Source organism: Pseudoalteromonas sp. LC2018020214, from assembly GCF_016598755.1.
Classification (GTDB): domain Bacteria; phylum Pseudomonadota; class Gammaproteobacteria; order Enterobacterales; family Alteromonadaceae; genus Pseudoalteromonas; species Pseudoalteromonas distincta.
Genome location: NZ_CP066804.1, coordinates 2,768,234 through 2,883,576, shown reverse-complemented (window position 1 = coordinate 2,883,576; position 115,343 = coordinate 2,768,234). Strand labels below are relative to the sequence as shown.

The window sequence follows — 115,343 nt, the reverse complement described above, 5'->3', positions numbered from 1 at the left end:
TGTCTTGCGCTAAGTCACGCAATTGGGCTGGCTCGTCAACCAAATTAAGTAATGGATACTTGCTACTATCAAGTGTCATGGTTTTATATATATCCTTCGCTAACATTAATTTATTCAAAGCTTTTACGAATAATTAATGTTGAGTAATAATGTCAGTGCTAATTGCAATACGTATGAGCAAAAATTAGTGGTCACGCTCAATTAGGTAATTTGCTAGCGACGCAAGAAGTGTTGTGTCAGCATCTATATTTGCCAACGCTTCATGGGCTTGTTGTATTAAATTTTGCGCCTTTTCTTTAGCGCCTAGCATACCTAATAACGCCGGATATGTCGCTTTATTCGCGGCAATATCGGAGCCTTGTGGTTTACCTAAAGTAACCGTATCGCCTTCAACATCTAAAATGTCGTCGTGTACTTGAAACGCCAGCCCTATAGCATACCCAAAAATGCTTAAATTTTCTAAGGTTTGTTGATCTGCCTTTTCACTGCACAGTGCACCAAGTGTAATTGCACAATTAATTAAAGCTCCTGTTTTTAGCTTATGTATTCGCTCAAGCTCTTGTACGGTAATTACTTTATCTGTTGCTGCTATGTCAAGACCTTGTCCGCCTACCATGCCCTCAAGGCCTGATGCGTGGGCAAGCGTAGCAATCATTTTTACTTGTGTTTGCGACGAGCATGTAAATTTGTGATTCGCAATAAGCTCAAAGGCGAGTGTTTGTAGGGCATCACCGGCTAAAATTGCATTTGCCTCGCCAAATTCTATATGGCAAGTAGGGCGGCCACGGCGTAAGTCGTCATCGTCCATAGCAGGCAAATCATCATGAACTAGCGAATAGCTATGGATACACTCAATTGCAGCAGCAAGTACATGTAAGTCTTGCTGGTTTGCACCGAGCATTTTACCTGTGGCATAAACTAAAAATGGACGTAATCTTTTACCGCCATTAAATAATCCATACTGGGTGGCGTTCTTTACCGTTTCTTCAGTATCGAGAGGCTGTTTAAAATGCTGCTGTAAGGTCGCTACTACATCTTTTTGAGCACGTTCGATATAATTATTTATGCTCACAGCTATTCCATATCATTATCAAAATTCGTAAGAACTGACTTTTCGCCATTCCCCATCAAAATTGATACTTTTTGTTCTGCTTGCTGTAATTTACCTGATGAAGCACTTGCTAATGCAATTCCACGCTCAAATTGCTTTAACGATTGCTCAAGCGATAAGTCACCTTGTTCCATGTCACTAACGATTGTAGATAATTCTTCTAGTGCTTGTTCGAAACTTAAGTTTTCAGGTTTTTTAGTCGCCATCTTTATTTCAGCTTACATAATAAATTTAGGGGTCAATTTTAGGGGGAATGCTAAACTAGGTCAAAGGATGATATTGGTTTTTTACCTTTATAACGTTAAATTATATTTCAAGTGTATTAATAAAGCCTTAATAGCGGTCTGTTAGTTTAATAAATCAATTGATAATTAGGTAGCCCTTATAACTTGATCTAAAATAGTGCTAAAGGCTGCTTTTTATGTTTATTTATAAAAATGGCTTAAGCAATTCAATATGTTGCCGATAAGCAGTTAATAATAAAAGTTTATGATAAGGCCATTAAGCATGAAACTTCTGGAGGAAATGTGGATTTAGCAACCATAATCGGGATCCTAGGCGCAATTGGCTTAATTGTCATGTCTATGTTTATGAGTAGTAGCGGTGAAATGGCTATGTTTGCCGATGCTCCTTCTAGTGTAATTGTATTTGGTGGTTCACTTTTCATTGTTTTATCAAATTTCACCATGTCGCAGTTTTTGGGTATAGGTAAAGTTGTTGCTAAAGCGTTTATGTTTAAAATAGAAACGCCAGAAGAACTTATTGAAAAAGCAGTAGAACTTGCTGATTCAGCTCGTAAAGGGGGGTTTTTAGCACTCGAAGAAGCTGAAATCCCGAATCCATTTATGCGCAAAGGCGTCGACATGCTTGTTGATGGCCATGACGCAGATGTTGTTCGCGCCACACTTCAAAAAGATATCTCTTTAACCACTACTCGACATGAAATGGGCGCAGGCTTATTTAAGTCATTAGCCGATATTGCACCAGCAATGGGAATGATTGGTACTCTAATTGGCTTAGTTGCAATGTTATCTAACATGGATGACCCAAAAGCAATTGGCCCGGCAATGGCGGTAGCGCTTTTAACAACTTTATATGGTGCGTTTTTAGCCAATGTTGTGGCAATTCCTATTCAGGTAAAACTTGAACTGCGTAAAGACGAAGAGGCTATGAATCAGCGTTTAATTTTAGATGCTATTTTAGGTATACAAGATGGCCAAAATCCAAAAGTAATCGAAGGTATTTTGAAAAATTACTTAGCTGAATCTAAACGCAAAGTAGATACCGAGGAGTAATTATGTCTGATCAAGAGTGCAAATGCCCACCACCAGGCCTACCAGCATGGATGGGAACATTTGCCGATTTAATGTCACTGTTAATGTGCTTTTTTGTACTCTTGCTTGCGTTTTCAGAAATGGATGTACTTAAGTTTAAACAAATTGCGGGCTCTATGAAGTTTGCTTTTGGTGTGCAGAATAAAATTGAAGTAAAAGATATCCCTAAAGGTACCTCTGTTATTGCTATGGAGTTTACCCCAGGCAAACCAGAACCCACTCCAATAGAAACTATTCAACAACAAACAGTAGAAATGACTCAACAAATGTTAGAGTTTCAGGCTGGAGATGAAAGCTCAGCTGGCGGCAGGCAAGAACAGCGCGGGGACAAACGTGGTGGCGAATCTCGTAGTACTTCTCAAGAGCAATCGTCAGAGCAAGCAACTTCAGCGGCCGATCAGGAACAAACTAACGAGCTCGTAAAAAAAATCGCGCAGCAGCTTGAAAAGCAAATAATAGATGGTGCAATTGAGCTTGAATCTTTAGGGCAGCAAATAATTATTCGTATTCGAGAGAATGGTTCATTTCCTTCGGGTAGTGCATTTTTACAACCTAAGTTTAAACCCATAATTCAAGATATTGGTGTACTGTTAAAAGATGTACCTGGCGAAATAACTGTATCTGGCCATACAGATGATTTTCAGGTGTCGAATGAGTTATATATTAACAACTGGGACTTATCATCAAAGCGTGCCGTAGCAGTCGCAAGCGAGCTGCAAACGGTGCAAGGGTTTGATAAAAACCGCATGATGGTAGTGGGTCGGGCTGATACCCGTCCACTTGTTCCAAACGATTCAAATGAAGATCGCCGCAGGAATCGCCGAGTAGAAATATCTATATTACAAGGTAAAGCAAAAGAGTCAGCGCCTATTGATGTACGTTAAGCTATTGCTTGGTATTATATCTCACTACTTTTTGTTTTAATTTAGGGTACTTAATTGCCTAAGCATCTTGGCAATTTCATCATTTTAGCTTACAGTACATTTCCTTAACATATGTAATGGAATGCCCGTGAATAAAAAATATAAGTATAGCGATATGCCTGGAAATGGTACTGGCGGAGATGACGATAAGACGAAAGAATAACAATGCCTTTATGGGTTGATAAGGTAATTACATTTCTTGAACTTAGCTGGGTTTTATTTTTAATCCCAGCTATTGTTGTTTTCTATTTGCGTAAAGATTTTTTAGCATTACGATTTGTATGTGTCACAGGTGTATTTTTCTTATTTGGTGCACTTATATACGATTCTTTAAAAGAGTTTGATAAAGATATTTATATATATAGATATCTTGTCTGGGCGTTTAATGACATAGCTTGGATGGCTTTAATTGCCTATCTTGGGATAAAAGATAAAGTTTATTTATGGCAATGTGTGTTAGGTCAGTTGGTTGTTATAATGGCACCAATTTTACAACTTTTTCGCGTTGTTGATCGCCACCTTTGGGATTTATCTTATAGCACGTTAATGTATAAAACGCTTTTACCTTTAATTAATACGCTCACCGTAGTGGTGTGTTATCTTCCGCTAATTTATATTGTAATTAAAAATAATAAGACAGTAACTGGTAATAATCATAAAAAAGCCCCTCCTTTAAAATAGCTGTGCTAAACTACTGTTTATATGAACAGTGGTGAGCAAGCTATGAAACTCTACATTGCAGAAAAACCTTCACTAGGACGCGCTATTGCTGATGCGTTACCAAAACCACATAAAAAACACGATGGCTATATAGAAGTCGCTAACGGAGATTGTGTCTCGTGGTGTATAGGGCATTTACTAGAACAAGCAGAGCCCGATGATTACGATGAGCGCTTTAAAAAGTGGCAGTTTGATCACTTGCCTATAATACCTGAGCAGTGGAAGTTAAAAGCCAAAACCAAAACTCGCAAACAGCTCACTGTTTTAAAAAAATTAATTAAACAAGCCTCGCAACTTATTCACGCTGGCGATCCAGACCGTGAAGGCCAGCTTCTGGTCGACCAAGTAATAGAAGAAGCTAAAATAAGTCAGGCTAAAAAGCAAAGTACGCAACGTTTACTCATTAGTGATTTAAACTTATCGGCGGTAAAGAAATCATTGGGCACAATGCGTTCTAATCGAGATTTTATTCCGCTAAGTGTATCTGCTTTAGCGCGCTCTCGTGCTGATTGGCTATTTGGTATGAATTTAACACGTGCATACACACTAGCTGGGCAAAAAGCAGGGTTTGGTAATGTGCTTTCGGTAGGGCGAGTACAAACCCCTATTTTAGGTCTTGTTGTTAATAGAGATAACGAAATAGCGAACTTTGTATCTAAGCCTTTTTACGATGTATTGGCGCATTTGCTTACTCCAGATAATCAACCATTCATAGCTAAGTGGGTTCCAAGCAAAGCATGTGAGCCACATCAAGATGAAGAAGGGCGAATACTTAACAAAGCTCTTGCAGAAAATGTTGCTTCACGCATTACAAAGCAAAGTGCTGAGCTTACTTCACTCGACCAAAAACAAAAAAAGCAAAGTGCTCCATTACCTTATAATTTATCTGCTCTGCAAATAGATGCCGCTAAAGCATTTGGTATGCCAGCTCAAAAAGTATTGGATATTTGCCAAATACTTTACGAACGTCATAAACTAATTACTTACCCACGCTCAGATAATCGTTATTTACCCAAAGATCACCATCAAGAAGCATCTGCTATTTTAAAGGCAATAAGTGCAAATGGGGGGCAAAGCAGTGAATTAGTAAACGGGGCTGATGTAAAAAAGCGTAGTAAATGTTTTAACGATTCAAAAGTAGCTGCCCATCATGCCATTGTGCCTACGGCTAAGCAGTTAAAGTCAGCGAGTTTGAGCGGTGACGAAGCAAAGGTATATCAATTAATAAGCCGTCATTACTTAATTCAGTTTTATCCCGACTATATATATAACGAAACTAAAGCTGAGGTAATTATTGCTGGTGGGCTTTTTAAGGCAAATGCAAAGCAAGATGTAAGCTTGGGTTTTAAGGTGTTAATGGGTAAATCTGAATTAAAAGATGAAGCCTCGCTACCTCCTTTAACAAAAGGTATGCCTCTTTTTTGCGATAAAGGCGAAGTAGTCGAAAAGCATACATCACCCCCTGCTTATTTTACCGATGCCACATTATTGGCTGCGATGACGGGCATTAGCCGTTATGTTAAAGATCCACAAATTAAAAAGGTATTAAAAGACACTGATGGTTTAGGTACGGAGGCAACACGTGCGGGAATAATCGAGTTGCTATTTAAGCGGCGTTTTTTAAAACGTGAAGGTAAGTCAATTAGAGCGACCGAAACGGGACTTGCTCTTATTAACGTATTACCACAAGGTTTAGCGAGTCCTGATTTAACCGCAAAATGGGAGTCGAGCTTAGGTGATATTGCACAGCAGGCAATGAGTTATCAGCAATTTTTACAGCCTTTACTTGCTGACCTAAATGGGTTTGTTCAATTAGCAGCAAACTGCGATAGCAATGCATTTGCGAAGTTACCAAAAACCTCACCTAAAAAACGTTTTGCTAAACGAGGTGGAAAAGCGACCTTTAAAAAGTCGAGTTATAAAAAAAGCTCTGTTGCTAGTTAGCAACAGAGCTATTTTATTAAACGATATTACTCAACCTGAACTCTGTTTGAGATAGATTTATTATCCAGAATTCAGGTTACTTATTAAATAAAGCAACAGCAGCGTTACTCATTGCTTTTATTCCAGTAGGAATAGCAACTTTATAATCTGGTGCAAATTTACTAGAGTGTAGAGAAGGGAGTACCTCACCTGTTTTTATTGAATCTGCATATTGTGCTTGGTTTACGCCTCCTAGCCAAAAGAGGGTGATAGGGATATTTTCATCGGTGCGCCCGTATAGGCCAAAATCTTCACCCGCCATTACAGCTTGTGTTTCAAGTACATTAGTATCGCCAATTGCGCTGGCAATAGAATTTCTAACAATGTCTGTTTGTGCAGGGTTATTATAAGTAGATGGAATAGATTCATCTTCATGTACATATATTACAGGGTAGTTAGATTCATTTAAGCCAGCACTTTGTGCAATACCTGCGGTGATTCGTTTTATTGCTGCTATCTGAGCGCTTCTTACATCGGGGTTATAGCTTCTAAGAGTGAGTTGTAGTTTTACTTCATCCGAAATCACATTATGTTTTGAACCACCATGAATAGACCCCACTGTAATAACAGAAGGCTCAAGCGGTGAAAGCTCTCGGCTTGTGATTGTTTGCAAAGCAAGTACAGTGCGTGCAGCTATAACCACTGGGTCTATAGTTGTATGCGGATAAGCACCATGACCACCTTTACCTTTAATTGTAATATCGACAGAATCTACACTTGCCATCGTGTATTCATTTTTCATTGATACCTTACCAGCGGGGACGCTAGCGCTTACATGTAAAGCAATTATATGATCAGGTTTTGCATATTTACTAAATAGTCCTTCGCTTAACATCGCTTTAGCACCCCCACCTACTTCTTCTGCAGGCTGTGCAACCATCATTAATGTACCTTGCCACTGTTTTTTATGAGCAATTAACTGCTCTGCAGTTCCAATAAAAGAGCTCATGTGGATATCGTGGCCACAGCCGTGCATTACACCTACTTTTGCACCGTGCTCATCTATTACTTTGACTTTTGAGGCATAGGATTTTCCTGTTTGCTCAATAATAGGTAAGCCATCAGTATCAGTGCGGATCATTACTGTCGGCCCCTCACCATTTTTATAAATACCAACTACACCAAAGCCACCTACATTACTTGTTACTTTAAAACCCAGCTGAGTTAATCTATCTGCTACCTTTTTACCTGTTTTTTGTTCGTGATAAGAGAGCTCTGGGGATTGGTGTAAGTCGAGGTAAAACTTTTCAATAGCTGGCATGGCTTTGCTTAAATTCAAATCGAGTCCATTTGCTTGTACTAATGGGCTTGCTAATAAAAGTATTGCACTTAGGTAAGTTAATTTCATATTTTCCCTTATTGTTGAATATGTATACCGAGTGATTTAGGTATATGACTTGTAATTATTATGTTCACCACCATATAAAAACCTAAATAGACGAATATGGCAATCAATTCAATGAGCAACATAGTTAGTATTAATGCGCAAAACCTTCAACAAGTACTCGGTGAAACATCACAACAAAAATTGGTGTTGCTTAACTTTTTCTCTCCTCAAAGTCCTGACTGCATCGGACAGGCTGCAATTTTAGATAAAGTAGCAGCAGAATATGCAAGCTATATAGTAGTAGCAAACCTAGATTGCGATACAGAACAAGCACTCGCTTCTCAACTTGCGCAACAAGTTGGTCTGCAAACACTGCCTACGCTTGTATTATTAAAAGACTCCGCACCAGTAGATTTACTTGCAGGTGTTCAAAGCGAAGCGCAAATACGCGAAGCCCTAGCAAAGCATTTACCTGCGCAACAAGACTTACTGTTAGAACAAGCAAAGCAAGCGTTATTAAAGTCAGATTTAAATGCTGCATTTAATTATGCAAAGCAAGCTTATGAAATAGACAGCGGTAATGCACGTATCAAGTTAGTGCTAGCAGACATATGTATTCAAATTCACAAGGTAGATGAAGCGCAAGCACTTATAAATACAATAGATGCACAAGAGCAAGATGCTTACTTTAATAATATTAAAGCAAAATGCGAAGCCGCGCTTGAAGCAAAAGACTCACCAGAGATTAAAGAAAAGCAACAACAAGTAGAAAAGTATCCAAATGACTTAGAATTAAAAGAAGAGCTCAGTATTTTACTTAATGAAGCAGGCAGAAAAGAAGAAGCATTGGATGTACTGTTTACAGTTCTACAAAAAGATCTGAACTTCAACGAAGCAAAACCAAGCTTTTTAGCCATTATTGCCTCTTTACCTGATGGCGACGCACTCGCAGCTAAGTATCGTCGCAAATTATATAGTATTTTATACTAGGGTCTGTTGCTCTTTGCGGATTAAAATTTGTTCAAACTAGGGGGGGGTAATCGCGGCGCGAGATTTGTAACCTAGTGGGCTCGGTAACTGCTCCTGCGTTACCCTACTGGCTTACATCCATGTAAGAATAAGTCAAAACCGAGTAACAAAGAGTAAATAGCCCCTAGGAAGAACCCTTTGGGCAGCGCCTGTTTGGCATTAATGCTACGTTATCGCCTATTTATGGGGAGTAACCACACTACATAGGCTCTGCCTTGCCTGAATACCAAACAGGCTGCTGCAAATTTAACCTTGAAAGATAAACAGACCCTAGATTCTAATAACTATTACTTTTGAGAAGCACCTACATAAGGTGCTTTTTGCATTTTTAAGGTTTTAATTAATAGCTTTAGTATGGTTTAGCTATGTAAAAACAAGAGTTATCAACAGGGTTTTGTGGGTAACTTGTGCTTATCATGTGTACTTGCTTGGGGCTTAATTTTAATTACTATTTTATGCAAATAACGCTTGCGTAAAATCCGCCGCTCCCTATAATGCGACCCCACTGAGACGGGAAACAGCAACGCATAGCGAGGCACGAACAACTCAGGGTGTTAAGTAAAACTTAGAGTGAATCTTTTTAGAAAGTTTAAATTTAAGTATTGACAAAAAAATAGGAAAGCGTAATATGCGCAGCCCCTAGCGAGATAAAGTTCAACTTTATAATCGCAACGTTCTTTAACAATATAAAGCAATCATCTGTGTGGGCACTCGTACAGATTGAGTTCTAACAGCCAAACTACTTAGGTAGCGAGGCAAACAAATTAGAGTCTCAATTGAAAACTGAGTGACCAACAGAATAGTTATTTCGGTAATTATTCGGCACAGTCAATTCAATATCGAAAGATATTAAAAAATTCAGAATTCATTGAGCTGTCGAAAGACATAAAACTTTTTAATTGAAGAGTTTGATCATGGCTCAGATTGAACGCTGGCGGCAGGCCTAACACATGCAAGTCGAGCGGTAACAGAAAGTAGCTTGCTACTTTGCTGACGAGCGGCGGACGGGTGAGTAATGCTTGGGAACATGCCTTGAGGTGGGGGACAACAGTTGGAAACGACTGCTAATACCGCATAATGTCTACGGACCAAAGGGGGCTTCGGCTCTCGCCTTTAGATTGGCCCAAGTGGGATTAGCTAGTTGGTGAGGTAATGGCTCACCAAGGCGACGATCCCTAGCTGGTTTGAGAGGATGATCAGCCACACTGGGACTGAGACACGGCCCAGACTCCTACGGGAGGCAGCAGTGGGGAATATTGCACAATGGGCGCAAGCCTGATGCAGCCATGCCGCGTGTGTGAAGAAGGCCTTCGGGTTGTAAAGCACTTTCAGTCAGGAGGAAAGGTTAGTAGTTAATACCTGCTAGCTGTGACGTTACTGACAGAAGAAGCACCGGCTAACTCCGTGCCAGCAGCCGCGGTAATACGGAGGGTGCGAGCGTTAATCGGAATTACTGGGCGTAAAGCGTACGCAGGCGGTTTGTTAAGCGAGATGTGAAAGCCCCGGGCTCAACCTGGGAACTGCATTTCGAACTGGCAAACTAGAGTGTGATAGAGGGTGGTAGAATTTCAGGTGTAGCGGTGAAATGCGTAGAGATCTGAAGGAATACCGATGGCGAAGGCAGCCACCTGGGTCAACACTGACGCTCATGTACGAAAGCGTGGGGAGCAAACGGGATTAGATACCCCGGTAGTCCACGCCGTAAACGATGTCTACTAGAAGCTCGGAGCCTCGGTTCTGTTTTTCAAAGCTAACGCATTAAGTAGACCGCCTGGGGAGTACGGCCGCAAGGTTAAAACTCAAATGAATTGACGGGGGCCCGCACAAGCGGTGGAGCATGTGGTTTAATTCGATGCAACGCGAAGAACCTTACCTACACTTGACATACAGAGAACTTACCAGAGATGGTTTGGTACCTTCGGGAACTCTGATACAGGTGCTGCATGGCTGTCGTCAGCTCGTGTTGTGAGATGTTGGGTTAAGTCCCGCAACGAGCGCAACCCCTATCCTTAGTTGCTAGCAGGTAATGCTGAGAACTCTAAGGAGACTGCCGGTGATAAACCGGAGGAAGGTGGGGACGACGTCAAGTCATCATGGCCCTTACGTGTAGGGCTACACACGTGCTACAATGGCGCATACAGAGTGCTGCGAACTCGCGAGAGTAAGCGAATCACTTAAAGTGCGTCGTAGTCCGGATTGGAGTCTGCAACTCGACTCCATGAAGTCGGAATCGCTAGTAATCGCGTATCAGAATGACGCGGTGAATACGTTCCCGGGCCTTGTACACACCGCCCGTCACACCATGGGAGTGGGTTGCTCCAGAAGTAGATAGTCTAACCTTCGGGAGGACGTTTACCACGGAGTGATTCATGACTGGGGTGAAGTCGTAACAAGGTAGCCCTAGGGGAACCTGGGGCTGGATCACCTCCTTATACGATTTAGAACTTATTTGTTCGTAGTGTCCACACAGATGATTGTTAATTAGTGCTTGTTCTTCGGAATAACTAATTAATATGCTCTTTAAAAATTTGGAAAAGCTGATAATAAAATTCTGATGAATACATTGTATTTATCAAGAGTTTTCAAAAGTAAAAAAAGAATGGTAGCAGTACCATTCAGTGCCATTTAATTAACGTTTTACGTTGATTGATTGGTATCTACTTTAGTATTCAATATTAACTTCTGGCGAAGTTAAACTGTCACAAAACAAAGACCCGTTTGGGTTGTATGGTTAAGTGACTAAGCGTACACGGTGGATGCCTTGGCAGTTGGAGGCGATGAAGGACGTATTAACTTGCGATAAGCCTAGTCAAGCTAGTAAAAAGCGCTTGAGACTAGGATTTCCGAATGGGGAAACCCACCTGCTTGCAGGTATCGTTAACTGAATACATAGGTTAACGAGGCGAACGCGGAGAACTGAAACATCTAAGTACCCGTAGGAAAAGAAATCAACCGAGATTCCGAAAGTAGCGGCGAGCGAAATCGGAACAGCCCTTAAGCTTATTATGTGTTAATGGAAGGCTCTGGAAAGTGCCACGATACAGGGTGATAGTCCCGTACATGAAAAGACATTTTAAGTGAAATCGAGTAGGTCGGAGCACGTGAAACTTTGACTGAATATAGGTGGACCATCATCTAAGGCTAAATACTCCCAACTGACCGATAGTGAACCAGTACCGTGAGGGAAAGGCGAAAAGAACCCCTGTGAGGGGAGTGAAATAGAACCTGAAACCGTGTACGTACAAGCAGTAGGAGCCCACTTGTTGGGTGACTGCGTACCTTTTGTATAATGGGTCAGCGACTTATATTTTGTAGCGAGGTTAACCGAATAGGGTAGCCGTAGGGAAACCGAGTCTTAACTGGGCGACTAGTTGCAAGGTATAGACCCGAAACCCGGTGATCTAGCCATGGGCAGGTTGAAGGTTGAGTAACATCAACTGGAGGACCGAACCCACTAACGTTGAAAAGTTAGGGGATGACCTGTGGCTAGGAGTGAAAGGCTAATCAAACCGGGAGATAGCTGGTTCTCCCCGAAATCTATTTAGGTAGAGCCTCGGACGAATACTTACGGGGGTAGAGCACTGTTAAGGCTAGGGGGTCATCCCGACTTACCAACCCTTTGCAAACTCCGAATACCGTAAAGTAATATCCGGGAGACACACGGCGGGTGCTAACGTCCGTCGTGAAGAGGGAAACAACCCAGACCGCCAGCTAAGGTCCCAAAGTCATAGTTAAGTGGGAAACGATGTGGAAAGGCCCAGACAGCCAGGAGGTTGGCTTAGAAGCAGCCATCCTTTAAAGAAAGCGTAATAGCTCACTGGTCGAGTCGGTCTGCGCGGAAGATGTAACGGGGCTAAACTATGCACCGAAGCTGCGGATTCATCTTAGGATGAGTGGTAGGGGAGCGTTCTGTAAGCGGTTGAAGGTGTACCGGGAGGTATGCTGGACGTATCAGAAGTGCGAATGCTGACATGAGTAACGATAATGGGAGTGAAAAACTCCCACGCCGGAAGACCAAGGGTTCCTATCCCATGTTAATCAGGGTAGGGTAAGTCGACCCCTAAGGCGAGGCCGAAAGGCGTAGTCGATGGGAAACAGATTAATATTTCTGTACTCGATATAATTGCGATGGGGGGACGGAGCAGGCTAAACAAGCATGGCGTTGGTAGTCCATGTGAAAGTGAGTAGGTTGGCGACTTAGGTAAATCCGGGTTGCTATTAAGACTGAGACACGAGACGAGTCACTACGGTGATGAAGTTGTTGATGCCATACTTCCAGGAAAAGCCTCTAAGCTTCAGATTATATGGAATCGTACCCCAAACCGACACAGGTGGTCAGGTAGAGAATACTAAGGCGCTTGAGAGAACTCGGGTGAAGGAACTAGGCAAAATCGTACCGTAACTTCGGGAGAAGGTACGCTCCTATCTGTGATGAGACTTGCTCTCTAAGCGGACGGGAGCCGCAGTGACCAGGTGGCTGGGACTGTTTATTAAAAACACAGCACTGTGCAAAATCGCAAGATGACGTATACGGTGTGACACCTGCCCGGTGCCGGAAGGTTAATTGATGGGGTTATCCTTAGGGAGAAGCTCTTGATCGAAGCCCCGGTAAACGGCGGCCGTAACTATAACGGTCCTAAGGTAGCGAAATTCCTTGTCGGGTAAGTTCCGACCTGCACGAATGGTGTAACCATGGCCACGCTGTCTCCACCCGAGACTCAGTGAAATTGAAATCGCAGTGAAGATGCTGTGTACCCGCGGCTAGACGGAAAGACCCCGTGAACCTTTACTACAGCTTGGCACTGAACATTGAACCTACATGTGTAGGATAGGTGGGAGACTTTGAAGCAGCGACGCTAGTTGTTGTGGAGTCAACCTTGAAATACCACCCTTGTAGTTTTGATGTTCTAACGTTGGCCCCTGAATCGGGGTTACGGACAGTGCCTGGTGGGTAGTTTGACTGGGGCGGTCTCCTCCTAAAGAGTAACGGAGGAGCACGAAGGTTGGCTAAGTACGGTCGGACATCGTACGGTTAGTGTAATGGTAGAAGCCAGCTTAACTGCGAGACAGACACGTCGAGCAGGTACGAAAGTAGGTCATAGTGATCCGGTGGTTCTGAATGGAAGGGCCATCGCTCAACGGATAAAAGGTACTCCGGGGATAACAGGCTGATACCGCCCAAGAGTTCATATCGACGGCGGTGTTTGGCACCTCGATGTCGGCTCATCACATCCTGGGGCTGAAGTCGGTCCCAAGGGTATGGCTGTTCGCCATTTAAAGTGGTACGCGAGCTGGGTTTAGAACGTCGTGAGACAGTTCGGTCCCTATCTGCCGTGGGCGTTTGAGAATTGAGAGGGGTTGCTCCTAGTACGAGAGGACCGGAGTGAACGAACCGCTGGTGTTCGGGTTGTCATGCCAATGGCATTGCCCGGTAGCTACGTTCGGAACTGATAAGCGCTGAAAGCATCTAAGCGCGAAGCAGGCCTCGAGATGAGTTCTCACTAGACTTTTAAAGTCTCTGAAGGGCCGTTGAAGACTACAACGTTGATAGGCAAGATGTGGAAGTGGTGTGAGCCATTAAGCTAACTTGTACTAATTACCCGTGAGGCTTAACCATACAACGCCAAACGCGTTTTATGCGACAGTTTAGACAGAAGTTAATATAACTAAAGTAGAAATTACTTAGAAAGACTTAAAAAATATTATCAGATATTTTCCAAATTCAGTTAGTGCGCAGAAATACGTATTAACGCCCAAATTTGCTTGGTGACAATAGCGTTTTGGACCCACCTGACTCCATGCCGAACTCAGTAGTGAAACGAAACAGCGCCGATGATAGTGTAGCATTTGCTATGTGAAAGTAGGACATTACCAGGCTTCAAATTCAGTCGAAGGACTTTAACCTTAATAATTAAAATAAGAAAATTGAAAAGAATTTTCTTGGTGACAATAGCGTTTTGGACCCACCTGATCCCATGCCGAACTCAGTAGTGAAACGAAACAGCGCCGATGATAGTGTAGCATTTGCTATGTGAAAGTAGGACATTACCAGGATTTAATTAAGAGAAACCCGTTACAGCAATGTAACGGGTTTTTTGCTGTCTGAGATTGATATAAATAGCAATACCCCATGCCGAATGCAGTAGTGGCCGCTTCTGCACACCCTGTACGCCGCGGCGCTTGTATTCCTATACATCAACGAATAGCTCGAAGACGAGCCCGACCAATGATAGTGTAGCATTTGCTATGTGCCTCTCCACCGCTGTGGGCACTACGACATTACAAGGAATTAATTAAGAGAAACCCGTTACAGTGATTTAACGGTTTTTTGCTTTCAATTTAAAAATCTCACCTTTGAATTCATCAACAAAACTAGGTGCGTCTATTCGCGCGTGCTAAAATCCAATTTTTATGAATGATGATATAGAGGTCTAGTTTGCCTACAGCTGATTACCAAAAGGTGCTTGATGAAATAGCACATGAAGTACGCCCTTTATTATCACAAGGAAAAGTAGCTGATTATATACCGGCCCTTGCAGAGGTCGATCCTGAGCAATTTTCTATTGCTATTTATACAACTGATGGTGAGACTGTGTGTGCGGGGGATTGCTCCCAACGTTTTACTATTCAATCAGTTTCTAAAGTTATGACACTTACTATGGCACTGCAACGTTATGGTGATGAGCTTTGGCATCGAGTTGGAAAGGAACCTTCAGGTACTGCTTTTAACTCGCTTACACAGCTTGAGTTTGAAAAAGGGATTCCTCGTAACCCTTTCATAAATGCAGGCGCAATTGTAACGTGTGATGCGTTGTACAGCCGCTTATCTGCACCAATGCACTCTATGCTCGAGACCTTTAGGTTGTTAGCTGGTAATAGAGGGATAGTGATTGATAAAAAAGTCGCTAATTCTGAGTATGAATTTAGGCATCGTAATGCTGCTATGGCACATTTAATGAAATCGTTTGGTAATTTTGAAAATGAAGTCGATGATGTTTTATGGTCTTACTTTAACTTTTGTTCTATTGAGCTCAACTGTATTGAATTAGCCAAAGCTTATAATTTTTTAGCAAATAAAGGTGTTGATAATCGATCGGGCGATCGTGTTTTAAGTAGCCGTCAAAATAAGCAGCTTAATTCGCTATTATTTACCAGTGGCTTATACGATGCAGCGGGGGATTTTGGTTACAGAGTAGGTATGCCAGGTAAGTCGGGAGTGTCAGGGACTATTTTAGCCGTGTTACCAAATAAGTTTACGGTAGCTGTTTATTCTCCGGGGCTTAATTCGTTTGGTAATTCGGTTGCAGGAATTGCGGCGCTGGAACTGCTATCTAAAAAGCTCGATATTTCTATTTTTTAGGAAGTTGATAGGGAGCAATACTTGCTCCCACCGTTATTATTGTTCCCAATAAACCTGTTCTAAGCAGTCTTCGCGTTCTGGTAAACCGCGAGATAAACGAGGAGAGTGCTGAACTAACACTTCATAACTAGCTCGGTTAGCATATTTACTAATTTGCGATAGTGACGAGTAAGTAATAGCTTGTTGCTGATGCTTAGCTGAGTTTGCCACGTTAAGTTTATGATAAACATTCGCTGATAAGTCATGTAGCACAGCCGCTAAAGCACAATCGCCTGCACCATTGGTGTTTTTGATTGAGTCAGGTCCACCCATAAATGGGGCTGTATGGCTATATGCTCTGATAGGCTCATCACACTCGGTTTTACGCATAGCACGTGAAAATTCGTATCGATTAAAATCAGGTATTGCTCCTGGTAATAACGGGTATTCGGTTTCACGCTTTAAGCTTTCGTCTACGTAGCCGGCCATAAATAAGCCTTTTTCGCCAGCGGTGCAAATTACCAAATCTACCCAATCAAGTGCTTTATCGGCAGCTAGGAGAGGGTCTTCAAAACCTGTAATAGCTAACCCTTCTTCTTCGTTCATAGCAAGAATATCAACATGCTTTTCAACAAAGTTTGCCCACCAGGTCGGGTCTTGTTCAATTAAGAATTTAGTTCCGAGTGTAAGAACAACTGGCACACCTGCATCATTAGCGTATTTTACCGCTTGCATAGTCGCTTCAGTCATCGTTTCACTACCTTGCGTACGCATGAGGTAGGCACTGATCACTAATGCTGATGAATTTTCAATAAGGTTTTTATCGATAGATTCAGGACGTAAGTGATTCATTAGGCCCGCACTTATTGCAAAAGTACGCTCACCGGTTTCATCAATTAATGTAAAACAACGGCCTATAGGCCCATCTACTGGTTGAAGATAGTTTAAATCTACACGGCTTGAGGTATTACATAAAAAGCGGTAAGCATAGCTACCTATTTTTATATTTTCGCTCATTACGCCTAATAAAACTGAGCGATCATCTGCAAGTACAGAGTAGTTGTGCATAGTGTTACCAATGGTCCCACCGGCAAACTCAAAATCAACCATATCGTTTAATTTTAAACGATCGTATAAGGCGTTCGTTATGTCGCTATCAATAACTTGTGACATACCTCTACGTAGTTGAAATTCGTCAAGGAAAGCTTGATCAACTTTTGCCTCTATATCAACAACGATCTGATCGATACCCGTAATATAACTACGTTGTAATCGCTCTGTTGCGTTAAGTTGATTGGTAAGTGGATCTTTGGCTTCCACTGGAAAATAATGTTTATGCCTGCGGCGTCCAGGAAATTTCATTTGCTACCCGTGTTGTGAGCTAAATAAAAAAAGCGTGAGATTATAGCGTAAATCCACACGAGTGAGCCATTACAAACAGGTAAATATCGTTTTATTTTTGCAATAAAGTAATGAATAACGCACTTTAGAGTGCTAACTAGGTATAATTACAGCATAAAAAGTTATTTAAGTAGAAAGAATGAACGAGCCATTTAATGATTCCTACTGGATGGAGCAAGCGCTTTTGTATGCAAAGCAAGCAGAGTTGCTTGATGAAATTCCGGTTGGAGCAATTGTAGTCAAAGATAACCAGTTAATTTCAGTCGGGTATAACCGCTCAATAACCGATAACGATCCATCTGCTCATGCCGAAATGATTGCAGTAAGAGAAGCTGGAAAAGTACTTAATAATTACCGCTTAATTGATTGCACACTATATGTAACGTTAGAGCCTTGCTCTATGTGTGCAGGACTGTTGGTGCATAGCAGAATAAAGCGTTTAGTATTTGGTGCCCTCGATGCTAAAACAGGGTCTGCAGGTTCAATTATGAACTTATTACAAGAGCCGAGGTTAAATCATCAAGTAGAGGTATGCGGTGGTGTTTTGGCACAGCAGTGCGGTGATACTATTTCGAATTTTTTTAAGCGTAGAAGAGAGCAAATTAAAGCAGCTAAGAAAGCTGCTCGTGATGAACAAATAAATAAACCTAGCTAAAGTTAACTAGCGATTGGCTCTATTTCTGTTTCAGCCATTTGCTGCATAGCAAACATTCGGCGGCGCCAGATGATTTTTTTGTGCAGTTTTCTTAGCATAACACGACGACGTGTGGCTGTTGAATAAATCACATTGCGTTTTAATTTTTGTGTGCGTCTACGTTTTAGCATGTTTTCTCCTAATGCAAGAGTGAGAAAGGCGCAGGGTATATCTTATAAAATAATAATATACAAGTAATACACATTAGTGATCATTTGATGACAAGTAAACAGATATTTAATTTACTTAAAGTTTGCTTACTGGCTTGCTCAAAAAACTGATACCTATACAAATCTTAGTTATTGTTTTCACTCGGTTGTTCGGGCTCAATTATAGGCTGTTGTTTTTCTGTTTGCGCTTCATCTTTGTTACTTTTTTCGTCACTTTCTTCATTTAGCTTTGGTTCTGGTTCAGGCTCTACAGCAATAGCATTATTCTCATCTAGCCAAACAAGTGCATCGTAATAGCGACGAATATTATCAACATATTTAACCGCTACATCGCCACGCGCATAACCATAGCGAGTTTTGCGGTAATAGCGCTTTTTAATTAACAGCGGTAAGCGTTTTTTTACATCAGCCCATTTATCAGGGCTTGCGCCTTGCTGCTCGGTAATTATACGCGCGTCGTTAACGTGCCCCCAACCTACGTTGTAAGCCGCTAGTGCAAGCCATGTTCTATCAGGTTGAGGAATTCTATCAGGAATACGCTTAATCAGTTTACTTAAATACTTACCACCACCGCGAATATTTTGCTCTGGCTCTAAGCGGTTGGTAACACCTACTTGTTTTGCTGTACTGCGGGTTAGCATCATAATACCGCGAACGCCTGTTGGCGATTTAGCGCGAGGATTCCACATAGATTCTTGATAGCTAAGTGCCGCTAATAAACGCCAATCAAGGCTACCAGCATATTGTTCAAACCATGGTTGGTATGTTGGTAAGGTTTCTTTTATAGCTTCGATGTAAGCAAGGGTATTTACATAGTTAAATTGGCGCACGTGGCCAAAGTATTTTTCTTCAAGTACGTAGAGCTGATTACTCTGTTTTATATCGCCAAAAAATGGCACTAATAAGGAATATAAAGAATCATCTTTTGATTTGTTAAGTATCCATGCAATCGGATCGTTATGACTAACAGAAAAACCGATACTTAAATTTGGATGATAACGGCGAAATAACGATAGCGTATGTGTATCAGCGAGTGTGTAATCTATTTCGCCATCAATAACCGCTTGAAGTAGTTCTTCTTCATCAAACTCTTCGCTTTCTATCCAATTAAGATCTGGATTGTTTTTTTTCATTTTTTGCAGAGTAAGCGAATGGCTACTTTTAGCGATAACAGTAAAGTTGCCATCTAAGTCGGCAAACTCTCGAGGACGAACACGTCCTTGCTTATAAACTAATTTTTGGCTGATGGTTCTGTAAGTTGGTCCATAACGGTATTGCTCTGCACGGGTTTTATTATAGGTAAGTCCTGAGGCAATTAAATCTAAATCACCGCTTTCAAGGCGTTCAAACATATCGGATAAGTTAAAAAATGGCACTATTTCAAGCTCTACACCTAGATATTCAGCAAATGCTTGAGATAGCTCATATTCAAAGCCTTGTTCACCTTGAACGGCTTGATAATAATTACTAGCACTTGCAAGTGTACCCACACGTATTTTGTTTTGCTCTTTTATTTGGGCGAGTTGAGTTGGCTGCTCTTGCATATCACATGCACATAACAGCATAACTAAAGTAATGATTATTATTAGTTTTTCTTTGAACATTGAGTGCCCCTTAAGCTCGCCAGCCACCGTTATAGCAAAACTAAGCCATCGCGTCACTTTACCTTTTATTTTATTAACCAAAAGAGGCTATAAATAAAGCTAAAAAGTTAATTTTATGAAAAGCGTAATTTTGAGTTAAATCTGAATGCTAATTGGACTATAATGCGTGCCTAAAATATCGTTCAATCCCTAACCCCGGATGAAATTACCTATGTTGATCCTTCGTGGTGCACCAGCACTTTCAGAGTTCAGAGTTAATAAAATTTTAGCGCGTTGCCAACAATCGCAACTTCCAGTCACTAACGTATACGCCGAGTATGCTCACTTTGCCGATTTAACATCGCCGTTGAGTAGCTCTGAGCAAACCAAGCTTGAAAAACTATTAACTTACGGTCCAACCATTGCAGAGCATACCCCAGCTGGCAAACTTGTACTTGTTACACCTCGCCCAGGTACCATTTCACCTTGGGCATCTAAAGCTACCGACATCGCCCACAACTGTGGTTTAAAGCAGGTTCACCGTGTTGAACGCGGTATTGCTTATTATGTTGAAGGTGATTTAAACGCAGAACAACTTGCACAAGTAACTGCGTTATTGCACGACCGCATGACTGAAGCCACACACAATGAACTTGAAGATGCGGCTCAGCTGTTTCGCAGTGATGCCCCACGCCAAATGTCGTCTGTCGATATTTTAGGTGGTGGACGTGAAGCACTAGCAACAGCCAATGTTGAGCAAGGCTTTGCGCTTGCTGATGATGAAATAGACTACTTAGTAGAAAATTTTACAAAGTTAGGACGTAACCCTAACGACATCGAATTGTTTATGTTTGCACAAGCGAACTCAGAGCATTGTCGCCATAAAATATTTAATGCTGACTGGACAATCGATGGTAAAGAGCAGCCAAAATCGCTGTTTAAAATGATTAAAAATACGTTTGAGCTAAATCCTGAAAATGTATTGTCGGCTTATAAAGATAACGCGGCAGTAATGAAAGGCTCAAAAGCGGGTCGCTTCTTCCCAAATGCGCAAGGTGAATATGCGTATCATCAAGAAGACATTGAAATACTAATGAAAGTTGAAACTCATAACCACCCAACAGCTATTGCGCCATTCTCAGGTGCTGCTACAGGTTCTGGTGGTGAGATTCGCGATGAAGGCGCAACGGGTCGTGGCTCTAAGCCAAAAGCAGGGTTAGTTGGCTTTACTGTATCAAATTTACGTATTCCAGGTTACGAGCAACCGTGGGAAAGCGATTTTGGTAAGCCGGGTCGTATTGTAAACGCACTTGATATAATGACAGAAGGTCCACTAGGTGGCGCTGCATTTAATAATGAGTTTGGTCGTCCTAACTTATTAGGCTACTTCCGTACTTACGAAGAAAAAGTAACAAGCCATAACGGTGAAGAAATACGTGGTTACCATAAACCAATTATGCTTGCCGGTGGTTTAGGTAATATTCGCTCTGATCATGTTCAAAAAGGTGATATTCCTGTAGGCGCTAAATTAATTGCGCTAGGCGGGCCTGCAATGAACATTGGTTTAGGCGGTGGTGCTGCATCAAGTATGGCCTCAGGTCAGTCAAACGAAGATTTAGACTTTGCTTCAGTACAGCGCGAAAACCCAGAAATGGAACGTCGTTGCCAAGAAGTTATCGATAAATGTTGGCAACTAGGCGATGAAAACCCAATTGCATTCATCCATGATGTAGGTGCCGGTGGTTTATCTAATGCGTTTCCTGAGCTTGTTAATGATGGCGGACGTGGTGGTAAATTCCAATTACGTAGCATCCCTAACGATGAGCCAGGCATGGCACCACACGAAATTTGGTGTAATGAATCACAAGAGCGTTATGTACTCGCTGTTGGCGTAGAGGACTTTGACCGCTTTGAAGCAATTTGTAAGCGCGAACGTGCCCAGTACGCTGTTATTGGTGAAGCAACCGCTGAACCTCACTTAACAGTGTCAGACAGCCACTTTGAAAATAACCCTGTTGATTTGCCGCTGGACGTATTATTAGGTAAAGCACCTAAAATGCACCGCGATGTAACGTCAAAGCAAGTTGTTGGCAAAGCGCTTGATATCACATCAATAAATGCAGCAGATGCAGCGCAGCGCTTAATGCGTTTACCAACCATTGCAGAAAAAACATTCTTAATAACAATCGGCGATCGCTCAGTTACGGGTTTAGTAGCACGCGACCAAATGGTTGGTCCTTGGCAAGTACCTGTTGCTAACTGTGCTGTAACTGCGGCAACGTATGACACTTACCACGGTGAAGCTATGTCACTCGGTGAGCGTACTCCGGCTGCATTACTTAATTACGGTGCATCTGCTCGTTTAGCTGTAGCGGAGTCGTTAACTAATATTGCCTGTGCAAACATCGGTAGCCTTGAAAACATTAAGTTATCGGCAAACTGGATGGCAGCAGCGGGTCACCCAGGTGAAGATGCTGGTTTATACGAAGCGGTTAAAGCCGTAGGCGAAGAGCTTTGTCCTGCGCTTGGTTTAACGATTCCAGTAGGTAAAGATTCTATGTCGATGAAAACGACATGGAAAGATGAAGGTGACTCACAAGAGAAGTCAGTAACATCGCCGCTTTCACTGGTTATAACTGCGTTTGGTCGTGTTGACGACGTACGTAAAACAGTAACACCACAACTGCGCACAGATAAAGGCGATACATCGCTTATATTAATTGATTTAGGTGCGGGTAAAAACCGCATGGGCGCATCAAGCCTTGCGCAAGTTTATAAGCAATTAGGTGATGTAACCCCTGATGTTGATAGCCCAGAGTTATTAAAAGGCTTTTATAACGCAATGCAAGCGCTTGTGGCTGATAGTAAGTTACTTGCTTATCATGACCGCTCAGACGGTGGTTTATTTACCACGGTTGCTGAAATGGCGTTTACGGGTCATACCGGTGTAACGGTTGATTTAGCAGCTTTAACAGGTTCTGACATTGAAGCGCTTTATAACGAAGAGCTAGGTGCAGTAATTCAAGTTGCAAATGCTGATTTAGATGCAGTGAATGCGGTGTTTGAACAACATGGTATAGCAGCAATTAGCCACAACATTGGCACGCTTAACAGTGACGATACGATTATATTTAACCGTGGCGAAAATACGGTACTTAATCATACGCGTACTGAGCTTCGTACTATTTGGGCTGAAACAACGTATCAAATGCAAGCACGCCGTGACAACCCTGAGTGCGCTAAGCAAGAGTTTGATGCTAAATTTGATGCAAAAGATCCAGGCTTAAACGTAAAACTTAACTTTGATTTAAACGAAGATATAGCAGCGCCATACATTGCAACCGGTGCTAAACCGCAAATGGCTATTTTACGTGAGCAGGGTGTTAACTCTCATTTAGAAATGGCGGCAGCATTTAATCGCGCAGGTTTTGCAGCCGTTGATGTACACATGAGCGACATTTTAGAAGGTCGTTTAACACTAGAGCAATTTAAAGGTTTAGTGGCCTGTGGTGGTTTCTCATACGGTGACGTACTTGGTGCGGGGGAAGGCTGGGCTAAGTCTATTTTGTTTAACGATATGGCACGCGATCAGTTCCAAAACTTCTTCCACCGTGAAGATACTTTCAGCTTAGGTGTATGTAACGGTTGCCAAATGTTATCAACGTTAAAAGAGTTGATCCCTGGCACTGAACATTGGCCGCGCTTTGTAACTAATAAATCAGAACGTTTTGAAGCACGCTTTAGTTTAGTAGAAATACAAGAGAATCCGTCTGTGTTCTTTAACGGAATGGCTGGCTCGCGTATGCCTATAGCGGTTTCTCATGGTGAAGGTCATGCTGAGTTTGCAAACGATGCAGCCACTAAAGCGGCGCTTGAGAGCGGCACTGTAGCGGTTAAGTTTGTAGATAACTACGGTAATCCTACAACGCAGTACCCAGCTAACCCTAATGGTTCTCCAGAAGGTATTACAGGTATTACGTCAACAGATGGTCGCGCCACTGTAATGATGCCGCATCCAGAACGTGTATTCAGAAGCGTTGCCAACTCTTGGCACCCAGATGAGTGGCTCGAGGATAGCCCGTGGATGCGTATGTTCCGTAACGCACGTAAAAACGTAGGTTAATTATATTTACGTTTATACAAGTTAGATTCATAATCTTACTGTAAAATAAAAAAGGCTGCATTGTGCAGCCTTTTTTGATTATACCAATCTGCTTATATATGGGGTCTATTTAACGTTAAGAAAATCACACTAGAACTAGGCAAAAGTTTTTATATCTAGTTGTTCTAAATAAAAAACTTTTAACGACGTTATAGTGCAATTTAATTCGTTAAATTGATCAAAGATTTATGCAGGTTGGTATTAGTTTAGCTAAAAGCACAAAGCATTTAAGGATAGTATGTTTAAGCGAATTGGTTTAATTGTTGGAGCTGTATTACTAAGTACCTTGCTGCTTAGTTATGTATTTCGCTTGCCGTTATTACAATGGGTTATAGCGCCTGAGCTCAAAAAAGCAGACATTACGTTAAGTTGTCTCGATTTTTCAATTACGTCTAGCTTAAATATTCATGCTGATAGAGTGTGTTTAAATTATCAAAATCAACAATTACAACTCACTGGTATTACTGCAAATACAAAGCGTGTATATATTGAAAATGCAGTGCTAACAGTTAATCCACTCCCTAAAAGTGATAATGCTAATCAGCTTGCTAAAAATCTCGATTTAGCACTTCCCTTAAATCGCCCATTAATCAATATTAAACAGCTTGTAGTAAAAAGTGATGAGCTCAATAAGCCACTTAAAATAAGCATATTAGAACCCGAACTAAATAAATTTAATGTCTCAGGTGATATAAACGCAAGTGCAATTTTGACTGCTAATAAAGTAAGTGGTCAGTTTGAAATTAATGACACTTTTTTAAAGCACGTTATAAACACTAAAAATACATTAATAGCAGATGCTAACTTTAATACTCAGCAAGCATTTAGCTTTGATGGTATAGAGCTTAAGTTAAATGGCGATATTAGCTCCCAGTTTGCTCACACGTATGAGCAGTGCAAAGTTAACGTATTAACCACTGGTAAATTGGCGACGCGTTTTAATTTAAATAGCCAAGCGTTAATGTTTAATACCGATTTGCTTAATAACAAAATTAATTTAACACCAAGCTGTACTGAGTTAATTCCACCAAGTGAATATGCGGGCTTTATTAGCAAACAAGTGCCTTTAAATTGGCAACTTAAACTCCCTCAATCAATTCGCTTAGAGGCTAGTGAACTCAGTGTACCTGCAATTAATTTGATGAGTGAAGGCGATAAGCAATTTGATTTTTTAATAACAGATACAACACTAAATATTACATCTCCACTTGAGTACTTACAGACAAATTTATCAGCTCAAATAAATACACCCGATATAAATAATATTAGCGTTAATGCTCAGTTATCTGGCGCTGCAATTAAAGGCGATTACGCCGTTATGCTTGAAAATTTACCTGAGTTTGCACCTGCAACAGCGAATGGGCTTAGCCTTAGTGGTCACTTTAATATAAGTGAGTTTATAGACTCAAAACCAATTGGGCTTATAAATGCTAAATTAACGCTTAATAGTGTAGATGCGTTTGATATAAGTGCAGTGCAATATCAAGGTGATTTAACAGCAAAAATGGATAAACAGTTAAACGCAGAAGTAACGTTAACTCAGCAATTAAAAAGCGCAGAATATAAAGAATTTAAAGTCACAGATATAAGTAACACATTAACAGCAAATGCTAATTTAGGCGTAGGTGAGTTATTTGCTGATCTAACAGCAAAAACGAATATAAAGGCTGTTAATAGCCCCGACATAAAACTTAATAATATAAAAATAGAGTCTACGGGCTTGCAAAGCCGTGCACTAAAAGCCACGCATCACGCATTTATAAACGATGTTGAGTTAGTGATAAATCATCATGTGTCGTCGCAAGCTCATCCGTTTGAAGTGGTTATTCCTGAACAAAGTGCGCTGTCGTTAAATGCGTTTATTAGTCAATTTGAGCCACTTGCACAGTTAACAGAGGGCGAATTTAATGGCTATATTAGTGGCGATATAAACTTACAAAATGCACTGTTCAATATAGGGATTAGCCATACAAATGCATTGTATAACGATTACCTTGCGAGTGATTTAAACAGTGTATTTAGCGGGGAATATAATTCAGGTAAGCTTAATGTAAAACCAACTACCTTTAATTTAAATGAATTTAGAGCAGGTGCTGTAGTTAAAGCGATTGAAGGTCAATGGCAAGTTAATAACAATACCGCGCTTATAAATGATGTAAAAGGAAGTGTGTTTGGTGGCGAGTTTTCATTAGATAGCTACACAGTAGGGAAGCCAAACCAAGTTGCTAATGTTAAGTTTGAAAACATTGATGCAAGTAAACTCGTTACACTCGACGATAAGTCGGGCATTGTATTAACGGGGCGCTTGGCGGGGTCTTTACCAGTTCACTTTGATAGTGGAATTATTGAAATAATTGACGGTAGCTTATTTAGCCAAGGAACAGGTAATTTAAAAATTACCAATAATGCCGCGTTTGATTCAGTAATGCAGCAACAGCAAGAGTTACAACCTGTGTTAGGGCTATTAACTAATTTAGATATTCAAAAACTGAATAGCAGTGTGGCACTAAAAAATGATGGTTGGTTAAAACTAGGGGTTAATTTGCAAGGCTATAATAAAGCAGAGCAGCAGCAGGTTAACTTTAATTATAACCACGAAGAAAACGTATTTACACTTTTGCGTGCACTGCGTTTAAGTGACGAAATTACACAAAAAGTTGAGCAACAATACTCACAAAAAGGAAACTAATAATGAGACAGTCGTTATTGATAAAAGTACTGCTTGCGCTGGGTGCTATTAGTGCGCTAAGTGCTTGCACGCATCGTGTTGAGGTGTCTGCTAAAGAGCCCATTACTATTAATTTAAATGTGAAGGTCGATCACGAAATTCGCGTAAAAGTAGATAAAGAACTCGACAATTTATTTAGTGACGACAGTGAGTTATTTTAAGGAGCTAGAACATGAATACGAAGAAAAAATTAAACATTATTACGTTAGTTAGTGCAGTATGTATGTCGTTCTCTGCGTGGGCTATTAGCCTTGATGACGCTAAAAACCAAGGTCTAGTAGGTGAAGATAGCTCTGGTTATTTAGGGCTTGTTGTACAAAACGCAGAAGCAAAAGCCGTTGTTGATGATATAAATGCAAAGCGTAAAGCGCAGTACTTAAAGTTGGCTAAAAAGAATAACTTGTCACTTTCACAAGTAGAAGCGCTTGCTGCTGCTAAAACAATTGAAAAAACCCAAAGTGGTCATTACGTTGAAGTAAATGGTAACTGGGTTAAAAAATAAGCGTTTGTTATTGTCTTGTTTTGCACAAACCAAAATAAAACCGAGCATTTAAGCGCTCGGTTTTTTACAGCCTTCAAGTAACTGCTGCCAAAAATCAATCCCCTTACGCCTTGCTAGATTTATATTATGCTCAGGAATAGATTCAGGCTCGTTATAACTATCAAGTGCTTCGCTCATACTTGCTTCGCGGATTAAATGCAAAGTAGGAAAGGGCGCTCTATTTGTGTAGTTTGCGGCATCGGTCTCATCGCTGTCGGCAAATACATAATCTGGGTGAAAATTAGCGATTTGATACTTACCTTCAAAGCCTTGCGCGACTAAAAGTGCATTAGCTAAATCGACCAAGTCTAAAAAGTCTTCAAAGTCACTAAAGCCGTTGTCAAACATGATAAGGGTTGTTTCGCGCTCTGGTTCACGGTCAAGCTCAACACATTGCTCAAGCATATCCATTACAGCATCATCCATACTCGTTGCTGAGCTTACTATGTAATGAATACAGTTATTTTCTACTTCTTTTCGAGCAAACGGGCAAAAGTTATATTTAACAATAACAGATGACACCCATTCACGGGTTTGGCTTATAGCTATGTTGGTCACGGTTTTGGCTCTAAATATTGATTAATAATGGTAAGTGTTTTTTGTATAGCACCTTGGTTTTTAGTTACGCATTGCGCAGCTTTAATACCTAAGGTTTGGCACGCTTTTGTGTTTTGGCTAAACGTTATAAGCTGCTTTGCGAGTTCGTCGTTACTATCAACCACAACAGCACCTTTGAGCTTTGTTAGCTCGGGATAAACATGGTCAAAATTGTATGTGTGTGGACCTGTTATTACACCTACCGAAAACGCTGCTGATTCCAGTGGGTTATGCCCACCTCTGCGAATTAAGCTGCCACCAATAAAGCTCACATTTGCAGCGCCATATAAACACTGTAATTCACCAAGCGTATCAGCAAGGAGTATTCGCTCATTATTATAGTTATTTTGGCTACGACGGCTAAAGCTAAGTGGGCTTTGCGTTAAAAGCTCTGCCACTTTGTCAAATTGCTCTGGATGGCGCGGGGCAATTATAAGTAATGCGTTCGGTTGCTTTTTTAGTAACTCTTGATGGGCTGAAAGTACCAGCTCATGCTCAACAGGATGTGTTGAGCCTGCCACCCATACAAAGCGTTCATCGTTATCGTCTTCATTACTGTTATAAAGCTGTTTAAGGTTGAGTACTTTAGCTAATTGCTCGTCACTTGGTGTTATATCAAATTTTATTGAGCCTGTTACATGGCTTTTTGAAGCTTCAAGACCAAGTTCAATAAAGCGTGTAGCATCTGTTTTATTGTGACTCGCAAGTACCGTAATTGAGCGCATAATAATATGGGTTAATTTAGCGACTTTTTGATAGCCCTGCTGCGACTTTTCAGAGAGTCTTGCATTGATGACAAGCACTGGTATGTTTTTTTTGTGGCTTATCGCCATTAAATTTGGCCATAGCTCGGTTTCTAAGATACATAATGCTTGTGGCTTTATACGCTTTAAAAATCGAGCCGTCGCAAACGGAAAATCGATTGGTAAATAGCTACACGCTACAGTATTTTTAAACTGGCTAAGTATTTGCTCTCTGCCTGTTGGAGTATTACAGGTTATAAGTATATTTAAGTTTGGATGCGCTTTTTGCAAAGCTTTAATAAGTGGCGTTGCGGCAAGTACCTCACCAACAGAAGCACAATGAAAAACTAAAGGTTTAGTTTTAACCGTAAATAAAGACTTACTGACAAACCCAAAGCGCTCTTTAAAGTGTGCACGATAGCCTTGGTTTTTTTTACCTCGTAAAATATAGAGATAAAATACAATCAGTGGGCTAATAATAATTAATGCGAATGAGTAAAAAATGCGTGCCATACTGATCTTTCTTAAAGGGAAGTGGCGTTAGTTTACCGTGAAATAGCCGTTTTCTAAACAGACTCGTTATAAAATATGGTCTGGGTTCAGTTATAACCCGATAAAATACACACAATTAAATAAAATTATGGAATAATGAATTTAATTTTTCCTGCCATTTCAGTTCCAAGAGGAATTTTTTCATGTCAATTATCGATTCAGTGGCAACTAGCTACGTTGAAACATTAAACCGTCATCAGGCATTATTTGAAACGATGGAGGCTTATCATCAAGAATCTATGCAATTGTTAGAAGCATGCCATAGTGCATTACAAGCTGGTGGCAAGATTGTTTGGTTTGGTAACGGTGGTAGTGCAGCAGATGCACAGCATTTAGCAGCAGAATTTGTAGTGCGTTATAAATTAGAACGTGGTCCGCTTGCTTCAATGGCATTGACTACCGACACCTCTATTTTAACAGCGCACAGCAACGATTATCACTTTGATACGGTGTTTGAACGCCAAGTTCAAGCGTTATGTAAGCCAGAAGATTTAGTAATTGGTTTAACCACATCAGGTACTAGTAACAATATTAATTTAGCATTGGAAGCTGCAAATAAACTAGGCGCTTTTACTGTGGCATTAACTGGACGTGATGGCGGCAAAGTAAAAGATATTGCTAAGTTACCTATTATTATAAAAAATGACGAAACAGCACGTATTCAAGAAGCTCACATGTTTATAGGTCACTGGTTATGTGAAGCCATGGATATGGTTGTTGCGGAGCAGCAGTAATGGATTTATCGTTATTAAAAAACTTATCAGCGGCACGAATATTAGTTGTTGGCGATGTAATGCTAGACCGCTATTGGTATGGTGATACAGGTCGCATTTCGCCAGAAGCGCCAGTACCGGTTGTTAAAGTGAGTAAATTTGAAGACAAAGCGGGCGGCGCAGCTAACGTTGCAAAAAATATAGCGCGGTTAGATGCAAAAGTTGGCTTACTGGGCTTAATTGGTGAAGATGAAAGCGGGCAGATTTTAGAGACTATTCTAAAAGGTGAAAAAATAAGTTCACAATTAGTCAGTGTATGTGATTTACCGACTATTTCAAAAATGCGTGTTATTAGCCGCCACCAACAACTGGTTCGTCTTGATTTAGAAGAAACATTTACCGAGCAACATAGCCAACTTTTATTAAACCGTTTAGAGCTTGTACTTGATGAATACGATTTTATTGTGTTTTCTGATTACAGCAAAGGATCTTTGAGTTTAATTAAAGAAATGGTAAGCCTTGCTAAGGGCGCCGGAAAAACGGTTTTAATCGACCCTAAATCGCCAGATTTACATTTATATGAAGGTGCTGATTACATTACACCTAATTTACATGAGTTTAAGTTAGCGGGTGGTCAAACCGATTCAGAAGAGGCTTTAGCAGCAAGTGCGCGTGATTTAATAAGCAAAAATGGCATTAAAGCTATGTTACTTACGCGTTCTGAGCAAGGTATGTCGCTTATTAGTGCAGATGCAAAATTTGATTTTGCAGCGCAAGAGCTTGAAGTAAGCGATGTAACCGGGGCCGGTGATACGGTTATAGCTACACTCGCTGTTATGCTTGGCGCGGGCATGGAACCTAAAGATGCTGTCGAAATTGCTAATTTAGCCGCAGGCATCGTTGTGAGTAAGTTTGGGGCTGCAACTGTCTCGCCAGAAGAGCTAAGCCGCAAGCTTGGTCAGTATTTACATACTACGGGTGAGCATTACCAAACACCATTTGATGATGTACTTCAGCATATTGAATTTGCAAAACAAAACGGCGAAACCATTGTATTCACTAATGGCTGTTTTGATATTTTACATGCTGGGCATGTACGTTATTTAGCGCAAGCTAAAGCACGAGGCGATAGACTCGTTGTTGGATTAAATAACGATGAATCTATTACGCGTTTAAAAGGGGCAGAACGTCCTATTAACCCGCTAGATGAGCGTGCGATGGTACTTAGCGCACTTTCATCTGTTGATTGGGTTATTCCGTTTGGTAGCTTAGATGAAAACGACACTCCCGCTAAATTAATTGAGCAGATAAGCCCTGATATTTTAGTTAAGGGTGGCGACTACACCGTAGAGCAAATAGCAGGTGCTGAGCATGTACTTCGTCATGGTGGAAAAGTTGAAGTGCTTGAATTTTTAGATGGATGCTCGACATCAAAAGTAATTAGCAAAATTAAACAGTAATACCAATTTTATTAAAAACATGCTCATTCTAGCGTATTAAATAACTCACTAACTGCGTTAAAAATTATTTATATAGAACAACTATGTATCATAATTTCAGCCTTATTATTGAGCTGTTTTCTTATCGCTGTAATAGAACACTAATTTAATGCAATTGGTATAATTACTGATTTAAGTTACTAAAAATACAAAAAAGGGATGAAAACAGTGTTTTCATCCCTTTTTATTTTTAATAAAGTAACTTACTAAAAATTTAATTCATACTTGGCAAATGCTGATGTATCGTTTTCAGCGCCGTCATTGTTAGATGCAAAAGCACCTAAAGTGACTCGCCCTCCCATCGAAAGCACTCTATAACGAAGCTCTAATTGCTTACTATTAAAGCCTGTTTTAGTAATAGTGTTACCTAAGTCTGGATTGTTTCCATAGCGGTCAGTATTATCACTGTTATAATCAACACTCCGTAGTTTCACTTGCCAATCATCGCCGTTAGAAAGCTGACCTAAAATCGTGAACACTAACGATTGCGTATCGTTATCAAAGGTTGAGCCAATATTGCGACCGTGGTAGCGATATCCTGATTTGTAGTCTATGTGCTCGTAGTAACAGTTTTGACGAGTTAAAAGCTCAGTGCATGTGACACCTGTGTCAATATACTCTGCGTTGATTAAAATGTTTAGATCATATAGGCGTTGGTTTGTTTGAATACCAAAAAGGTATGCTCTGTCGGAGGGCTTAAATTGAGAGCTTGCGTCTTCGCCTATTGTGCTGCCGTAAATAGCATAGGGCTGGTTAAATAAAGTACCTGACCAGCGAATATCAATCCCCGCTAACTGATTACCTATTTTTGACTCAAATTGACTGTCACAGCTGTCATTTCCATTAGTGCAAGTTGTTTGGCCAGTTATAACATCAATAAAATCACCTGCAGAACCCGGTTGTCCGTCACCAGCCCACTGTGCAGACCAACTAAGTGCAATTTCTAGCTGCTGTATAGGGCGAAAATTAACACGAGTACTCCAAAGTAAAGCATCAGGAATTACACGTGTAGATTCAAGTTTAGCCATTTGTGCGGTAAAGCCCCATTGACCAATCCAGCTTAACCATGGTGTTTCAAAAGCAGTACTTTTTTCTCTAGTTACACTTAGTGCAGGTAAAGGTTTCGCATTACCAGACATAATTAAGCTGTTATCAACACCAGGTCCCCAAAATTGTTCAACAGCACCGGCTCTAAAAATCCAGTTACCTAAACGGTAAGCTAAGTAACTATCGTCAAGTGAGGTATCGTTACAATCGGTTAAAGCTTGCTCATCGGTAGCTATATCGTCAGTCGTTTTTCCATCAACTAAACATTTTTTACCATCTTTTCTATAATTTACGGCTACTTTAGCTGCAAAGTTATCGCCTAAATAAGCGTAAGCTGCTGAGAGCTCTGTTTCTTGAGTATTTGTTGCACCAAAGCTTGTTGCTATGATTGGATCTGTGGCTGCAAAAGCTGATAATTGAAGACTATGCGAGCTACTATTTTCTGATTTATATCGATGTTTTACGCGAAGTAAAGCATCTTGCAAGCTTGGAGATAATTGCTCCAGCGGCATGCTTTGCACATCACTTATAAAACTTTTCCACATAAGCGGATAGGTAGTTACAGGAGCTAAAATAACACCGGCATCAGCTAATTGTTGAATATCAGCTCTTAGACCGTAATCATCGGGTTTTACCCATGGCTCAGCATTAACTGACGCGCTCATAGCGCAAAAAAGAGTAGAAAGTAGAAAAATTCTGTTTCGCAAAGTTCAGATCCTTGTGATTTAGATTGCGGCTAAGTTTATCAACCTAAGCTTGTTATTGCAGTAAATAATCAAATTTATAGGGCTAATTTAATATATTAAAATGTAACCCAGCTATCGTAATAAGTATCTGATTGATATACTGGAGTTCAAATAGGAAATTGAGAATGTAATGAGCAACAAACGACTTTTATTTATTCCCGTATCATCACCAGAAGGCATTGGTGAATATATGCGCTCGTTGTTGTTGGCTCAAAGTTTAAAGGCAGAACTTACTGATTCTCTGGATATTCACTTCATATTAAACAAGCATACAAGCTACGCAAAAAAGTGTCCTTTTGAAGCCACATTGCTTGAACACTCAGCGACTAAAGAGCTTGATTCTGTTTGCGACTTTATAGAGCAATTTAAACCTGACGTCGTTGTTTTTGATTGTGCAGGACGTGCAGGGCATATGAAAGCGGCTAAAAAAGTAGGCGCTAAAGTTGTATTTATTTCTCAGCATGCAAAAAAACGCGCTAAAGGCTTGAAGCTAAACAGGATTAATTTAATTGATACACATTGGGTAGTACAGCCTGATTATTGTATTGAGCCACTTACATGGGCTGAAAGTGCGAAGTTAGACATGTTTCCCTTGGCACACCCTCGTAATGTAGGCCCTTTTGTTCCATTTGCTTCTTGTGAGCAAAAACGTGATGTTTTAAATCGTTATAACTTAGTATCTGATGGCTATTTTATTGTTAATGCGGGTTCTGGCGGGCATATATTAAATAATCTTAATTGTGCTGAGGTTTACTTTAAAGCCGCGCTTAAAATTACTAAGCATACTGGTTTAAAAGCAGTTGTAGTGTTTGGTGCAAATTATAATAAAGCAATTCCTAAAAGTGATGAGGTTACTTGTTTATCAAGCCTGCAAGGAACCGAATTTTTGGCATTAATGAGCCAAGCTAAAGTCGCATTACTTAGTGGTGGAGATACTTTATTGCAAGCAATTGCAGTTCAAACCCCTGTTGTGGCATGTGCTATCTCAAAAGATCAAAATACACGTTTGGATCATTGCGTTAATGCAGGTGTTGTAATAAAAGCGAATCTTGATATTGATGAAATCACTACGAAAATAGCTCAGGTTATTAGCGAGCCTTTTTATAGTGAATTTATTGGTAAATATAAGCAACTCGATAGCACACATAGCTTCGATGTGATCACTACCGGTATAAAAAATATGCTTGTAGGAGAACGCTTATGAATATAGTGATTGTAATTGATTCACTAGTAGGTGGTGGTGCTGAAAAAGTAATGCTTACCTTGGCTGAAAAAATGGCGAAACTACAGCACAATGTCACTATATTATCTCTTGCGAGCAACGCTGAGTATGACATTCCTGATATAGTTAAAGTTGATAGCCTTTTTCCTGATAGAGCATCTAAAGTAGATAGATTCTGGCAGCGAAAAAATAGTATTTTGCGATTAGAAGCGTGGTTTGAAAAAAAACAAAGCGAGATTGGCAATATTGCTCTAGTGCTTTCTAACCTTGATAGAAGTAATAATTTACTTGCACGTAGTAATATCAAAAATGTTCATTTTGTTATTCATAACTCCGTCAATGCAGAACTTGCTCGTCAAAAAAAGTTAGGTCCATTTTCATATTTATACCTTAAAAAAAGTAAACAAAATTTAAATGGTAAATCACTTATTTGCGTATCAAAGGGTGTTGAAAAAGAAATAACACAAGGGGATTTAATTAACCCAAGTGCAATCGCGACTATTTATAACCCGTTCGATTTTGAAAAAATAAACCAACAAGCAAATGAGAAAAATAACAATATCCCAAATGAGCCTTACTTAATTCATGTAGGAAGACTCGCCAAACAAAAACGCCACGATATATTATTTGCAGCATTTGCAAAGCTTGATAAAAAATACAAGTTAGTCCTTTTATGTAATAAACCGGCTAAGGCGCTAAAGCTTGCACAGCAATACGGCATAGAAAAACAGTTAGTAGTGCCAGGATTTCAACAAAACCCATACAACTGGATTAAGCATGCCAAAGCTTTAGTGTTGAGTTCTGATTTTGAAGGGCTGCCAACGGTATTAATTGAGGCTTTAGCAGTGGGGACTCCGGTAGTCAGCACTAATTGTACATTTGGACCAAGCGAGATATTAACAGGCGAGCTAAGTAAATATTTAGTACCCGTTCAACAAAGTGAGGCATTAGCCAATGCTGTTAAGTTGGTGCTAGCAGATAAGCCAAATGTAGAAAACGCAGAAATTCTAAAACAAGTACAGGCAGAGCAAGTTGCTCTGCAGTATTTAGCCTTGGCTAACTAAGTTAACTGATATTAGGTTAACTGATATTAGGTTAACTGATATTGGCGAGCGCTTTGAAGTAGTTGCTGTGCAGAGTTTGCCAGTCATTCGCTTGCCAATTAAATGCATCATTTCGACCTTGTTCTTTTAAAAATGAGCGCTCAAGGCGTGTTATATTACTTTGTTGCCACTGTGGGTTAGGCATTCTTATTTCACCTCTGTCAAAGTCGATAATATACACATCACCAATATCATTAAATAAAATGTTATTAATGTTTAAATCAGCGTGGTAAACGCCTTTTGAATGAAATAGCGCGATTGTTTTAGCAATGCGCTCCAACTCATCTTCAGTCAATGGGCGTTCAATTAATATATCGAGTACACTTTTAGCGCCTTTAACAGCCTCGGTAATAATATCACCACGATAAATTAACCCGCTGCGGGTTACTTTAGCTGCAATAGGGGTGGGTACGTTTAAACCAAGCTCTATAAGTTTACTCATTAAGCTAAACTCTTTATACACACGGGTTTTTTCAAGCCCTGGGTATAAATATTGATCGCTTAGCAATTTACCCACTAAACCACCGCGCCAATAATGCCTAAGTACGGCTGTTAATTTGTCTTGTTTAAAAAACCATGCTGTTGCTCTGCCTTTTTTAGCACCCACAATTTTATTTTGTTGTTGCCAATAATTTGCATCAAACCAATCGAGGGTAATTTGGCTTGTGTATTTAGGGTGCCTTAATACAGTGTGGTTGCCTTGCACGTGTTGTTTAAACATAGCTCTGTGTAATTGCTAAATAATGTGTCTATATTAGCGCGTTTTAAAGCGCAGGATAAGTGCTTGCAATAGCGTGATTATAATTTAAGATCGGCTTTTGTATTTAATACCTAAGGGAATGTGTGACTCAAGCTCCTAATTATTCATCTATTTGTATATTAAGACTCTCTGCCATTGGTGACGTATGTCATGGTGTGAGTGCTGTACAAGCCATTCAAAAAGCACACCCGAATGCAAAAATCACCTGGGTAATTGGCAAAATAGAAGCCATGTTACTTGCTGACTTACCGGGTGTTGAGCTGGTGGTATTTGATAAAAAGCAAGGCAAAGCAGCGCTTAAAAGCTTAAAGCAACGCTTCAACAACCAAAAGTTTGATGTGCTTCTTAATATGCAAGTTGCATTAAGGGCTGGGTTTGTAGCGCGCTGTATTCCTGCAAAAGTAAAAATAGGGTTCGATTGGGCACGTTCAAAAGAATTGCACAGCTTATTTATTAATAAACGAATAGACCCACAAGCCCAGGCGCATGTGCTTGAAGGCTTTAAAGGTTTTGCAAAAGCCATTGGTGTAGCTGATTATAAACCGAGTTGGGACATGCCATATACCGAGCAAGACCAAGCGGTTGCAGATGAGTTATTAACATCAGAATACCTAACTAATAAACTATTAGTAATATCGCCCGCAGCTAGTAAAGCGCAGCGTAATTGGCTCGCTGATCGTTATGCCACATTGGCTGATTATGCAAGCGAGCAAGGCTTTAAGGTGGTATTGACGGGTGGCCCAACAGAGCTTGAGATTAACCTAGCAAATAGCATTATTGAGCACAGCAACACGCCTATTTTAAATTTAGTCGGTAAAACAAAACTCAAAGAGTTGTTGTGCGTGTTAAAGCGTGGCAGCTTAGTGCTCGCGCCCGATACGGGTCCTGCGCATATGGCAGTAACAGTTGGTACGCCGGTTATTGGTTTATATGCACATTCAAATCCAGCACGCACAGGTCCTTATTTATATCAAGACTACGTGGTAGAGGTTTATCATCAAAACTTGTTTAAGCAAACAGGTAAAACGGCTGAGCAAGTCTCGTGGGGGACACGCGTAAAAGGCGATGATTTAATGAGCCAAATTACAGTTGATGATGTAAAAGCGATGTTTGACCATGTTGTACAAAAAGAGTCTTTGTAATGAATACACAACAAAAAAATAAAGCGCTTTTTTTAGATCGAGATGGCGTGGTAAATGTTGATCATGGTTATGTGTATCAAAGCGATAAATTTGAATTTATTGACGGTGTTTTTAGCACTTGTAAAGCATTTTATGATGCAGGCTATAAAATCATAATCGTCACTAATCAATCTGGAATTGGTCGAGGTTATTACACCGAAGCTGATTTTTTAGCACTGACCGACTGGATGAAAGACCAGTTTAGTGCCCACAGCATTGAAGTTACAGATGTGTATTTTTGCCCGCATCACCCAAAAAAAGCGCACCCTGAATATTTGAAAGAGTGCAGTTGCAGAAAGCCTGCGCCAGGTATGTTATTACAAGGCATACAAGAGCATAACATCGACTCTGCTTGCAGTATTATGGTGGGCGATAAACTCAGTGATATGCAGGCTGCGAAAAAAGCAGGGATCACTACACGCGTTTTAGTGCGTTCAGGTCAAAGCTTTGACGAAAGCGCTAAGCAAGAAGCTGATTTAATTATCGATTCTATAAGTAGTTTACCTGCACTTTTAAACACATAAATAAACAGCCTGTAAACTGGCAGGAATTCCTTCCAACTTAGGGCGTTTGCGACGAACTGCAAACCGTGCATTTTACCCATTAAACTTTTACAATACCCCGCATAATAAACAGCCGCGAAAGTGCGGTTGTTTACCCGTTCAAATATATGGAGAACCTAGATGAGAGCATCTGCTTTTTTTAGCCAGCTACAACAGCAAATTGAAGACGTAAAAACCGAAGGTTTGTATAAAAACGAACGTATTATCAAATCCCAGCAGCAAGCTCAAATCGAAGTTGCATCAGGTAAAGTAATCAACTTTTGTGCTAATAACTATTTAGGTTTAGCTAATAGCCCAGAGTTAATTGAAGCGGCGCAGAATGGTTTAAATAATCATGGTTTTGGTGTGGCTTCAGTACGTTTTATTTGTGGCACGCAAGATATCCATAAAACACTAGAGCAAAAAATCAGTGCGTTTTTAGAAACAGAGGATACTATTTTATATTCTTCATGTTTTGATGCAAACACAGGTTTGTTTGAAACTATTTTAGGCGCAGAAGACGCTATTATTTCTGATTCATTAAATCATGCATCAATTATTGACGGTGTACGTTTATGTAAAGCTAAGCGTTTTCGTTATGCAAATAACGACATGGCTGATCTTGAGAAGCAACTTATTGCAGCAGATGAAGCCGGTGCTAAAACTAAACTAATTGCTACCGATGGCGTGTTTTCTATGGACGGCGTTATTTGTAATTTAGAAGCTGTGTGCGACTTAGCCGATAAATATGATGCGCTTGTAATGGTAGATGACTCTCACGCAGTTGGCTTTGTTGGCGAAAACGGTAAGGGTACACCTGAGTACTGTAATGTATTAGACCGTGTAGATATTATCACCGGTACATTAGGTAAGGCGCTGGGCGGTGCTTCAGGTGGTTATACATCAGGTAAAAAAGAAATTGTTGAATGGTTACGTCAGCGTTCACGCCCATACTTGTTCTCAAACTCATTAGCGCCTTCAATTGTTACTGCATCAATTAAAGTACTTGAAATGCTTGAAAATGGCGGCGAGCTTCGCGCTAAACTTTGGTCAAATGCTAAATATTTCCGTGAGCAAATGGAAGCTGCTGGTTTTACGTGTGCAGGTAAAGATCATGCAATTATCCCTGTAATGCTAGGAGATGCCAAAGTAGCCTCGTTAATGGCTGATAAATTACTTGCTGAAGGCATTTACGTAACCGGTTTTTCATTCCCTGTAGTACCAAAAGGGCAAGCGCGTATTCGTACACAAATTTCAGCGGCACATAGTATTGAGCAACTCGATACAGCTATCGATGCATTTACCCGTATTGGTAAAGAAATGGGCGTTATTTAATTTTATTTTAAACCGAAGCCTCGCTTCGGTTTTTTAGTTGAGTGTGGATTATGAAAGCATTATCTAAATTAAAAGCAGAACCGGGCATTTGGATGACAGATGCACCAAAGCCAGAAGTAGGTCATAACGACTTACTGATTAAAATTCGCAAAACAGCTATTTGTGGTACCGACGTACATATTTACAAGTGGGACGAATGGGCAAGTAAAACCATTCCAACGCCTATGGTTGTTGGCCATGAATATGTTGGTGAAGTCGTTGATATGGGTCAAGAAGTTCGTGGCTTTCAGGTTGGCGACCGCGTATCTGGCGAAGGGCATATTACGTGTGGTCACTGTCGAAATTGTCGTGCAGGGCGTGTACATTTATGCCGTAATACAACGGGTGTAGGTGTAAACCGTGAAGGTGCGTTTGCCGAATATTTAGTTATTCCTGCATTTAACGCATTTAAAATTCCAGATAATATTTCTGACGAACTCGCTTCTATTTTCGACCCATTTGGTAACGCAGTTCATACCGCACTATCGTTTGACTTAGTTGGCGAAGATGTACTTATCACTGGTGCAGGCCCAATTGGTATTATGGCAGCAGCTGTTGCAAAACATGTTGGAGCTCGCCACGTTGTAATTACCGACGTAAACGAATACCGCCTAGATTTAGCACGTAAAATGGGGGCTTCACGGGCTGTAAACGTTGCCAATGAAAAGCTTGAAGATGTAATGAAAGAGCTAGGTATGACAGAGGGTTTTGATATTGGCCTTGAAATGTCAGGTGTGCCAAGCGCGTTTAATTCAATGCTTAATAATATGAACCACGGCGGTAAAATTGCCATGCTAGGTATTCCACCATCTGATATGGCTGTTGACTGGAACCAAGTTATTTTTAAAGGTTTAGTGATTAAAGGTATTTACGGTCGCGAAATGTTCGAAACGTGGTACAAAATGGCAAGTTTGATTCAATCTGGCCTAGATTTAAACCCAATCATTACACATCAATATTCTGTGGATGACTTCCAAGCTGGCTTTGATATGATGATTTCAGGTCAGTCAGGTAAAGTAATTTTAAACTGGGATTAGTTCCTCACTAAATTACAAGAAGGGCGGCTTTAGCCGCCTTTTTTATACTATTAATTAAAGAGATTTCAATGGCATTTAAACATATTTCTATAGCGCAAACGTTAGAGCTTTTAGATAAAGAAGACGTGGTAATTGCAGATATTCGCGATCCTAATTCGTATCAAGCCGGTCGCATTCCAGGCTCAGAAGCACTTTCTAACGGTAATATCGCACAATTTATGATGGAAAAAGAATTCGATCAGCCAATTATTATTGTCTGCTACCACGGTATGAGCTCACAAGGCGCAGCTAGCTATCTAGTTGAGCAAGGTTTTGAAGACGTTTACAGTATGGATGGCGGCTTTACAGCTTGGGAAGCTGCTTACAGCGAGAAAGTAGAGCGATGATAGAGCTTGGCAGTTTAAATAACCCGCGCGCCGCACAAGGCTTTATAGATTATTTAAAAAGCCAAGGCCTAGATGCAAAGATACACTCGGCAGATGGCAGTAATGTCATTATTAGCGTGACTGAGGAGGACTTTCATCAAGTTCAGCCGTTATGGGCCGAATTTACACAAAACCCTAACCATGAACGCTATCAACAAGCTTCATGGGATGTAGGTAGCACACAATCGCCGCTTAAATATCAAGGGCAATCACTTAATCTAATGACGCGATTTAAAGCGCTCAGCTGGTTAAATCAAACCGTAAGTATTGTAAGCGTTATAATTTATTTTGCTTTTTTACTAGGTGGTTTTGAGACCATTTACACCATGATGCAGTTTAAACCTACGCAGCCTTTAAGTTGGTTAACGCCCGCCCTCGTACATTTTAGCGCGATGCATATAGTGTTTAATTTAATTTGGTGGATGTCGCTTGGTGACAATATCGAAAAGCAATGCGGGAAACTCAGCCTAATAGGTTTGTTTTTAGTAACTGCACTTATAAGTAATTGGGCACAATACTTAATGGTTGGCCCCAATTTTGGCGGCTTGAGTGGTGTGGTGTATGGGCTACTTGGTTTTTGCTGGATTCATAGCTTTTTAAATCCTAACAAGCCTGCGCTTGTAAGTACGGCTATTGTTGGCTTTATGTTGATTTGGTTAGTGCTTGGGTTTGCTGATGTATTGTTTGTAGGTATGGCTAATTGGGCGCACTTAGGTGGGTTAGTTAGCGGTATGGCTTTTGCCTATACCGCCAAAATATTTAACGCAAAACGTTAAATACTAATGATATAAATATTTAGTGAACAAGACTTCACGGATGATCTCTTGTCCTGTTTCTTCTTTTAGCAGGCTTTTTAGTTTTTCGGCGCACTTTGCACGTATTTCTTCACGGCCAGTAAGTGATTTTATTTTTTCTTCTGGTTCTTTAGATAAAATCTCTACTAGGGCATCACGAAGTAATGGCGTGTGGTGTTCAACCACTGCAATATCAGAAGTATCAGTAAGCATTAAATCAATAGTTACACGTACATAGCCCATTTTTTTACTTGATGCGCCAATGTAGTTGGTGATTATATCTGGCTCAAAACCAAAATAACCAACAGTGGATTCAGCACGAGCTGTAAAGCTTATAACGCTTACAAAGAACGTAAAAAGACCTGCGTATACTATTTTTTTCATATTTAAAGCGTTTCTTAAAACTTGTTACAAATAGTTTATACTTAATAGTAGGTAATAAACAGCGCCAAGCAATTATTTATGGTTATAAAACATCACTTTTTCAAAAGCTTTGGCAATGGTATCATCTCGTTGTTTTTTATTTTGTTGAGCTATTGTGACTACTTATCCTCTGTCTATATCTGCTAATTGGCAGTCCACTTCTTATATAAGTGACTTATCTCCTCTAGAGCAAGAGTGGCTTTTTGAACAGAATTCATTAACGGCTAAATTAAAAAGCAACTCAAAAACTTTTAATGTAAAGGTATTAAGTGAGCAGTTATTTACTTTAAGCCCAGAGCAAAACTTACTACTAAACAGCACAGCTAAAACAGCTATTAATCGAGAAGTTCTCTTACTGTGCGATAACAAACCTGTGGTGTACGCACAAAGCTGGCTTCCGAAAAATGATTCTATTAATCCTTTGCACAATATGGGCGAGCGTCCTTTAGGTGATGTGATTTTTCAAGACCCAGCATTAAAACGAACGGATATAGAAATTGCTTATTTTGATGACACGCACCCTATTCAGCAATTAGTTACAAAATTGAACTTACCCGAGAAAAACTTACTAGGGCGTCGAAGTGTATTCTCACTCAAAGAATATAAGTTTTTAGTGTGTGAAGTGTTTTTACCTGGAGCATATTTATACTCATGAAATTAGCCGCTTTAAAGCCAAAACATATTCCTTATTATATACAGTTAATGCGTATAGATAAGCCCATTGGTACCTTGTTATTACTTTGGCCAACATACTGGGCTTTATGGCTTGCTAATAGTGGGATGCCGAGCTTACTCAACTTTATTATATTCACGCTGGGCGTTGTTGTTATGCGTAGCGCAGGGTGTGTAATTAATGATTTTGCAGATAGAAAAATAGACGGCTCGGTAAAACGCACAGCTCAACGGCCGCTAGCTTCAGGGCAGGTGAGTAGTGGTGAAGCACTTAGTCTATTTTTACTACTCATAGTTATTGCGTTCATTTTAGTATTAATGCTTAGCGTTAATACTATTTTGCTTTCTTTTGGAGCTTTGGCTTTAGCCTTTTGTTACCCCTTTATGAAGCGCTATACACAGTTACCTCAAGTTGTTTTAGGGGCTGCATTTGGTTGGGCTATTCCTATGGCGTATATGGCTTCAATTAATGCACTACCACAGCAGGCATGGTTATTATTTATAGCCAATATTTGCTGGACAGTGGCTTACGACACCATGTATGCGATGGTTGATAGGGACGACGATTTAAAAATAGGGGTAAAATCAACCGCTATTTTATTTGGTAAATACGACCGCCATATTATCTTTTTACTTAATGCTGTATTTATAGCGTTGGTTGCTTTTATTGGTATAAGCAATCATTTAAGTGTCGCGTTTGGCGTTGGTTTAAGTATTGCTGCGGGCCTATTGGTATACCAACAAACGCTTATTCATAAACGTGAAAGAGATGCCTGTTTTAAAGCGTTTTTAAATAATCATTACGTGGGTTTGGCTATTTTTATAGGGTTATTACTTTCATACCCAATAGCATTTTAAAAGCCTCAATAAAGGCTGTTAAAATGCTCTATTAGGAGTTATCGGGGCGGATCAATAATGCCGCTAATAGAGGCGTTTTTTCTAAACCAGCCTGCAATAGAATAGCGATCGTCAACGGCGGGAAGTACTTCGTGGGCAAAGCGTTCGCTTTCAAACATTACTAATGTGCCAGCAGTTGGTTTAATTGTTATTTCTATCTCTTTACTTTTAGGTTTATAAATAACAAGTTCGCCACCTTGCTTAGGCGTATTTAAATAAAGTACCGTTGTAAATACTCGATTAGAGCGACCTTTAAATGCATCTAAGTGCTTTTTGTAAAAATCACCCTGTGTATATTTTGCATAATGGCATTCGTAATCAAATAACCCCATAAAAAAACTGCGATTTAACGTGGTCTTTATACTTTGCATTATTGCTTGATAGGTAAGCTGTGCTTGAGAGCTGCCGTCAAACCAATAGGTTTTATCAGTACGTACGGTTTTATCTATTTGTAAGTCATTTAATCGACCAATACCAGCAAGGCTAAAGTGAGGGTTTATACGGTGGCAGTCTGCAACTAAATCGTTAACTAAATCGGCAATAAGCGCGTTATGAATTACGGTATATCCTTGGCGTTCTATATCATCTAAATAGACATCAGGACCAAAAAGTGTGTTCATTCACATCAGCTGTTTAAAAAAGGTGCGACAGTGTAGCCGAAAAGCTGTTAAAAGCTACTGTTTATTGTGCCGCACTTTTTGAAACATCAGATTAGCTAAATGCAGCCCCCGCTTTTTTTATAAGCGATAGTAAATGCTCTACATGTTCAGTAATCGACGTCTGTTGGCTTGTTTGTACAACGAGTTGTTCGTGGTTTAAATCTTTATTTGTTTTAAGTTGTACTAATTCAGAATTCTCTGCGATTGCATTAGCATGTTCAATGCTTGCAATAGCAAAATGATCTGATTTAACTACACCTGCCATTACTTGCTCAATACTGCCCACTTTAATACTTGATGATTTATTTAAAGAATCAATTGCTTCATTAAGCATAGTTTGTACTTGTTTAGACTCAGAGAAACAGCCAAACATCGGATAGCTATCAAGGTTTTGTTTACTTATATCGTTTTTATGGGCAAGAGGGTGGTTTTTTGAAACAAATAACACAAGCTGATCAGGTAAGTGAATGTCACTGCCAATACTATTAATAGCTTGAGAGTATACGCTAATGTCTATTTCACCTTGTTGGAGTTTGCGTGTTAGCTCTTGCTGATCTTGTAGCTGCATCTCAATTTTTATATGAGGGTATTGAGCTAAAAACTGTCCACAAGAAATAGGGACTATGCTGCTTGCCTTATTGGTATACCCAATAACGAGCTTTTCATTGGCATTACCGTTTACTGATTGAAAAATCCGCTTTTTCGTTAGCTCAAGTTCCGATAGGGTCGTTTTAGCATATTCTAGAAAAAGCTCGCCTTCTGGCGTTAATTTAACAGAGCGTGTTGAGCGTTTTACTAACTCATATCCCATTTCATCTTCAAGTGTTTGAATGCTGCGCGTTAGCGCTGAAGTACTAATTTGGGTTTGTTCAGCAGCTTGTCTAAAATGACGTAATATACCAAGTGCTACAAATTGCTCTAATTGTTCAAATCTCACTTTATAGTCCCTTTTTATAAGTAAGTCGCAGATACCACGGACATCAAATATATTAATTTTTATTCTAAAGTTTAGTAAAATTCTATATTGAAATACGGTTGCAAGTTCATACGTGTTTCCAGCAGGATACCCCCCTTTTAGTATTAATTAAAGAGAAAAGCGACCAAATAGTATTACTTTTTAAATTCATAACTAGTTGTTTATTGTATTTTATCTATGTTTTTGCAATGGGCTAGCTAAGTAAACTTATTTGTAGTCAGTAAGTTAGTTAGTATATTTGGATTAAATTGTTCTAATTAATAAAAAAGTACGCCCCAAAAAGGGGCGTTCATACAACATGATTGTGACAAATAATAGAGTGTTTTATTTATAAGACTCTATTTTACAAAATTTCTATTTATTCGGCTGCTTAGCGGTTTATTTTCAATGCTTTGTAGTTCTATCTCGATTGCATCACAGGAAATATGTATTTCAAATAAAGACGTTAATAACGATAAACTTAAGCAAGCTAAGCTAATGCCAAATAAAATAATTCCTGTGGCATTAAACTCAATAAATAATGCAAACATTGATAGTGTACACAGTAGAAAAGAGGCTACCCCGTACACTTGCATCGTTCTAATTAGCTTAATACGTTTACGTAAGTTAGTGATTTGAGCCACTACAACAGGCCGAATAGATTCACCTTCACGTGCATTTAGCTCCCTAATTAATTGCGCTAAAACTAAAAATCGGTTTGTATAGGCGAGTAATAGCAGCGATATGGCCGGGAAAAGTAAGCCAGGGGTTGTTAGTGTCATGTTTATTCCTTAAAAGTACAGCATGCTAATAATCTAGCGCAGGATATTGTTAACACAAAATAAATGAGGTGAATATTGCAAAATATTAATAATAACAATTCAACAGATAGCTCTTTTCAATGGGTTACAATTTATAAAGCTGAAAATACCTTGGAAGCGAATATCGTAAAAGGCTTAATACAAACTGCTGGAATAGAGTGTAAAATTAAAGGCGAGATGCTCCAAGGGGCGCTTGGAGAAATCCCATATGATCAGGCGCAAGTTAGTGTGCAGGTTTATGCGATAAAAGAGCGCCATGCGCGGCAAATATTGGTAAACTATCAACAAGTAAAACAATCCGCTCCAGATTGGGTATGCCCTAATTGTAATGAGCATAATGGATCAACATTTGATTTTTGTTGGTCGTGTGAGACGTTAAAGAATGACTAAAGCAAATAATTTTCAGCGTATTAGAGAGCTTAACTATTTACAAAAGGCCGTCTTAGCAAGTGCTTTAATAGAGCGAATGCTGCCAAATTACGGTTTATTTAGCGAAGCAACGGGGTTTGGTGATGAAACCTTATTACGTAATTCGCTTAATGTTTGTTGGGAAAAAATATTACTGCCTAAAAGTAAAATAGATCTCGAAAAACAAGTTGAAAAAATAGAGCCAAATGTTCCTGAACTTGCTGATTTTGATATGTTTGGTACTTATCCTGCTATTGATGCTGCAACGTCTTTACTTAGCTTAATGCACGGTTTAGTGGCGCAAGATGAGCAAGAGTTCATTAGTGTAAGTAAAATATCGCAAGCGACCGTTGCGCGTTTTATTGAATACCAAATGACAGTTGAAGGTGAAATCGCAGATAATACCGCCGTTAGAGAGCACCCATTAATGCAGTACGAAATTGAAGTATTAGGTGAGCTAATTGATTTTGTAGAAAATATGGGGCGTATTACCTCTGATAGCGTAAAGGCACTAAAAAAGTTTGCCCTTGAAGATGGCCAAACAAATATTGGTCTTACGTTATAAAAGTAGCAAAGTAGAATTTAAAAGGCAGGAGAAGTACAGTGCGAATTTTAGGCATTGAATCGTCATGTGATGAAACGGGTATTGCAATATATGATGACGAAAAAGGCTTGTTAGCTCATCAATTATACAGCCAAGTAAAAGTACACGCTGATTACGGCGGTGTAGTGCCGGAACTTGCATCGCGCGATCATGTTCGTAAAACATTACCACTTATAGATGCAGCATTTGCACAAGCAGGTTGTGGCCCTGAAGATTTAGACGGTATTGCTTATACTGCAGGCCCAGGTCTAGTTGGTGCATTATTGGTAGGTACGTCTATTGGTCGCTCATTAGCATACGGCTGGGATATACCTGCGGTAGCAGTACATCACATGGAAGGGCATTTACTTGCTCCGATGCTTGAGGAAAATACCCCTGAGTTTCCGTTTATTGCATTGCTTGTATCGGGCGGTCATACCATGATGGTTAAAGTAGCAGGTATTGGACAATACGAAGTACTAGGTGAGTCAGTTGATGATGCCGCAGGCGAGGCCTTTGATAAAACGGCTAAGTTACTTGGTCTTGATTACCCCGGTGGCCCGCGCTTAGCTAAAATGGCTGAACAAGGCGTAGCAAAGCGCTTTGTATTTCCTCGCCCTATGACCGACAAGCCAGGTCTTGATTTTAGTTTTAGTGGTTTAAAAACAGCGGCATCTATCACGATTCGTGAAAATGACGACGACGATCAAACCAAAGCTGATATAGCGCATGCATTTCAAACTGCGGTTATTGATACCCTCGTTATTAAGTGTAAGCGTGCGCTTAAACAAACAGGTATTAAGCGTTTGGTTATCGCCGGTGGTGTGAGTGCAAATACACAGCTTCGACTGCAGCTCGAACGCGTAATGAAAGGTATGAAAGGCGAAGTGTTTTATCCGCGTACTGAATTTTGTACCGACAATGGTGCAATGATTGCTTATGCCGGAATGCAACGTTTAAAAGCAGGGCAATTTGCCATGCTTGATATGAAAACAAAACCTCGTTGGCCTATAGATAGCCTTGAGCCGATTTAATGACTCATATTTTAGATATTTTTGTTTTCATCGGTGGGTGCTTTTTTAGCACCCACTTTTGGTTCTTCCCCACTAAATAATCGAATAATATTAGTACGGTGACGAAATATAATTAACAGCGTGATAAAAGTAACGGGAAGAGTATAAAGTGGCTTTATTAGCCATGTATACAAGGGCGCTAAAGATACAGCTACAAGCGCTGCCAGTGATGAATAGCGTGTTATTGCCACTATAACTAACCAAGTACACACAAGTAAACCAGCCAATGATAAGCCAATAGGTAATAATGAGCCAAATGCCGTTGCTACGGCTTTACCGCCTTTGAAGCTAAAAAACAGTGGGTACATATGGCCTAAACAAGCAGCTACTGCGACTAAACCAAGCTCTAAAGGTTCAACTTCTAAAAAATAAGCCCCCCATACCGGAATAGTGCCTTTTAAAATATCAAACACTAGAACCAAGCAAGCCGGAAATGCTCCGCCTAATCTATAAACATTTGTAGCTCCTGGGTTGTTAGAACCACTATTACGAGGGTCTGGGAGTTTGAACAACCGCGACACTAAAATAGCCGACGAAATAGACCCAAGTAAATAAGCTAAAACAAACATTATAGTGGCTAACACGCGCTTCCTTATTTTTTAATTGCTATACCAATTGATAGTGCTTTTAGGCTATTATTGGCAGCAAAATTTATCGTAAAAATCATTAACAGGCTATTTAATAGCTAGTTTAGTTATTTTGCTATTGTAGAAGTTATTTTTACATATTTAAACACTGGCTAAACCATATACAGTATTAATTTTATTGATGCTTAGTATAGTTGCTTAGTAGTTTGTTGTTATTTGGAGTATCAATGGATAAGGTTTTTATATCTCAATTGCACGTCGACACTATTATTGGAGTGTACGACTTTGAAAAAGAAAGTAAACAGAGCCTTTATTTTGATATTGAAATGCTAAGCGATATTAAGCCTGCAGCTGAAAATGACGATATTAATTTAGCACTCGATTACTCAAAAGTAAGTGAGCGAGTTATTGAGCACTGCACTTTAAAACCTGTAGAGTTGCTAGAAACTTTAGTTGAACAATTAGCGCATATTATTTTAAGCGAGTTTAATACTCCACAAGTTACTATAAGAGTAAGTAAACCAGCAGCAGTAGCACAAGCGCAAACTGTAGGTGTTGAAATTACACGTGTTAAGGCAACTGACTAAATGGCTCAAATTTATATCAGCCTAGGGTCAAATATAAATAAAGCGCATTATATACAATGTGCATTAATTGCACTTAAGCAGCACTTTGAACATATTGTACACTCGTCTGTTTTTGAAAGTGAAGCAGTTGGGTTTGCTGGCAATAATTTTTATAATTCAGTCGTTGGCGCTACAACTGATATGTCGCTTGTTGATGTATGCGCTTTATTAAAACAAATAGAGCGTGATAATGGACGCACAGCGAACGATAAAAAATTTAGTCCACGAACGCTCGATTTAGATTTACTATTTTATGATGATGTAATTTGCGCTTCTCCAGCACAATTACCACGAGATGAAATAACTAAAAACGCATTTGTATTACAACCTCTTAGCGAGGTTGCCCCAGATTTCTATCATCCTGTAGCTAAACAAACGATTGCGCAGTTATGGAATGAATATAATAACCCTCAACAAAAGCTATGGAAGGTGGAGTTTTCTAACCCATGAGTATCATCGAAATAATTATTTTAGCCCTCATACAGGGATTTACTGAGTTTTTACCAATATCTAGTTCTGCGCACTTAATTCTCCCATCGCAAATTTTAGGCTGGGAAGATCAAGGGCTTGCGTTTGACGTGGCAGTACATGTTGGTACTTTAATTGCCGTTGTTATTTATTTTCGCAAAGAGGTCGTCGACATACTCAGTGCGTGGTTTAAATCCTTTGGAGCACAGGGTACTACTGATGATAGTAAGCTAGGTTGGTGGATAATTTTAGGCACTGTGCCTGCCGCTATTTTAGGCTTACTTTTAAAAGACTTTATAGAGTTGTACCTACGAAGCGCTTGGGTAATTGCTACTACCACAATTGTGTTTGGTTTATTGCTTTGGTACGCGGATGCAAAAGGTAAGCAAATTAAAACTATTTATCAGCTTAATTGGAAAACAGCACTTATTATTGGTTTTGCACAAGCTGTTGCAATGATCCCGGGAACTTCTCGCTCAGGTATCACGATGACTGCTGGTTTAATGCTTGGAATGAATAAGCAAAGCGCAGCGCGTTTTTCGTTCTTACTAGCGATTCCGATTATTTCTATGATGGGGCTTTATTATACTGCCGAGCTTGCTTTGGGTGACCATGTGGTTGATTGGAATACATTATTACTAGGTGTGGTGCTATCGTTCTTATCGGCTTATGCATGTATATTTATGTTTTTAAAAGTAATAGAGCGAATGGGCATGTTGCCATTTGTGATATATCGATTATTGCTCGGTGTAGGTTTAATAGTATTTTTAATGATGTAAGTAGTCGTTAACCACTAATTAAATGTAACTGCTATACACAAAGCCAAAAAAGCACCTTTAGGTGCTTTTTTTGATTTTTAAATTCAGCTTACAAATTTAACAAATAAGATTCTATAAACTGACGTTGGTTAGCTGCTTTTGGCGCTGTTTTAAATATCAGAGTATTACCATTTTTACGTAACTTTAGCTCATTAGTAAATTTACATTCAATAGCGTTAAATTGTGCAATGTCATTTTTAAAGCTTTGATCTTTTTCGCACATGTAAGCCATTTCGTTTGCAACTTGTGCACAAAATGAACCCACGGCATATTTTTTTAAGTTTTCATCATCAATGCCTTCCCAATTTACATTGGTATTTATTTTTAATCCACATTGCTTATCTATTTCGTTATTAGCGGCAGCTATATTTTTTTGTTGATACCCTAAATGCTTTTCACGATTAAACTTCGCTAGTTTAGCTTGAGTACCTTTATTCAACTGTTGATCATATTGCGCTTTTAAATCTTCAACAATGGCAGGGTTTGATTCTTCTTTTTTTGATAAGTAAGTTCCATCACGAGTGTCTGGAATATAAAGGGTGTAAGAGCAACAGCGATAGCCTTCTTCAACACTTACTAAACTTCTTTGTGACCCATCGTAAGTATATTTGTACGCTTTATTACTACCGTGGGGCTTTAAATCGGTTAAAAATACAATGCCATCAATATCATGATTTATGCCTGTTACTTTTACTAAAGCTTGTTTTTTATCTGTTGTTGGGGCAATAACAACATTAACGCCTTCGCCTGAACTTAGTTCTATTGGGTACTTAGCAAATTCCAAAGCAAAGCTTTTTTGACTAAGTAAAATACAGGCTATAAAGAATAGTTTTTTCATATTAAGTCCTTTTTAAGTTTTAAAGTTATATAGCAAGCTGGTTTATAACATTGATAATAATTGATTAAAAGCAATGCAGGGTAGGTGAACGTGCCTATTTTTTGATTTTTAGCGTTTAAAAAACTAATTAACGTGTTTTTGGCACGAGTGAATTGTGCAGACGTACATAGTAACTAAGCACGAATTTTGGCATTATAGCGCCATTAAACTTTGCATAGCTGTAAAGTGAGCATACGATTTAAGGAAAGTATATGCATATACATATTTTGGGCATTTGTGGCACGTTTATGGGCGGTATTGCAGCCATTGCTAAATCGTTGGGTCATAAAGTAACGGGTTCCGATCAAAACGTTTACCCACCAATGAGTACGCAACTTGAAGAGCTTGGCATTGAACTAACTCAAGGCTACGCGGTATCTCAGTTAGAGCCAAAGCCCGATATGGTCGTTATTGGTAATGCAATGAGCCGTGGTAACCCGTGTGTAGAGTATGTGTTAGATAACGGCCTACCTTATACATCTGGCCCTGAATGGCTTAAACATAATCTACTACAGAACTCGTGGGTACTTGCTGTCGCCGGTACGCATGGTAAAACAACCACAGCAAGTATGCTTGCGTGGGTGTTAGAGTACGCAGGTTTAAAACCAGGGTTTTTAATTGGCGGCATAGTGCAAAATTTTGGTGTATCGGCAAAAGTGGGTGAAACGCCTTTTTTTGTTATTGAAGCCGATGAATACGACACTGCTTTTTTTGATAAGCGCAGTAAGTTTGTACACTACCTCCCGCGTACACTTATCTTAAATAATCTTGAATTCGATCACGCTGATATTTTTGAAGATTTAAACGCAATAAAAAAACAATTTCATCACTTAATGCGTACATTACCTCAAAGCGGCAAGGTAATTTGGCCAAAGCAAGACGTAGCGCTTAATGACGTAATAGCACAAGGGCTTTGGAGCGAAAGCGAAACTCTAGGCGATGATTGGAGCTATGAATTAATAAAAGCCGATGGAAGTGAGTTTAATGTATTACTTAATGGCGAAAAGCAGGGCATTGTCTGTTGGCAAGCAATAGGCGAGCATAACGTTAAAAATGCGATTATGACTATCGCAGCAGCGCGCCATGTGGGTATAGCCATTGATCATAGTATTGATGCGTTAGGAGAATTTATTAGCCCTAAAAGGCGTATGGAGCTTAAGGCTGATATAAATAATATTAAAGTGTATGACGACTTTGCGCATCACCCAACGGCAATTAAAACAACGCTTGCGGGCTTGCGGGCAAAAGTAGGCGATGAAAAAATTATCGCTATTTTAGAGCCGCGCTCAAACACCATGAAAATGGGCGTACACCAACATACATTATTAGATTCACTGCGTGATGCTGACGAGGTACTACTTTTTGAACCAGAGAATCTAAATTGGTCGCTAAAAGATCAAGCAGATAAAGCAGGCATGCAGTGCTTTAGCAGCACGCAAACAATTATTGATACGGTGCTTGAAAATATTGAGCCTAATCAACACATTTTAATTATGAGCAATGGCGGTTTTAATGGCCTTCATCAACACCTTGTTGATGGTTTAGCTGATAAATACAGCGGAGAATAGTGTGCAATTTAAAGATAGAATTACGCTCGCTTTTAGTGGTGCATCGGGTGCGCCTTATGGGCTTAGGTTACTTGAAGTATTACTAGAGCAGCAATTTCAGGTCTACGTTCTCATCTCAAGTGCAGCACGCGTGGTGCTTGATACAGAATCAAATATTAAGCTCTCTGGTAATGAAGATAAAGCCACAGAGCAGTTAAGTACGCTGTTTAATGCCAAACCTGATCAGCTAAAAGTATACGGTAAAGATAACTGGTTTAGCCCTGTGGCTTCGGGCTCTGCTGCTCCTAAAAAAATGGTAGTATGCCCATGTAGTGCCGGGTCGGTTTCTGCAATTGCAGTGGGGGCGTCTGATAATTTATTAGAGCGCGCCGCTGATGTGGTAATTAAAGAACGCGGACAGCTCATTTTAGTGCCTCGCGAAACACCATTTAACGAGATTCATTTAGAAAACATGCTTAAGTTATCTCGTTTAGGGGTAACAATTATGCCAGCCGCGCCTGGTTTTTATCATAAGCCACAAAGTATTGAAGACTTAGTTGATTTTATGGTGGCGAGAATTTTAGATCATTTAAATATTGAGCATAACCTAACAAAACGTTGGGGTTATGGTGAGGGTAAGTAATGAATAAGCAAAATATTGCTTTAAATATAGAAGGCCTTACCAAGGTTTATAAAAATGGTGTTGAGGCTATTAAAGGCGTTGATTTACAAGTTGAAGAGGGCGATTTTTTCGCTTTGCTTGGTCCAAATGGAGCTGGTAAATCAACTACTATTGGTGTTATTTCGTCACTTGTTAATAAAACAAAAGGCAAAGTAGAAGTATTTGGCTGTGATATTGATACTGATTTAGAAGCTGCAAAAGCGCATTTAGGCTTAGTGCCGCAAGAGTTTAACTTTAGCCAGTTTGAAACGCTTAGCCAAATACTGGTTAACCAAGCCGGTTATTATGGTGTGCCACGTGGCGAAGCCCATAAACGTGCTGATAAATACCTAGCGCAGCTAGGGTTATTAGAGAAAAAAGACAAGCAAGCTCGTACGCTTTCAGGCGGAATGAAACGTCGATTAATGATTGCACGCGCCCTTATGCACGAGCCAAAATTACTTATACTTGATGAGCCAACAGCGGGTGTAGACATAGAACTTCGTCGTTCAATGTGGGATTTTTTACGCCAAATAAATGAGCAAGGCGTTACTATTATTTTAACCACACACTACCTTGAAGAAGCTGAGTTACTGTGTAAAAACATAGCGATTATTGATTCTGGTCGAATTGTGGAAAACACCACCATTAAAGCACTGCTTGCAAAACTTGATAAAGAAACCTTTATTTTAGATTTAAAGATGCCAGCAAACCCTGTCACGCTTGAAGGTTATAAGTTTACGATGACGGACGATCATACTGTTGAAGTAGAAGTCGCTAAATCACAGGGCTTAAATGCGGTATTTAGCGCATTAACAACCCAAGGAAATACAGTATTGAGTATGCGAAATAAAGCAAACAGACTAGAAGAGTTATTTGTAGGATTACTAGAGCAAGGGCGGGGCGAATAAATGTTTAAATATGGCGTAGCCTTAAAGAGTTTATGGATTAAAGAGTGTATTCGTTTTTTACGTATCTGGGTACAAACCTTAGTGCCGCCAGCAATTACGATGAGCTTATATTTTGTTATTTTTGGTAACTTAATTGGTTCACGTATTGGTGATATGGGCGGCTTTAGTTATATGGAGTTTATTGTACCTGGCCTTATAATGATGTCGGTTATTACTAATTCCTATTCCAACGTAGCCTCTAGTTTTTACTCAACAAAATTTCAAAAAAGCATTGAAGAGCTTTTAGTTGCACCTGTGCCTAATTACATCATTGTACTGGGTTATATGGGCGGCGGTATGACGCGTGGTATTATGGTGGGCTTTATAGTTACCTGTGTATCGTTATTATTTGTTGATATTCAAATTCATAATATTTTTGTAATTATGGCGACCGTTATTTTAACCTCAGCTGTGTTTGCTTTAGGTGGTTTAATTAATGCAATTTATGCAAATAGCTTTGACGATATAAGCATTATTCCCACCTTTATACTAACGCCATTAACTTACTTAGGCGGTGTATTTTATTCAATAACGTTATTGCCAGAATTTTGGCAAAACGTATCGCAAATAAATCCTATTATTTACATGGTAAATGCATTTCGCTATGGCTTTTTAGGTGTGTCGGATGTTGATTTAAGTGTAGCGCTAGGTGTTATTTTGGTGTTTATTACGGTGTTATTTACTTTAGCGCTAACTTTAATTAAAAAAGGTGTGGGGCTAAGACACTAATGAGTGATGCAAATTCACGTAGTATTGTATCTAATCAAGCGGGTATTCACGAAAAGCTTGATGAAATAGTAAATAAGCACTTAGATGCTGAATTTAAAAAGCCAATAGCAGCGCATACCCAAGCCGCATTTGACGAGGTTAATGCTAAAGTACAAGCCTTTAGTGGCCCGCTTATTTTGGACTCGTGTTGTGGCGTGGGTGAAAGCTCAGCTAACTTAGCTAAGCGCCACCCTGATGCACTTATAATTGGTATTGATAAATCGTCGCACCGATTAGATAAGCACGATGTTGAATATAAGCAAACCGACAGTGGTCAGTACATCTTAGTGCAAGCAGATTTAAATGACTTTTGGCGTTTAGCGGTAGCCGCCAATTGGCAACCTACGCACCATTATTTGTTGTATCCAAACCCGTGGCCTAAATCTAAGCATATTCGTAGGCGCTGGCATGGCGCAGCTATTTTTCCATTTATCGTTAAGTTAGGTGGAAAATTAGAAGTGCGCAGCAATTGGGATATTTACGTTAAGGAGTTTGCTCGGGCGCTTGAATTAACAGGCAACCCTTGCGATGTAACACTTTATGAGTCAGACGATGCAATTACGCCTTTTGAGCGTAAATACTGGGCCAGTGGCCAGCAAAGCCACCGACTCGTTATAAACTTACCTTGCTAAAGTAAGTTAAAGTGCTAATTCTTCTGTAACCGTATTAACATGTGGCACTGGGTGGGCAAAATAGTTGCCTTGCATTAGTGTCACATTCGCCTTTTTAAGTGCGGTTACTATGGTTGTATTTTCTACCGACTCTGCCATTAATTGTAAACCAAGTTGATTGGCAAAACTGGCTATATGTTCTATAAACAAGTAGATATCTTTGTCATTCACTATTTGCTTTATTAGTGCGCCATCTAATTTAATACCATCTACTTCAAGCTTAAGTACGTTTGATATATTTGAATAACCACTACCAAAGTCATCAATAATAACCTTAACGCCTTTCGTTTTAACCATTCCAATAAATGCTTTTACTTCAGAGAAGTTGGCAATAGCTTGGGTTTCTAAAAGCTCTAATGTGATATTACCTGGATGCGGGTAGCGCTTAAGTTCGTCCGCAATAAACTCACTTAAATTAGGGTCGAGCATATCTTGTGCTGTTATATTTAAACTCCAGCAAATATCGGTTTTTCTAAAGCGACTAACACATTGTGAAAATATAGTACGGGTAAGTATTCCGTCCATTCTTGAGCGGGTAACAACATTTAAAAATGCATCAGGTTTTAATACTTCTCCTTGCGCTGTTACCATTCGAGCTAAACATTCGTATTGAACGACCTTATTGGTATTTGTATCAATAATGGGTTGAAAGTAAGGCACTATACGATTGTTATCAAACGCTTCTCGCACTTCTTTAGCCATTTCTACATTGTATTGATATTGCGTTTTTACATCGTGTAGCGCTTTTGAATAGTTAACTACACTATGCCTGCCTTGTTTTGCTTGCAGCGCTGCTATATGAGCGTTTTCAAGTAGTAGCGATTTATTACCACTGGCAATACCTGCACATAGGGTTATGTAGATAAAAGGGTCAGTTAACACTGGGGTATTAAAGTTATATGTTTTTACGAGATCGGTAAATTCGTCATTACTCATTTCCTTAGGCGCGAGTAATACTATTTTATTTGTTGCTAGTCTGTATATATGGCAATGCGTAGAGCTTCTGAGTTTAAAGTGAATAAGTAAGTTTTTCATTACCTTGTCACCCACTTCCGTGCCGTAAAAACTGTTTATATCTTCTATTTCATTAACCCAAATAACGGCTAATTGCATGTGATGTGCATTACTTTTTTTAATAAAGTACTCAAGTGCAATATGATTTGAAAAACCAGTACTTGAGTCAGTTGCTAAAGACCGTTTTAGTAAATAAATATATATGGCGGCAACGAGTATCGCGATAAAAAAGAAGAAGCTAGCCATTGCAGCAGCTTTTGATACGCTTTCTTTAAGTTTCTCGTTTAAATCATAAATAGTTATATCGGCACCCGTTAAATAGGTATTGCCGTTAATTGGGTCAACGTAAGGAATAAAAATTGTTTTAAAGTGGCCCCACTGATCGCTCGATATTTCAAATACTGGCTCTGTTGAATAAAAAGCACTTATATTTGCATCGGTAGCTTCAGGGTAGAGATCTAAAAATTGAGTTACCTTGCCATTATTCTGATCGTCTTGCGTGTAGCTTGATGAGCTAAAAAGCACCTTACCGTCTTTTAAAATCATTGAATAGACATAAGCAATATCAAGTGCTTGAGCAAACTCAGAGAGTTGTTTACTTTTATCTTGATAGTAAGAAAAACTTATATTATCGCCTTGATTAACCGCACTTAAATAATCGTCACCTAAAATATGTTTAACGCTGGTGGCGGCATTAAGTAAGCGATTATCAACCGACTGCATTATTTCAGCACGCGTGGTTTGGTAAGTGTAGTAAACGTAGGTTAGCAAGCTTATTAAAAACAAGCTAAAGCCTGCCACTATCCAACTAACTTTGACTCTTCCTTCTGGCATGTGTGTCCCTTTTTTGTTATCAAATTTATTATACCCAAAATAAGTAAATGCCCAATAAATAATTAGGTTTGGTAGAGTTTTAATTAAATTATCATTTTTTTGTCATCGCTTTGATTGCTTTTATAGGTTTAAACGAGACATTTTAGTTATATTGCAGTAAAGTTAGCGCAATTTTTAAAGAAACACGATTGCTCCAAATGTCCTAATAAGTAGGCGTTTTTGATGGGTAAGCGCGTGTTTTAGCTACACACACACTAGGTATTAAGATGGATCAAAAGCGTTGTGCCGTCGCCTCTAAAGAAAGCCTTAAGCGTATATTTACTGTACCTGAAGCGCCAGACTCAACTTTAAGCAAAATCGAGCTTGAAATTTCGAGTAATTTAGCAGGTTTTCTAAACGAAAATATAGCGGCAATTGAAAAACCATTACATGAAATAGAAAAAGATTTTCAATCGGCAGTGATCCCAGAAGATCCAACGTTTGTCTCTGCTTATGCCCAAGACATAATGGAGCAACTTGTTGCACATTCTGTGCATACAGCTGCGCCTAGTTTTATTGGTCACATGACCTCTGCCTTGCCGCACTTTTTATTACCGCTGTCAAAATTGATGGTAGGGCTAAATCAAAATCTAGTAAAAATAGAAACATCTAAAGCGTTTACGCCTCTTGAGCGTCAAGTGCTTGGGATGATGCATCATTTAGCTTATGGGCAAGAAGACTCATTTTATTCTAAATGGATGCACAGTGCTAAAACCTCATTAGGTGCATTTTGCTCTGGTGGTACGGTTGCTAATATTACTGCGCTTTGGATTGCGCGAAACCGCTTATTAAAACCTGATGGCGATTTTAGAGGTATCGGCGCACAAGGCTTAATTGCCGGTATGCTGCATTACGGTTATAAAGGTTTAGCGGTATTAATATCAGAACGCGGGCATTACTCGTTAGGTAAATCGGTTGATTTACTCGGCATTGGTCGCGATAACTTAATTGGTATTAAAACCTGCGAAAATAACAAAGTTGATGTAGGAGCTATGCGCGAAAAAGCACGTGAGCTTGAAGCGCAAGGCATTAAAGTAATGGCGATTATTGGGGTCGCGGGAACAACCGAGACCGGTAATATTGACCCACTTGATGAAATGGCCGACTTAGCACAAGACATTAACTGCCATTTTCATGTAGATGCAGCATGGGGGGGAGCGACCCTTTTATCGAGTACGCACCGTCCTTTACTAAAAGGGATTGAGCGAGCAGACTCAATTACCATCGATGCACATAAACAAATGTATGTACCAATGGGAGCGGGTTTGGTTTTATTTAAAGACCCCGCTGCAACTGATGCAATAGAGCATCACGCTGAGTATATATTACGTAAAGGTTCAAAAGACTTAGGTAGCCACACGCTTGAAGGCAGCCGACCGGGTATGGCAATGTTAGTACACGCTTGCTTACGTGTTATTGGTCGTAAAGGTTACGAAATGCTGATTGATCGAAGCATCAAAAAAGCACATTACTTTGCTGATTTAATTAAGGCTGATGAAGACTTTGAGCTTATTTCGGAGCCTGAGTTGTGCTTATTAACGTATCGTTATGTACCTAAGCAAATTAAACAAGCAATAGCCGATGCAGATGCCGCAACTCGGTTAGATATTTTTGCTTCACTGAACCGTTTTACTGCCAGTATGCAAAAGCGTCAACGCGAGTCTGGTCGCTCATTTGTATCACGTACACGCTTAACGCCTTCTAAATACGACAATCAACCAACGGTTGTATTTAGAGTGGTCCTTGCTAACCCGCTTACCTCAGGCGCTATTTTAAAAGAGATATTAGCTGAGCAAAAGGAGTTGGCTGCAACAGATCCGGTATTCAAAAAATACTTGAGAAAGTATATGTAATCTAAATACAAAAAAGGGTCCATAAGGACCCTTTTTTAATATCAAAGAATGGTTAATGTAAAATACGTGCTCTAATTGTACCCTCAACAGCGCTTAGTTCTTTAAGTGCTACTTCAGATTGATCTGTATCAACATCAATAACTACATAACCAATAGATGCGTCTGTTTGTAGGTATTGCGCAGCAATATTAATACCGTGCTGTGCAAACGCTTGGTTAATTTGCGTTAGTACACCAGGGCGGTTGTGGTGTACGTGTAATAAACGGCTACGATTAGCAAGCTCAGGTAGCGATACTTCAGGGAAGTTAACCGCAGTAATAGTTGAGCCATTATCTGAATATTTAGCCAATTTACCCGCTACTTCAATACCAATGTTTTCTTGCGCTTCTTGTGTAGAACCACCAATGTGCGGCGTTAAAATAACATTGTCGAATTGGCGCAGTGGCGATACAAATTCTTCATCGTTAGATTTTGGCTCAGTAGGGAACACATCGATTGCTGCACCACTTAGTTTTTTCTCTGTAAGCGCTTCTGCAAGAGCATCAATATCAACAACAGTTCCGCGTGAGGCATTGATCAAAATAGACCCCTGCTTCATAACTGCAAGTTCTGCTGTACCAATAAGGTTTTTAGTTTGCGGTGTTTCTGGTACATGTAAGCTAATAATATCAGAGCGTTGTAACAGCTGAGTAAGGTTATGAACTTGTGTTGCATTACCCAGTGATAACTTATCTTCAATATCGTAAAACTCCACGTTCATACCGATATTTTCAGCCATAATACCTAGCTGAGTACCAATGTGACCGTAGCCAATAATACCTAATGTTTTACCACGTGCTTCAAACGAACCATTTGCTGTTTTTAACCAGCCACCACGATGAGCCGCTGCATTACGCTCTGGAATACCACGTAATAAAAGTAGTATTTCGCCAAGTACAAGTTCAGCAACTGAACGAGTATTAGAAAATGGAGCGTTAAATACAGCAATACCACGTTCGCGTGCTGCATCTAAATCAACTTGGTTTGTACCAATACAAAAACAACCAATAGCAACTAGCTTTTCAGCTGAGTCTAATACGGCTTGGTTAATATGAGTACGAGAACGAAGTCCTACAAAGTGAACATCTTTAATGCGCTCTTTAAGCTCGTCCTCAGGTAAGGATGTTTTAACGTAGTCGATATTGCTGTAACCGTTACGTTTTAGCGTTTCAACAGCGCTTTGGTGAACACCTTCAAGCAAGAGAATTTTAATTTTGTCTTTTGCTAACGATACCTTACTCATAACCTCATCCTATTTAATTTGTGGCCCATTTTTGGTACCGATAATCACTTTATCAGCACCTCGCATCGCAAATAGGCCGTTGGTAACTACGCCAACAATTGAATTTATTTGTGTTTCAAGTTGTTTGGCATTGGTAATTTTTAAGTTAAATACATCTAATATAACGTTACCATTATCGGTAACTACGCCTTGGCGATAAACAGGGTCACCACCAAGTTTTAATAATTCTCGTGCAACGTAGCTGCGCGCCATTGGAATAACTTCTACCGGAAGCGGGAAGTCGCCCAATGTATCTACCAGCTTTGTGTCATCAACAATACACACAAACTGTTTTGCAACTGCTGCTACTATTTTTTCACGTGTTAGCGCAGCGCCGCCGCCTTTAATCATTTCGTTTTGAGCGTTTATTTCGTCAGCGCCGTCAACGTATACATCTAAAGCATCAACGTTATTAAGTTCAAACACTTCAATACCTAACGCTTCCAAACGTGCAGTTGACGCTTCTGAGCTTGATACAGCGCCTACAATAGTGTCCTTTACTGAGCCAAGGGCATCAATAAAGTGATTAACAGTAGAGCCTGTACCGACACCTACAATGGTGTTTTCTTTTACAAACTCGAGTGCTGCCCAAGCAGCTGCTTTTTTTAATTCGTCTTGTGTCATTGCTATGTGCTCATGTATGTCAGAAATATGCGGCTAGTAACCAAAATTAAATGTTACCAACAGTATGTTTTATCTGGGGTGATAATGGTTTTAAGTGGTACGTCCCATGACTCGATTGGTAGAGCATCAACTAATTGGCATTCATGTGCAAGGCCAATTAGTTGCGGTTTTTGCCAATTTTGTTCATGTAAACGCGCCAATGTCCGGTCGTAAAACCCACCTCCCATTCCTAGGCGATTACCTTGTTTATCAAATGCAACTAATGGCATAAGGAGGTAATCAAGCGCTGGTAATGGGCATATTTGAGAGCAGTTCAGCTTAGGCTCCAAGATACCATAGCGATTTGCCCTCATGGGTGAGTTTTTCTCATAGCGCTGAAATAGTAAATTAGCGCCATTGAATGGGTGTATTATAGGTAGATAAACAGCATGGTTTAAGTTCCATAATTCTTTAATTAACAATGAAGTGTCTAGTTCTCCGTCGTTACTTAAATAAATGGCAATATGCTTTGAATTCGTTGTATTTTCGCTTTTTAAGTGTTGAATAAAATTCATTTTTAGCGATTGCGCAGCAATTATTTGCTGATTATTTGACAAGTTTTTACGGGTGTTACGAATTTCAGCTCTTATTTGTGCGCGTTTATTGCTCATTAAACTAATTAGCCATTTTTAAAAAGAGAATAAATCGGGAAAAATCAAAAAAACAGCCAGTACGACTAGCAAAATGGTGGCAGTTGCAATCAATGAATATAAAAGTAAGTTACTGCGTTTTTTAGGAGTCGCTAAATCCTCATCTAGCATTAGGTCGTCATTTTGCCATTCGTCTACACTTTCGTCTGGTGTATTTAATTGAGCTTCAGGAAGGCGTTGCTCTAGCTCATCTAGCTTTTCTTCAAGGCGTATTAAGCTGCTAGTGATGTAATCAAGTGCATCAAAAATACGTTCATCACGTTGGTTGTTATTTGCAGCTGCGGGGGAGCTATTTTGAATCGCATTTGAAACAGCTTGCAGCTTACTTTTAATACCTAGGCTTGCTAATAACTTAGTCTGTTTTAACGCTTTGTCTTTATCGCTTGGCGCAAACAGCGGCTTACCTTTAAAAAAAAGAGCTACTTTTTCATCTGACGTTTTTAATTTTGCAGCTAAGTTTGCCCACGCTGTTTTTATGTCAACGTTATCGGCAAGTCCTGCAAATATAACGCGAAAGTTATCGGCCATTTAACTATCCCTAAAGCTTTTATAATGAAATGAGTATATACCTAAAGTACAAAAGAATTCGAGGTTGATTTTATAGTTATTTTGTAGACGTACTACAAACAATGTAACTGATAAGTTTTAGATACAAAAACGGCCCTATTAAGGGCCGTTTTTAATTTACTTCAACACTTTTAGCTTAAAGGCCAGCAGCTGCACGAAGTGCATCAGCTTTATCTGTACGTTCCCAAGGGAATTCGTCACGACCAAAGTGGCCGTAAGCCGCTGTAGGAAGGTAGATAGGGCGCTCTAAATCAAGCATTTGAATTAAGCCGTAAGGGCGCAGGTCAAAGTGTTCACGAATAAGCTCGATTAAACGGCTTTCTTCTAACTTGCTTGTACCAAACGTTTCAACGCTGATAGATGTAGGCTCTGCAACACCGATTGCGTAAGAAACTTGTAATTCACATTTATCAGCAAGACCAGCCGCAACTACGTTTTTAGCAACGTAACGTGCAGCGTATGCAGCTGAGCGGTCAACTTTTGATGGATCTTTACCAGAGAAAGCACCACCACCGTGACGAGCCATACCACCGTATGTATCAACGATGATTTTACGACCTGTTAGACCACAATCGCCCATTGGTCCGCCAATTACAAAGCGACCCGTTGGGTTAATGAAAAATTTAGTCGCGCTTGTAATAAGCTCTGCAGGAAGTACCGGCTTGATGATAGTTTCCATCACCGCTTCTACTAAATCTTTTTGCGAAATGTCTTCGCTGTGCTGAGTAGATAGTACTACTGCATCAATACCTACTGGCTTACCATTTTCGTATGCAAAAGTAACTTGAGATTTTGCATCTGGACGTAACCAGTTAAGCTCGCCGCTTTTACGTACTTGCGCTTGGCGCTGTACTAAACGGTGTGAGTAAGTAATTGGCGCAGGCATTAGCACTTCTGTTTCGTTACATGCGTAACCAAACATAAGACCTTGGTCGCCAGCACCTTGTTCTTCTGGGCTAGTACGGTCAACACCTTGGTTAATGTCAGGAGACTGTTTACCAATAGTGTTTAAAATTGCACATGAATCGGCATCAAAGCCCATGTCTGAATGCGTGTAGCCAATTTCACGTACTGTTTTACGTGTAATTTCTTCAATATCAACCCATGCGCTAGTAGTGATTTCACCACCAACCATAACCATACCTGTTTTTACGTAAGTTTCGCACGCAACACGGGCATGAGAGTCTTGCTCTAGGATAGCATCAAGTACCGCATCAGAGATTTGATCGGCGATTTTATCCGGATGACCTTCAGAAACTGATTCAGAAGTAAATAAATGTTTTGCCATTGTATTTCTGCTCACAAATATTGCGCTTCACAAACGTCGGTATTAGCGCTAAAAAATTAAGGGGCGTATTTTATCGAAAACAAAACACCTTGCATAGTGTTTTTACGCCTAGACGTCTAAATAAAATTACTAATAACTTTTTGGTCTTAAAAAATATTCATAATGCCTCACTTTTATAGGGTTTTTAATTGCACACAGCCCCCACAATAAGTAAGAATGGTCGATATAAACAAACCCAAGTTACTTGGGTGCATAAACAAACACATAAATACCCGCGCAAATACACATAAAGGTAGGAGAATTCATGCCATCTCGCAAAGAACTTGCAAATGCTATTCGCGTCTTGTCAATGGACGCAGTACAAAAGGCCAAATCTGGTCACCCTGGAGCCCCTATGGGCATGGCTGATATCGCAGAAGTATTATGGCGCGATTATCTAAAACACAACCCAACAAATCCAGAGTGGGCTGACCGTGACAGATTTATTCTTTCAAACGGCCACGGTTCAATGCTTATCTATTCTCTATTGCACCTAAGTGGTTACGACTTACCACTGGACGAAATTAAAAACTTCCGTCAAATGCATTCTAAAACACCAGGTCACCCTGAATATGGCTATGCACCAGGAATCGAAACTACTACGGGTCCATTAGGTCAAGGGATCACAAATGCCGTAGGTATGGCAATTGCTGAAAAAGCGCTAGCTGCACAGTTTAACCGCGAAGGTCACGATATTGTTGATCACTTTACCTATGCATTTATGGGCGATGGCTGCCTTATGGAAGGTATTTCTCATGAAGCTGGTTCACTTGCTGGCACATTAGGTCTGGGTAAACTTGTTGCATTTTGGGATGACAACGGCATTTCAATCGATGGTGAAGTAGAAGGTTGGTTTACAGATGACACGCCAGCTCGCTTTAAAGCGTACGGTTGGCATGTAATCAGTGGTGTTGATGGCCACGACAGCGATGCTATAAGTGCTGCAATTGCAGAAGCTAAAAGTGTTACCGATAAACCATCACTAATTTGTTGTAAAACAATTATTGGTTACGGCTCACCTAATAAATCTGGTAGCCACGATTGTCACGGTGCACCACTAGGTGATGACGAAATTAAAGCGTCTCGCGAATTTTTAGGTTGGACTGGCGATGCGTTCGAAATTCCTGATGATATTTACGCACAATGGGATAGCAAAGAAAAAGGTCAACAGCTTGAATCAAGCTGGGACGAAAAATTTGCAGCATACGCAAAAGCATACCCAGAGCTTGCAGCTGAATACAAGCGTCGTATTAATAACGAACTGCCTGGCGATTGGGCTGAAAAATCTCAAGCGTACATTGAGCAATTACAAGCAAACCCTGCAAACCCAGCGTCTCGTAAAGCATCGCAAAATGCATTAAACGCATTTGGTCCGTTATTACCAGAATTTATGGGTGGTTCAGCCGATTTAGCAGGCTCAAACTTAACAATTTGGGATGGCTCTAAAGGTTTAACACACGACGATGCAAGCGGTAACTACATTTACTACGGTGTACGTGAGTTTGGTATGTCGGCAATTATGAATGGTATTGCCCTTCATAAAGGCTTTATTCCTTACGGTGCTACGTTCTTAATGTTTGTTGAATATGCAAAAAATGCCGTACGTATGGCTGCATTAATGAAGCAACCAAGCATTTTTGTATACACGCACGATTCAATCGGTTTAGGTGAAGATGGTCCAACTCACCAACCAGTAGAGCAAATTGCAAGCATGCGTTTAACGCCTAACTTATACAACTGGCGCCCATGTGACCAAGTTGAGTCGGCAATTGCATGGCAACAAGCTATTGAGCGTAAAGACGGTCCTACATCGTTAATCTTTACTCGACAAGGTCTTGAGCAACAAGCGCGTGACGCACAGCAATTAGCAGACGTTAAAAAGGGTGGTTACATCCTTAGCTGTGACGGCAACCCTGAGATTATTTTCATTGCGACGGGCTCTGAAGTGCAACTAGCACAAGATTCAGCAACTGAGCTACGCAGCCAAGGTAAAAAGGTACGTGTTGTTTCTATGCCATGTACTGATGCCTTTGAAGATCAAAGCGCAGAGTACAAAGAAAGCGTATTACCGGCATCTGTTTCACGCCGCGTAGCAGTAGAAGCAGGTATTGCTGACTACTGGTACAAGTACGTAGGTCTAAATGGCGCAGTAGTAGGTATGACTACCTTTGGTGAGTCGGCACCTGCTGGTGAGCTGTTTGAGCACTTTGGTTTTACAGTGGAAAACATTGTAAGCAAAGCAAACGAGCTTTTTTAATCGCTTTGATTAAATAAAGTAAGTAATTGAAAAGCCCGCACATGTTGCGGGTTTTTTTATACCCTAACATGAAGCAACTTCACCTTGAACAATGCTGCTTTCCTTGCAAGAAAGTAAGCTATCAGGCAAGGTGGTGCGATAAAATTTATAAATAAAAATCTTAAATTAATAGCAGGAGCTAAAAATGCCAAAGTTCGATAACGTAAGTGTAGTAAAAAAAGCCAATGTATATTTTGACGGAAAAGTGTCGAGCCGTACCGTTATATTAGGTGATGGCGAAGCGAAAACGTTAGGCTTTATGCAACCAGGTGAGTTTGTTTTTGATACAAACCAAAAAGAATGCATGGAGCTTTTAGCTGGCCAATGGGATATTTTATTACCAGGGGCAAGTGAGTGGAAAACATTTAACGCGGGTGAATCGTTTAATGTTGATGCAAATGTAAGCTTTAAAGTAAAAGTATCTGATTTTGCTGACTACTGTTGTTCGTACACAGATTAATCAATACAGCTAGACGTCTGAAAGCCCATGCTCTATGGGCTTTGCATAAACTTTGCACAACGCATGATTTAAATCACCAAAAACCGCAAATAAACCTCAAATATCTCTCTTTTTTCCTTGTGTTAATCTAAATAGCCCCCAATACTATTTATGAGGTAACAAATAAAAGGATACCCTATGAAAATTAATCTTTCTGGTCACCATGTTGAAGTTACTGACTCTATTAGAGAGCACATCAACGAAAAATTTTCAAAAATCGAGAGCCACTTTCCATCGCTTATTGCACTCGATATTATTTTGTCTAAAGAGCATCATAAAATCCAAGCTGAAATTAGCACTAATTACGAAGGCACGCGCATATCGGTAAAAGGGGAAAACGAAGTTATGTACCCAGCCATTGCAAGCGCAGCTAAAAAACTCGATGCGGCACTAAAACATCGAAAAGGGCAGATAAAAGCAAACTTACACGAAAAGCCTGTTAGCACTACACCTGAAATCGCACACGAGATCATCCAAGAGATGGATCTTAAATAAAATTTAGTTCCAAAGTATTGTAAAAAAGAGCCGTATGGCTCTTTTTTATTGCCTGTAATTTAGGTAAGTTATGCGTTCTTGCAGTTTATTAATTATAAAAATTAATAAAAAGAACACACAACACACATATTTTGAGAAATTAATGCACACAACAAAAGCAGTATGGAAGTCTCGACTAGGTGCGCTTGGACCTGGAATACTCATGGCAACAGCCGCTATTGGCGGTTCTCACTTAGTTGCCTCTACGCAGGCTGGAGCAATATTTGGCTGGCAACTATTTTGGCTAATCCTTGTTGTTAATGTTTTAAAGTACCCATTTTTTCGCTTTGGTATGGAATACACACTCGCCACTAAAAATAGCCTAGTGGAGGGCTATAAGAGTAAAGGCCCGTTTTATTTTTACAGTTTTATTGGCTTAAACATTGTAGCCGCTGTTGTTAATACCGCTGGCGTATTACTGCTTACCGCAAGCTTACTGCATTACGCGCTGCCTTTAGTGATAGAGGTAACACTGCTATGTTGGATATTGCTCGGTGTGTGCTTAGCCATATTATTGTTAGGGCACTTTAAAGCGCTCGACAGTGTGGCCAAAGGCATAATGGGGTTATTAACGCTGGCTACCGTTATTGCGTTAGTTATCGCGTTTAGTAATGGCCCAATGGCGCCTGCTGATTATGTTGGCCCATCACCTTACGAGCTGGCTATGCTTAGCTTTATGGTGGCTTTAATGGGCTGGATGCCAGCACCTATCGAAATATCTGCATTAAGTTCTTTATGGCTAAAAGAAAAACAAGCCCAGCAAACAGTTTCTAAAAGCCAAGGCTTGTTCGATTTTAACGTAGGTTACTGGCTTACAGCTGGCTTAGCCTTGGTATTTTTTAGTTTAGGTGTATTAGTGCAATACGGCCAAACCAGTAGTATAGAACTCGGCGGTGTCGCGTTTGCCAAGCAGCTTATAGATATGTACGCACTCACAATAGGCGAGTGGGCAAGGCCGCTTGTATCAGCAATCGCTTTTTTATGTATGTTTGGTACTACACTTACCGTGCTTGATGGCTACGCCCGTACGCTTAACGAATCCCATAAACTACTTGGCTTTGGGCAATCAAAACACAGCTTAAATATTTGGTTAATACTACAAGCCCTTGCCGGTATGGCCGTTATTTTATTTTTTAAATCAGCCCTTGGCCCCATGCTTACCTTTGCAATGACACTTTCATTTGTAACAACGCCTGTTTTTGCATGGCTTAACTTTAGCCTTGTGCGCTCAGAGCCTGCTATAAAGCACAGCGTGCTATTACGTAGTTTAACGTGGTTAGGTTTAGTGTATTTAGTAGGCTTTGCTGTTGCGTTTGTAGTATGGAAACTAGCAGCCTAAATAGAGCCACTTACTTTAGGGTTTTAATTAAAGCCCTAAAGCATTAAATTCTAGGATTAAACGAGGTATAAGTGGATATTAGAATAGGTGAGCTTTCAAACCCACACGTTATAAAACTACTACAAGCGCACCATAACGATATGTTAAAACACTCACCCGTTGAGAGCGTACATGCACTTGATGTGAGTAAACTCACTCAGCCCGATATAACTTTTTATAGCTTATGGATTGATAATAATTTAGCGGGTGTTAGCGCATTAAAAGCGCTCAGTGCCACTCATGGCGAAATTAAATCAATGCGCACATCAAGCAGCTATTTACGCCAAGGCATAGCCGCTAAGTTACTCACCCATATTATTGAGCAAGCAACACTTCGTGGTTATAAAAAGCTAAGTTTAGAGACCGGCACTGCTGAAGCATTTTTACCCGCACAAAAGCTTTACACTCAGTTTGGTTTTAAAGAATGCGAACCATTTGGTGATTATGAGTTAGATCCTTACAGCTTGTTTATGAGTAAAGGGCTTTAAAAGTGAGTAAGGGATATAATGGTTTATAAAGTTGAACTTAAAGCTCCAACACTGGATGAATTTACTAACCTACGCGCACAAGCAAAGTGGCAAAACCCTGACGATAAAACATTAAAAGCAAGCATTGAAAACTCACTTTTTTGGGTTGCCGTATACGATACTGATAAGTTAATAGGCACTGGTAGAATAATCGGTGATGGCGCAATGTATTTTTATATTCAAGATGTAATTGTTGCGCCAAGTTATCAAAAACAAGGCATAGGTCATTTAGTTATGACCTACATTGAAAACTACCTAAACAACACCTGCTCTAATGGCGCTACTATAGGTTTATTAAGTGCTCACGGTAAAGAAAGTTTTTATAGACAATATGGTTATGTAAAGCGTGATGGAGATGTTTTAGGATTAGGAATGTGTAAGTTTATTAGCAAGTAATAATAAATATTGCTGCATGATATCAAGATTATTAATATAACTTTCAAAGGTATGGCGCAATGAGCAAACGTGATTTATTTTCAGAATTAACGACAGTACTTATGGACGCTAAAGCGCATTCACAAGGAAAGCTAACGTTAGGTACTCATTCAGTAAATGATATTAACGCCCTTGCTATCTCGCCTGATGAAATAGTAAATATCGAGAAACATTTAATATGTCGCGTGGTGTGTTTGCTAACATTCTACATACTTCAGCAAGAACGCTTGAAAACTGGGAACAAGGTCGCAGTGCACCTAATGGGCAAGCGATAATATTGCTAAAGCTTGTGCAGCGTCATCCTGAGACGCTAAATCATATAGCTGAGTTGTAAGTTCCTTTGGATTATTTATTTTAAAAGACAAAAAGAAAGACGCGATCTATTACTTTCTTGTGGCAGCTAAGAGCGAAAAGCAGATCGTCGTTGTTTTGATTTTCTTCTGCTTGTTTACCAATTTCTCGTATAGTCAGAAAATCGAGCGGTTAGGTCGTTTTCATCCTAAAGTAAATTAAACTTTACAGTAAAAAGCTATTTTAGTAATAAGTTATCCATTATGATAAAACTACTGTAAGTAGAAAGTCGATACGGTTCACGGTAGAAAAACGACCCAATCGCTTGTAGATTAAGATTGTTATATTCACAGGCAAACATTGTCATATAAGGATATATATGAGTAAAGGTAAAGAGGGGGCTTTCATATATGCCGATGAGTCAGGACACTCAGGCAAAGAAATTTTTAGTGAAAAGTCACCTATTTATTATCAAGGCGCAGTAATATCCGTTGGTGAAATCGAAACCAAAGTTGCACCAATAATTCAAAAATATTGTACTGATAATGGATTGGAAAGATTACATGGTTTCGAACTCGGAGAAGAGAAAGTAAGTAGCCTTTGCTTAGAGTTGTTGGCAGCTTTAGACGATACTCAATGGAGGTTTCACTACACAACACTTCAAAAAAGGTATATAGCACCAACTAAATTTGTTGATACAGTCTTTGATTGTTGGGATAACCCCGCAGTCCATCCTTTTTGGTACACAACTGAACTATTCAGACACACATTATGTATATTAATAGATGACATGATGGAAGACGGTTTAGACGTTGAGTTTTGGAACTGTTATTTAAAAGACGATTTGGATGGCCTAATTAATATATGTAAAGCTTTGCTGGAAAAAGCTCCATATATTTACGATAAAAGAGCATGTGAAGTTGTCACGGCAGGTCTAAGTTATGCGATAGATAACCCTGATATTTTCACCCTAATATCAGCTAAAGGTAAAAGCGCATATAAAAAACAGACGCCGAATATTATTGCTTTTTCTAGTTTATTAACTGCCGCGCATAGGTTTTGCAAAGAGTATGGTGTATCAGTTTCCGAGCTTATTCATGATCAGAGCGATGAATTCAAAGGAACGATGCGAGAGTATCACCGCATGTTTTTTGGTGTCGACTTTGAAGAAGATAAATTCGGTGGTATCCCTCTATTTAAAGAAGTCGAATATGAATTGGGAGAATTCAAATTAGAATCTTCAAAGGTATCATATGGATTACAAGTGGCTGATCTTTTCTTATGGTTAATTCAAAGAGATTTTAAAAATAATAGCCTTGAAAAAACGAAGGCTAAGATATTAAACAACTCTAGTGATTTCGTTATTTCAAGATCAATGTCTTTATTAATTATCCAAGCTAGGCGCTTTCAATTAATGCAGCAAGAACTAACGCCTGAGATGATAAAAGCAGGTAAAGAGCTAAACAAAAAAATTGAAGCCAACCAAAAAGCTGCAATGGATAAATGAATATAACAAGCGCATGTTGTCGAATGATTTACCGCTGCGCTCTAAAGCATCCGCAAATGCGTGCGCTGTGCCTCAATCATGAGTTGACACATTTGGCGGAACAGTTGAAAATGCATGTGGACCTGTCGTCTAATTTGGAAAGGCACCACTCTTTGAGCGGGATCCCGGTTCGATTCCGGGTAGGTAAAGAGCATTTTCAGCGAGTGTTTTTTACCTACCTTGGATTGGATGAATGCTAGAACAAGAAAGACTAGAAGTATTTGCTGCCCAAACAGAAAACGTTAGAGCTTTGGAACAGGCATGGAAGCACATTAACAAAACCATTAATGCAGCTTACTCTAGCGGCGATAATTCTACAGCCGAAATTCATACCAAGCTGCTAGCACAAGTCTACTGCGCATTCGCCGAAGCTGTATTCTCGAAAGTAATCCACACACCTGATGGACTGACCCTCGATGAGATTTCACAAGTAAAATCTCGAGGAAAGAAAAATATCGTGGATGCTTGGAAAAAGTGTGTCGAGCTATCTCTCCAAAAAGTAGAAGGTAAAAGTAGTGGTCATGTCGCTAACACACGTAAAAAAATCGAGTTATTGATAGACCATTATATTTATGATCCAAGCCTTCTGAGAAACAAGATCGCCCACGGTCAGTGGAAGGTCGCACTTAACTCAAATAACACCAAGGTCAATTCAGCTTTAACCATAAAGATTCAGGCAATTTCTGTTGTTGACCTTTACCGGCATAAAGAAGCTTTTCAAAGCTTATTTCGCATCGTTGAAGACATTATTGAATCTCCTAATAAAGCACACCATAGGGATTATTGGTCTCATATAACAGAGTTTGAAGAATCTCAGTGCAAGATGGCTAGTTGGACTATCGAGAACAAGATTGCCTCATTAAAAGCAAAAAAGGAACGTTTTAAACACGCCAAAGGCATAACAAGTCAAAGCAGCCAGACACAGCAGAGCTGCGTCGCTGTTTGAAACGTTAGTCATAGAGTATTAGGAGCATCGTCCTTTGAAAATTGAACATCATGAAGAACTCTTTCCATATCTTAAAGGTAAAGTTTTTCATGTTACGCCTTCAGTAAATATGCAAGCAATTAGAGATGCTGGCGCTCTATTTCCAAATCATCACCTTAATCAACCATCAAGGTTTGGAAATACTGAGAATGGCTTTTTTAGGCTTCGGGGCTGTGTTTCTTTTTTTGACTACCGTGGCTTTGGTACTCTTGAGTGGAAGGAACATGCCTATAAATGTCTTCCAACAATGTTCCTGAAGCGAAACAACCCAATCACAATACTTTTCTTATGCGAAAGTCAGTTCCATAAGCTTGAGTCTTGGAAGGTATGGAAAGAAGAAGCAGCTTGGCACCAACGCGTTGTTCCGTATGTTGAGACTGGATATAAGGGAAGAGTTTCACTTGAGTTTATTATAGAAGAACTGGGCGTTGAGTCCGATAACAACTATCAAGTGTAGGTACAGGGACAAAATTTTCGCTTCGCTATAATTTCCCCCGTGCTACAGGTATTGTAGATCCGCTTATGGCACTGGGCTGTCATTGATATTAACTATCAACTCAGCTCTTTTATCGCTCTACTTATCCCATCTAAACTCAGCGCATACATGCGGTTGTTCATTAACTCTTTTATAAAGCCAATCGATTGATAGTAAGGCCAGTGTTCAATGGGTTGTGGGTTGAGCCAGGCGACTTTATCAAAGTGGTTTGTGACACGTGATAACCAGGCACTGCCGGGCTCTTCATTGTAGTGTTCTACCGAGCCGCCAGGGTAGGCTATTTCGTAAGGGCCCATAGTGGCATCGCCAACAAATATTACTTTATAGTCGCTGGTAAATTTATTAATCAGCGTCATGGTGTCAATCACGTTTGTATGTCGGCGCGCGTTGTCTTGCCAAACGTGCTCGTATAAGCAGTTATGAAAGTAGTAAAACTCTAGGTGTTTAAATTCGCTGTGGGCTGCGCTAAATAATTCTTCGCAGGTGTGGATGTAGTCATCCATTGAGCCGCCAATATCAAACAGCATCAATACTTTTACTGCATTGTGGCGTTCGGGTGCCATTTTAACATCAAGCATGCCGCCTTGTTTGGCAGTAGCGCGAATAGTCTCGTTTAAATCAAGCGTGTCGCTTGCGCCAGTGCGGGCAAACTTACGTAACTTTTTAAGGGCGAGTTTAACTGTGCGCGAACTAATTTCTCTGTCGGTGTCGAGGTTTTTGTATTCTCGTTTATCCCACACTTTTACCGCTTGGCGGTTACGGTTGCCGTCTTGCCCTATACGCACACCTTCTGGGTTATAGCCGTATGCACCAAAAGGCGATGTACCGCCAGTACCTACCCATTTATTACCGCCAGCGTGGCGTTTTTGTTGCTCTTCTAAACGCTCTTTTAAGGTTTTCATAAGCTCGTCGAGCCCGCCCATGGCTTTTAGTTGGGCTTTTTCTTCATCGCTTAGGTTTTTTTCAAACTCTTTACGTAGCCAGTCTTCAGGCAAGTTGTGTTGCAGCTTTAAGCTCTCGAGCAGGTCTAAGTCGGCAATACCGCTAAAGTAATCGCTAAAGGCTTTATCAAACCTATCAAAATGCGTTTCATCTTTTACCATGATGGTGCGTGCTAAATGGTAAAAGGCGTCTACGTCGGCAAATATAACGCCTTTTTTTAAGGCGTTAATTAAATCGAGTAACTCGCGCAGGCTCACCGGTAAGCGGTATTTACGCAACGTGAAAAAAAACTGTACTAACATGTTTGGGCCTGTTTATCTTTCGAGGTTAAATTTGCAGCAGTGTGTTTGGTATTTAGGTAAGGCAGAGCCTATGTAGTGTGGTTATTCCCCATAAATAGGCGATAACACAGCATAAATACCAAACACGCGCTGCCTGAAGGTTCGTCCTAGGGACGATTAACTCTTTGTTGCTCGGCTTTTACTTAGCCCACTAGGTTACAAACCTCGCGCCACGATTAAATCGTCCCTAGTTAGAACAAATTTTAATCCTGAAAGGTCAACAGGCCCTAACGGCTCATAAACGCGAGCTTTTCGATTAGGCTTATGTCTTGCTCATTTTTAAGTAATGCGCCAAACATTGGCATTAATCCGCCTTTTTTAGCTTTGTCGTGCAGTGTTTTAGCGTCTATGTCTTCAGCCATTAAAAGCTTTAACCAATCGAGTAATTCGCTGGTGGAGGGCTTCTTTTTAAGGCCATTGGCTTCACGTAAGTTAAAAAACACCTCAAGTGCTTGGCGTACTAAATCTTGTTTAACGTTAGGGTAGTGCACGTCAATAATTTGCTGCATTTCATCGCTGCTAGGAAAATCAATATAGTGAAAAAAGCAGCGGCGTAAAAATGCGTCCGGCAATTCTTTTTCGTTATTCGATGTGATGAGCACAATAGGGCGCTCTTTTGCGACAATGCGCTCGTTAGTCTCATAAACATGAAACTCCATTTTATCAAGCTCAAGTAGTAAGTCGTTTGGGAACTCTATGTCGGCTTTGTCTATTTCATCAATCAAAAGCACTGGGCGTTTACCGTTAAGCTCTGCATATGTAAATGCCTGCCAAAGCTTACCTTTAACGATGTAGTTGCCAATATTGTGTACACGCTCGTCACCTAATTGACTGTCGCGCAGGCGCGAAACCGCATCGTACTCGTATAAGCCTTGCTGCGCTTTAGTAGTCGATTTTATATGCCACTGAATAAGCGTAGTATCTAAGCTTTTAGCCAACTCCTCAGCCAGCATGGTTTTACCTGTGCCAGGTTCGCCTTTAATTAAAAGTGGTTTTTCGAGCATAATGGCAGCATTTACAGCTTGTTTAAGCGCGCTACTCGCTATGTAATTGTCAGTTGAATTAAATTGCACGGTGTACCCTTGTCTGGTCTGAGCAGTAAGTTATTTTGTTATAATGCCATAGTTAAGCAGCAGGTCCAATATAAGCAAAACGCTGTTTGACCTCACCTTCTTTTTCAACAGTTTCTAAAAACATACTAAGTGGGCGCGCCCATATACCAAATTCACCATAAAGTGCTTGGTAAATCACAAGTTGTTCCTCGGTTTCGCTATGGGTGGCAACATGAATAACTTTATATTGCGGGCCTTTGTAGTGTTGGTATATGCCTGGTTTTAGGGAAAGTGGTTTTATTGCTGTAGTCATGTTTTGATCTCTTGTATAATTTGGCTTTGCACTTTTAATGTTAACTAATTTGCCAATACTATGAACTATATTTCTTTAGATGATTACAAAAAGGCGTGGGTTTTTCGCCACAAAGATTTACCTGTATCTGATGAAGACGCAGCAAAAATAAAGCCTATGAGCGACGAGCGCGCAGCCGTACTTTGGACAACCATGGTGAGCCGTGAGTTTGATCACCCTGATTTTTTTGAAGACACCGATTGGTGTGGTCAAGAAAAAAGCTTTAGCCAAGAAGTAGATTGGCAAGATGCGTGGGAAAATGGCGATGCGTTACCACCAGAAGCAATCTTAACGTTTTTAGATTGGGAAGCTAACACCACGGTTTATTTTTGTATGGCACGCGATAATATTATCGAAACGACGTTTGATGTATTTAAACGCAATTGGCAAAACTTTATGTTTTTAGCTGATGGCAGTTTATTGATTGGTAAAAAGCGTAATACGGTTGTGCAATTTTTAGAATCAGGTAAAGCAAAATTAGGTGAAAAGCCAAGCGCTTAAAATAGTGCGCTGCGCTTAAAAAACATTCAATACTGTGTTATAAAACATTTACCTGAATATCTTTGAGTACAGCTTTTGGTCGCTAAAAATCAGTCACTTGGTGCTCAACAGCAAGTTGAAATTTGGCAAACTGATGCACAAAAAGTGTTGTATGCACAATTGTGCAATGCGTTTTATCAGCGTGAGGTTCAGCGATTAGTTGCAGAGCCTAATGCCGATAAACTGCGCCGCCAGTTAAAAAGCCTACCTTATTATATTGAGCGAGCGGCAACGTTAGTTGCCAATGGTGACACGCCTTTTACGCTTGATGCACAAAATGGTACGTGGCTCGAAAAGCAAAAACCGACCCCACCCGATGTGAATGTTCAAGCTAATGAACTTTTTTATCAAACGTATGCCAAAGTGGGGCTTATTGTGCCCGTTATATTGCATGGCTACGATCAGGTGCGTCTTAGAATAGACAGTATCGATCAGTTAGGCGAAAATAAGCTGCATTGTAACGAGCTTGGTTGGTTTGATTTTTTAGGAAATGGGCTAGAGCAGCAAAATGCTCAGCTAATAAAGCCAAGTAAAGTGAGTTTAACCGCTGCATGTTGCGGGCATCAGTGGCAATTTTCGAAGCGTTGTATGCCACGGGTTTTATCACTACGCGAAATGCTTTTAGCGGGTAGTATTAATTGGCGCAATTTAAAGCGCCCCTTAGCGTATTAAAGTTAAGGTATTTGGAATTTAAAATAAGGAGTGTTAAATGCGTATTTTTCAAGTTGGCTTACTGTGCTTAGCACTGTTTGTACAATACAGGTTATGGTTTGGTCATAATGGTTTACAAGACTACACACGACTAAAAGGTGCAGTAACGTCGCATCATCAAACCAACGAAAAACTCATTAAACGTAATAAAGTACTTAAAGCAGATATTGAAGACTTAAAGCTTGGCCAAGAAGGCATTGAAGAGCGTGCACGCAACGAATTGGGAATGATTAAACCGGACGAAACATTTATTCGTGTTTTACCGGGCAAACAATATGACAAATAAACAGACTATTGCAGCAATTGTACCTGCTGCGGGTGTTGGCAGTAGAATGCAGCACAATGCGCCTAAACAATATATACAATTAGCCGGTAAAACCATTTTAGAACACACCTTAGCTAAACTTTCTCAATTACCTCAATTACGCACTATTGTTGTTGCCCTTAGCGACAGCGACCCCTATTTTGACGAACTCCCATTGCTTGATAATCGCATTGTGCGAGCCAGTGGCGGAAAAGAGCGAGCCGACTCGGTGCTTAACAGTCTGCTTTTTTTAGCGCCTAACCCACCAACATGGGTATTGGTGCATGATGCTGCTCGTCCATTAGTTAATATCAGTGATATAGAACGTTTAATTGATGAATGTATACGCGCTGATGAAGGCGGTATTTTAGCTAGCAAAGTAAAAGACACTATAAAACGCGGCCACACTCATGCCCTACAAACTGTGCCACGAGACGATTTATGGCAAGCACTTACCCCGCAGTTTTTTAAATATGACGAGCTTAAAAATGCACTGCAAAACGCATTAGCAAGTGGGGCTACTATTACCGATGAAGCCAGTGCAATTGAGTGGGCGGGTAAACCGGTTAAGCTTGTAGCAGGTCGTAGCGATAATATTAAAATAACCACGCCAGAGGATTTAGACCTGGCTGGGTTTTTATTACATAAACAACAAAACGAGAGTGGATTATGATACGAATTGGCCATGGTTTTGACGTACATAAATTTGGCGGCGAAGGCCCGTTAACTATTTGTGGTGAAAAAATTGATTACCCACAGGGCTTTTTAGCGCACTCAGATGGTGATGTTGCTATTCATGCATTATGCGATGCTATTTTAGGCTCACTTGCAATGGGTGATATTGGTAAGCACTTTCCCGATACGGCAAGCGAGTATGAAAATATCGACAGCCGTATTTTACTTCGCCATGTGGTGGGCTTAGCTAAAGAACAAGGTTATGTACTTGGTAATGGCGATGTGACTATTGTTGCTCAGGCACCAAAAATGCTGCCACATATTCAAGCTATGCGCGCTAATTTAGCCAGCGATTTAAATTGCGACCTTAGCCAAATTAACGTTAAAGCCACTACTACCGAAAAGCTAGGCTTTGAAGGGCGCAAAGAAGGTATTTCTAGTCATGCAGTAGTTATTATGAGTAAAGAGCTTGCGAGTACAAAAAACGCATGAGCGATTTAAATTATTTATACGGTGCACCGCTTTCTAAAGCTGATTTTAAAACCACAGCTGAAGACTTTATGGTTGATGAAGACTTAGGTATAGAATTTACCGGCAGTGGCGAACACGTGTGTTTGCAGGTGGTTAAAAAAGGCGAAAACACGCAATACGTTGCAAAGCTAATTGCGCAGCGTGCGGGTGTTTCACCGCGAGACGTAAGCTATGCAGGCATGAAAGATCGCCACGGTGTGTGCTCGCAGTGGTTTAGTGTAAAAGTACCAATTAAAAAGCCTATCGATTTTAGTGATTTAAATAGTGAGAGTATTTTTATTGTGTCGCAACAGCGCCACGACCGTAAGTTACGTACGGGCTGCCACAAAGGTAATAAATTTACTATTACGCTTCGTAACGTAACCAAGCCACTTGATATTTTATGCCGTATTAATGCCGTGCGCGCAGGTGTGCCAAATTACTTTGGCGAGCAGCGCTTTGGGCATGGCGGTCATAACTTAGTTATGGCTGAAAAAATGTTTGCCGGTGAGCGTATTCGCGATAAAAAGTTGCGCGGTATTATTATTTCAGCAGCACGATCGCATGTATTTAATCAGTTAGTGAGCCTGCGTGTAAAAGAGCATGGTTTAGCTAAAACAATGCACCGTGAAGTATTTATGCTCAGCGGCAGCAATGCATTTTTTGAAGATGCAATTAATGACGAAAACATAGAGCGATTAGCCACTGGCGATATTATGATGTCGGCACCTATGGTGGGTAAAAGTGAAAAAGGTTTAACCGAGCAAGAAAAAGTATGGCTCGAACCTTTCCAAACATGGTGTGATGGTTTAGGTGAATTAGGCCTTAAAAATGAGCGCCGAATGCTGCGCTTAATTCCACAAAACTTAACTGTTGAAACACTTGATGAAACCACACTAAAACTAAGCTTTGGTTTGCCAAAAGGGTGTTTTGCAACCGCATTATTACGTGAGCTGGTGGATTACACTGATGCTAGCCCTCGAGAGCGCAAAGAAAAGGATAATGGCATAAATGAAGATACTGTTAAGTAACGATGATGGCGTAAATGCTAAAGGCATTGCGGTTTTATATCAGGCGCTTATACAAATTGCAGATGTAACCCTTGTTGCACCTGATCGCAACTGTAGTGGCGCGAGTAATTCTTTAACACTTATGAACCCGCTACGAGCGACTACACTCGAAAATGGTTTTATGTCAGTTAATGGCACACCCACTGATTGCGTACATTTAGGCGTAAATCAGTTAGCTGATGAAAAGCCAGATCTAGTTGTTGCAGGTATTAACCATGGTGCCAATTTAGGCGATGACACGCTTTATTCCGGTACTGTTGCCGCTGCAACTGAAGGTCGCCATTTAGGTTTGCCTGCAATTGCGGTATCGCTTTGTTCACATAATGGCGATCATTTTGAAACAGCCGCTGCAGTTACCGTCAATATTATTAAAGGCTTGGCTTCGCATCCGCTTCCAAAAGATCAAATAATAAATATTAATGTGCCAGATATTCCATTAAGTGAATTAAAAGGGGTGCAAGTAACACGTTTAGGTGCTCGTCATAAAGCCGAAACGATGACGAAACAAACCGATCCTTGGGGCCGTGATATTTATTGGTACGGATCGCTTGGCACCGAAAGCGATGCTGGTGAAGGCACCGACTTTTACGCAATCAATAATGGCTATGCCTCAGTTACGCCACTGAGTGTTGATATGACAGCTAAAGATAGCTTAAAGGCAGTAGGAGAATGGTTAGCCGATTTGGAGATTAATCGTGCTCGCTAATTATACCCGCAGTGCTAAAGCGCTATCTGACTTACTAAAGCGTGAAGGTGTTGAAGATACGCAAGTACTTAGTGCTATAGCTGATATTCCGCGCCATATTTTTATAGATGATGTGCTAAAACACAAAGCCTATGAAAATACAGCGCTACCTATTGGGCAAGGGCAAACAATTTCTCAGCCTTACATAGTAGCGCGCATGACAGAGCTACTTCGTTTAGCTGGTGTGCGTAATAAAGTGCTAGAAATAGGTACGGGCTCTGGGTATCAAACTGCAATATTGGCCAAAACGTTTACGAAGGTTTACTCGGTAGAGCGTATTAAAACACTTCAGTGGCAGGCAAAAAGACGTTTGCAGCAACTCGATTTATATAATGTAACCATGAAGCATGGCGATGGTTGGCAAGGCTGGCAATCACAAGCGCCGTTTGATGGTATTATAGTGACTGCTGCGGCCTCTAAAGTTCCGCAAGACTTACTTGCTCAGTTGGCCGATGGTGGCGTGTTATTAGCCCCAATTGGTGAGAGCGATCAAAAATTAGTAATGGTTATCCGCAAAGGCGATAATTATAAAGAGCATGTTATTGCTCCCGTTAGATTTGTGCCGTTAGTACCTGGCGATATTGAATAGGAATTCATTTTGAAGTTGTTTACTAAGTTATACGATATGGCCCTAGTGTGGGCAAAACACCGTCATGCGGAACGTTACTTAGCTGCGATGAGCTTTGCAGAATCAGTTTTTTTCCCGATACCACCCGATGTAATGCTTGCACCTATGTCACTTGCGCAACCAAACAAAGCATGGCGATTTGCAAGCTTTGCCACAATAGCATCGGTTATTGGTGGAGTGGTTGGTTACTTACTTGGTTTTTGGCTATTTGAACCCGTTGTAGAGCCATTGATTGCACAAATGCACTGGCAAGAAAAGTTTGATATAGCACTAAACTGGTTTAAGGATTACGGTGTTTGGGTTGTGTTTTTAGCTGGTTTTTCGCCTATACCATATAAAGTATTTACGATTGGCGCAGGCGTTTTACAAATGGCATTTTTGCCATTTTTAATAGCATCAGCCATTGGGCGCGGTGCGCGATTCTTTCTAGTTTCAGCCTTAATGAAGTGGGGCGGAGCTCAAATGGAGCGAAAATTACGTCAGTATATTGAAATACTTGGTTGGGGATTAGTGGTATTAATTGCGCTAGCTTACTTTTTATTGCGTTAAGCGTAAAAAATATTAATTGTCTAATATAAAGGAAAAATACAATGACTAAGCAGTTCTTACTGTATATAGCTATATTTATTAGTATTTTTCTCTTTGGTTGTTCTTCTCGCCATGTTCCTGCACCTGTTAGCAGCCTAAATAATAATGTTAATAATTTAGGTCATACTATTAACATTAATGGGAGTAGTTATAAAGTGCAAAAAGGGGATACACTTTATTCTATTGCTTTTAGTGCTGGGCAAGACTTTAGGAAGTTGGCAAAAAATAATTCAATTTCATCACCTTACACAATTTTCCCTGGACAACATATCTCCTTAATCCCTAAGACCGAAAAAACAAAAAGGGATGAAAAATATACGAATTCGAGTAAAAAGTCTATAAAAAATTCACAAAAAAATAACAAAATTTTAAAGAAAGAGCTTGATCCCCCAAAACAACGAGAGTATGTTCAGAAACAAGCCAGTAACAAAATTAGTAATACTAAACGTTTGTCGAGCAGTAAAGTTAAGTGGTTTTGGCCTGCAAAGGGCAAAATTACCAAACGCTTCTCTAATAAGGAAAACGGTTATAAAGGTTTACAGATTACTAATCGCAAAGGGGCTTCAGTCTTAGCTGCGGCACAAGGAACAGTGGTGTACGCGGGTAACGCCCTTCGAGGTTATGGCAGTTTAATCATATTGAAACATAATGATGATTACCTAAGTGCTTACGCACATAACTCGAAATTACTTGTTAAAGAAAAGCAGAAGGTTAAGGCAGGACAAAAAATAGCAGAAATTGGTAATTCAGAATCTCCGGTCACCGCGCTTCGCTTTGAAATTCGCTACCGAGGGCAAGCTGTCAATCCTGCTAAATACCTACCCTAATTTTTAGGTATTGATAATTGCTCGGGAGAAGGCTTATGGCTAGCGCAGCAAAACTTGACAAACATACTACGACTGACGAAAAATTCGATGACATCGATGTTGATGAAAGCACAGCTCTACTAGATAAAGTAGACGACGATGAAATCTTTGCTAAAGAAGAAGTAACTAAAAATCTTGACGCAACTCAACTTTATTTAGGCGAAATTGGTTTTTCTCCTTTGCTAAGTGCTGAAGAAGAAGTGTTTTTTTCTCGCAAATCACTTCGAGGGTGTGAAGCCTCACGTAAACGTATGATTGAAAGTAACTTACGTTTGGTTGTTAAAATAGCACGTCGTTACAATAATCGCGGCCTTGCTCTACTTGATTTAATTGAAGAGGGTAACTTAGGCTTAATTCGCGCAGTTGAAAAATTTGACCCTGAGCGTGGATTTAGATTCTCTACTTACGCTACATGGTGGATACGTCAAACAATTGAACGTGCCATTATGAACCAAACGCGTACCATTCGCTTACCTATTCATGTAGTTAAAGAGCTTAATGTTTATTTACGTACAGCGCGTGAGTTAACTCAAAAGCTTGACCATGAGCCAACAGCTGACGAAATTGCAGCTTGCCTAGATAGACCCGTTGAAGACGTTACTAAAATGCTACGTTTAAACGAAAGAATTGCATCAGTAGACATGCCTATTGGTGGCGAAAACGACAGTGTACTACTTGATATCATCCCTGATGAAAAAAGTGCTGGTCCTGAAGGCGAAGTACAAAATAATGATATTAATAAACATATTGTTGATTGGTTAGGAGAATTAAACCCTAAACAACGTGAAGTGTTAGCACGTCGATTTGGACTGCTTGGCTATGAGCCATCTACACTTGAAGATGTAGGTCGTGAAATAGGCTTAACACGTGAGCGTGTAAGACAAATTCAGGTAGAGGCATTACGTCGTCTAAAAGATATTTTGCAACAAGAAGGTTTAAGTACAGATAGCTTGTTTAATCAGTTTTCGTAACTAGTTAAATAGTATAAGAGACTATGTGTGTTAAAAAGCCGAAGAATTTATTCTTCGGCTTTTTTTATGCTTGTAAATTAGATGATATAATACCAATCTGCTTATATATGGGGTCTATTTAACGTTAAGAAAATTACGCTAGAACTAGGCAAAATTTTTTGTATCTAGTTGTTCTAAATAAAAAATTTTTAACGACGTTATAGTGCAATTTAATTCGTTAAATTGATCAAAGATTTATGCAGGTTGGTATAAATTACAACAATGCTTTTAGTTTATATAACAAATCGTGCGCTTGGCGTGGCGATAAATTATCAGGGTCGATTGCGCTTAACTGCTCTTCAACTTCTGAAGGTGTACTTTGTGTAATTTCGTTATTAAAAGTAAAGGCTTGTTGTTCTGTATTTGGTGCAGTAACGCTTTGATGATTTTCAAGCAACTTAAGTTTTTGCTTTGCTTGTGCAATCACAGCTTTTGGCACTCCAGCAAGAGCGGCTACTTGTAAACCAAAGCTTTTGCTTGCTGCACCGTCGAGAACTGTATGCATAAACGCAATAGTGTCGTTATGCTCTATTGCATCAAGGTGCACGTTTACAAGGCCCGTGGTTTGCTCAGCAAGTTCTGTTAATTCAAAGTAGTGCGTAGCAAACAATGTTTTAGCAGATATTTTTGATGCTAAATGATCGGCTGTTGCATACGCAAGAGAGAGTCCATCGTAAGTACTTGTACCGCGACCAATCTCATCCATTAACACTAAAGACTGTGCCGTGGCATTATTTAAAATAGTCGCTGTTTCGGTCATTTCTACCATGAAGGTTGAACGCCCTGATGCTAAATCATCGCTTGCACCAATACGTGTAAATATGCGGTCGATATTACCAATTTTAGCGCTGTCAGCGGGTACATAACTGCCAATGTGAGCCATTAAAACAATAAGTGCCGTTTGGCGCATATAGGTTGATTTACCGCCCATGTTTGGACCGGTAATAATTAGCATTTTACGTTGGCTGTTTAATTCAACAGGGTTAGCAATAAACGGTTCTTTCATTACTTGTTCAACAACAGGGTGACGACCTTGCTTAATGCTTATATTGTCGTTATCGCACAATTCTGGTTTTGCATAATTGAGTGCGAATGCACGCTCAGCTAAATTATTTAAAACGTCTAAATCAGCCAATGCTGCTGCCATCATTTGCAACTGCTCAATATGTGGAGCAATAAATCTAAACAGCTCCTCGTATAGTTGTTTTTCAAGCGCGAGAGCTTTTGATTGGCTGCCGAGTACTTTATCCTCGTGCTCTTTAAGCTCTGGAATAATGTAACGTTCGTTATTTTTAAGTGTTTGACGACGAATGTAGTCGGCTGGCACTAAGTGCGCATTAGCTCTACTTACTTCAATAAAAAAGCCATGTACGCGGTTATAACCGATTTTAAGCGTACTAATGCCCGTACGTTCGCGCTCTCGTGACTCTAGTTGATCAAGTACATCGGTTGCACCTTTGCTTAAGTTACGCCACTCATCAAGTTCACTATTGTAACCTGGAGCAATAACACCACCGTCACGAATAAGTACCGGTGGGTTTTCTATCACAGCTCGTTCTAATAACGCTTGTAAATCAGGGAGTTCAGGCGAGTGCTTGATGATACCTGCTATACGAGGATCGTTAGCGTCAGCTAACAAAGTATGCAGTGGTGCAAGTGCTTGTAGCGCACTGCGCAGGCGAGTTAAATCACGCGGGCGTGCAGTACATAAAGCTAGGCGTGCAATAACACGCTCTACATCACCAATCTCTTTTAATGATTCGTGTAATTCACCGCAAAGCTGCGCATCTAAAATAGCGCTAATTGCATTTAAACGTGAATTTAGCTCGTCTTTATTACGAATTGGTGTATGAATACGGCGCTTAAGTAAGCGAGAACCCATTGGCGTTGCTGTTTTATCAAGTACTTGAGCAAGTGTATTTTCAAACCCGCCCGATAAATTAACAGTTAATTCTAAATTTTTACGGGTAGCGGCATCTAAAATAACAGCGTGTTCGTTGTGCTCAAGCGTAATTGCACGAATATGTGGCAGTGCAATACGTTGTGTATCTTTTACGTATTGCATTAGGCAACCTGCAGCAACAAGCGCGCTATGGGCTTTATCAACACCAAAGCCAACTAAATCTTTAGTACCAAACTGATCGCATAATAAGTGCTGAGCCGTATCTAAGTCGAACTCCCACTCTGGGCGACGGCGAGCACCTTTTATATGTTCAATTAAATGAACGTTTTCAAAGCTTTCGCTATACAGAAGTTCGGCTGGTGATAGGCGCTGAATAGTTGAGCTAAAGGCTTCGTCGGTATTTACCTCGACAATATTAAAACGACCAGAGTTAATGTCTAAATAAGCAATCCCGTATAAGCCTTTTTTACTTTGCCAAACGCTGGTAAGGAGATTGTCTTGTCGTTCTTGTAAAAGTGCTTCATCAGAAATTGTACCGGGTGTAACTATACGCACTACTTTACGATCAACAGGGCCTTTACTGGTTGCAGGGTCTCCCACTTGTTCGCAGATAGCGACTGATTCACCCATTTGGACTAGACGTGCTAAGTAGTTTTCTACCGCATGGTAAGGTACACCCGCCATAGGGATAGGATCGCCGCCAGCTTTACCACGATGAGTTTGCGAAATATCGAGTAATTGAGCGGCGCGTTTAGCGTCATCAAAAAAAAGTTCGTAAAAATCGCCCATACGATAAAACAATAAAATATCGCGATGCTCTGATTTTATTTTTAGATACTGCTGCATCATAGGGGTTTGTTGTTTTATAGTGTGTGGTGCATAAAGATCAAACGACATGTATTTACCCAAAGGCTGAATATGGAATTACATCAAGAGATTAAAACACTTGCTGCGCAATTAGGCGCTATTTTAACGGATAAATGCTTATGGATCACTACTGCTGAGTCATGTACTGGTGGCGGAGTGAGTTATGCGCTTACCGATACACCTGGAAGTTCAGCTTATATCGACCGTGCATTTGTCACTTATAGTAACCAAGCAAAGCAAGATTTGCTCAATGTTAGTGCTAATACATTAAATCAATACGGTGCTGTGAGCGAGCAAACAGTCCATGAAATGGCAGTAGGCGCTATTAAAGCAACAAACGCTAATATATCTATAGCTGTATCGGGCATTGCAGGGCCTGGCGGGGCAACAGAAGGTAAACCTGTTGGACTTGTATGGTTTGGCATACAAATTAATGACAAAGTACTGACCTTTAAACAAATATTTACTGGTGATAGGGCTCAAGTAAGACTGCAAGCTATTGTATTTGCATTAAAAAGTGTAATAGATGAGATAAAATGAAAAAATTAGCTTGATACTGTGATTTCATACAGTATACTTGTTCGCATTAGCTGGATTGGAGAACAAAATGAACGATAACAAACAAAAAGCGTTAGACGCAGCACTATCACAAATTGAACGTCAATTTGGTAAAGGCTCAATTATGAAATTGGGTGACAACAAAGCGTTAAACATTGAATCTGTATCTACAGGTTCACTAGGTATTGATATTGCCTTAGGCATAGGTGGCTTACCTATGGGACGTATTGTTGAAGTGTATGGTCCTGAGTCATCTGGTAAAACAACGCTTACTTTACAAGTTATCGCAGAAGCTCAAAAAGAAGGTAAAACATGTGCCTTTATTGATGCTGAGCATGCTCTTGATCCTGTATATGCACAAAAACTAGGTGTAAATATTGATGACCTTTTTGTATCTCAACCTGATACAGGTGAGCAAGCACTAGAAATTTGTGACATGTTAGTACGTTCAAGCGCAGTAGACGTCGTTATTATTGACTCGGTTGCTGCACTTACACCAAAAGCTGAGATTGAAGGCGACATGGGCGACTCGCACATGGGCTTACAAGCACGTTTAATGTCACAAGCATTACGTAAGCTTACTGGTAATATTAAACGCTCTAACACGTTATGTATTTTCATTAACCAAATTCGTATGAAAATTGGTGTTATGTTTGGTAACCCAGAAACAACAACGGGTGGTAATGCACTTAAGTTTTACGCATCGGTACGTATTGATATTCGTCGTATTGGTTCTGTGAAAGAAGGTGATGAAGTTGTTGGTAACGAAACCCGCGTTAAAATTGTTAAAAACAAAGTAGCGCCGCCATTTAAACAAGCTGAATTCATCATCATGTATGGCGAAGGTATTTCTAAGCAAGGCGAGTTAATTGATTTAGGTGTTAAGCATAAAATTGTTGAAAAAGCAGGTGCTTGGTACAGTTACAGTGGCAACAAGGTTGGCCAAGGTAAATCTAACTCAATTAAGTTTTTGAAAGAAAACCCAGAAATTGCAGATGAGATTGAAGGTAAGTTACGCGAAATGCTTTTACTAAAAGCAACTATTGAACCTGAAGACGGTGAAGATAAGTTAGGCGACGATCCAGACCTTTAAACTGCACCCAAATGAGTTTTTAAGCTTGATTTGACCCGAGCTTTGAAAAGCGCTAATCAGTAATGATTAGCGCTTTTTTGTTATTAAAAACTTACATCAGGTTAGATAAAATAAAAACGACACATTAAAAATGTGTCGTTTTTTAATTCAATAGAAAAAATCTAGAGTCTTTAATTAATCAAATATATTTATAATTGCCAGTTTACAGATAGGGCGTAGTTACGAGGTGCACCGTAGTAACCTTGTGCCCAGTACAGGCTGTGCAAATATTTTTCACCGGTGGTGTTATTTACGTTGAAAGTGACTCCTACGTTATCTGTAATTTCGTAAGTGGCCATTAAATCAAGTAACCCGTATGCATCTTGGTGAGTAGTGACGCTTGCAATACCATTTGTATCTTCGACTTGGACTCGGCTAGTTGAATCCTGCCAGCGATAGTTTGCACCAAATGATAAACCATCAACTAAAGGTACTTGGTAGGTTGCGGCCAGCTTAAGTTGATTTTCAGGTGTGTAATCTTTAACTAAATCATCACCATCAATAGTTAGGTTACTAAAACTTACACTTGCGCTTAAATCATCTGTTATTCGACCACTTAGTTCAACTTCAAAGCCGTTGCTGTTAATACCATCTGCTGCATAATAACGCGTATCACTAGGTAATGAGTCGGGTAAAGCTATGGCAAGCCCTTCCTGCTTTGCATCGAAGTAAGCAAAAGTTACGAAAATTTGGTCATCAAGTAACTGTGCTTTTATACCAACTTCACTGCTTTTACCTATTACGGGAGCTAATTGGTTGGCATTAATATCAAGCTCTTTTTGCGGTACAAATGTTTCTGTGTAGCTTGCATAAGCTGATAGAGACTCGTTAAAGTCGTACACCGTGCCAATATAAGGAATAACTTCAGAGTCGCTTCTTGTTTGCTCAACACCGTAAGCGTTCCCTTTTGTTTTCCAATCGGTATAACGCACACCAGCGAGCACACTTAAAGGCTCACTTAATCTAATGCGAGTAGATATGTAAGCTGATTTTTGCTCGTTAGTAATATCACTACCATCTAAGCCATCAGCAAGTGTTGCCTCTGGTACTACACCATCCCACGTTTTAAGTGATGGCATAGCTGGAAAACCATTGCCTGTAGTGTAATCGTAAAGAGACTGCTCGTTGTAATCCATTTTAGCTTGGCTAACACCAAATGATAGGTCGTGCTCTTGGCCAAATAAATTAAACTTACCACTGGCATATAAATCAAATAAGTCATGCTTATCTTCGTAATCATAACGGCTAGCATAACCTGTTAAACCAAGTTCAGTATCTTTATCAGGGGTGCCGTATACGTAGAACAACTCTGAGTCTTGCTCGTTTTCGATGTGAGCATAACGTGCTCTAGCTACCCATGTTGCCGATAAGTTTTGTTCAAGTGTTACATATACTTGCTCAGCACTGTTATCCCAGTAAGACCAGTCAGCAGCGGTGCTGGTTGATTCGTCGTAATCGGTTGGTGTTCCGTCTGTATAATAAAGAGGTAGTGCACCCCACAGCGGGCTATCTGCGTCTTTTTGTTGGTTAACGTAGTTAACGCTTAATAATGTGTTGTCTGTTAATTTGCCTTCGTAGGCTAAGTAAACAATGGTTTTATCTGTTTCGTAGCGATCTAAATATGAGTCAGCTTTTTGCTTTGTAAATACAGCGCGTACAGCGTGGTCTTCATTTATTGGCGTAGATACATCTAAATCTAAACGTTTTTTATTCCATGAGCCATACGATGCTGATGCATTTGCCTGTGTTGTATAAGTTGGCTTTTTTAAAACCATGTTTACAGTTGCAGAAGGATTACCGGCGCCAGTCATTAAACCATTAGCACCGCGAACTATCTCTACACGGTCATAAATTGATGTATCAAGACTACCTTGAATAGAGCCTGAGCTTTGTGGGATCCCTAAGCCATCAACTTGAAAGTTCGTAATTTCAAAACCACGAGCCTTAAAGTAAGTACGATCTGTTTCTATTTGCTCTACTGTTACGCCTGGCGTGCTTTCAAGTACTGAGTTTATATCGTCTAGTGAAAAGTCGTCCATTAGTGCGCGTGAAACTACCGAGATTGATTGTGGTGTTTCTTTAATTGTTAAACCTAGTTTGGTAGCCGATTGCGCTTCTTCAGTAATGTAGTTTTTATGATGCTGACCATATACCGCAATTTTTTCGAGAGGTTCAGATTTTACATTTGCCTCATCAGCAAGTGCATAACCAGATAAAATTAAAGAAGTAGCAAAGCTTAGTTTAGATAAACGCAAAACTTGAGGGGACGACATAAGTTTTTCCAGTTAGTTCAAAAGAAGTGCGTAACTTAATCTAAATGATATCGATTTGCAATTGTGTTTAGTGTTTTTATCAATAATAATTCTATTATTTTGGATTTTAGCGCCACATATAAAGATTTTAGGTACGAATTGATGAATTATATAGAACTCAATCTCGCTTATAAAAAAAGCGGCCTAGGCCGCTTTTTAAAGTAGTTAGCTTTTTAGCTATTAAAAAGAGTATTTAACAGAAAACTGTAAGCGGTCTAAATCGCCATCAACGCCGCTTTCAGTTTCACGCTCAGCATGCTTTAGCTCAGCACCAAAAGTTAGACGTTTAACCGGTGAGTATAGAATGTTAGCGCTATAGCTTTGGCTTGATTCAGTCGGATCACCAGAAATAGCTAATAAATCAGTGTTGTTATCAGCACTGAAGAATGAATATAAGAACGTTGAACGCCATTGGCTTGTCCACTTGTGCTGGTAAGCAACAAAACCAGAAGTCGAATCAATTGCATCTAGTTCATCGCCATTAAGTACTGCACCGTGAGCAACGTTTAAGCCTACGTAACGGCCTAAGCCTTTACCTTGAGTAAGCATAAATTTAAGGTTGTCTTCACCAAGGTTTATTTTACCTGATGCACTAATACCAAAAGAAGTTTCATCTGCATCAACACTGCCTACTTTATAAGTAAGTTGGCGAGCAAGCGCTGCAACCACAATGTTACCCCAATCGGCTTTGTGTGTGTAACGAGCTGTAAAGTCAGGCAATGATGCATCATCAGTTACTACCATACCGCTAGTAGTAGAAATTGTACTTTCTGGGTTTTCTAATGAAAACGACCATGCGCCAGTGGTGTATTTAATTTGCGATTGACGCACGAACACAGTGCCCTCAGCAGGGCCTACAAAATCAAGCGTTTCAGCAAGCGCCCCCACGTTTTGGAAGTTAGACCATGTTTGACCAAATAACCAACCATCGTAAGTCACAAAGGCATGGCGAATACGCGGGGCGTAAGAATTTGAAACTCGCTCATTACCGCCAGCAGCCGAGGCCAAAAAGTCAATTTCAATTTTAGTATTAACGGTTTTACCGTTATCCATAACAGTGGCTGTGCCAAAGTTAAAACGTGACTCACGAGCATGCATATCAAATACAGCATCTGAGCTGTTATCATCGCCAACTGTTAACGTACTTGGTACGTAAAAGTCACGACCTACGTTTGAGCCTGCAGGCGCACCCGCTGAATAATCACTCCACATAGAGTCGAGTTTAATGTATCCACCGTAAGTAAATTCCGTATCACCAATTTTTGCGGCAGTCGCTGCATAAGCAGTGCTTGATAGTGCACATAATACAGCGCTTGCTGCTAATGTTTTTAATGGGGTAAATTTCATTGTGGTGTCCTTTATAGGCTACTTGTTGTTTGTTGCTTTTTTTTTCATGTAAGGTTGTATTACTTGCTACTAGTATTACTTACGAATAAAAAAGGGTGTTAATTTGGCTTTTCAATACACATATTGTTTTCATTCGTTAAATAAAGCTTTGGCAAGTAATACCGCAAATATCTTTATTAAAGTACACAAACACTTTTGAATATGTGCAATATTTACTCAATTACCTATTGGTCTATAAGACTAAGGTTTTAGAGTCGATTAGTTTGTATTTACTTACATTTAACGCGTTGTATTATTTATGTAAAAAAATTGAAAGCAGGTGGATTATAAACTACAAATGAGTAAATTGGAGTAGAGTACAACTAAGGTCTAATACTTAATAAAGTACTGCTGAGTAATCCTTGATAAAAGCTTAAGGCAAGTAATTTAAATGGAGACGAAGATGTCACAAAGTATCTATCCAGTTCCTGCGCATATTAAAGATGCGACTCTCATTGATAAAAATAAATATAATACGCTTTATAAGCAATCTATTGATGACCCTGAAAGTTTTTGGCGTGAGCATGGCAAACGCCTCGATTGGTCTACTCCTTACACTAAAGTTAAAAACACCTCTTTTGATAAAGGCCACATCAGTATTAAATGGTATGAAGATGGCTATTTAAATGCGTCTTACAACTGTATTGACCGCCACTTAAAAACGAAAGCAGACAAAATTGCGCTTATTTGGGAAGGTGATGATCCTTCTCAAAGTGAGAACATTACTTATCAAAAACTTCATGATGAAGTGGCTAAATTTGCCAATGGTTTAAAAAAACTGGGTGTACAAAAAGGTGACCGCGTAGCTATTTATATGCCAATGACCCCACAAGCGGTGTATGCAATGCAAGCTTGTGCACGTATTGGTGCTATTCATTCTGTTGTATTTGGTGGTTTTTCACCATCGGCTATTGCTGATCGTATTAGAGATTCTGGCGCTAAGGTTGTTATTACTTCTGATGAGGGACGCAGAGCAGGAAATTGTGTTCCATTAAAAGCAAATGTAGATGAAGCGGTAGCGCAAGAAACTGTAACCACAATTGAACACGTTATTGTGCACCAATTAACAGGCGGTGAAGTTGATTGGAATGAGCACGATATATGGTGGCACGAGCTAGTTGCTGACTTACCGGCACAGTGCGAGCCAGAGCCAATGAATGCTGAAGATCCTTTGTTTATATTGTATACATCAGGTTCTACTGGTCAGCCTAAAGGTGTTGTACATACTACAGGTGGCTACTTAGTTTACTCATCAATGACACATGAATACGTATTTGATTTGAAAGAAGATGATGTGTATTGGTGTAGTGCCGATGTCGGTTGGATCACAGGCCACAGTTACATTGCGTACGGGCCATTGGTAAACGGTTGTACTCAGGTTTTATTTGAAGGTGTCCCCACTTATCCAACTGCAGGGCGTATGGGCGAAGTAGTTGATAAACACGGTGTTACTATTTTATATACTGCCCCTACAGCAATTAGAGCACTAATGGCTAAAGGTGATGAGCCTACAGCTTCGTCACATCGCGATAGTTTACGTATTTTAGGTTCGGTAGGTGAGCCAATAAATCCAGAAGCGTGGACATGGTATTACGAGAGTATTGGTAAATCTAATTGCCCGATTGTTGATACATGGTGGCAAACGGAAACCGGTGGCATTATGATCACACCACTTCCGGGTGCTACTGATACAAAACCGGGTTCTGCAACACATCCATTTTTTGGTATTGCGCCTGCATTATTTGATGCTGAAGGTAATACACTCGAAGGTGCCGTAGATGGTAATTTAGTTATTTTAGATAGTTGGCCATCGCAAGCTCGAACTGTTTATGGCGACCATGAACGTTTTGAACAAACTTATTTTAGCGCCTACCCAGGGGTTTACTTTACAGGCGATGGTTGTCGTCGTGATGAAGACGGTTATTACTGGATCACAGGCCGTGTGGACGATGTACTTAATGTGTCTGGGCACCGCCTTGGTACTGCCGAAATTGAAAGTGCGTTAGTTGCGCATGAAGCGGTAGCAGAAGCTGCTGTTGTAGGTTACCCGCATGATATTAAAGGCCAAGGTATTTATGTTTACATTACGCCTAACGAAGGCATAACAGTAAGCGATGAATTAACTAAAGAGGTACGTAATTGGGTTCGTAAAGAGCTCAGCCCAATCGCATCTCCAGATATGATTCAATGGTCACCGGGTTTGCCAAAAACACGTTCAGGCAAGATTATGCGTCGTATTTTACGTAAAATCGCTGCAAATGAGCACCAACAACTCGGTGATACGTCAACGCTTGCCGATCCTTCAGTTGTCGATGAACTAATCGAGAACAGATTAAATCGTTAAATGTGCGTTAAAAACTTGATTACAAGTTGATTCTAAACGTAGTATATCGGCTGTCAGTAAAGGTTTTAAACCTAACTGGCAGCCGAATTTATTAGGAGTGAACCATGAGTCAGTTTTTAATAGCGGACGATCATCCGTTATTTCGTGAAGCACTAAAGGGCGCACTGAGCGCAAAATTTGAGGGTTTAGAGGTTTTTGAATCATCCGATTTTGACAGCACACTGCAAGTGTTAAGCGAGCAAGAGGATCTTGATATATTACTGCTAGACCTTCACATGCCAGGTAATGGTGATTTATATGGTCTTATTCGTATTAGAGAAGAATACCCAAGCTTACCTATTGCCGTTGTTTCGGGTAGTGAAGACGTGAACATCGTTTCTAAAGTAATGGGTTACGGCGCTATGGGTTTTATTCCTAAATCATCATCGTCTGATGATATTGCCAGTGCAATTAACCAAATACTTGAAGGCGATACATGGCTACCAAAAGAGCTAAAAAACAAAGTAGCTGAAATTGAAGGTGAAGATAGAGAAATAGCAGCGCAAGTTGCCTCATTAACGCCTCAACAATACCGAGTGCTGCAATATCTGCACGAAGGTTTACTTAATAAGCAAATTGCTTATGAACTACACATATCAGAAGCGACAGTGAAAGCACACATTACAGCCATATTTAGAAAACTCGGTGTGTACAATCGTACCCAAGCCGTTTTAATTGCCGCTAAATTAAAGCTCGAACCAATAGAGCAGGCATAATTTACATTTAAAAAGTTATTAGCTTATTTATGAGCAAAAAAATGCCAGCAACAATGCTGGCATTTTTTATATGTAGAATAATTAAGCAGTTGGATTAATGCTAAGAAAACACCACGGTTTTATTACCATTAATAAATAGCTTATGCTCTGAGGCAAGTTGAAGTGCTTTACAAAACACAGTCTTTTCAACATCTTTGCCCATTTTAGCCATCATTTCGGCGGTATTCGCATGTGTAACGCTGGTTACATCTTGCAAAATAATAGGACCTTCATCAAGCTCATTATTAACAAAGTGAGCGGTAGCACCAATAATTTTTACGCCGCGCTCAAATGCTTGATGATAAGGTTTAGCACCTATAAATGCAGGCAAAAATGAGTGATGAATATTAATTATTTTACCTTCAAACCGACCCACAAATTCAGGACTTAAAATACGCATGTATTTGGCAAGGCCAATAATGTCAGGGTTGTAGCTGGCAATTAAATCGCCTACCTTTTCATCATGCTCGCTACGGGTTAACCCTTCGTGCGATACAACATGAAATGGCACACCAAACCCTTTAGCTAGCGGCTCTAAATCAGCATAGTTAGCAATTACAGCGAGTACTTCAATATTAAGAGTTTGTTCAAATTGCTTTAACAGCATACCACCTAAACAATGAGCTTCTTTAGTTGCCAGTAAAACTACTTTAGTTTTTGCGCCGCAATGTAGCGCAAGTTTAGCGCCTTGTGGCAACAGTGCGCGTAGTTGATCTAAAAAGTCGCTTTGTGGCTCGCCTGTAAGCTCTGTACGCATAAAAAATCGCTGCGCGTCTTTATCTACAAATTCGTTGTTACGCGTAATGTTTAAATTATTTTTATGGCAAAGGCCTGTAATTTTAGCTATTAAGCCTACATCATCAGCACATTGGGTGGTTAGTATATAGCTCATTGTCCTCATTCTTACCCTGTAATTAATCCTTTCATTATTTGTGTTTTGGCACATAAAGCAAGGGCTTTGTGAACTAATCCAATATTAATCATGTTGTTGAGTGCAAAAGAGGTCATAAAGTTAAAAAGTATTGAATAGAGGTTAAAAAAAATGCCACCTAAGTTAACAAGGTGGCATTAATAAACATTATCTAGGTTTGAGGTTAATTAACCCTTGGGCTCGGGAGATAAGTTTTCTTCTTGTCTTAAATACCCGGCAGCTTCTTCATCATCTTTCGCTATCGCTTGCTGAGTAGGTATAGCGCGCGTTTGTTGGTTTAGTTGATGTATTTGTGACGCATTACCTAAATCACGCTCACTGGTGATTGAGGCGATAGATTCGCGGTCTTTTAAGAATGCAATAACGTCTTTTTTGATTGCTTGTAATTGTCCTTCGTCTTTATGCATTTCCATAATGTGGCGAGGATGTTCAAGGTTTTTCATACCTGTTGCAGCAAACGTAGTAGAGATAACACGAGAAACAATAATCCAAGGCGTTATGCTACTGCGTACTAAAGTATTTTCTGAGCGGGTGCTATCGTGAATACCAGTACCTGTTGATATTTTAGACTCAGTAAAAGTGCCTTCACATTTAAAGTACACAAGCAGTGACTCAAATTGCATTTCTGCAAAAAATAGATGCGCTGTGTTTGCAAGTAATTGCGCAAATGCTTTAATAAGTATGCCTATTAGCAATAAGTGAAAGCTTGTCATTAATAGCTCACTAAATTGAATAACATGTTGGTTATTAAATGCTTGTTTAAAACTATTAATATTTGCCGCATCAATGTAATGGTAAATATTAATAAACGAATATGCTAAAAATACAGTAAATGCTAACGCTACAATATAAAGTAAGTTACCGCTTACCAAAGCAAGTAATCTCGCGAGTGTAAAATTTTTACCTAAGTCCATTGAGTGCAGTTTAGGCTGAATCTCTTGGATCATTTCACCTTTAAAACCGCCTTTACCTTCTATTTGTTCTTGAAGCTTAGGGTCTAATTCTCTGTAAACTCTGTTAGGTACTTCTTTATAACGACGATTAGCCATTACTAGGTTATCGAGGTTTATGAAAATCTCGTCTGGATGAACAGACTCTTGCCAGTTTTCACGTAGTTCAGATACTTCAGCTGAAGGGGTAACTGAATTTAAACGCGCTTTAATCATGATAAAAGCAAGCGCACAGCTTAGAGTTGCTAATATAATAATTGCAATTAAGTACATTCCAGCATGAAGACTAGGCAGTTGCTCAAGCCAGCTATCTATTTCTTGTTTACTAATGTGCTGCTCTTTCATCAACCATGACATAGAAAGACCAATAGCGATGGGTAAAATAAAAGATAAAGAAATAATTTTAGCAAGCGCACCAGTACCAAGTGCTTCAATATTCTTTTCTGCATTTCGAGAGATAGGTTTACCTGTAGAGCGCCAAGAAAAAAGCACGTAAAACATTAATATTGCACTATAAACCGGAAATGCTAATTCCCCAGCTTCACCGGTAAAGCCCGACAAAGATACAAATGCAACAAGGCCATAAGCAATAAGGGCTACAAAGGTGCTTACCCATGAGCCAAATAATCGCTGGGCAACATTTCGAATAGGATATGGTAGAAACAATAACTTAGGGATTAAGCTGTGAAGTAAGCGTGATAAAAAACCATTAGGCTCTTTAAATGTACTGTTTTTACGACCAACCAGCATTTCTTCAAGTGATTGCGCTGTGTAGGCTACTTCTTTTTGTTCTTCTTGAGCGGTTGATGCTTGCGATTTACTGTAGTTATAAGCAAGTGAAGTTGGGTGGTTTCTACCTACAAAGTATTTAAGTGTTGCATAAATACCTGACGATAGTGAGCGAATGCCGAATGCTAAAATAAGCATGCCAAACACCATTAAAATCCAACCTGCGGTTGTATCTTCTTTCACAGAGCCCGCAGCAATAACAAGTAAACTAATACCTGCTATAGACTCAATGAGTCCTCTTAATGCTGTTACTTTACCTTCCAGTTTGAAGGGGTTTTTTAGTCCAAGATCAATCGATCCATAATCAAAAGCCATTGAATTCTCCATTTAAACAGCACCCCAATTGCGGGGGACAAAGTGTAATTAATCTGAACTTAGGATAATAAATCTATCTCAAGTAGCTTTATTTTAGCGCTAAGTGCATCGAGTTTAATCGTAATAGACTTGTTGCTGGCGCGTAAGTTAGACCTACTTTTGCGAAAACCTAAATAGAATTATTAATATATATTAAGTATTTATAATTGTTGTTAGTTTTTTATTATATATCAATAATCTTGTTCAGTTTAAGGTTATTTTAAAGTGATACATTTTATATTCCGACGCATGCTTAAATATAACTGGAGGGTTAATGAAGCTAATTTATGTAGACGATAATTTACCAGGGATCACTCGTAAACTTAAACATAAAAGTTGGCTTTACTTTGATCCAATCGGTAAGCAAATAAAAGAGCAAAATGTGATTGATCGTTTGAATGGATTGGCATTTCCGCCTGCCTATAAAAACGCCTGGTTTTGCCCAGAAGAAAACGGGCATATTTTAGCGACAGGATTTGATAGTAAGGGGCGAAAGCAATACCGCTACCATCCTGAATTTAGGGCGCAACAAGAAGCAAAAAAATACCAAGCATGTGGAGTATTTGGTAATAAACTCCCTTTGTTAAGAGCGCGTTTAGAAACAGACTTACAAGGCGATGAACTTAATATTGAGCGCACTTTAGCAGCAGTTGTAAGACTTATGGATTTAGGTGCGCTGAGGGTAGGTAACGAGCGTAACGTAAAGCAAAATAAAAGTTTTGGTGCTACAACATTACGAACACGCCATGCAAAACTCACGGGCAAAAATATTCAGCTAAAATATCGTGCCAAGTCAGGTAAAGAACGTGAAGTAAATATAACCGACAGGGTGCTTAGCCATGTTATAAAAGACTTACAAGATTTACCCGGGCAGCATTTATTTCAGTATATAAATGAAGGTGAGCGCACAAATGTTACATCAAGTGAAATAAACCAATACATTCAGCAAATAATGGGTGAGGAGTTTAGTGCAAAACACTTTAGAACTTGGCGAGCAAGCGTTATTGCATTCAAACAATTAGCAAAAGCTAAAGGGGCGCTTAGTTTAAAAAGCATGCTTGATAGCGTATCTGAGCAACTTGGTAATACTCCCGCTATAGCACGCAAATCTTATGTGCATCCCGATTTAATTACGCTGTGTAAAGAAGATGAAGATACTCAAACTGCGTGGAGAGAGTCCCTTTCATTACCACGAAAAACAAAGTACTTGAGTCGTTATGAACGTGGTTTTTTAGCTTTTTTAAACGATTAATTGCCATAGCAACTTTACACACTTGAGCATATTAATTACATATTCTCTAGTTTAATTTATTAACTTTTAGAATAAGGGTTTTTAAAAAGTCATTAAATTTCAATTGTTTATTTTGAAACTTTAATTTGGCATTACCGTTGCACCTCCAGAGTACTACTTAGTGGTAAGTACAAAAGCATTTATCAACGATATTTAGCGAGGAGGTTCACAGTGAAGGGGTCATTTTCAAATCAAGCGCATACTAAGGCAAAGGGTTTTACTTTAATAACTGCATTGTTTATTGGCATGAGCGGATTATGCTCAGCACCAACACTCGCTGCCAATGAGCTTGAAAGTGTGGTACTCGCTAACTCTTCACTAACTACTTATAACTCACAAAAGTACATGCAAGCTGATGACACCTACTACTTTGACCAATATTCAGCGCAGTTAATTGAACGTACAGAAAAAGCCATTAATTGGTATCAAGAAATAGTTAACAAAGGTGGTTTTACACACTTATATAACGATGAATTGCTTGAACTAGGCAGTAATAATAAACAGGTGAGCTTACTTGCACAGCGTTTATATCAAGAGCGTGACTTAAAAATTAACGTGTGCGACGAAGCTATATGCACGTTTGATAAAGATATAGAGCAAGCTGTTAAGCAATTTCAAAGCCGCCATGGTTTAAAAGTTGATGGCCGAGTGGGTAAGCGTACTTTTGCATCGCTTAATGTGCCCGCACAGCAAAAACTCGATAAATTAAAACTTAACTTTTATAGAATAACTAACTTTGCAGGCGCAAGTGATGAGCAGTATGTGTATGTAAATATTCCTGAATACAGCTTACGATTTGTAAAAGCGGGCGATGTAAAATTAAAAAATAACGTAATTGTAGGTAAACCAAGTTGGGAAACACCTGCATTTAGCGACGAAATAGAAAAGTTTGTAGTTAATCCTGAATGGCGTATACCCACCTCAATTGCCACCAAAGAAATTGCTCCAAAGGTAGCCGAGGACCCTGACTATCTTGTAAAAAATAATATTGAAATTAGAAAAAACAGCTACCTAGACTCACAAACTGTTAATCCAAGCAATATTGATTGGGATTCTATTAAGCCGTACCAATTTGATCACTTTTTAGTAAAACGTGCTGGTGAAGAAAACCCCCTAGGGGAAGTTAAGTATTTATTCCCCAATGCCGAAGCAATTTATGTTCACGATACGCCAGCAAAGCACCGCTTTAGCCAAGCAAACCGAGCCTTATCGCATGGCTGTATAAGAATAGAAAAGCCTTTTTCGTTAGCGCGTGAAATTATTAAGTACGAAGGAGAAGCGCAAACACTCAATAATATGGACAGCGCACTTGCTCAAAACAGTACTCAGACGTTTTATTTAGATGAGCCTCTTCCTATTCATTTAGTTTATTGGACTGCATGGGTTGACGAAAATAAGCTGGTTAACTTTAGAGATGACATATATCAACGCGATAAAAAAGCACTATTAAAAAATGATGAACAGTCGGTGATTGCCGCTTTGTTAAAAAATAAATAATGAGAGGGTTTATGCAATTTATTCATTATATTTCTATCGCCATATTTACAATTATATTTAGCAATAGTGTATTTGCTGCCGCGCCTACAAAGCCTGCGCATCAGGTAGTTGATATAAAAAACAAAGCCAACTTTGAAGATGCAGAATTTAGCCTAAAAATTAACGATATAGTTATGCCATATTCGGTGTTTTCAGTATTTGTAATGCCCAAAGAGCAAGTTGAGTTTGAAGTGCTTTTTGCGCAATCAAAAAATGCTTACACGCTAATTAACACTCAAGGGAAATCTAAGCTTACAGACACCAACCGCTGGCAATGGCAAGCACCCAAAGAGCCCGGTTTAACAACGGTAATTATTGAGTCGCCCGATAAAAAACAGCGTATGAAAATCAACGTATTTGTAAAAGTACCGGCAGACAATGTTGAAGGAGGAAAGCTCAAGTATTACCACATTGGGCACTATCCTAAACCTTCACAGATTAAAGACGCTTCACACTACATAGTGCCCGATGGCTTTGTTAAGGTAACGCCTGAAAATGAAAACGTAAAAATATCACCTCACTTTTCACTAAAAGAATTTGTTAGTAAGCAGCGAAGTAAGTACCCAAAGTATTTATTTTTACAAAATAAGTTGCTACTTAAACTAGAAAAAATACGCAAAGAACTGATTTTAGAAGGTATACCGGTTAGTAATATGGTGGTTATGAGCGGTTATAGAACTCCGTACTACAACAAATCAATTGGCAATGTAAAACTTAGCCGACATGTATTTGGTGATGCTGCCGATATTTTTATAGATAATGATGGCAACTACCGTATGGATGATATAAATAATGACGGTAAGCATTCAATTGGTGACGCTATAGTGATGGCCGATATAGTGGAGTCGTTAGCTAGACGTGAATCATTTAAAGGTTTACTAGGTGGTTTAGGTATTTATGGGCCTAAGTCGCACAGAGGCGCATTTATACATGTTGATACGCGTGGTTTTAAAGCGCGTTGGGTGAGTAAATAATTGCAACGGCTACCTCATTTAGCATAAAGCTAAACTAGCTAAGTTTAATTGTACAAGAGATTAGCTAAGCCAAGGTAGGGGAGCTTGGTTTTTGTAAGCCCTTTGTTTTATAAACATTTTATACATTTACTGAGCTAGTCTTTTTTGCTTTAAACTGAGGCGCTTATATGAGCTATAAACATGGTGTGTATCAGCCGTTTTCCAATAATTAATTATTTTAATTTTGTACGAAAAGCTTTAAATATAAAGGCTGCATAAGCAGCCTTTATATCATGCTATTGCAGCATAAACGTTTCGTATTCTAAATCTTCAAATTGTTTAGAAAGCCAAAATAAGCCAACAACAGAGGTAATAATAGTTGAGAGAGCAAAGCCGTAACCATAAAACTGCGGTCCAAAAGTAATTGATAACAAAGTTAAAACAACGTTTATTACCAAAAATAACCCCGCTAAAAATAGCACTGTTGAGCGTTTATCTAAATAAAACAAAATATTTAAAATAGATAAAAATATAACTTGTACGCCTACACCTACTACATCAATAAATAAAAGCGTTTTATAGTTTGGATCAATACCAATAAAGGTAAGTATTTGCTCGCCCCACAATAATAAGCAGGCAACGGTAATACCTTGAATTTTAAATATATCGTATAAACCGGCACGTGCAGTTTGGATCATATTATCTTTTAAATAGTAAATCTCTTCTAACGATGAACCCTCTCGAATAGCTGTGTAAAAACGGTCGTATTCTTCTACAAAGTCGGTTTCCATTTTTACTAAAAATACTGCCATACCGGGAATAATAGACAAATAGGCTAAAAATATAGGTAAGTCGTAAATTGGGCTGGCTCTTAACGTGCCAATAATCTGAATTGATGTGCTTGGTGAATACCAAAAAATGATTTTATCAGCCCACACACCAATGTTATAAAACAGACCACAAAAGAATAGGCTGTAATACACTTTTTTATTACTTAAAAAGTCAAAGCTTATAAGTTTTTCACCTGGGTAGCGGCGAATAATCATAAACAAAAAGCTAAAAAAGAGTAGAGCTTCGCCTGCAAAAAACGCAAAAAATAAGCCGTCTAACTGCCAGTCTCTTAATAAGTATGCAAGTAATACCATAAAGGCGTAACCACTTAGCATAGTTATTAAAATTAACCGGTATTCTTTCATACCTGATAGAAAAATAGCGCCAAGCCACTGATTACATAAGCTTACAAAGGCACCTAAAATTATAATCTTAGTAACAACAGGTATAGGGAGCATAGGCCATACAGCCAAGCCTACCAATAGCGCGGCTATTGTTGTTATAAGCTGTGCACCGAGTAGATTAGGCAGTACCTTTGCCTCTTCTTTTTGAAAAAATAAATCGGCAATAAATCGAGTTAGTAATAGCTGCAAACCACCCGTTAAAATAAGTGAGGCGGCCATCATGTAGGTAACAAGCGTTAAAAATTGAATAATAAGTACTTTAGGTAATACAATTCCTAAACTTAAAATACCAATAAGCATTAACGCTACAATAGAGAGCAGCCAAGGGCCTGAGCCTATTAAACCTGCGTAGCCGTATGCTTCAAAAACTGAGAGCAGGGTATTTTTTTTGAGAATTTTCCGTATCTCAAAACCTATTCCAGCCATGCTATTGTGTCCTTATAAAGTTTATCGTAACGGGCAAACATGTGGCTCTCGTCATAAAATTTTTGTACGCGGTCTAAACCACTTTTTTGATACTCAAGCCAAGTTTGCTCATTTGTTAGCATGTTTGATATTTGCTTTGCTGTTTCGCTCGGAGAAGCAATTGGGACAACTTCACCGGCTTTACCTAACGCTCTATCTTCATCGGTTCCGCCTTCGATTATTTCGCGGCACGAGCCAACATCACTAGCAAGTACAGGCACACCAGCCGCCATTGCCTCTAAAAGCACTAAAGGCTGCGCTTCAGAAATCGAGGTTAAAGCTACAATTCCGAGCTGAGGCAAAATTTTAGTAATATCTTGCATACCTAAAAACTTAACACTGCTTTGTAAATCAAGGCTGCCTACCAGTAGCTCACACTCTTTGTAGTATTGTGGGTCTTCTTCGAAAGGGCCGATGATCCAGCCTTCGACCTCTGGTAATATCGATTGCGCTTCTTTAATCGCACGTATAAAGGTTTTAATATCTTTTATAGGCACTACACGTCCAATTAATCCAACAACCGGTGGTATCTGTTTTGGACGCTGATCAAGCGCTTCAATAAAGCGCACTGTTTTAATGCCATTAGGCACAACAAATGCTTTTTCTGGCGCTGCACCATCTTTTATTTGGCGCTGCCTGTTACCGTCGTATAGCGAAATGATCTTATCTGCTTCTTGGTATGTTGTTCGGCCAATTTGCTCAAAAAAGCTGATCCACATTCGGCGAATAAAGCCCATCTCGGTATTTAAGTTTTTACCTAGGCTTTGTTCTGACTCTTTGATCCAACTGGCTTGAATAAGATCTATTTTTCTCTCTTTGGTGTAAATACCATGCTCGGTCAACAAAAAGGGAGTATTACTTATTACACTGGCGCCGGATCCTAAAATACCCGCATACCCGGTAGATATTGAGTGAATAAGTTTAACTTTAGGAAGCCCTCGTGCAATTTCGGCTATTTTAAATAGCGGCTTATATAAATTGCGATATGACCAAAAAAAGTCAATAAAAGAGGATTCATCACAAAAAGTTGAATAATAATTAGTGAGTACTTGCCATGACGATTCACTATATAAAAAGTCGGCTTCGTTAATACCGTCTTTTTTAGCTAAAGTTTCAAATGCAAACTTTAGTAATTCAGTCGGGATTGGCTCGTTACAATCTCTAAAATAATTTTGTAGTTGCTGCCAAAAATCAAAGAGTTCTTTTTTATATTTAACCCCGTGCTTAGCTTTTATTTCAGAGGTATCATTTTGTACTAAATAATGAATATGCAGCTTGGTAACGTTTTCAGGCAAGGTATATTGAATATCGCCATAATGCTCTGGCGCTCCACCTATAAAAACAAGCTCAAAGTTATAATGAGGTAACCCTTCTATTATTTGATGGACCCAGCTAGATACGCCACCACGCACATAAGGGTAAGTACCTTCTAAAAGCAGTAAAATGTCTGCATTTTTGTTACTCATGCCAATACTCCTGTAAATGACGTAATTCACTGCCCTTAGGTTGTTCTGGGAGTTCTTTTAAGTAGCGTTTACAGTCGTCAAACTTGTTCATACAAAAGGCAACTTCGGCTTTATAAGGGAGAACATGACGCCTTGCCATGCCCGACTCAGTTGCTTTGAGTAGGTACTCATGGGCTATTTCGTATTTGTTTAAGGCTAAAGATATACGGCCTAAAAATATAAAAGTTGCAGGTGTTTTTACGTGCTCAATACTTTGCTGTGCAAGTGCTTCGGCTTTTTCTAAAACGTATTTACGAAGCGCACCTTGTGCTAAACCTAAGTAGCTAAGTTCCCAATAAAGTTCGGCTAGTTGTTTTTGTAAATTACTTAACTTTGGCTGCTTAGTCGTAATGGCTATTTCTTGCTGGTACAAACTGATTTTCTCGTTGAGTTTGGTTTCTTTACCATCAAGGGTTGAGTAGGCGAGTAGGCGAATATCATCTTCTAAATCTTTAAGTGCTAGCTTTAAAATAGGAATAGCTTGTGAGTCACTCATGTGACGAGCCGCCATTACGGCACTTAGACGTTTATTTGGTTCACTCGCGTGCTTCAAAATTGCTTTAAGTCCGCCCATAGAATAGGTCGGGTTTGCTGATATTGCTCTGGCTTCAAAAGGAAGCTCAGGTATTTTATGCTCTTCAATTTCTATATCATCGTTTTTGAGTGGTTTACACAGAGCAAACGTAAGCGCTACTACAACGCCTATAATTCCAAGTACAGGCAATGTAAACAACAATAAAAACATGAGTAGTAAAGAGCTATAAGGAGTCGTTTTGTATTTTTTAGGTATCAGAAAATAGCTAACAAAAGCAAAAAGGATGCTAGCAATAGCATGCAATAGTATAGCTAAAAACCAATCAGGTGTTTCCAGTACTTCTATTAGTGCAAAGTACTGACAAATACACCCTAAAATAGCCGCTACAATAATTATAATCATGAAAGTGAAACCAATCTCTTTATGTCATCTGAGCTTATTGGTAGTGCAAGTTGTTGCTCAATAACAATATCAAGCTCAGCTAAAGTGCTACCAGTGCGCTCTTTACACCAAGTGTTCATTCGGGCAATAAAGCCTGCTTTTTCAAGTTCATCAGCTAATGGCATTAATAGCAGTAATATCTGATTTTTATCATCATATAAATAAATGTCTAAACCACGACGGGCTTCACTTAAATAACTCATAAGTTGAGTCGATTTATCAGTAATATTGTTGGCTTTTATTTTTAGTAGCTGCGAAGGAATGTTGTATCGTTTTGCTTCTTTATTTGCGCGCTTAACTTGGCGAATAAAGTATGGAGACTCTTCATACGTCATTACTGGGTTTGTTATTTCATGACGAAGTAAATCGCCTATATGCCCAGCCATTACAGCAAGTAATGTTAGAGTTGTATTTTTAAGCGCAAAAAATTGTATTCTTTCAACCAAAATAGCGCCGTAAATAGTATTGTTTACATCGATAAGTGGGATTGCTATATGGTATTTACTTATACCCGATGATGCTTTTTCGTCTTTTACCGATACTAATTCTTTTTCTTCGATCATTGCTAATATAAGAGGATCGTTTTTAGCTATTTGACTCATCTTACCTATAGAGGCAAGTGGTGGCTCTAAAACACTGTCGTTTTCAACTTTATACAATCCCGCTCTTTCTAGCGAACCGTACTCAACAAATAAGTCGATTATTTTTTGCGCTGCGCTATCAAGTCTTCTTTCTTTTAATAGCCCGATAGAGGTTCTTACTGCTTGTAGTGATTCACGTAAACTTAACGTATGCCCAGCTAGCATTTGCTCAATTCTATCGTGAGATGAATTAATTAAATGATACTGACGAGTAAATGTTTCAAGACGATCTGTTACGTACTCAAGCTGAATACTTTGCTGTTGATTAGTACGCTCCCACACATCCCTAAATTCGCCTGTGATCATAATTACAATAATGTAGCCAATCATAGCGTTAATATTGAAGTCGCTTTGCGGTGATAAAATATTTGCTTGAAGTAAAAAAAGTTGGCCAACAAGCAAACATAAAATACTAATAAAGCCTTTTGAAAAGCCATAGCGTAAAGAAACTAAAAGAGGGCCAAGTACAGGCCACGAAAACCCTCCCTCAGTCCAAAATGGGTCCTGTGCGTTAAATAATACAGGCAGCCCTAAAGCAAGCGCGGTAAATATAAATACCTCAGCCCATATTTGTAGCTCAGGAACGTCTCTTGGTCTAAGGAAATGTGTTTTCACTCACTAACCTCTATATAAGAAATTAAATCGGCAATCACATCTTGTGCTGTTGCTGCAATGCTATCGCGGCCCCAGCCACTTTTAGCAATAGTACCTGTCCAAACTGGTGTGGTTTGTCCATTTACAGTGAGTGATAATGTAAGTGCAACAACAGGTTCGCCATCAAGGCCTGCTTTATAGCGCCACTCTTCAATGCTGCCTGTTAGTACATAGTCAGCTTGTTGAGTGCTTAACCATTGCATAGCATTGTCTAAACGGTATTGATCATCCAGCGGTGGAAGCTCTTTGCTGTTTACGCGAGGTGCACGTATAAGAGTTGGTAATTTATTTTGTTGCCAAATGCTGGCTAAAATATCTTCAGCACGCTCACCGGCAAGCGGTGTTTGAGCATGATTAACAAGCGGCATTAGTGCCACTGTTTTTGAAGGGCTAAGCTCTATATCATCAGCAACTCTGCTGGTGGTACATGCTGATAATAGTAATACCAAACACGGTATAATTAAACGAAACATACTCTCTCCTAACATTAAAAATGTACGTAATAACCTAATTGTAATTGTGTATCTGAGTTACCCACTTTATTACTACTTTGGTAACCCAGCTGTAATTTAAATAAATCATCGCCCAGTACAGACCAACCAGCGCCACTTGAAACTGATACATCTACTGTATCGTTAAGTGTTTGATAGCCAGTACTTATATCAAATAACCACGAAGGGCTTGCGCCTAAATAAGGAGGTTCTAATGAACCAGTTGAAGCAAATGAGGTCCCTAGTGCAAAACGTCTAAATGGTTGAAGGTCAACTCTTAGCGGTCTTCTGCTTGCATCTGTATTTATTAATGCATTAACACGTTCAAAGTCTTGCCATTGCGCACTAAAATAAGCGTTCCAAATTGGGCGGTCTTTTAAAATGCTGTATTGGTAACGAGCATTATATTCTTGGCCGTTTATTAGTGAGCTGCCATCGCTTCTTCGAGAAAAAGACATCGCTGCTGCTGATAGCTGTACGTTTTGTCTACCATCAATATTGTAGTTAACATAGGCCGTGGCTTTATCTAGCTGAGCATAGCTAAGTAGTGCTTCTGATTGGCGGTTTTCAACATTATATTCAAGCTTTAAACCTACCTGTGTTCGTGAATCCCATTGATAACGAGAGTCCAAGCTAAGACCTTGGCGGCTAACTAAGCTACCTTGGTGAGAATCTATTTTTGCATCAAAATACCAACGACCAAAGGTCATTTTATCTTCTATCGCAAACAGTAATCCGTTGTTATCAAGATTTTGCTGATTACTTAAACTTAATTTCCATTGCCCATTAGCATAAGGAAAATAAACGTTTACATCGTACTGGCTACTGTTTAAACCAGCCTCTGGCGATAGGTTTATTTCAAGCGCTCTAAAATAGGATGCGCGTGCATTTCTGAGTAAACTCAATTGCGATTCATTTGCCTCGCCAGTGAGTTCTTCGTACCAACGTTGCATGGTGGCATAGGGTTGTTTTAAATAGAGTAGGGCGTTTAGCTCATCTAATTTGCTTAGTGAACCTTCAGCTATAAGCTGTTTCGCTTTATTAAATTCGCCGTTGGTCATATAAAGTTGTAGTTTTTGCCATGGCTCTAATTTTTGTGCAGCCCTGCGTGCTAACCACCAGTTTGTTTGGGGCTCACCAATAGTGTCGGGGGCAAGTTCTTCCATTGTGTTTAATTGCATTAAATGAGGAACAGCCATCGCGCCCGCCCAGCGGAACATTAAGCCTCTGTATGCATATTTATCTTTAGGTAAGTGTTGCAGTAAATAGTGATTAAGTTCAGCAGCATTTGCATAGTAGCCAAGTTGTTTCATTACATCGGCTAAGTTAACCAGTGTTGTTAAGTCACTTGGCTCTGCAATGGCTAATTTACGCAAATAAAAGTAAGCACTGTTATATGATTTATCATAAATAGATAAGCTTGCTAATAGCTGGGTCCACGCATAGGAAGGATCGCTTTGAGAATAGCGAGCTAAAATGCGGCCAATCATTACAGTGTCATGCATTTGCAGCGCTAACCAACCTTGTGCAAGCACAACATCAGAGTCATATTCGCTTAATTTAGCAGCGCGGTTTAAAGTTGTATAAGCTGAATTTAAATCACTTTGGTTTTGATACCAATTTGAAAGAATTAACCAAGCAGGATAGAGAGCTTTATTATATCGTTGTTTATCAAGTTCAGCATGAATACGTGCAACTGATCTAGCATCATTTACTTGTGTGCTTAATAATGCAATTTGAATCAATTGACGGTCAGTTTGCGATTCACTTTTCCATAAATAATCAAGAAGCTCCTGAGGCCTACCTTCAAAGCGCAATTGTTGGTAGTGCAGCATGTCGCCTACGCTTAAAGGGCTTATTTGTTGTAACTGCTCTAATGCATATAGCTCATGAGCTTTGTCTTGGACTCGCATTGCCATGTCTACATTGGCACTCCAAAACTCATCGTCAGAACTTTCATGTTTGTTTTTTAGTACTTGCAGAGCTGTAGAAAAGTCATCTTCTAGCCAAAATGCGCGGGCAATCCAAAGTAAATCTTCTTCATTTTTAGGCCCTTTATATGTAGGCCACAAAGCTCTTAATGCTTTTAAATTACCAGTATCGTGAAGTACTTTTGCTTTCCAATATTGTGATAACGCACTTTTACCATTTATTTGCTCAAAGCGTTCAATATTATTTAACTCTTGCTTTGTGTTACCAATAAATTCGTTAGCTTGCATCCAATTAGCAAAGCCATTTCCTTTTAGATTTCTATTTTGGGCTTTATATTCGTATATATCATTAGCATCTTGGTATAAATATAAAGCGGTGGCATCGTTAATACTATCGGTAAGCATCGCAGGGGTTACGGCTTTGTTAGACATTAGCCATTTAAACTCTCGAAGTGCCTCTTTAGGCTTATTTTGCCAGCGCTTTATCTTCCAATTTAATAAATGTAGCTCTTTGTCATCTGGGCTTTGTAGTAATAGCTTTGCAAGTAATTGCTCAGCCCCTTTTGCATTTCCATTTGCTAAACGCAGGTGCATTGCTTGTGTTAAGTACTCACTGTTATTTGGGTCGGTCTTTAATAAGCTTTCAATAGCTTGAGCTGCATCTTCTGTGTTGCCAGCCAAGTTTGCTAAATAAAGGGTGCGTTTAACATCGGCTTTGTCACCGTAGGTGTTCCACCATGCATAAGCTTGAATCGGATTATTTGCGCCAAGTGCAGTTTCAATCGCTTTAGCTGCAATGTCAGCATTTATATTTGTTTTATAAATAGCGAATGCTTTGTCAGGTTCCCCTGCGCTTAACCAGTAATCGGCTGCAAGGAGTGGCTGTTTATTTTTTTGATAATACTGAGCAACTTTTGCGTTTAACCCAACGGCTTTTGCAATAGTCAGTATTTGTTCGTTCCAATTTTTATGAGCTCCTATTTTTAATGATAGCTCTTCAAAGCGGTCGTCAACTTTAGCACCACTTGCTAGCCATAATGAGTAAAGCAGCTTTATTTCAAGTGTTGCTTTGCGCTCGCCTCTAGGTAGCTTTTCAAGCTCGTTAGTGGCTTGTGAATACTCACTAAGCCCTATATGTAGCTCAACCAATTTTGCGCGAAGCTTTTCGTTGTCGGGCTCTGCATTGAGTGCTGCATTAAGATAAGATTTCTCAAAGGTATAATCTTGTGAAAGTGCATCATCTTCAAAAAATAAGGTATGGGGAAATAACGCATAAAGTGCAAAACAACTTACAGCTAGTATCGCTAATATTGTTTTTATAGAAATTAACTGAGGGCGCTTTTTAGTATTCATTATAGAGCAGATCCGTTGCAGTTAAGGTAACCATAAAAGTCACCTGTAGGTATTTTAAAATGTGTTAATTTACCCCGGTTAATACCTTTGAAGCGCTCACCCAAATTAGATACAAATTCGCAAGAGCGTGCATTAATTAAATCAAGTGAAGCGGGCACCCACGCTTTAAAACTAACCGGTCCGTTAACTTGCCAGTTATCAATAACAACATTTGCAGATGCTAAATAAGGTTTTTTACTATTTTGGCTATGATCAAAGCTAAGGCGAGCTATGTTATTTATAATATGTATGTAGTCACCTTTTTCAGTTACACCAGATACACCTTCACTTTGAGCTATGTTTGGCACATCAAAATCGGTAGGTATGCGCAGAGTACGAATGTACTTTGAGCTAAATAACCATTCATTATTACTGTTTTTTGCAAGTGCAGAAAAGTAAAAGTCTTTTGCTACTTTTGCATAGTGGCTTAAATGCACCGGTGTATTTGGCCTTGCTAAAACATAATCAATGTTGTGTTTAAGAGCGTCTAAGCCCGCAAGAACTTCGCCTGAGTAAAAGTGATAATAAATAGTGTAAGGCTTTAACCTATATGGCTTTTCTGTTATTTCGAATGTTTCGGTTAAACGTCTAAAGCCGTAATAAGGGCCATGCCATAGGTTTGTGTAAACATTTTCATTTAATATGGGGGCGTAAATTTGATACAGCAAATCTCTTTCAGGGCGACCGATAGGGGAGATGTGAGAAAGGCTTGGGTTATCAGCATTTACATCAGTGTTACCACCGTTGACATTTAACACACCAGCGTCACGAGCAAGTTCAAGTGCTTTTGGGCCAGGTGTTGCATCACCAGACCATAGCATCATTACTGTTTTTTTATTTTTAGGTGCGAGCTTGTCATTAATGTACTTTATCGAGTCGGTAATTTCTTTGTTAAGGCTAATTGTGTTGTAGCCAGGCACGTCTAGATGAAAACCGTAATCTGTGTCGTCTTCATCTATTTTTTTTTGCCCAGATAGTGCTGTCCAAAAATAGGGATGACTATAAGTGTGTGAAGCAACTTCTACGTAAGGCAGGTTAAAAATACTACGCGCAATGCCTTCGAGTTTGGCACTTTGTTTAGAATGAATACCGCCTTCTTCAATATCAGCTTGGATCACTGATGACGTTAACGGTAGTTTGTAGTGTTTAATTATTTCATCTCGAATTACTTCTGCTGAATAAGGCTTACCTGCGTAGTGGGCAACACTTGTAAATCCATCTCCATCGATATGCAAAGTAAGCATTCGCCTGCCGCTTTCGGTGGTTGTATCTGGCACTAATATAGGTGGTAATCCCATTGCTTGAGTAAGCAATGTACGCGGATCAATAACCCATTTGCTGCCTTCCATCGGAAATGTATCAATTAGCCAAGGAGCAACTACGACTGCACCATATTTAGTTTTAGCAGCTTGTACAACTATTGTGTCATCCGATGATTTTATTGTAATTAAAGGAGTCGCATCAGTTGATAATTTGAGTAAGTATGGTTTAACAATAGGGGGAGGTGTTGTGGACTCCCCTTTAAGCCAAGGTGCAAAGCTATCTTGTTTATATGGACCTTCAGGTAGTGTGTTTAACGACTCAATACCTAAGCTTAATAATAATTTAGTTGATTGTGGTAACTCGCCTAAAATAAGCTCTGGCACCAGACCTAAATTAGCTTCAAGCCAATTGTTTAGTGTTGGTGTGTAAAATGCGTCGCTTGAGGTCCACGAAATAATACCAGCATGTAAGCTAGGATCAACTAACGGTAAATCGCGCTTTGCCATATCTATGTAATCAGGTATATACCCCAAATACTCAATCATGGTCGCAAGCTTTAAATGTACGGTAGTGTAAATGAGTGGCTTAACGTTACTGTTGTACGGAATGAGGATGCGTCTTGGTACTGGTGATATAGTTGATGTACCCCATGTTTGTAAGTGCCCATCAGTTACCCAGGGAATAAAACCTGCCTGTTTTATTTTTTTCGCCATAGCAAGACGGTTGTCAGGCTGTGCATAATCAATAACTTGTACTTTAAAACCAAGCTTTTGTGCCATTTTTAATTGTGCACTTAGCCAAGCTTGATCGTTCTCGGTGGTTAATTTGTAGCTATTATTGATTGGGTTGTAATGGCTATATAAACCTTCAGCCACTAAATCACTGGCTAAACCAGTAAGTCTAGGTAGTAACTCAAAGCCTCGGTTGAGGATAAGGTGTTTATTAAACGTGCCAGACAGACTTTTTATAATTGCGACTAAGCCATTTTTTTGTTCTGATTTACTGTGCTTGTCATCTAAAAGTTGATAGCTGTCTAGAGTATCTAAAAACAAGCCACTGAAGCCTCGTGCTTTTAAAGCTGCTGCGTTATTTTGCACACGTTGTTGCCAATGCGTAGATGTTAAATCGGCAATGTGACTATTCCAGTTAGGGTTAACTACGAGTGAGGACTCACTTTCAATAAACGACTCACCAACACTTAAATAAGCATAAACAGCTATGTTACGCTGTTTAAACCAATTGAGTTCGTGCTCAGTCACAAGGTCAGGCTGAACTACAACGCGAGAATAAAAGGTCATTTCGGCTAAGGGCATCGGCGCTGAGTAGTAAAAAGCGATACTATTATTTACAGGCGTTGCTAATGCGTGTGCCGACACTAAAAGTGCAAGGTATAAAATATACTTCATTAATAATTCATTTTTATTAGATTATAACTGTGGCTCAAAGTGATGTGTTCCAATTTCGATCTAGTTGTTTGGTATTAGGAATATAGGACTATTATATGTTAATGGAAGTTTAATATCCATATATTCATTATTTATATGAACCTAAAACCAATACTAACATGACTAATGAGTTAACTCATTACATACGAAGCAATCGAGCGGTTCAGTACGCTATCAAATTAATTTTAGATCAATACAGTCGTTAGAATTTTGAATATAACAAAAAGGGTGGTAAATAATATATTGATTAATACAAAGGTCGCAGTGTTTTTAGTGTTCAAATACCTCCCTTGTGACTATAATATCAGCACGCAGAGCATGGTATGAGTATACTCCCACCAAATTTTTTATTTACTATGTTTTAAACCCAATAAAACATAGTAAACAGTCGTAATTTAACTTTGGCAATTGTCGTTATATATGCATTTATACACCTCGGAGAAAAAATGAGTAATTTAAGCTTGAAAAACAAATTGCTGTTACTAGCTATTTTACCGCTAATGCTACTTTTGATCAGCTTAATGCTGAGTTCTTATTATTTAGAGAATAAAAATCAGCAACAAAATTTTGAAGCATTTCAAACTAAGTTAATAAGTGACAAGCAAAGGTTACTAAGTACCGAAATTGAAATTGCTAGCAAAATTGTTCGTTATCAATTAGCAAATGGCTCTGAGCAAGATGCTAAAAACGCTTTAAGAGACTTAACATTTGGCCAAGGTGGTTACTTTTTTATATACGACACCAATGGCATTAGTGTTTTTCATGCATTACTAGGTGATGCTATTGAAGGGCAAAACAAAATAGGGATGACTGACCCTAACGGTAAAAAAATAATAGTGGGCTTATTAGAGCAAGCTAGAAAAGGCGGCGGCGCTTTTAACTATCATTTTCAAAAACCAAATACCACAGGCTTAGTTGAAAAAATGGGCTATGCAGCAATGATACCAGGCACAAACTGGATGATTGGTACTGGCGCATATATGGATGATATAGACGCAGAGCTACTTAAATACCAAACAGCAATGCAAGAGCACATGAATGATAAGGTAATGACCTTATTATTAATTGCTTTGTTTTGGGTTGTTTTAACAATTATATGTGCGTTAGTTGCCGCAAATACAATGGTAAAACCAATACAGCGCATGGCGCAAAGCCTCGACGATATTGCAAAAGGTGAAGGCGATTTAACCAAGCGTCTAGACATTGATACTAACGATGAAATAGGTCAACTTGGCGAAGCATTTAATATGTTTGTAAGTAAGCTACATGGCATTATTGCTAATGTGGTTGATGTAACACACGATGTAAAAACAGCTTCTGGTGATATAAATACACAAACACGATTAATTGAAGACAAGTTACTTAATCACAATCATGAAACAGATCTTGTTGCGACGGCTATTACCGAAATGTCGGCTACTTCTCATGAGGTGGCTCAAAATACAAACCAAGTGGCAGAGTCAACTCAAGCGGCAACGCAAGAAGTTGCTAAAGCTCAAGAGTGTGTTGATATTTCACTCAGTGAGGTTTCAAACTTAATGGGCGAAATTAACTTAGCTGCTGAACAGGTTGATTCACTCAGTGATCAATCTAAAAAGATTAATAGCGTACTAAGTGTAATTGGTGGAATTGCTGAGCAAACAAACTTACTTGCACTTAATGCTGCAATAGAAGCTGCGCGAGCAGGTGAGCAAGGCAGAGGGTTTGCAGTTGTAGCCGATGAAGTAAGAAGCCTAGCAAGTCGTACTCAAGTTAGCACACTAGAGATTAGTGAAATGCTGAGTGAGCTACATAATTTAGTATCAGATGCAG

101 protein-coding genes, 4 rRNA genes and 1 pseudogene (2 of these 106 running past the window's edge) are annotated in these 115,343 nt (G+C 39.6%); 68 read left to right on the top strand and 38 right to left on the bottom strand.

Annotated features, from left to right (window positions below; genetic code table 11):
* The 3 genes from dxs to JG479_RS12800 all read right to left on the bottom strand — a co-directional run.
* On the bottom strand, nucleotides 1-79 hold the 5' end (the start) of the coding sequence (gene dxs / locus JG479_RS12810; RefSeq protein ID WP_200219447.1) for a 1-deoxy-D-xylulose-5-phosphate synthase. It extends 1,784 nt beyond the left edge of the window; the window shows 79 of its 1,863 coding nt (coding positions 1-79); the start codon lies at nucleotides 77-79; its stop codon lies beyond the left edge, outside the window.
* A gap of 105 nt (nucleotides 80-184) precedes the next feature.
* Nucleotides 185-1,072 (bottom strand): (2E,6E)-farnesyl diphosphate synthase, encoded by an 888-nt coding sequence (gene ispA, locus JG479_RS12805; protein WP_039490432.1) that lies wholly within the window; start codon nucleotides 1,070-1,072, stop codon nucleotides 185-187.
* Between the two features lie 2 nt (nucleotides 1,073-1,074).
* Entirely contained in the window at nucleotides 1,075-1,317 is a 243-nt protein-coding gene (locus JG479_RS12800; protein WP_002961738.1) for an exodeoxyribonuclease VII small subunit, read from the bottom strand.
* Between the two features lie 321 nt (nucleotides 1,318-1,638).
* Here JG479_RS12800 and pomA point away from each other — a divergent pair, with 321 nt between their 5' ends.
* The 4 genes from pomA (at nucleotide 1,639) to JG479_RS12780 (ending at nucleotide 6,032) form a co-directional block, all read left to right on the top strand.
* Complete coding sequence (gene pomA / locus JG479_RS12795) at nucleotides 1,639-2,406, top strand: flagellar motor protein PomA (RefSeq protein WP_024597197.1); 768 nt, start codon at nucleotides 1,639-1,641, stop codon at nucleotides 2,404-2,406.
* Between the two features lie 2 nt (nucleotides 2,407-2,408).
* A complete protein-coding gene (locus JG479_RS12790) occupies nucleotides 2,409-3,329 on the top strand; it encodes a flagellar motor protein MotB (RefSeq protein WP_024597196.1) in 921 nt (306 codons plus the stop codon).
* A gap of 204 nt (nucleotides 3,330-3,533) precedes the next feature.
* Nucleotides 3,534-4,049, top strand: coding sequence for a hypothetical protein (locus JG479_RS12785; protein WP_024603830.1), 516 nt, complete (start codon nucleotides 3,534-3,536; stop codon nucleotides 4,047-4,049).
* Between the two features lie 42 nt (nucleotides 4,050-4,091).
* Nucleotides 4,092-6,032: a DNA topoisomerase III gene (locus JG479_RS12780; RefSeq protein ID WP_200219446.1), complete on the top strand. Its 1,941-nt coding sequence runs from the start codon at nucleotides 4,092-4,094 to the stop codon at nucleotides 6,030-6,032.
* Between the two features lie 76 nt (nucleotides 6,033-6,108).
* Here the strand turns inward: JG479_RS12780 and JG479_RS12775 are convergent, their stop codons facing one another.
* Nucleotides 6,109-7,419: a M20 metallopeptidase family protein gene (locus JG479_RS12775; protein WP_200219445.1), complete on the bottom strand. Its 1,311-nt coding sequence runs from the start codon at nucleotides 7,417-7,419 to the stop codon at nucleotides 6,109-6,111.
* Between the two features lie 111 nt (nucleotides 7,420-7,530).
* Here JG479_RS12775 and JG479_RS12770 point away from each other — a divergent pair, with 111 nt between their 5' ends.
* The 6 genes from JG479_RS12770 to glsB all read left to right on the top strand — a co-directional run bounded on the left by JG479_RS12770 (nucleotide 7,531) and on the right by glsB (nucleotide 15,787).
* Nucleotides 7,531-8,388: a tetratricopeptide repeat protein gene (locus tag JG479_RS12770; RefSeq protein ID WP_002961723.1), complete on the top strand. Its 858-nt coding sequence runs from the start codon at nucleotides 7,531-7,533 to the stop codon at nucleotides 8,386-8,388.
* A gap of 935 nt (nucleotides 8,389-9,323) precedes the next feature.
* Nucleotides 9,324-10,859: ribosomal RNA gene (locus tag JG479_RS12765) — 16S ribosomal RNA — on the top strand.
* Nucleotides 10,860-11,156: 297 nt separating this feature from the next.
* Nucleotides 11,157-14,044, top strand: a 23S ribosomal RNA gene (locus JG479_RS12760).
* Between the two features lie 145 nt (nucleotides 14,045-14,189).
* Nucleotides 14,190-14,304, top strand: a 5S ribosomal RNA gene (gene rrf, locus JG479_RS12755).
* Nucleotides 14,305-14,366: 62 nt separating this feature from the next.
* Nucleotides 14,367-14,481 (top strand): 5S ribosomal RNA (gene rrf / locus JG479_RS12750).
* Together the 16S, 23S and 5S rRNA genes form the textbook arrangement of a ribosomal RNA operon.
* A gap of 382 nt (nucleotides 14,482-14,863) precedes the next feature.
* Entirely contained in the window at nucleotides 14,864-15,787 is a 924-nt protein-coding gene (glsB, locus tag JG479_RS12745; RefSeq protein WP_007378792.1) for a glutaminase B, read from the top strand.
* Between the two features lie 36 nt (nucleotides 15,788-15,823).
* On the opposite strand, the gene JG479_RS12740 is transcribed toward glsB, so the two are convergent.
* A complete protein-coding gene (locus JG479_RS12740; protein ID WP_033021433.1) occupies nucleotides 15,824-17,128 on the bottom strand; it encodes an inosine/guanosine kinase in 1,305 nt (434 codons plus the stop codon).
* 178 nt (nucleotides 17,129-17,306) lie between these two features.
* On the opposite strand from JG479_RS12740, the gene tadA reads away from it, so the two are divergent.
* Entirely contained in the window at nucleotides 17,307-17,822 is a 516-nt protein-coding gene (gene tadA, locus JG479_RS12735; protein WP_200219444.1) for a tRNA adenosine(34) deaminase TadA, read from the top strand.
* 2 nt (nucleotides 17,823-17,824) lie between these two features.
* On the opposite strand, the gene JG479_RS12730 is transcribed toward tadA, so the two are convergent.
* Together JG479_RS12730 and mltF are read right to left on the bottom strand one after the other, a co-directional pair.
* On the bottom strand, nucleotides 17,825-17,992 hold the full coding sequence (locus JG479_RS12730; RefSeq protein WP_002961076.1) for a hypothetical protein: 168 nt from the start codon (nucleotides 17,990-17,992) through the stop codon (nucleotides 17,825-17,827).
* 164 nt (nucleotides 17,993-18,156) lie between these two features.
* Complete coding sequence (mltF, locus tag JG479_RS12725; RefSeq protein WP_200219443.1) at nucleotides 18,157-19,635, bottom strand: membrane-bound lytic murein transglycosylase MltF; 1,479 nt, start codon at nucleotides 19,633-19,635, stop codon at nucleotides 18,157-18,159.
* A 211-nt stretch (nucleotides 19,636-19,846) separates the two neighbouring features.
* Here mltF and purL point away from each other — a divergent pair, with 211 nt between their 5' ends.
* The 4 genes from purL to JG479_RS12705 all read left to right on the top strand — a co-directional run bounded on the left by purL (nucleotide 19,847) and on the right by JG479_RS12705 (nucleotide 27,006).
* Nucleotides 19,847-23,737, top strand: a complete 3,891-nt coding sequence (purL, locus tag JG479_RS12720; protein ID WP_200219442.1) for a phosphoribosylformylglycinamidine synthase — start codon at nucleotides 19,847-19,849, stop codon at nucleotides 23,735-23,737.
* Nucleotides 23,738-24,014: 277 nt separating this feature from the next.
* Complete coding sequence (locus tag JG479_RS12715; protein ID WP_200219441.1) at nucleotides 24,015-26,465, top strand: YdbH domain-containing protein; 2,451 nt, start codon at nucleotides 24,015-24,017, stop codon at nucleotides 26,463-26,465.
* Between the two features lie 2 nt (nucleotides 26,466-26,467).
* Nucleotides 26,468-26,665, top strand: coding sequence for a YnbE family lipoprotein (locus JG479_RS12710; RefSeq protein ID WP_002961070.1), 198 nt, complete (start codon nucleotides 26,468-26,470; stop codon nucleotides 26,663-26,665).
* Between the two features lie 11 nt (nucleotides 26,666-26,676).
* Complete coding sequence (locus JG479_RS12705; RefSeq protein ID WP_002961068.1) at nucleotides 26,677-27,006, top strand: YdbL family protein; 330 nt, start codon at nucleotides 26,677-26,679, stop codon at nucleotides 27,004-27,006.
* Between the two features lie 48 nt (nucleotides 27,007-27,054).
* On the opposite strand, the gene JG479_RS12700 is transcribed toward JG479_RS12705, so the two are convergent.
* Entirely contained in the window at nucleotides 27,055-27,603 is a 549-nt protein-coding gene (locus tag JG479_RS12700) for a DUF1415 domain-containing protein (RefSeq protein WP_002961067.1), read from the bottom strand.
* Complete coding sequence (gene waaA / locus JG479_RS12695; RefSeq protein ID WP_200219440.1) at nucleotides 27,600-28,898, bottom strand: lipid IV(A) 3-deoxy-D-manno-octulosonic acid transferase; 1,299 nt, start codon at nucleotides 28,896-28,898, stop codon at nucleotides 27,600-27,602. The genes JG479_RS12700 and waaA overlap by 4 nt, the downstream gene beginning before the upstream one ends.
* A gap of 182 nt (nucleotides 28,899-29,080) precedes the next feature.
* Here waaA and JG479_RS12690 point away from each other — a divergent pair, with 182 nt between their 5' ends.
* On the top strand, nucleotides 29,081-29,671 hold the full coding sequence (locus JG479_RS12690; protein ID WP_002961065.1) for an SIS domain-containing protein: 591 nt from the start codon (nucleotides 29,081-29,083) through the stop codon (nucleotides 29,669-29,671).
* Nucleotides 29,671-31,110 (top strand): bifunctional D-glycero-beta-D-manno-heptose-7-phosphate kinase/D-glycero-beta-D-manno-heptose 1-phosphate adenylyltransferase HldE, encoded by a 1,440-nt coding sequence (gene hldE, locus JG479_RS12685; protein ID WP_200219439.1) that lies wholly within the window; start codon nucleotides 29,671-29,673, stop codon nucleotides 31,108-31,110. The genes JG479_RS12690 and hldE overlap by 1 nt, the downstream gene beginning before the upstream one ends.
* A 245-nt stretch (nucleotides 31,111-31,355) precedes the next feature.
* Here the strand turns inward: hldE and JG479_RS12680 are convergent, their stop codons facing one another.
* On the bottom strand, nucleotides 31,356-32,861 hold the full coding sequence (locus JG479_RS12680; RefSeq protein WP_082007383.1) for a capsule assembly Wzi family protein: 1,506 nt from the start codon (nucleotides 32,859-32,861) through the stop codon (nucleotides 31,356-31,358).
* Nucleotides 32,862-33,072: 211 nt separating this feature from the next.
* Between JG479_RS12680 and JG479_RS12675 the strand changes: the two genes are divergently transcribed.
* A complete protein-coding gene (locus JG479_RS12675; protein ID WP_200219438.1) occupies nucleotides 33,073-34,146 on the top strand; it encodes a glycosyltransferase in 1,074 nt (357 codons plus the stop codon).
* The gene (locus JG479_RS12670; protein WP_039489658.1) at nucleotides 34,143-35,228 is read left to right on the top strand and encodes a glycosyltransferase; all 1,086 of its coding nucleotides are present in this window, start codon (nucleotides 34,143-34,145) and stop codon (nucleotides 35,226-35,228) included. Before JG479_RS12675 ends, JG479_RS12670 begins: the two co-directional genes overlap by 4 nt.
* A 31-nt stretch (nucleotides 35,229-35,259) precedes the next feature.
* Here the strand turns inward: JG479_RS12670 and JG479_RS12665 are convergent, their stop codons facing one another.
* Nucleotides 35,260-35,988 carry a 3-deoxy-D-manno-octulosonic acid kinase gene (locus JG479_RS12665; protein WP_039489659.1) on the bottom strand — a complete coding sequence of 243 codons (729 nt, stop codon included), beginning with the start codon at nucleotides 35,986-35,988 and terminating at the stop codon, nucleotides 35,260-35,262.
* A gap of 122 nt (nucleotides 35,989-36,110) precedes the next feature.
* Between JG479_RS12665 and JG479_RS12660 the strand changes: the two genes are divergently transcribed.
* The 6 genes from JG479_RS12660 (at nucleotide 36,111) to glpG (ending at nucleotide 41,362) form a co-directional block, all read left to right on the top strand.
* Complete coding sequence (locus JG479_RS12660; RefSeq protein WP_039489662.1) at nucleotides 36,111-37,169, top strand: glycosyltransferase family 9 protein; 1,059 nt, start codon at nucleotides 36,111-36,113, stop codon at nucleotides 37,167-37,169.
* On the top strand, nucleotides 37,169-37,732 hold the full coding sequence (gmhB, locus tag JG479_RS12655) for a D-glycero-beta-D-manno-heptose 1,7-bisphosphate 7-phosphatase (protein WP_193226230.1): 564 nt from the start codon (nucleotides 37,169-37,171) through the stop codon (nucleotides 37,730-37,732). The genes JG479_RS12660 and gmhB overlap by 1 nt, the downstream gene beginning before the upstream one ends.
* A gap of 159 nt (nucleotides 37,733-37,891) precedes the next feature.
* Entirely contained in the window at nucleotides 37,892-39,085 is a 1,194-nt protein-coding gene (locus JG479_RS12650) for a glycine C-acetyltransferase (protein WP_002961055.1), read from the top strand.
* Nucleotides 39,086-39,135: 50 nt separating this feature from the next.
* Nucleotides 39,136-40,161 (top strand): L-threonine 3-dehydrogenase, encoded by a 1,026-nt coding sequence (tdh, locus tag JG479_RS12645; protein WP_024595694.1) that lies wholly within the window; start codon nucleotides 39,136-39,138, stop codon nucleotides 40,159-40,161.
* A gap of 68 nt (nucleotides 40,162-40,229) precedes the next feature.
* Nucleotides 40,230-40,547, top strand: a complete 318-nt coding sequence (gene glpE, locus JG479_RS12640; protein ID WP_010554397.1) for a thiosulfate sulfurtransferase GlpE — start codon at nucleotides 40,230-40,232, stop codon at nucleotides 40,545-40,547.
* Entirely contained in the window at nucleotides 40,544-41,362 is an 819-nt protein-coding gene (gene glpG / locus JG479_RS12635) for a rhomboid family intramembrane serine protease GlpG (protein ID WP_039489665.1), read from the top strand. Before glpE ends, glpG begins: the two co-directional genes overlap by 4 nt.
* 3 nt (nucleotides 41,363-41,365) lie before the next feature.
* On the opposite strand, the gene JG479_RS12630 is transcribed toward glpG, so the two are convergent.
* Nucleotides 41,366-41,764 carry a flagellar basal body-associated protein FliL gene (locus JG479_RS12630; protein ID WP_002961049.1) on the bottom strand — a complete coding sequence of 133 codons (399 nt, stop codon included), beginning with the start codon at nucleotides 41,762-41,764 and terminating at the stop codon, nucleotides 41,366-41,368.
* A 154-nt stretch (nucleotides 41,765-41,918) separates the two neighbouring features.
* Between JG479_RS12630 and JG479_RS12625 the strand changes: the two genes are divergently transcribed.
* Together JG479_RS12625 and ubiA are read left to right on the top strand one after the other, a co-directional pair.
* The gene (locus JG479_RS12625; RefSeq protein ID WP_200219437.1) at nucleotides 41,919-42,458 is read left to right on the top strand and encodes a chorismate--pyruvate lyase family protein; all 540 of its coding nucleotides are present in this window, start codon (nucleotides 41,919-41,921) and stop codon (nucleotides 42,456-42,458) included.
* A complete protein-coding gene (ubiA, locus tag JG479_RS12620; RefSeq protein WP_200219436.1) occupies nucleotides 42,455-43,333 on the top strand; it encodes a 4-hydroxybenzoate octaprenyltransferase in 879 nt (292 codons plus the stop codon). The genes JG479_RS12625 and ubiA overlap by 4 nt, the downstream gene beginning before the upstream one ends.
* 38 nt (nucleotides 43,334-43,371) lie before the next feature.
* On the opposite strand, the gene JG479_RS12615 is transcribed toward ubiA, so the two are convergent.
* From JG479_RS12615 to JG479_RS12605, 3 genes are all read right to left on the bottom strand, one after another.
* Entirely contained in the window at nucleotides 43,372-43,992 is a 621-nt protein-coding gene (locus JG479_RS12615; protein WP_002961046.1) for a 2OG-Fe(II) oxygenase, read from the bottom strand.
* Between the two features lie 91 nt (nucleotides 43,993-44,083).
* Complete coding sequence (locus tag JG479_RS12610; RefSeq protein ID WP_138489549.1) at nucleotides 44,084-44,968, bottom strand: LysR family transcriptional regulator; 885 nt, start codon at nucleotides 44,966-44,968, stop codon at nucleotides 44,084-44,086.
* Between the two features lie 377 nt (nucleotides 44,969-45,345).
* Nucleotides 45,346-45,768 carry a DUF2721 domain-containing protein gene (locus tag JG479_RS12605; RefSeq protein ID WP_002961042.1) on the bottom strand — a complete coding sequence of 141 codons (423 nt, stop codon included), beginning with the start codon at nucleotides 45,766-45,768 and terminating at the stop codon, nucleotides 45,346-45,348.
* A gap of 75 nt (nucleotides 45,769-45,843) precedes the next feature.
* On the opposite strand from JG479_RS12605, the gene JG479_RS12600 reads away from it, so the two are divergent.
* The 3 genes from JG479_RS12600 to tsaD are packed head-to-tail and all read left to right on the top strand — an operon-like array spanning nucleotide 45,844 to nucleotide 47,832.
* Complete coding sequence (locus JG479_RS12600; protein ID WP_002961041.1) at nucleotides 45,844-46,197, top strand: putative signal transducing protein; 354 nt, start codon at nucleotides 45,844-45,846, stop codon at nucleotides 46,195-46,197.
* Nucleotides 46,190-46,780 (top strand): YjaG family protein, encoded by a 591-nt coding sequence (locus JG479_RS12595; protein ID WP_002961040.1) that lies wholly within the window; start codon nucleotides 46,190-46,192, stop codon nucleotides 46,778-46,780. Before JG479_RS12600 ends, JG479_RS12595 begins: the two co-directional genes overlap by 8 nt.
* 38 nt (nucleotides 46,781-46,818) lie before the next feature.
* Nucleotides 46,819-47,832, top strand: a complete 1,014-nt coding sequence (tsaD, locus tag JG479_RS12590) for a tRNA (adenosine(37)-N6)-threonylcarbamoyltransferase complex transferase subunit TsaD (RefSeq protein ID WP_200219435.1) — start codon at nucleotides 46,819-46,821, stop codon at nucleotides 47,830-47,832.
* Nucleotides 47,833-47,843: 11 nt separating this feature from the next.
* Here tsaD and plsY read toward each other — a convergent pair whose 3' ends face one another.
* A complete protein-coding gene (plsY, locus tag JG479_RS12585) occupies nucleotides 47,844-48,455 on the bottom strand; it encodes a glycerol-3-phosphate 1-O-acyltransferase PlsY (RefSeq protein ID WP_002961038.1) in 612 nt (203 codons plus the stop codon).
* A 230-nt stretch (nucleotides 48,456-48,685) separates the two neighbouring features.
* Here plsY and folB point away from each other — a divergent pair, with 230 nt between their 5' ends.
* From folB to JG479_RS12570, 3 genes are read left to right on the top strand one after another with little or no spacing between them, the layout of a single operon-like run.
* Nucleotides 48,686-49,045 (top strand): dihydroneopterin aldolase, encoded by a 360-nt coding sequence (gene folB, locus JG479_RS12580; RefSeq protein ID WP_024604056.1) that lies wholly within the window; start codon nucleotides 48,686-48,688, stop codon nucleotides 49,043-49,045.
* Nucleotides 49,046-49,534, top strand: coding sequence for a 2-amino-4-hydroxy-6-hydroxymethyldihydropteridine diphosphokinase (folK, locus tag JG479_RS12575; protein ID WP_024604057.1), 489 nt, complete (start codon nucleotides 49,046-49,048; stop codon nucleotides 49,532-49,534).
* Entirely contained in the window at nucleotides 49,531-50,331 is an 801-nt protein-coding gene (locus JG479_RS12570) for an undecaprenyl-diphosphate phosphatase (RefSeq protein WP_149603106.1), read from the top strand. Before folK ends, JG479_RS12570 begins: the two co-directional genes overlap by 4 nt.
* Nucleotides 50,332-50,419: 88 nt before the next feature.
* On the opposite strand, the gene JG479_RS12565 is transcribed toward JG479_RS12570, so the two are convergent.
* Nucleotides 50,420-51,208, bottom strand: coding sequence for a hypothetical protein (locus tag JG479_RS12565; RefSeq protein WP_002961030.1), 789 nt, complete (start codon nucleotides 51,206-51,208; stop codon nucleotides 50,420-50,422).
* Between the two features lie 251 nt (nucleotides 51,209-51,459).
* On the opposite strand from JG479_RS12565, the gene mpl reads away from it, so the two are divergent.
* The 5 genes from mpl to trmB are packed head-to-tail and all read left to right on the top strand — an operon-like array spanning nucleotide 51,460 to nucleotide 55,805.
* Nucleotides 51,460-52,815: a UDP-N-acetylmuramate:L-alanyl-gamma-D-glutamyl-meso-diaminopimelate ligase gene (gene mpl, locus JG479_RS12560; RefSeq protein ID WP_200219434.1), complete on the top strand. Its 1,356-nt coding sequence runs from the start codon at nucleotides 51,460-51,462 to the stop codon at nucleotides 52,813-52,815.
* Between the two features lies 1 nt (nucleotide 52,816).
* Nucleotides 52,817-53,437, top strand: coding sequence for a flavin prenyltransferase UbiX (locus tag JG479_RS12555; RefSeq protein WP_039489680.1), 621 nt, complete (start codon nucleotides 52,817-52,819; stop codon nucleotides 53,435-53,437).
* On the top strand, nucleotides 53,437-54,366 hold the full coding sequence (locus JG479_RS12550) for an ABC transporter ATP-binding protein (RefSeq protein ID WP_024595485.1): 930 nt from the start codon (nucleotides 53,437-53,439) through the stop codon (nucleotides 54,364-54,366). The genes JG479_RS12555 and JG479_RS12550 overlap by 1 nt, the downstream gene beginning before the upstream one ends.
* The gene (locus JG479_RS12545; protein ID WP_002961025.1) at nucleotides 54,367-55,134 is read left to right on the top strand and encodes an ABC transporter permease; all 768 of its coding nucleotides are present in this window, start codon (nucleotides 54,367-54,369) and stop codon (nucleotides 55,132-55,134) included.
* The gene (gene trmB / locus JG479_RS12540) at nucleotides 55,134-55,805 is read left to right on the top strand and encodes a tRNA (guanine(46)-N(7))-methyltransferase TrmB (protein ID WP_039489682.1); all 672 of its coding nucleotides are present in this window, start codon (nucleotides 55,134-55,136) and stop codon (nucleotides 55,803-55,805) included. Before JG479_RS12545 ends, trmB begins: the two co-directional genes overlap by 1 nt.
* Nucleotides 55,806-55,811: 6 nt before the next feature.
* On the opposite strand, the gene JG479_RS12535 is transcribed toward trmB, so the two are convergent.
* Complete coding sequence (locus JG479_RS12535) at nucleotides 55,812-57,692, bottom strand: bifunctional diguanylate cyclase/phosphodiesterase (protein WP_033020723.1); 1,881 nt, start codon at nucleotides 57,690-57,692, stop codon at nucleotides 55,812-55,814.
* A gap of 266 nt (nucleotides 57,693-57,958) precedes the next feature.
* Between JG479_RS12535 and panP the strand changes: the two genes are divergently transcribed.
* The gene (panP, locus tag JG479_RS12530) at nucleotides 57,959-59,584 is read left to right on the top strand and encodes a pyridoxal-dependent aspartate 1-decarboxylase PanP (RefSeq protein ID WP_024595231.1); all 1,626 of its coding nucleotides are present in this window, start codon (nucleotides 57,959-57,961) and stop codon (nucleotides 59,582-59,584) included.
* Nucleotides 59,585-59,636: 52 nt separating this feature from the next.
* Here panP and serA read toward each other — a convergent pair whose 3' ends face one another.
* The 5 genes from serA to metK all read right to left on the bottom strand — a co-directional run bounded on the left by serA (nucleotide 59,637) and on the right by metK (nucleotide 64,073).
* Entirely contained in the window at nucleotides 59,637-60,866 is a 1,230-nt protein-coding gene (gene serA / locus JG479_RS12525) for a phosphoglycerate dehydrogenase (protein ID WP_024595232.1), read from the bottom strand.
* Between the two features lie 9 nt (nucleotides 60,867-60,875).
* Nucleotides 60,876-61,529 carry a ribose-5-phosphate isomerase RpiA gene (gene rpiA / locus JG479_RS12520; protein WP_002958979.1) on the bottom strand — a complete coding sequence of 218 codons (654 nt, stop codon included), beginning with the start codon at nucleotides 61,527-61,529 and terminating at the stop codon, nucleotides 60,876-60,878.
* A gap of 53 nt (nucleotides 61,530-61,582) precedes the next feature.
* Entirely contained in the window at nucleotides 61,583-62,179 is a 597-nt protein-coding gene (locus tag JG479_RS12515; RefSeq protein WP_200219433.1) for a 5-formyltetrahydrofolate cyclo-ligase, read from the bottom strand.
* Between the two features lie 18 nt (nucleotides 62,180-62,197).
* The gene (locus JG479_RS12510) at nucleotides 62,198-62,746 is read right to left on the bottom strand and encodes a hypothetical protein (RefSeq protein ID WP_200219432.1); all 549 of its coding nucleotides are present in this window, start codon (nucleotides 62,744-62,746) and stop codon (nucleotides 62,198-62,200) included.
* Nucleotides 62,747-62,921: 175 nt separating this feature from the next.
* Complete coding sequence (gene metK, locus JG479_RS12505; protein ID WP_002958976.1) at nucleotides 62,922-64,073, bottom strand: methionine adenosyltransferase; 1,152 nt, start codon at nucleotides 64,071-64,073, stop codon at nucleotides 62,922-62,924.
* Between the two features lie 304 nt (nucleotides 64,074-64,377).
* Here metK and tkt point away from each other — a divergent pair, with 304 nt between their 5' ends.
* The 10 genes and pseudogenes from tkt (at nucleotide 64,378) to JG479_RS12455 (ending at nucleotide 73,060) form a co-directional block, all read left to right on the top strand.
* Entirely contained in the window at nucleotides 64,378-66,369 is a 1,992-nt protein-coding gene (tkt, locus tag JG479_RS12500; protein WP_200219431.1) for a transketolase, read from the top strand.
* Between the two features lie 184 nt (nucleotides 66,370-66,553).
* Nucleotides 66,554-66,868, top strand: a complete 315-nt coding sequence (ppnP, locus tag JG479_RS12495) for a pyrimidine/purine nucleoside phosphorylase (RefSeq protein WP_002958974.1) — start codon at nucleotides 66,554-66,556, stop codon at nucleotides 66,866-66,868.
* A gap of 177 nt (nucleotides 66,869-67,045) precedes the next feature.
* Nucleotides 67,046-67,402 carry a ribosome hibernation-promoting factor, HPF/YfiA family gene (hpf, locus tag JG479_RS12490; protein ID WP_007376058.1) on the top strand — a complete coding sequence of 119 codons (357 nt, stop codon included), beginning with the start codon at nucleotides 67,046-67,048 and terminating at the stop codon, nucleotides 67,400-67,402.
* Nucleotides 67,403-67,604: 202 nt separating this feature from the next.
* The gene (locus tag JG479_RS12485) at nucleotides 67,605-68,780 is read left to right on the top strand and encodes an NRAMP family divalent metal transporter (protein ID WP_200220342.1); all 1,176 of its coding nucleotides are present in this window, start codon (nucleotides 67,605-67,607) and stop codon (nucleotides 68,778-68,780) included.
* A gap of 71 nt (nucleotides 68,781-68,851) precedes the next feature.
* On the top strand, nucleotides 68,852-69,307 hold the full coding sequence (locus tag JG479_RS12480; protein WP_200219430.1) for a GNAT family N-acetyltransferase: 456 nt from the start codon (nucleotides 68,852-68,854) through the stop codon (nucleotides 69,305-69,307).
* An 18-nt stretch (nucleotides 69,308-69,325) separates the two neighbouring features.
* Complete coding sequence (locus tag JG479_RS12475) at nucleotides 69,326-69,742, top strand: GNAT family N-acetyltransferase (RefSeq protein ID WP_200219429.1); 417 nt, start codon at nucleotides 69,326-69,328, stop codon at nucleotides 69,740-69,742.
* A gap of 59 nt (nucleotides 69,743-69,801) precedes the next feature.
* Nucleotides 69,802-70,115: pseudogene (locus tag JG479_RS12470) on the top strand (helix-turn-helix domain-containing protein).
* Between the two features lie 336 nt (nucleotides 70,116-70,451).
* On the top strand, nucleotides 70,452-71,579 hold the full coding sequence (locus JG479_RS12465) for a DUF3800 domain-containing protein (RefSeq protein ID WP_200219428.1): 1,128 nt from the start codon (nucleotides 70,452-70,454) through the stop codon (nucleotides 71,577-71,579).
* Between the two features lie 232 nt (nucleotides 71,580-71,811).
* Nucleotides 71,812-72,564, top strand: coding sequence for a hypothetical protein (locus tag JG479_RS12460; RefSeq protein ID WP_200219427.1), 753 nt, complete (start codon nucleotides 71,812-71,814; stop codon nucleotides 72,562-72,564).
* Between the two features lie 34 nt (nucleotides 72,565-72,598).
* Nucleotides 72,599-73,060: a hypothetical protein gene (locus tag JG479_RS12455; protein WP_200219426.1), complete on the top strand. Its 462-nt coding sequence runs from the start codon at nucleotides 72,599-72,601 to the stop codon at nucleotides 73,058-73,060.
* Between the two features lie 95 nt (nucleotides 73,061-73,155).
* Here the strand turns inward: JG479_RS12455 and JG479_RS12450 are convergent, their stop codons facing one another.
* The 3 genes from JG479_RS12450 to JG479_RS12440 all read right to left on the bottom strand — a co-directional run bounded on the left by JG479_RS12450 (nucleotide 73,156) and on the right by JG479_RS12440 (nucleotide 75,747).
* Entirely contained in the window at nucleotides 73,156-74,343 is a 1,188-nt protein-coding gene (locus JG479_RS12450; protein ID WP_200219425.1) for a vWA domain-containing protein, read from the bottom strand.
* 266 nt (nucleotides 74,344-74,609) lie between these two features.
* Nucleotides 74,610-75,455, bottom strand: a complete 846-nt coding sequence (locus JG479_RS12445) for an AAA family ATPase (protein ID WP_200219424.1) — start codon at nucleotides 75,453-75,455, stop codon at nucleotides 74,610-74,612.
* Nucleotides 75,456-75,507: 52 nt separating this feature from the next.
* Nucleotides 75,508-75,747: a DUF1653 domain-containing protein gene (locus tag JG479_RS12440; RefSeq protein ID WP_138489539.1), complete on the bottom strand. Its 240-nt coding sequence runs from the start codon at nucleotides 75,745-75,747 to the stop codon at nucleotides 75,508-75,510.
* Between the two features lie 60 nt (nucleotides 75,748-75,807).
* Here JG479_RS12440 and JG479_RS12435 point away from each other — a divergent pair, with 60 nt between their 5' ends.
* The 11 genes from JG479_RS12435 (at nucleotide 75,808) to rpoS (ending at nucleotide 83,394) form a co-directional block, all read left to right on the top strand.
* Nucleotides 75,808-76,287 (top strand): DUF2947 domain-containing protein, encoded by a 480-nt coding sequence (locus JG479_RS12435; protein WP_002958965.1) that lies wholly within the window; start codon nucleotides 75,808-75,810, stop codon nucleotides 76,285-76,287.
* Between the two features lie 75 nt (nucleotides 76,288-76,362).
* Complete coding sequence (locus JG479_RS12430) at nucleotides 76,363-76,998, top strand: hypothetical protein (protein ID WP_002958964.1); 636 nt, start codon at nucleotides 76,363-76,365, stop codon at nucleotides 76,996-76,998.
* A gap of 37 nt (nucleotides 76,999-77,035) precedes the next feature.
* On the top strand, nucleotides 77,036-77,323 hold the full coding sequence (gene ftsB / locus JG479_RS12425; protein WP_002958963.1) for a cell division protein FtsB: 288 nt from the start codon (nucleotides 77,036-77,038) through the stop codon (nucleotides 77,321-77,323).
* Entirely contained in the window at nucleotides 77,313-78,014 is a 702-nt protein-coding gene (ispD, locus tag JG479_RS12420) for a 2-C-methyl-D-erythritol 4-phosphate cytidylyltransferase (protein ID WP_149603095.1), read from the top strand. The genes ftsB and ispD overlap by 11 nt, the downstream gene beginning before the upstream one ends.
* On the top strand, nucleotides 78,011-78,508 hold the full coding sequence (gene ispF, locus JG479_RS12415; protein ID WP_024604077.1) for a 2-C-methyl-D-erythritol 2,4-cyclodiphosphate synthase: 498 nt from the start codon (nucleotides 78,011-78,013) through the stop codon (nucleotides 78,506-78,508). Before ispD ends, ispF begins: the two co-directional genes overlap by 4 nt.
* Nucleotides 78,505-79,557 carry a tRNA pseudouridine(13) synthase TruD gene (gene truD / locus JG479_RS12410; RefSeq protein WP_039486727.1) on the top strand — a complete coding sequence of 351 codons (1,053 nt, stop codon included), beginning with the start codon at nucleotides 78,505-78,507 and terminating at the stop codon, nucleotides 79,555-79,557. The genes ispF and truD overlap by 4 nt, the downstream gene beginning before the upstream one ends.
* Nucleotides 79,538-80,302, top strand: coding sequence for a 5'/3'-nucleotidase SurE (gene surE, locus JG479_RS12405; protein WP_024600608.1), 765 nt, complete (start codon nucleotides 79,538-79,540; stop codon nucleotides 80,300-80,302). Before truD ends, surE begins: the two co-directional genes overlap by 20 nt.
* Nucleotides 80,292-80,930 carry a protein-L-isoaspartate(D-aspartate) O-methyltransferase gene (locus JG479_RS12400; protein WP_002958958.1) on the top strand — a complete coding sequence of 213 codons (639 nt, stop codon included), beginning with the start codon at nucleotides 80,292-80,294 and terminating at the stop codon, nucleotides 80,928-80,930. Before surE ends, JG479_RS12400 begins: the two co-directional genes overlap by 11 nt.
* Nucleotides 80,931-80,939: 9 nt before the next feature.
* Nucleotides 80,940-81,518 carry a YqaA family protein gene (locus JG479_RS12395; RefSeq protein WP_002958957.1) on the top strand — a complete coding sequence of 193 codons (579 nt, stop codon included), beginning with the start codon at nucleotides 80,940-80,942 and terminating at the stop codon, nucleotides 81,516-81,518.
* A gap of 41 nt (nucleotides 81,519-81,559) precedes the next feature.
* Nucleotides 81,560-82,384 (top strand): peptidoglycan DD-metalloendopeptidase family protein, encoded by an 825-nt coding sequence (locus JG479_RS12390; protein WP_200219423.1) that lies wholly within the window; start codon nucleotides 81,560-81,562, stop codon nucleotides 82,382-82,384.
* Between the two features lie 35 nt (nucleotides 82,385-82,419).
* Nucleotides 82,420-83,394 carry an RNA polymerase sigma factor RpoS gene (rpoS, locus tag JG479_RS12385; RefSeq protein WP_002958955.1) on the top strand — a complete coding sequence of 325 codons (975 nt, stop codon included), beginning with the start codon at nucleotides 82,420-82,422 and terminating at the stop codon, nucleotides 83,392-83,394.
* A 253-nt stretch (nucleotides 83,395-83,647) separates the two neighbouring features.
* On the opposite strand, the gene mutS is transcribed toward rpoS, so the two are convergent.
* On the bottom strand, nucleotides 83,648-86,233 hold the full coding sequence (gene mutS, locus JG479_RS12380) for a DNA mismatch repair protein MutS (RefSeq protein ID WP_200219422.1): 2,586 nt from the start codon (nucleotides 86,231-86,233) through the stop codon (nucleotides 83,648-83,650).
* 21 nt (nucleotides 86,234-86,254) lie between these two features.
* Between mutS and JG479_RS12375 the strand changes: the two genes are divergently transcribed.
* Nucleotides 86,255-86,743 carry a CinA family protein gene (locus JG479_RS12375; protein ID WP_039486736.1) on the top strand — a complete coding sequence of 163 codons (489 nt, stop codon included), beginning with the start codon at nucleotides 86,255-86,257 and terminating at the stop codon, nucleotides 86,741-86,743.
* 67 nt (nucleotides 86,744-86,810) lie between these two features.
* Nucleotides 86,811-87,854: a recombinase RecA gene (gene recA, locus JG479_RS12370; protein WP_002958952.1), complete on the top strand. Its 1,044-nt coding sequence runs from the start codon at nucleotides 86,811-86,813 to the stop codon at nucleotides 87,852-87,854.
* A gap of 188 nt (nucleotides 87,855-88,042) precedes the next feature.
* Here the strand turns inward: recA and JG479_RS12365 are convergent, their stop codons facing one another.
* Nucleotides 88,043-90,166: a TonB-dependent siderophore receptor gene (locus JG479_RS12365; RefSeq protein WP_200219421.1), complete on the bottom strand. Its 2,124-nt coding sequence runs from the start codon at nucleotides 90,164-90,166 to the stop codon at nucleotides 88,043-88,045.
* Nucleotides 90,167-90,385: 219 nt separating this feature from the next.
* Nucleotides 90,386-91,552, bottom strand: coding sequence for a DcaP family trimeric outer membrane transporter (locus tag JG479_RS12360; protein ID WP_024600614.1), 1,167 nt, complete (start codon nucleotides 91,550-91,552; stop codon nucleotides 90,386-90,388).
* 442 nt (nucleotides 91,553-91,994) lie between these two features.
* On the opposite strand from JG479_RS12360, the gene acs reads away from it, so the two are divergent.
* Nucleotides 91,995-93,935, top strand: a complete 1,941-nt coding sequence (gene acs / locus JG479_RS12355) for an acetate--CoA ligase (protein WP_039486744.1) — start codon at nucleotides 91,995-91,997, stop codon at nucleotides 93,933-93,935.
* A 104-nt stretch (nucleotides 93,936-94,039) separates the two neighbouring features.
* On the top strand, nucleotides 94,040-94,690 hold the full coding sequence (locus tag JG479_RS12350) for a response regulator transcription factor (RefSeq protein ID WP_002958948.1): 651 nt from the start codon (nucleotides 94,040-94,042) through the stop codon (nucleotides 94,688-94,690).
* Between the two features lie 100 nt (nucleotides 94,691-94,790).
* Here the strand turns inward: JG479_RS12350 and purU are convergent, their stop codons facing one another.
* A complete protein-coding gene (gene purU, locus JG479_RS12345) occupies nucleotides 94,791-95,621 on the bottom strand; it encodes a formyltetrahydrofolate deformylase (RefSeq protein ID WP_002958947.1) in 831 nt (276 codons plus the stop codon).
* 206 nt (nucleotides 95,622-95,827) lie between these two features.
* The gene (locus JG479_RS12340) at nucleotides 95,828-97,714 is read right to left on the bottom strand and encodes a hypothetical protein (protein ID WP_197121281.1); all 1,887 of its coding nucleotides are present in this window, start codon (nucleotides 97,712-97,714) and stop codon (nucleotides 95,828-95,830) included.
* A 313-nt stretch (nucleotides 97,715-98,027) separates the two neighbouring features.
* Between JG479_RS12340 and JG479_RS12335 the strand changes: the two genes are divergently transcribed.
* The 3 genes from JG479_RS12335 to JG479_RS12325 all read left to right on the top strand — a co-directional run bounded on the left by JG479_RS12335 (nucleotide 98,028) and on the right by JG479_RS12325 (nucleotide 101,554).
* The gene (locus tag JG479_RS12335; RefSeq protein ID WP_200219420.1) at nucleotides 98,028-99,005 is read left to right on the top strand and encodes a DNA topoisomerase IB; all 978 of its coding nucleotides are present in this window, start codon (nucleotides 98,028-98,030) and stop codon (nucleotides 99,003-99,005) included.
* Nucleotides 99,006-99,215: 210 nt separating this feature from the next.
* A complete protein-coding gene (locus JG479_RS12330) occupies nucleotides 99,216-100,541 on the top strand; it encodes a L,D-transpeptidase family protein (RefSeq protein WP_200219419.1) in 1,326 nt (441 codons plus the stop codon).
* An 11-nt stretch (nucleotides 100,542-100,552) separates the two neighbouring features.
* Nucleotides 100,553-101,554: a D-Ala-D-Ala carboxypeptidase family metallohydrolase gene (locus JG479_RS12325; protein WP_200219418.1), complete on the top strand. Its 1,002-nt coding sequence runs from the start codon at nucleotides 100,553-100,555 to the stop codon at nucleotides 101,552-101,554.
* Nucleotides 101,555-101,829: 275 nt separating this feature from the next.
* Here JG479_RS12325 and pelG read toward each other — a convergent pair whose 3' ends face one another.
* From pelG to JG479_RS12290, 7 genes are read right to left on the bottom strand one after another with little or no spacing between them, the layout of a single operon-like run.
* Complete coding sequence (gene pelG, locus JG479_RS12320) at nucleotides 101,830-103,194, bottom strand: exopolysaccharide Pel transporter PelG (RefSeq protein WP_002958942.1); 1,365 nt, start codon at nucleotides 103,192-103,194, stop codon at nucleotides 101,830-101,832.
* Nucleotides 103,182-104,699: a GT4 family glycosyltransferase PelF gene (gene pelF, locus JG479_RS12315; RefSeq protein WP_200219417.1), complete on the bottom strand. Its 1,518-nt coding sequence runs from the start codon at nucleotides 104,697-104,699 to the stop codon at nucleotides 103,182-103,184. Before pelF ends, pelG begins: the two co-directional genes overlap by 13 nt.
* A complete protein-coding gene (locus JG479_RS12310) occupies nucleotides 104,692-105,675 on the bottom strand; it encodes a HEAT repeat domain-containing protein (RefSeq protein ID WP_033020714.1) in 984 nt (327 codons plus the stop codon). The genes pelF and JG479_RS12310 overlap by 8 nt, the downstream gene beginning before the upstream one ends.
* The gene (locus tag JG479_RS12305) at nucleotides 105,672-106,970 is read right to left on the bottom strand and encodes a PelD GGDEF domain-containing protein (protein WP_200219416.1); all 1,299 of its coding nucleotides are present in this window, start codon (nucleotides 106,968-106,970) and stop codon (nucleotides 105,672-105,674) included. Before JG479_RS12305 ends, JG479_RS12310 begins: the two co-directional genes overlap by 4 nt.
* Nucleotides 106,967-107,482, bottom strand: a complete 516-nt coding sequence (locus JG479_RS12300) for a hypothetical protein (protein WP_002958938.1) — start codon at nucleotides 107,480-107,482, stop codon at nucleotides 106,967-106,969. The genes JG479_RS12305 and JG479_RS12300 overlap by 4 nt, the downstream gene beginning before the upstream one ends.
* A 14-nt stretch (nucleotides 107,483-107,496) precedes the next feature.
* Nucleotides 107,497-110,784, bottom strand: coding sequence for a tetratricopeptide repeat protein (locus JG479_RS12295; RefSeq protein ID WP_200219415.1), 3,288 nt, complete (start codon nucleotides 110,782-110,784; stop codon nucleotides 107,497-107,499).
* Nucleotides 110,784-113,492, bottom strand: coding sequence for an endo alpha-1,4 polygalactosaminidase (locus JG479_RS12290; protein WP_200219414.1), 2,709 nt, complete (start codon nucleotides 113,490-113,492; stop codon nucleotides 110,784-110,786). Before JG479_RS12290 ends, JG479_RS12295 begins: the two co-directional genes overlap by 1 nt.
* 485 nt (nucleotides 113,493-113,977) lie before the next feature.
* Here JG479_RS12290 and JG479_RS12285 point away from each other — a divergent pair, with 485 nt between their 5' ends.
* Nucleotides 113,978-115,343 carry the 5' portion of a methyl-accepting chemotaxis protein gene (locus JG479_RS12285; RefSeq protein ID WP_200219413.1) on the top strand. The gene runs 302 nt beyond the window's last position, so 1,366 of the gene's 1,668 nt are visible here — the first part of the coding sequence; it begins with the start codon at nucleotides 113,978-113,980; its stop codon lies beyond the right edge, outside the window.

What these genes read in the sequence shown, in the direction of transcription:
- JG479_RS12375 (WP_039486736.1), top strand. Translation starts at nt 86,255, where the DNA reads ATGGAATTACATCAAGAGATTAAAACACTTGCTGCGCAATTAGGCGCT.
- purL (WP_200219442.1), top strand. Translation starts at nt 19,847, where the DNA reads ATGTTGATCCTTCGTGGTGCACCAGCACTTTCAGAGTTCAGAGTTAAT.
- JG479_RS12465 (WP_200219428.1), top strand. Translation starts at nt 70,452, where the DNA reads ATGAGTAAAGGTAAAGAGGGGGCTTTCATATATGCCGATGAGTCAGGA.
- rpiA (WP_002958979.1), bottom strand. Translation starts at nt 61,529, where the DNA reads ATGACACAAGACGAATTAAAAAAAGCAGCTGCTTGGGCAGCACTCGAG.
- JG479_RS12650 (WP_002961055.1), top strand. Translation starts at nt 37,892, where the DNA reads ATGAGAGCATCTGCTTTTTTTAGCCAGCTACAACAGCAAATTGAAGAC.
- glpE (WP_010554397.1), top strand. Translation starts at nt 40,230, where the DNA reads ATGGCATTTAAACATATTTCTATAGCGCAAACGTTAGAGCTTTTAGAT.
- trmB (WP_039489682.1), top strand. Translation starts at nt 55,134, where the DNA reads ATGAGTGATGCAAATTCACGTAGTATTGTATCTAATCAAGCGGGTATT.
- JG479_RS12335 (WP_200219420.1), top strand. Translation starts at nt 98,028, where the DNA reads ATGAAGCTAATTTATGTAGACGATAATTTACCAGGGATCACTCGTAAA.
- JG479_RS12790 (WP_024597196.1), top strand. Translation starts at nt 2,409, where the DNA reads ATGTCTGATCAAGAGTGCAAATGCCCACCACCAGGCCTACCAGCATGG.
- JG479_RS12785 (WP_024603830.1), top strand. Translation starts at nt 3,534, where the DNA reads ATGCCTTTATGGGTTGATAAGGTAATTACATTTCTTGAACTTAGCTGG.
- ubiA (WP_200219436.1), top strand. Translation starts at nt 42,455, where the DNA reads ATGAAATTAGCCGCTTTAAAGCCAAAACATATTCCTTATTATATACAG.
- hldE (WP_200219439.1), top strand. Translation starts at nt 29,671, where the DNA reads ATGGATTTATCGTTATTAAAAAACTTATCAGCGGCACGAATATTAGTT.
- serA (WP_024595232.1), bottom strand. Translation starts at nt 60,866, where the DNA reads ATGAGTAAGGTATCGTTAGCAAAAGACAAAATTAAAATTCTCTTGCTT.
- JG479_RS12570 (WP_149603106.1), top strand. Translation starts at nt 49,531, where the DNA reads ATGAGTATCATCGAAATAATTATTTTAGCCCTCATACAGGGATTTACT.
- mutS (WP_200219422.1), bottom strand. Translation starts at nt 86,233, where the DNA reads ATGTCGTTTGATCTTTATGCACCACACACTATAAAACAACAAACCCCT.
- gmhB (WP_193226230.1), top strand. Translation starts at nt 37,169, where the DNA reads ATGAATACACAACAAAAAAATAAAGCGCTTTTTTTAGATCGAGATGGC.
- JG479_RS12295 (WP_200219415.1), bottom strand. Translation starts at nt 110,784, where the DNA reads ATGAATACTAAAAAGCGCCCTCAGTTAATTTCTATAAAAACAATATTA.
- JG479_RS12325 (WP_200219418.1), top strand. Translation starts at nt 100,553, where the DNA reads ATGCAATTTATTCATTATATTTCTATCGCCATATTTACAATTATATTT.
- JG479_RS12800 (WP_002961738.1), bottom strand. Translation starts at nt 1,317, where the DNA reads ATGGCGACTAAAAAACCTGAAAACTTAAGTTTCGAACAAGCACTAGAA.
- purU (WP_002958947.1), bottom strand. Translation starts at nt 95,621, where the DNA reads ATGAGCTATATACTAACCACCCAATGTGCTGATGATGTAGGCTTAATA.
- JG479_RS12690 (WP_002961065.1), top strand. Translation starts at nt 29,081, where the DNA reads ATGTCAATTATCGATTCAGTGGCAACTAGCTACGTTGAAACATTAAAC.
- waaA (WP_200219440.1), bottom strand. Translation starts at nt 28,898, where the DNA reads ATGGCACGCATTTTTTACTCATTCGCATTAATTATTATTAGCCCACTG.
- pelG (WP_002958942.1), bottom strand. Translation starts at nt 103,194, where the DNA reads ATGGCTGGAATAGGTTTTGAGATACGGAAAATTCTCAAAAAAAATACC.
- JG479_RS12615 (WP_002961046.1), bottom strand. Translation starts at nt 43,992, where the DNA reads ATGAACACACTTTTTGGTCCTGATGTCTATTTAGATGATATAGAACGC.
- JG479_RS12565 (WP_002961030.1), bottom strand. Translation starts at nt 51,208, where the DNA reads ATGAAAAAACTATTCTTTATAGCCTGTATTTTACTTAGTCAAAAAAGC.
- JG479_RS12605 (WP_002961042.1), bottom strand. Translation starts at nt 45,768, where the DNA reads ATGACACTAACAACCCCTGGCTTACTTTTCCCGGCCATATCGCTGCTA.
- hpf (WP_007376058.1), top strand. Translation starts at nt 67,046, where the DNA reads ATGAAAATTAATCTTTCTGGTCACCATGTTGAAGTTACTGACTCTATT.
- pelF (WP_200219417.1), bottom strand. Translation starts at nt 104,699, where the DNA reads ATGAGTAACAAAAATGCAGACATTTTACTGCTTTTAGAAGGTACTTAC.
- JG479_RS12310 (WP_033020714.1), bottom strand. Translation starts at nt 105,675, where the DNA reads ATGATTATAATTATTGTAGCGGCTATTTTAGGGTGTATTTGTCAGTAC.
- JG479_RS12290 (WP_200219414.1), bottom strand. Translation starts at nt 113,492, where the DNA reads ATGAAGTATATTTTATACCTTGCACTTTTAGTGTCGGCACACGCATTA.
- mpl (WP_200219434.1), top strand. Translation starts at nt 51,460, where the DNA reads ATGCATATACATATTTTGGGCATTTGTGGCACGTTTATGGGCGGTATT.
- JG479_RS12460 (WP_200219427.1), top strand. Translation starts at nt 71,812, where the DNA reads ATGCTAGAACAAGAAAGACTAGAAGTATTTGCTGCCCAAACAGAAAAC.
- panP (WP_024595231.1), top strand. Translation starts at nt 57,959, where the DNA reads ATGGATCAAAAGCGTTGTGCCGTCGCCTCTAAAGAAAGCCTTAAGCGT.
- JG479_RS12365 (WP_200219421.1), bottom strand. Translation starts at nt 90,166, where the DNA reads ATGTCGTCCCCTCAAGTTTTGCGTTTATCTAAACTAAGCTTTGCTACT.
- JG479_RS12730 (WP_002961076.1), bottom strand. Translation starts at nt 17,992, where the DNA reads ATGCTAAAACGTAGACGCACACAAAAATTAAAACGCAATGTGATTTAT.
- JG479_RS12340 (WP_197121281.1), bottom strand. Translation starts at nt 97,714, where the DNA reads ATGGCTTTTGATTATGGATCGATTGATCTTGGACTAAAAAACCCCTTC.
- JG479_RS12435 (WP_002958965.1), top strand. Translation starts at nt 75,808, where the DNA reads ATGAACTATATTTCTTTAGATGATTACAAAAAGGCGTGGGTTTTTCGC.
- JG479_RS12485 (WP_200220342.1), top strand. Translation starts at nt 67,605, where the DNA reads ATGGCAACAGCCGCTATTGGCGGTTCTCACTTAGTTGCCTCTACGCAG.
- JG479_RS12630 (WP_002961049.1), bottom strand. Translation starts at nt 41,764, where the DNA reads ATGAAAAAAATAGTATACGCAGGTCTTTTTACGTTCTTTGTAAGCGTT.
- JG479_RS12670 (WP_039489658.1), top strand. Translation starts at nt 34,143, where the DNA reads ATGAATATAGTGATTGTAATTGATTCACTAGTAGGTGGTGGTGCTGAA.
- folK (WP_024604057.1), top strand. Translation starts at nt 49,046, where the DNA reads ATGGCTCAAATTTATATCAGCCTAGGGTCAAATATAAATAAAGCGCAT.
- acs (WP_039486744.1), top strand. Translation starts at nt 91,995, where the DNA reads ATGTCACAAAGTATCTATCCAGTTCCTGCGCATATTAAAGATGCGACT.
- JG479_RS12780 (WP_200219446.1), top strand. Translation starts at nt 4,092, where the DNA reads ATGAAACTCTACATTGCAGAAAAACCTTCACTAGGACGCGCTATTGCT.
- mltF (WP_200219443.1), bottom strand. Translation starts at nt 19,635, where the DNA reads ATGTTCAAAGAAAAACTAATAATAATCATTACTTTAGTTATGCTGTTA.
- JG479_RS12515 (WP_200219433.1), bottom strand. Translation starts at nt 62,179, where the DNA reads ATGAGCAATAAACGCGCACAAATAAGAGCTGAAATTCGTAACACCCGT.
- JG479_RS12300 (WP_002958938.1), bottom strand. Translation starts at nt 107,482, where the DNA reads ATGTTTCGTTTAATTATACCGTGTTTGGTATTACTATTATCAGCATGT.
- JG479_RS12665 (WP_039489659.1), bottom strand. Translation starts at nt 35,988, where the DNA reads ATGTTTAAACAACACGTGCAAGGCAACCACACTGTATTAAGGCACCCT.
- JG479_RS12390 (WP_200219423.1), top strand. Translation starts at nt 81,560, where the DNA reads ATGACTAAGCAGTTCTTACTGTATATAGCTATATTTATTAGTATTTTT.
- JG479_RS12775 (WP_200219445.1), bottom strand. Translation starts at nt 7,419, where the DNA reads ATGAAATTAACTTACCTAAGTGCAATACTTTTATTAGCAAGCCCATTA.
- surE (WP_024600608.1), top strand. Translation starts at nt 79,538, where the DNA reads ATGAAGATACTGTTAAGTAACGATGATGGCGTAAATGCTAAAGGCATT.
- JG479_RS12705 (WP_002961068.1), top strand. Translation starts at nt 26,677, where the DNA reads ATGAATACGAAGAAAAAATTAAACATTATTACGTTAGTTAGTGCAGTA.
- JG479_RS12550 (WP_024595485.1), top strand. Translation starts at nt 53,437, where the DNA reads ATGAATAAGCAAAATATTGCTTTAAATATAGAAGGCCTTACCAAGGTT.
- JG479_RS12510 (WP_200219432.1), bottom strand. Translation starts at nt 62,746, where the DNA reads ATGGCCGATAACTTTCGCGTTATATTTGCAGGACTTGCCGATAACGTT.
- ispD (WP_149603095.1), top strand. Translation starts at nt 77,313, where the DNA reads ATGACAAATAAACAGACTATTGCAGCAATTGTACCTGCTGCGGGTGTT.
- JG479_RS12595 (WP_002961040.1), top strand. Translation starts at nt 46,190, where the DNA reads ATGACTAAAGCAAATAATTTTCAGCGTATTAGAGAGCTTAACTATTTA.
- JG479_RS12360 (WP_024600614.1), bottom strand. Translation starts at nt 91,552, where the DNA reads ATGAAATTTACCCCATTAAAAACATTAGCAGCAAGCGCTGTATTATGT.
- ispF (WP_024604077.1), top strand. Translation starts at nt 78,011, where the DNA reads ATGATACGAATTGGCCATGGTTTTGACGTACATAAATTTGGCGGCGAA.
- metK (WP_002958976.1), bottom strand. Translation starts at nt 64,073, where the DNA reads ATGGCAAAACATTTATTTACTTCTGAATCAGTTTCTGAAGGTCATCCG.
- JG479_RS12440 (WP_138489539.1), bottom strand. Translation starts at nt 75,747, where the DNA reads ATGACTACAGCAATAAAACCACTTTCCCTAAAACCAGGCATATACCAA.
- glpG (WP_039489665.1), top strand. Translation starts at nt 40,544, where the DNA reads ATGATAGAGCTTGGCAGTTTAAATAACCCGCGCGCCGCACAAGGCTTT.
- JG479_RS12710 (WP_002961070.1), top strand. Translation starts at nt 26,468, where the DNA reads ATGAGACAGTCGTTATTGATAAAAGTACTGCTTGCGCTGGGTGCTATT.
- ftsB (WP_002958963.1), top strand. Translation starts at nt 77,036, where the DNA reads ATGCGTATTTTTCAAGTTGGCTTACTGTGCTTAGCACTGTTTGTACAA.
- JG479_RS12680 (WP_082007383.1), bottom strand. Translation starts at nt 32,861, where the DNA reads ATGAGCGCGTCAGTTAATGCTGAGCCATGGGTAAAACCCGATGATTAC.
- JG479_RS12350 (WP_002958948.1), top strand. Translation starts at nt 94,040, where the DNA reads ATGAGTCAGTTTTTAATAGCGGACGATCATCCGTTATTTCGTGAAGCA.
- JG479_RS12675 (WP_200219438.1), top strand. Translation starts at nt 33,073, where the DNA reads ATGAGCAACAAACGACTTTTATTTATTCCCGTATCATCACCAGAAGGC.
- tdh (WP_024595694.1), top strand. Translation starts at nt 39,136, where the DNA reads ATGAAAGCATTATCTAAATTAAAAGCAGAACCGGGCATTTGGATGACA.
- tkt (WP_200219431.1), top strand. Translation starts at nt 64,378, where the DNA reads ATGCCATCTCGCAAAGAACTTGCAAATGCTATTCGCGTCTTGTCAATG.
- JG479_RS12545 (WP_002961025.1), top strand. Translation starts at nt 54,367, where the DNA reads ATGTTTAAATATGGCGTAGCCTTAAAGAGTTTATGGATTAAAGAGTGT.
- tadA (WP_200219444.1), top strand. Translation starts at nt 17,307, where the DNA reads ATGAACGAGCCATTTAATGATTCCTACTGGATGGAGCAAGCGCTTTTG.
- rpoS (WP_002958955.1), top strand. Translation starts at nt 82,420, where the DNA reads ATGGCTAGCGCAGCAAAACTTGACAAACATACTACGACTGACGAAAAA.
- JG479_RS12475 (WP_200219429.1), top strand. Translation starts at nt 69,326, where the DNA reads ATGGTTTATAAAGTTGAACTTAAAGCTCCAACACTGGATGAATTTACT.
- recA (WP_002958952.1), top strand. Translation starts at nt 86,811, where the DNA reads ATGAACGATAACAAACAAAAAGCGTTAGACGCAGCACTATCACAAATT.
- ppnP (WP_002958974.1), top strand. Translation starts at nt 66,554, where the DNA reads ATGCCAAAGTTCGATAACGTAAGTGTAGTAAAAAAAGCCAATGTATAT.
- JG479_RS12715 (WP_200219441.1), top strand. Translation starts at nt 24,015, where the DNA reads ATGTTTAAGCGAATTGGTTTAATTGTTGGAGCTGTATTACTAAGTACC.
- JG479_RS12740 (WP_033021433.1), bottom strand. Translation starts at nt 17,128, where the DNA reads ATGAAATTTCCTGGACGCCGCAGGCATAAACATTATTTTCCAGTGGAA.
- JG479_RS12770 (WP_002961723.1), top strand. Translation starts at nt 7,531, where the DNA reads ATGAGCAACATAGTTAGTATTAATGCGCAAAACCTTCAACAAGTACTC.
- folB (WP_024604056.1), top strand. Translation starts at nt 48,686, where the DNA reads ATGGATAAGGTTTTTATATCTCAATTGCACGTCGACACTATTATTGGA.
- JG479_RS12450 (WP_200219425.1), bottom strand. Translation starts at nt 74,343, where the DNA reads ATGTTAGTACAGTTTTTTTTCACGTTGCGTAAATACCGCTTACCGGTG.
- truD (WP_039486727.1), top strand. Translation starts at nt 78,505, where the DNA reads ATGAGCGATTTAAATTATTTATACGGTGCACCGCTTTCTAAAGCTGAT.
- JG479_RS12535 (WP_033020723.1), bottom strand. Translation starts at nt 57,692, where the DNA reads ATGCCAGAAGGAAGAGTCAAAGTTAGTTGGATAGTGGCAGGCTTTAGC.